A 111,886-nucleotide genomic window follows, 5' to 3' on the forward strand; every position below is an offset into this window, starting at 1 on the left:
GATCGGCGTCGAGTTCGCGTACGTGCTGCACAACTACGGCGTCAAGGTCACCGTCGTCGAGTTCCTGGACCGCATGGTGCCGCTGGAGGACGCCGATGTGTCCGCCGAACTCGCCAAGCAGTACCGCAAGTTGGGCATCCAGGTGCTGACCTCCACCCGGGTCGACGCGATCGACGACTCCGACCCGAACAAGCCGGTCAAGGTCACCGTCACCCGGGACGGCAAGCAGGAGGTGCTGGAGGCCGACAAGGTGCTCCAGGCGATCGGCTTCGCGCCGCGCACCCAGGGCTACGGCCTGGAGGTCACCGGCGTGCAGCTGACCGAGCGCGGCGCGATCGCGGTCGACGGGCGGGGCCGCACCAGCGTCGAGCACATCTTCGCGATCGGCGACGTCACCGCGAAGCTGATGCTGGCGCACGCGGCCGAGGCGATGGCGGTGGTCGCCGCCGAGACCATCGCCAAGGCCGAGACGATGGAGATCGACTTCGTGATGGTCCCGCGCGCCACCTACTGCCAGCCGCAGGTGGCGTCGTTCGGCTGGACCGAGGCGCAGGCCCGCGAGCTGGGCTACGACGTGAAGGTGCAGAAGTTCCCGTTCACCGCGAACGGCAAGGCGCACGGCCTCGGCCAGCCGGTCGGCTTCGTCAAGGTGATCTGCGACAACACCCACGGCGAGCTGCTCGGCGCGCACCTGATCGGCCCCGAGGTCACCGAGCTGCTGCCGGAGCTGACGCTGGCCCAGCAGTGGGACCTCACCGTCCACGAGGTCGGCCGCAACATCCACGCCCACCCGACGCTGGGCGAGGCCGTCAAGGAGGCCATTCACGGCCTCGCCGGTCACATGATCAACATGTAGGACCGCCGCCCCGGGCGAGCCGTCCGCTGCCCCGGTGCCCTCCGCCGACGCGGGGAGCGCCGGGGCTCTGTCGGTTACAGGGGCTGACGCAGCACCGGGAGGCCCGCCTCCAGCCGGGCGAAGAGCCGGCCGCCGTGGACGCCCGGGGCGTCGAAGCCGTCCTCGTCGTCCTCGTCGGTGCCGCGAAGCACCTCGGGGACCAGGACCTCGGCGGCGGCCGGAGTGGCGACGTCGTGGCCCAACTCGGCGACGGCGTACGGCTCGGCGATGACCGGGCCGGTCATCGCACCGGCCACCAGGTCGGGGAAGAAGCCGTCCGACAGGACGGTCACACCGGCGTGCAGATCACCGCCGATCATCACCAGCTTGTCCGTCATGTGGCCGACGAACGCGCCGACCCGGACCGTGCCGCGGACCAGGAGCTTGGCGTCGCCCTCCAGGTGGATCGCGCCGGCGGTCAGGTCGCCGAGGACGACCAGCGCCGGGCAGCCGTCGTCCACGTTGAGGATCGTGCCCGTCACCTCCAGGTCGCCGTCGACGACGAACCCGGTGCCGTACGGATCGGTCGCGTCCAGGTCGAGCGGGCCGGTGACGCTCAGGCTGCCGGCGTGGACGTCGTAGCCCTCGTTGTACAGGTTCTGGTAGCTGCTCAGGGGCAGGCCGCGGCTCTCGAAGAGCGCCACGCAGTCATTCCAACTGTGGTGCACCGCAGGGATGTTCATGGCGCGGAGTCTGCCACGCGGCACTGTCGTCGAGGCTTCGGAGCGGTCTCGGAGCGGTCTCGGAGCGCGCGCTGGTGTTCTGGACTCACACCGCACCGGCCGACCGGACGGGCGGAGGAGACGAACACCGAGGAGTGCACCATGGCCAACGTCCTGAACCTGCAGAAGATGGTCACCGCCGAGGGCGACCCGAGCGAGAAGGACGAGTCGTGGAGCATCTCGTCCTGCGACTCGCACAGCTGCTGAGCCGCAGGCGTCTCCTGAACTCCGGCGGTACGCCGCCGGGCCACCGCGCCGGCCGTCCGGCCGGGCGGACCGAACACACCCGAAGGAGCACACCATGGCGAAGGTCCTGGACCTGCAGAAGATCGTCGTCCTCGAGGGCCACGTGGGCGAGCCCCAGGAGTCCATCAGCATCTCGTCCTGCGACTCGCACAGCTGCTGACCCGCAGAGGTCTCCTGAAATCCGGCGGTACGCCGCCGGGCCACCGCGCCGGCCGTCCGGCCGGGCGGACCGAACACACCCGAAGGAGCACACCATGGCGAAGGTTCTGAACCTGCAGAAGATCGTCGTCGTCGAGGGCAATGGGGGCGGCAAGACCGAGGATTCCATCAGCATCTCGTCCTGCGACTCCTACAGCTGCTGACCCGAAGAGGCCTCCCGGCCTCGGCGGCGCACCGCCGCCGCACCGCACCGCACCGCACTCCATCGCACCGCACCCCACCGCGCCGGCCGATCGGCCGGGCGGACGGAACACACACCCGAAGGAGCACACCATGGCGAACGTCCTGAACCTGCAGAAGATCGTCGTCGTCGCCGGCGGCCCGATCGAGGACCAGGAGTCCATCAGCCTCTCGTCCTGCGACTCGCACAGCTGCTGACCCACAGAGGTCTGCTGGGCCCCGGCGGAGCGCTGCCGTCGGGGCCTGTCCTTCTCCTCGCACCGCCCGTCCGGAAGGGAAACGCCCGTGCTCTCCTGGCAATCGCTCCAGTACTACCTGCAGTTCGACCGGCGCTGGTACGAGACCGCCGAACGCCACCGCCCCGACCCGCAGCACCTCGCGGCGTTCCGTGAACTCGTCCCGGACGGCTGGGGCACCCGCCGGCGAGGCCTGTGGTTCATCGCCGACCCGCCCGGCCGCAACACCCCGGCGCAGGGGTGGAAGCTGCACGTCACCGCGGCGGCGGGGGAGAGCGAGGAGGTGCTGCGGCTCGCCCTGCCGGTGCTGTTCGCGCACGGGGTGTCGTTCAAGTTCCTGATCGACCCGTGGTCGGTCGAGCTGACCAGCGGCAAGAACTTCTCCCGGACCGCCAGCGGCAAGTTCATCACCGTCTACCCGGCCGACGACGCCGAATTCCATGCGGTGGGCAAGGAGTTGGCCGAAGCCCTGGAAGGCCGCGGCGGCCCGTACATCCTCTCCGACCGGCGCTGGCCCGGTTCGACGGCCGTCTACTACCGCTACGGCGGCTTCGCCGCGATCAAGCGGCTGCGCCCCGACGGCATCAGCGACCTGATGATCGCCACCCCCGACGGCACGCTCGTCCCCGACGTCCGCAACCCGTACTTCGAGACGCCGGCCTGGGTCACCGACCCGTTCCCGCCCGAGGAGGCCGAGGAGGGGAGCGCGCTCAACGGGCGCTACCTGCCCACCTCCGCGCTGATGTTCGGCAACCGCGGCGGCGTCTACCTGGCCGACGACCGGGAGACCGGCGCGCAGGTGGTGCTCAAGGAAGCCCGCCCGGGCGTGCTGGTCGGGCGGCCCGGACGGTCGGCCGTCGAAGTGCTGGAGAAGGAGTACCAGGTGCTGTCGGAGCTCGCCGACACCGGGTACTTCGTGCGGCCGCTGGACTTCTTCCACGAAGGCGGCCACGCCTTCCTGGTCGAGGAGTACATCGACGGCCCGCACTACAGCCGCAACGGCATCGCCACCAACCCGGTGATCACCGGCAAGCTGGACGGCGACAGCCTCCGCGCCTACTACCGCACGCAGCGCGACCAGTGGCGGCAGATCGCCGAGGCCGTCGCCGCCGCCCACGCCCGCGGCATCCTGCTCGGCGACCTCTCGTACACCAACGTGCACCTCACCAAGGACGGCCGGGCCGTGCTGCTCGACCTGGAGGCCGCCGTCCGCGAAGGCGTCGACCCGCACCTCGGCGTGCACACCATCGGCCTGGCCAGCCCCCGGCTGCGTGCCACCAACCACTACGACCGGGCCAACGACTGGCACTGCCTCGGCGCGCTGATCTTCTCCTCGGTCATGGTGGTCAACAACATCGTCGGCTTCCACCGCCCCGCCCAGGACCGGTTCCTGGACGCGCTCGCCGAAGACCTCGCACTGCCCGCCGAACTCTCCGCACTGATACGCGACTTGACCGACCCGGACGCCGTCGACGGCGACTTCGACCCGGACGAGATCAGGAAGCGGATCGACGCGCTGCCGTTCGACGACCCGACGCTGTGGACGTCCCCCGTCCCGCTCTCCGAGCCCGCCGCCCGCCGCTACCGCGACACCGAGGCCCGGCCCGGGCTGCGGGACGCCGACCTCGCCGCCACCGTCGAGGGCATCGCCGCCGAGATCGAGGCCGCCGCCGACCCGCAGCGCGCCGACCGGCTGTTCCCCAGCAACCCGCTGGTCCACCAGACCAACCCGCTCTCCCTCGCTTACGGCGCCACCGGCGTCCTGTACGGCCTGCACCGGCTGCGCGGCAGCGTGCCCGACCGGCTGCTCGGCTGGGCGCTCGCCAAGGACGTCAACCAGGCCGCCTACCCGCCCGGCCTGTACCTCGGCCAGTCCGGCCTGGCCTGGGCGTTCGACGCGCTCGGCGAAGGCGCCGTCGCCCGCTCGCTGATGGCCGCCGCCCGCCGCCACCCGCTGCGGCACGCCCTGCCCGGCGTCCTGCACGGCACCGCCGGCCACGGCCTCGCCGCCCTGCACCTGTGGCACCGCCAGGACGCCCCCGAGCTGCTCGCCGACGCCGTCGCCGACGGCGAACACCTCGCCGCCACCGCCGTCCACGGCCCCGACGGCCCGCACTGGCCCCAGGCCACCGCCGGCGAGGACCGCCTGCGCACCCGGCTCGGCCACGGCTACGGCGGCAGCGGCATCGCCCTGTTCCTGCTCTACCTGCACCTCGCGACCGGCGAGGAACGCTGGTACACGCTCGGCCGCGCCTCCCTCGGCCACGACCTCGCGCACGCCGGCACCCTCCCCGGCGGCACCCTCGGCTTCCCGTCCCACGCCGGCCCCGCCGAAGGCCGCACCATCCTGCGCAACTACTGGGACGAAGGCACCGCCGGCGTCTCGGCCGCCGTGGTCCGCTACCTCGCCGCCCGGCCCGACGAGCAACTCGCCGCCGTCGCCGACGACCTGCTGCGCGACTCGGCCCGCCACTACGCCGTCTTCCCGCACCTCGCACACGGCCTCGCCGGACTCGGCAACACCCTGCTCGACGCGGGCGAACTGCTCGGCGAACAGCGCTGGTTGGACGAGGCCCGACGAGTCGCCGACGGCATCCTGCTCAGCCGGATCGAACGCGACGGCGAGACGCCCGGGGGGATCGGCTTCCCCGGCGAACAGGCCCTGCGGGAGAGCTGCGACCTGGCCACCGGCTCGATCGGCATCGCGCTCTTCCTCGACCGGCTGCGGCACGCCCGCCCCGGCACCCGCACCGACTTCCACTTCACCGTGGACGGACTGCTGCCGTGACCACCGACGTTGCGCCCGACGTCCGACCGGCCCGGGACCGGCGCTGGCTGCGCCGGTTCCGGCTGGTCGGGGCGAACCCGATGTTCCGCCGGCTCTGGATCGGCCAGTTCACCTCCGAACTCGGCAGCTCCATGAGCGTGTTGGCGGTGCCTCTGCTGGCGGTCGCGGTCACCGGATCGCCCGCGAAGGCCAGCCTGCTCGCCACCCTGGGCTTCGTGACCACCTGGCTGTCCGCCGCCCCGTGCGGGCAGCTCGCCGACCGGATCCCGCCGCGCCGGCTGATGCTCGCCTGCGACACCGCCCGACTCGCCGCCGTCACCGCCGTCGCCGTCACCACGTTCGGCGGCGGCCCGCCGCTGTGGCTGCTCGCCGTCACCACCGTCGTCTCCGGCACCGCGGTCACCGCGTTCGGGCCCGCCGCCGGGAAGATGCTGCGCACCATCGTCCCCGCCGACCAGCTGCCCGAGGCGGTCGCCGCCAACCAGGCCCGCGGCTACAGCGCCTCGATCGTCGGCCCCGCCGCCGGCGGCGCCCTGTTCGGCGTGGCCCGGGCGGTGCCCTTCGTCGCGGACGCCGTCAGCTACCTGGTCTCGCTGGCCTGCGTACGGGGCCTGCCGTCCGGCGCCGGTGACGGCCCGTCGGCCCGCGGCTGGCCCCGACTGCGCGAAGGCATCGCGGTCATCCGCCGCACCCCGTTCCTGCGGGCGTCCCTCGCCTACTCGGTGCCCGGCAACCTCGCGGTCTCGATGCTGATGTACGTCCTGCTGCTGCGCCCCGGCGCTGCCGGCGGCGGCACCGGTCTCGCGTTCAGCGCCGCCGCCGTCTGCGGACTCGTCGGCTCACTGTTCGCCGCGGGCGCGCACCGCCGCTACGGCCTGTGGCGGATCATGGCCGGCACGGCCGCCGTGCGGCTGCTCGCCGCCGTCGCCGTCGGCCTGAGCGCCGGCCGGCTCGGCCCCGCGGTCGCCCTCGCGCCCGTCCTGCTACTCGCCCCCGTGGTCGGCGCGGCGCTCGGCACCACCACCATGCTGGTCGTCGACTACGACGTCTACGGCCGGGTCAGCGGCACCACGTCGTTCATCGGCGGCGCGCTCCAGCCGCTCGCCCCGCTGGCCGCCGGCGCGCTGCTCCAATTCGGGGGCACCGGCGCGGCGTTGGGCGTGGTGGCCGGACTGTTCGGCCTGGTGCTGGCAGCGGTCCTGGCGGGACGGCGGAGCCTGGACGTCAGGCTGGAGGGAAAGGTGCTCGTCCCGGCGGGCCGCCGGGGTGCGGCGCCCGCACCGGTGTCATGACGACCGCCCCGACCGCCAGGTCGGCGGCCGGGGCCCGGAGTCGGGGTCGGTCAGGCCGGCTGCTTCGCCGACCCGTGCAGTTCGGCGGAGAGCGTCGGGTCGTGGATCAGGATGCGCCGGGTGAGATGGGCGAGTTCCGGGCCGGGGTGGACGCCCAGTTCGTCGCGCAGGGTACGACGGGCGGTGTGCAGGACGGCCGCCGCCTCGGCCTGGCGGCCGCTGCGGTACAGGGTGCGGGCGCGCAGCGCCCAGCCGGACTCGCGCAGCGGGGCCTCGGTGGTGAGCAGCGCGCACTCGGTGACGGCCAGCTGGTGGGCGTCCAGGGTGAGCAGCGCGGAGGCCCGGATCTCCCGTGCGGCGCAGCGCAGTTCGGTCAGCCGCCAGCGCTCCGCGTCGAGGAACACCAGGTGCGCGAGGTCGGCGTAGGCCGGGCCGCGCCACAGCGACAGCGCCAGGTCAGCCGCGGCGAGCGCCTCCGCCGGGTGGGTGCGGGCGGAGATCCCGGCGCGTTCGACGAGGGCGGCGAACCGACGGGCGTCGAGTGCGTCCGGGGCGAGCCGCAGGCGGTAGCCGCCGGGCTCGTGGCGCAGCACGGAGGACTCCCGCCCGGCCGGGCGGTGGGGCTCCAGGGCGCGGCGCAGATCGGCCACGCAGGTGTGCAGGGCGTGCCGGGGTCTGGCCGGAAGGCGGTCCTCCCAGACGGCGTCTATCAGGTCCTGCTCGGGGACGACCGCACCGCCCGCGGCGGCCAGTACGGCCAGCACTGCGCGCGGACGGGGCCCGCCGAGCCGCACCCGCGCCCCGTCGGTCGTGGCGGCCATCGGGCCGAGAACCTGCACCGTCGTCTCTGTCGTGGTCGCATCCATGTGCTGAGCCTGGCGGCGCCCGCCCCTCCCGGCCCATTGGGACGGACCCCCGTATTCCGCAACGCGCCCCCATGCCCCCACCCCCCACCCCCGGGGGACCGCCGGTCCCGCCGCCGGAATATGGGGGCCGGCCCCCATGTAGTGGGGGCAGCCCGGCGGCCATGCTCTTCACCATGACCGATTCCACAGCCACCTGGGGCCGGCAGGGTGAAGGCGCCTGGTGGGCACCGGCGTTGACCCTGACCGAACGCCTGACCGGCGCGGCCGGCGGCCCGACCGGCGGCCCGGCCGCCGAGCGGCTGCCGCGCCCCGCGGCCGGCCCCGCGGCGGTAGCCGCCCCGGATGCCGCGGCCGGTTCCGCGGCCGCCTCCGTGGCCGGGCTCGTGTCCGGTTCCGTGTCCGGCTCCGTGGCCGGGCTCGTGTCCGGCTTCGTGCTCGCCGAGGCCGAGGCCCAGGCCCCGGCGGCCGACGCGGCGCGGACGGGGTCCGCGGACCGCCGACTCGCCGCCTGGGAGCGGGAGTTCGACGGACGCCTGGACGAGTGGCTGGACGATCTGGGCGCGGACCGGGACCGGCTGCGGGCGCTGCTGGCCGAGCCGGCGGACCGCCTGGCGGCGCGGACCGGGGAGCAGCCCGACTGGGCGGCCTTCGTCCGGCGCGCGGTGGCCGCCGCGCCCGTCGACCCGGACACCTCCGGCGACGAGCCGCGGTCGGGGGCGGACGGGTTCACGGCCGTGCTGGCCCCGTTCACCGCCGCCGCCCTGGGTGCGCTGCGCGCCGACCCGAACTGGCAGGCCGTCAAAGAGCACGCCGAACTGTCCGCCCTGGAAGCGGACTTCGAGCAGAGCCTGACGTCCCGACTGGTGCGGATCGCCAGCCGGACCCTGGTGCTGGAACTGAACGTCTCCCGGGTCGGCGGCGCGCTGCACGGGACGAGCGGCGCGGAACGGTTCGCCGACTTCGTCCGGCAGGCCGCGACCCCCGGGCGGCTGGCCGCACTGGCCGCCGAATACCCGGTGCTGGCACGGCTGTTGGCGCACTGCTGCGAGGACACGACGGCCGCCTGGGCCGAACTGGCCGGCCGGTTCACCGCCGACCGGGCGGCCCTGGTCGGGGAACTGTTCGACGGCGTCGACCCGGGCCGGCTGGTTGGGGTCCGGGCCGGCGCGGGCGACCGGCACGCGCACGGCCGGACGGTGGCCGTCCTGCGGTTCGCCGACGGACGGAGCGCGGTGTACAAGCCGCGCCCGCTCGGCGTCCACCGGCACTGGAACCGGCTGCTGCGGCTGCTCGGCGAAGCGGTCCCGAACACCGCGCTGCGCACCCTCGCCGCCCTCGACCGGGACGCCTACGGCTGGCTGGAGTTCGTCGAGCCCGGGCCGTGCGCGGACCGGCGCGGCGTCGAACGCTTCTACCGCCGCCTCGGCATGCAACTGGCGCTGCTGCACGTGCTCGGCGGCACCGACATCCACTACGAGAACCTGATCGCGGCCGGTGACCAGCCCGTCCTGGTCGACCTGGAGACGCTGTTCCACCCCGAGCACGGGCCGGCCGAACCGCTCGGCGGCGACCCGGCGTTGCGGGTGCTCGGCGAGTCCGTGCACCGGATCTCGCTGCTGCCGTTCCCGCTGTTCGGCGAACACGGCGCGCTCGACGTGTCGGGGATCGGCGGCGACGACGGCGCCCCCCTGCCCACGCCCGTCCCGGGCTGGGCGGAGGCCGGCACCGACCGGATGCGGCTGGTGCGCGCCCAGGGCCACCTGCGGCGCGCCGCCAACCGTCCCCGGCTCGACGGGCAGGACGTCGACCCGCAGGAGTACACCGAGGCGCTGGTCGCCGGATTCCGGGCCGGCTACCGGGCGCTCGCCGACGCCGCCCCCCGACTCGCCGCCCCCGGCGGGCTGTTGGAGAGCTTCGCGGCCGACACCGTGCGCGTCGTGGTCCGCCCCACCCGGCGGTACGCGACCCTGCTGGAGGAGTCCACCCACCCCGACGCGCTGCGCGACGGCCTCGACCGCGACCGGCTGCTCGGCCTGCTCTGGCGGGAGTCCGCCGACGACCCCCGGCGCCGCCCGCTGGTCGCCGCCGAACGCGACGAACTCTGGCGCGGAGACGTCCCGTTGTTCACCACCGCGGTCGGCGACGGACGCCTGCACGCCGACGGCCGCCGCTACGGCCCGACCCCCGCCGACAGCGGACTCGACCGCACCAGGCGGCGGTTCGCCGCGCTCGACCGCACCGACCTGTACGACCAGGAGTGGATCGTCCGGGCGGCCCTGGCCACCCGCGCCGGCGGGACCGGCACCGTCCCCGGCACGCCCGACGACCGGCCGCACCCGCCGGTCGCCCCCGACCCGGACCGGCTGGTGGCCGCCGCCTGCGACCTCGCCGACCGCATCCTGGCCCGCGCCCACGGCGACCGGCACCGCGTCAACTGGCTCACCCTGGAACCGATCACCGACCGCCAGTGGGCCCTGATGCCGCAGGGCGCGGCCCTCGACGGCGGCTACCTCGGCACCGCGCTGTTCCTCGCCCAACTGGCCGCCCTCACCGGCACCGCCCGCTACGCCGAGACCGCCCGCCGCGCCGTCCGGCCGCTGCCCGCGCTGCTCGCCGCGCTCGCCGCCGACCCCGCCCAGGTGGACGCCGTCGGCGCGGGCGGATTCACCGGCCTCGGCGGCATCGCCTACGGGCTCGCCCGACTCGACACGCTGCTCGGCGGCGCCGACGGACTCGGCGAGGCCACCGCGACGGCCGTCCGGCTCACCGCCCTGGCCGCCCGCACCGCACCGCCCGAAGACCCGCACCCCGACAGCCAGTTGCTCTCCGGCGACGCCGGCTGCCTGGCCGCGATGCTCGCGGTCCACCGGATCACCGGCGACCCGGAGGCCGCCGCCACCGCCGACCGCTGCGCCCGACGGCTCGCCGCCACCCCCGACCCGACCCCGGACGGAGCCGCCCACCGGCGCTGGGCCCTGCACCGCTACGCGGCCACCGGCCGCACCGTGCAGTTGCCCGCGCCCGGCCCCATCGGGACGCTCGGCCCCGCGGCCCGCCTGGCCGCCGCCCACACGCCCGACACGGTGTCCTCGCCGCCACCGGCCGGACCCGCCGCGGACCACAGCCTGCTGCACGGCGACAGCGCCGCCCTGGAGCTCCTGCTCACCGGCCGGCCCACCGGCGCCGCCACCCGCGCCGCCGTCCTGCTCGGCGACCTCGACCACTCCGGCCCGCGCTGCGCCACACCCGCGGCGATCCCCACCCCGGCCCTGCTCGCCGGCCTCGCCGGCATCGGCCACACACTGCTCCGCCTCGCCCACCCCGCCGACGTTCCCTGCGTCCTGCTGCTGGAACCGCCCCGCGGGTAGCCGCACCCCCCGCTCCACCGACCCACCCCCGGCCCGGTCATCCGTCGGCCGTCCGTTCCGCACGGCCGGCCGCCCTCGGACCGCCTGCCGCATCCCCCCATTTCCTTCAGGAGGACCACCATGACCACCTCGACCCTCGTCGCCCTGTGGAAGAACCCCGAGGCGTGTGCCGACGACCGGGCGGCCCACCCCGCCGGGGAGATCACCCCCTCCCTCGGCCGAGTCGAACTGCCGCGCGTGCGACGGGCGTTGGCGCTGTCGGGCTTCGTGACGCCGAAGCTCGGGGCGTCCGACGGCGGCATCGAGGGCACGGCCGACTGGAGCACCCTCACCTCCATCTCGTTCACCGAGAACTGACAACAGTGCAAAAGGGCCCATGGCCCGGTGACGGCACGGGCGGTTAGCCTGCGTCAATGCTCACCTCCTCCCCTTATGTCGTGGGTCGTGCCGAGGAACTGCGGGTCCTGCTCGACGGGTTGATCGACGCCCGCCGGGGGCGGGGACGCGCGGTGTTCGTCGGCGGCGAAGCCGGCATCGGCAAGACCCGGCTGACCGCCGACTGCGCCTACCGGGCGGTCGCGGACGGGATGGCGGTCCTGCGCGGCCGGGGCAGCAGCGCCGGCGCACCGGTGCCGTTCCGGCCGATAGCCGAGGCACTGCTGTCGCTGTTCCGGGTGAGCGGCCCGCCGCAGGACCCGGCGCTCACGCCGTACCGGTCCGCCCTGGCGGCCCTGGTCCCGGACTGGCGGGTCGAGCAACGCCCGGCCACCCCACCCTCGTTGACCGACATCGCCGAGGCGCTGCTGCGACTCCTCGGCGCGGTCGGCCGGGAGGACCCGGACCGGCCGCCGCGCGGCTGCCTGCTGATCGTCGAGGACCTGCACGAGGCGGACGCGGAGACCCTCGCCGTGCTCGACTACGTGATCGACAACCTCGACGGCCTCCCGGTCCTGCTGGTCGCCACCCTGCGTCAACACCCCTGCCCCGCCCTCGACCTGGCACTCGACGCGGCCGCCCGCCGACAGGCCCGACGGCTCGACCTCGTCCCGCTCGACGACTCGCAGACCGCCGAACTCGCCGCCGCCTGCCTGTCCGCCGCCCCCGGCGCGCTGCCCGCCGCCGTGGTCGAGCGGGTGGTCCGGGACGCCGGCGGAAACCCCTTCGTGATCGAGGAGTTGCTGAGCGGAATGGTCACCGCCGGGGCGCTGCGCCGCGACCCGGTGCGGGGGTGGGAGGTGTTCGGCGACGTCGCCACCGGGGTGCCCACCACGGTGGTGCGCAGCGTCGTGCAGCGAGCCGCCCGGATCGACCCGGCCGGCCGGGAGATGCTCAACGTCGCCGCGGTGCTGGGACGGCGCTTCGCCCTGCCGGTGCTGCAACTGGTCACCGGGCTGGACGACCGCAGCCTGCTGATCCACCTGCGGGCCGGGATCGACGCCCGGCTGCTGTCGCCCAGCGGGCCGGTCGCCGACCGGTACGAGTTCCGGCACGCGATGGTCGCGGACGCGCTGCTGGCCGACCTGCTGCCCGCCGAGCGGGCCGCGATCGCCCGGCGCGCGGCCGGCGAGGTGGAACGCGCCTACCCCGGACTGCCGGGCGAGTGGAGGCAGTTGGTGGCCGTACTGCGCCAGTCCGCGGGCGAACCGGAGGCCGCCGCCCGGCTGTTCGCCGAGGCCGCCGAGGAGGCCCGGCTGGGCGGGGCGACCGAGTCCGCCGTCGCGCTGCTGGAACGCGCCCTGGAACTGGTCGGCGGGGACGGCGCCGCCACGGCCGCCACCAGCGCGATCCGCGAGCAGCTGGTGCACGCCCTCGCCGACAGCGGCCGGTTCGACCAGGCCTGCGACCTCGCCCGGACGCTCCCGCTGGGCGGCCCGGCCGCGCTCGGCGACGACCGCACCGCCGCCCTGCACCTGCGGCTGGCCCGGGCCGCCGTCACCGCCGGCCGCCTCGCGGACGCGGCCGAACAGGCCGCCCTGGTCCGCACCCTGCTCGGCCCGACGGCCGGCCCCGAACGGACCTGCGCCCTCGAGGTGGTGGAGGCCCACCTCGCCCTGGCCGGCGTCGGCAGCCCCGCACCGGACCTCGCAACCGCCCAGGGCGGGGTGCCGGACGGCGAGCTGCGGACCGCCGCCGCCGAGCGACTGGCCCGCCGCGCCGCCGAACGGGCCGAGGCCGCCGGCCTGGCCGAAATCGCCTGCCAGGCCTGGCAGTTGCTCGCCCTGCTGGAGCGCCGGCACGGCTTCGACCGGGCCGACGCCTGCCTGCGGCGGCTGCTCGACCTGGCCGCCCGGCACCACCTCCCCGGCTGGCAGGTGGACGCCCAACTGCGGCTCGGCGTCAACGAATTCATGCAGGTCGGCGAGTCCGTCCAACTGGAGCGGGCGCACCGGGCCGCGCTCGACCTGGGCGCGCTCGACCTGGTCCGCTCCGCCGAGTCGACGCTCGCCATGCACGCCGTGCTGCGCGGCGACTACGCCCGGGCCCGCACGCTCACCGACCAGGGCCTGGAGGCCAGCGGCCGACTCCGCAACGTCGACCACCACCAGTTCCTGCTGGTGACCCGCGCGATGGTGGCCGCCCACCAGGGGCGCCGGTCCGAAATGGCCGACGTGCTGGCCGAGTTCGACCGGTGGGACGGCGCGGAGTCGCTGCAACTGCCGCTCGCCTACGGCAACTGCCGGGCGGTGTGCGCCCTGTTGGAGGAGGACCGGGCGCTGGCCCTCGACGAGTTCGACCTGGCCCGCCGCTGGGAGGACCGGTACCCGTCGGTCTTCTACCTCAACGGCGCACACGGCCTGCACCCGCTGCTGCGCGCGCTGGCCGGCGCCGAGTCCGCCGAGGAGCACGCCCGGACCGCCGCCGACCACGCCGCCGGGCTGGCCTGGAACCGGCAGTTCGAACGGCTCGCGCACGCCGTCCACCTGGGCCGGGCCGGGCAGGCCGACGCCGCCGCCGAGGCCGTCGCGGAGGCCGCCCGGGCGGCCCGCCCGTTCGCGATGGCCCGTCACCTGGGGCTGCGGCTGGTCGCGGAGGCCGCGCTCGCCGACGGCTGGGGCGAACCGGTGGGGTGGCTGCGCAGCGCCGAGGACTACTTCCACCGGGCCGGCGTGCCGGCCGTCGGAGCGGCCTGCCGCCGCCTGCTGCGCGAGGCCGGGGCCGGCGTCCCGCAGCGGCGCACCGGCACCGAGCAGGTCCCCGAGCCGCTGCGCGAACGGCGGGTGACGGTGCGGGAGTACGAGGTGATGCTGCTGGTCGCGCAGCGGCTCGGCAACCAGGACATCGCCGCCCGGCTCAGCATCTCGCCGCGGACGGTGGAGAAGCACGTGGCCAGCCTGCTGGAGAAGGCCGGCCAGCCGAACCGGACGGCCCTCGCGGACTGGGCGGCCCGCAACACCTCCGCCTGACACCGCGGCCGCCCCGGGAAAGGCCCCCGGGGCGGCCGGGACGGGGCGGGTTCAGGCGGCGGTAGGGCGGCCGCGGCGGATCCGGTTCAGGCGGCGGCGGGGCGGCCGATCGAGCAGACCAGTTCGCCGTCCCGGGCGTCCGCGACGATGGTGTCGCCGGGCTGGAGGTCGCCGGAGAGCAGCATGGTGGCGAGCCGGTTGTCCAACTGGGTCTGGATGGTGCGGCGCAGCGGCCGGGCGCCGAACTCGGGCTGGTGGCCGCGGTCGACCAGCCAGTGCTTCGCCGCCTCGGTGACGTCGAGTTCGAGACCCTGCGCCTTCACCCGCCGCTCGGAGTTGGCGAGCATCAGGTCGACGATGCGCATCAGGTCCTCCTCGCCGAGCGCGTCGAAGACGATGATGTCGTCGATCCGGTTGAGGAACTCCGGCAGGAAGCGGCCGCGCAGCTCGGCCATCAGCCGGTCGCGGATCTCGTCGGTCTCGCCGCGGTGCGAGAGGATCAGCTGCGAGCCGATGTTGGAGGTCATGATGACCACCGTGTTGCGGAAGTCCACGGTGCGGCCCTGGGCGTCCGTCAGCCGTCCGTCGTCGAGGACCTGGAGCAGCGCGTTGAACACGTCCGGGTGGGCCTTCTCCACCTCGTCGAACAGCAGCACGCTGTACGGGCGGCGGCGGACCGCCTCGGTGAGCTGACCGGCCTCCTCGTAGCCGACGTAGCCGGGCGGGGCGCCGACCAGCCGGGAGACGGTGTGCTTCTCCTGGAACTCGCTCATGTCGAAGCGCACCAGCCGGTTCTCGTCACCGAAGATCAACTCGGCCAGGGCCTTGGCGAGTTCGGTCTTGCCGACGCCGGTCGGGCCGAGGAACAGGAACGAGCCGACCGGGCGGTTCGGGTCGGCCATCCCGGCCCGGCTGCGGCGGACCGCCTCGGAGACCGCCACCACCGCCTTGTCCTGGCCGATCACCCGGGCGTGCAGCTGCTCCTCCAGCTTGAGCAGCCGGGCCTTCTCGTCCTCGGTGAGCTGGGACACCGGGATGCCGGTCTGCCGGGACAGCACGTCGGCGATGTCGTCCACGGTGACCGAGACGACGCCCTCGCGGCGCTCCTCGATCTCGGCGTTCTGCGACTCCAGGTCGGCGATCCGGTTCTTCAGCTCGGAGGCGCGGGCGAAGTCCTCGGCGGCCACGGCCTCGTCCTTCTCGCGGCGCAGCTTGGCGAGTTCGTCCTCCCGGCCGATCACCTCGGTGGAGCGCCCCAGGCCGCGCAGCCGCACCCGGGCGCCGGCCTGGTCCATCAGGTCGATGGCCTTGTCGGGCAGGAAGCGGTCGGAGACGTACCGGTCGGACAGGTCGGCGGCGGCGCGCAGCGCGTCGTCGGTGAACCGGACCTGGTGGTGGGCCTCGTAGGAGTCGCGCAGGCCCTGGAGGATCTGCACGGTCTCCTCGACGGACGGCTCGGGGATCAGCACCGGCTGGAAGCGGCGCTCCAGGGCCGCGTCCTTCTCGATGTGCTTGCGGTACTCGTCGATCGTGGTGGCGCCGATGACGTGCAGCTCGCCGCGGGCCAGGGCCGGCTTGAGCATGTTGCCGGCGTCCATCGCGCCCTCGCCGCCGGCGCCCGCGCCGACCACGGTGTGCAGCTCGTCGATGAACAGGATGGTCGAGTCGGCGGCCTCCCGGACCTCGTCGATGACGTTCTTCAGCCGCTCCTCGAACTCGCCGCGGTACTTGGAGCCCGCGACCAGGCCGGACAGGTCCAGCGAGACCACCCGGCGGTCCTTGAGCGTGGTGGGGACGTCGCCGGCGATCACCCGCTGGGCGAGGCCCTCGACGATGGCGGTCTTGCCGACGCCGGGCTCGCCGATCAGCACCGGGTTGTTCTTGGAGCGGCGGGAGAGGATCTCGATGGTCTGCTCGATCTCCTCGGCCCGGCCGACCACCGGGTCCAGCCGGCCGAGCTTGGCGTCCTCGGTCAGGTCGCGGCCGTACTCGTCCAGGGTCGGCGTCTTGCTGTCCTCCTTCGCCGGGACGCCGCGCTCGCCGCGGGCGGCGGCCGCCTCGGCGCCGCGCTGCAGCCGGGCGGCGTCGGCGCCGTGCGCCGACAGCAGGCGGCCGGCCGCCGAGTCCGGGTCGTCCAGCAGGGCGGCCAGGATGTGCTCCGGCCCGATGTACGAGACGCCGGCGGCCTGCGAGCGGGCGTGCGCGCCGATCAGCACCCGCTTGGCGGCCGGCGTCAGCCCGGGCTCCACGGACGGGTCCGCCTCGCCGGCCGGCAGCGACCGCTCGATGGTGGCGGCCAGCTTGTCGGGGTCGGCGCCGGCCTGGGCGAGCAGCGAGCGCGCCGGATCCGTCAGGGTCGCCGCCCACAGCAGGTGCGGGGTGTCGAGATCGGTACTGCCGTCCTCCTGGGCGCGCAACTCGGCACGGCCGATCAGGTCCCGGGCGGACTCGGTGAGCAGCCGCCCGATCGGGACCCGCTGGACGGCGGGCGGGGCGGCGGCCGGATTCAGGCCGAAGAATCGGTTGAGCAGTTCGGAGAAGGCGTCGTTGGAGCCGAGTGAGCCGAAGCCGGGCATGGTCATTGTGAGGGCACTCCCATGGGCGGACGGGCAGCGGTCTCACAGAACTATGTCAATCCGTTATATACGTCGCAAAGCGGCGCGATCCGGACAGGTGGCGGAGTGCCGGACTCATCCAGCCCCCGGCAGGCTCCCAGGAAGCTTTCAGGAACTTGGGACAGCCATTACCCGGGCATGGGACGCTGATGGCCTGAACATCCGACGGGCACCCCGGGCCGACCGCCGCCCGGGGTGCCCGTCCGTGCCACCGGCCCAGGGGGAAGCCATGCCGACCACGGACCGCGCCGCCCGGCGCCGGACTCTCGACGCGCTCCTGCGGCGCTCCCCGCTCCAGCCCGCCTTCCGGGCCCGGGCCGCCCGCCGCCTCGCCGTCCTCGCCTACCACGGCGTCGACGACCCCGCCGCGTTCCGCGCCCAGATGGAACACCTGGCCCGCACCGCCAACCCCGTCGGCCCCGACCAGGTCGCCCGCGCCGCCGAACACCGCCGCCCGCTGCCGCCCCGCAGTGTGCTGGTCACCTTCGACGACGGCGACCCCACCGTCCTCACCCGCGCCCTGCCCGTCCTCGCCCGACTGCGCATCCCCGCCGCCGCGTACGTCATCACCGACCTGATCGACAGCGACCACCCGTACTGGTGGACCGAAGCCGCCCACCTGATCCGACGCGGCGGCCACACCCGCGTCCTGCGCGGCCTCGGCCCCGACGCCGCCGTGCACCGCCTCAAGGCCCTGCCCGACGCCCAACGGCTCACCTCCCTCGCCGAGTTGCGCGCCACCGCGAAGCGGCAGGCGCCCCGGCAACGGCAGTTGACCGCCGCCGAACTGCGCGAACTCGCCGACGGCGGCCTGACCATCGGCAACCACACCGCCTCCCACCCCTGCCTGGACCGCTGCGACGACGACCACCTCGACGCCCAACTCGTGCGCGCCCACGACCGGTTGACCACCTGGCTCGGCCACCCGCCGACCACCTTCGCCTACCCCAACGGCAACCACGACCCGCGCGCCGAGACCGTGCTGCGCATCCTCGGCTACCGCACCGCCTACCTCTTCGACCACCGCCACACCGCACTCGCCCCCGCCGACCGCCTGCGCATCAGCCGCCTGCGCGTCAACTCGCACACCGGCCGCGACCGCTTCGACACCATCCTCTCGGGCCTCCACCCGGCCATCCACCGCCTGCGCGGCGGGAGTTGAGGGGGTGGGGGAGGGGAAGGCGGGTCGGAGAGTCCGGCGGTCGGCGGACAACGGTCGGCGGACAACGGTCGGCGGTCAACGGTCGGCGGTTGGTGAAGGCGGAGAGAGGAGCGTGCCGTGACAGCGGCGCCGGAGATACTGCGCACGGACGAGCTGGGCGACGAACTCGTCCGGGGGTGGCGGAAGTTGATCGCCGACGACCCGGAGGGTTCGTGGTTCGCCGGACCGGACTGGGTGCTGGCGTGGTGGCGGACGCTCGGCGCCGGGCAGCGGGGCGAGATCGCGGTGTGGCGAGGGGCGGACGGCGAGGTCGAGGCAGTGGTGCCGCTGGCGCGGGCCCGGGCACGGGTGCACCACCGGGTGCCGTTCGGGGTGCCGGTGGTGACGCTGCTCGGGGCCGGGCCCGGCGCGGCCGATCACTGCGGGCCCGCCGTCCGGCCGCACCGACGGGACGAAGTGGCCGCGTGGCTGGCTCGGCGGGCGCGGCGGCACACCCTGTGGCTGCCCGCGCTGGACCTGGCGCACCGCGACCTGCTGCCCCCCGGCGCCCGGCCCGTCACCCGGACCGCCTGCCCGCGACTCGACCTCACCGTCGGGCCCGACCGGCTCGGCTCGCGCGACTTCCGGGCCGCCAACCGGCGCGCCCACCGTCGGCTGGCCGCCGCCGGCGTCACCTTCGAATGGCTCCCGCCCGCAACCGCCGCGCCCGCCGTGCTGGACGAACTGCTCCGCCTGCACCGGCTGCGCCGCCAGGCCGCCGCCGGCGGGGTCAGCAGCTTCGACGCGGGCCGGCTGCCGCTGCACCGGGCACTGCTGTCCGGCGCCGTGTCCGACTGCGGTCCGGCCTTCCAACTCGCCCGCCACGAGGGGGAGTTGATCGGCGTGCTGTACGGGTTCCGGTGGGCCGACCGGTTCGCCTACTACCAGATCGGCTGGGACCAGAGGTGGGCCGCCGAATCGCTGGGCACCGCCCTGATCGACGCGGCGGTGCGCACCTGCGCGGCGGACGGCGTACGGATCTTCGACTTCCTGCGCGGCGACGAGCCGTACAAGTACCGGTTCGGCGCGCAGGACCGCACCGACACCGGCTGGCTGCTGCCGCGAGGCCCCGGCGGGGCACTGCTAGGCCTCAAGTACCGTCTGCTCAGGGCTGGATGACGCCGTCCAGGTACACCCACTCGCCCTGGTGGCGGACGAAGCGGCTGTTCTCGTGCATCGAACCGGCCCGCCCGCGCTCGCGGTAGTGGGCGCGGAACTCGACGGTGCCGTCCTGGTGGAACGGCCCGCCGTCGGTGGCGCCGAGGATCTCCAGGCGCTCCCAGCGCAGCGACGGGTCGAAGTCGACGGACGCGGGCCGGGTGTCCGGGTGCCAGGACCGCAGCAGGTACGGCTCGTCCCGCACCGCGAAGGCACTGAACCGCGAGCGCATCAACTGCTCGGCACTGCTCGCGGCGGCTTCGCCGCGGTGCAGCCGCCCGCAGCAGTCGGCGTACGCGGCGGACAGACCGCACGGGCAGGCGGCGGGCGTGGCGGCAGGGGAGGCGGAGGGGGTGCGTCGGCGGGCCATGGCCACCATTATCGCCGCCGGCTGCGGTGCCCCGGGCCTGCCACTGCCTCCGGTGCGGGCCGCGCTCGTCCGCGGTCAGTCGGAGGCGGGGATGCCCGGCGGGAACCCGCAGGCGTCGATCAGGTCGAAGATCAGCTCCTCGACGAACGGGTCCGCCCGCTTGACCAGGACGTCCGCGAGCGCGACCGGGTCGGCGGCGAAGCCGGCCTCGGCGGCCCACCGGGCGATGTGTTCGGCGGCGCCGGGCTCCGGCTCGGGGATGCCGTAGTCGGCCGCCATGACGGGGTCGAGCATGGTCGACCAGCGCGCCCCGGACGGCGCCAGGCCGACGACCTCGCACACGTCGCTGTCCATGACGTTCGCCAGCAGGACGGGGGCGCCGGTGGTTTCGACGAGCTGTCGGTACGGCTGGAGCGAGTCGCTGCGCAGGCCGTGGTGGATCTGCAGGGTCTGCCAGCCGCCGGGGCGCGGCGTGCACTCGGTCACGCAATCCGCGTAGCCCTCTGCGCAATCGGTCGCGAACACGGCCAGCTCGCGGAGCGGCCGGTCACTGCGGGCCAGGACGAATTCTCCGGTGAAACCCATGTCTCCTCTTCGGGCGATTCCTCGACCGATTCCTCGACCGATTCCTCGATCGGTTCTTCGATCGATGTGCGGAGACTAGGCGCTCGCGCTGACAGCCAGGTGCGCGGACGGGCGTGCCGGACGGGCGCGGTGCGGGCGCTGCGGGGCAGGATGGGCGGGTCCGCGCCCGGACGGTGCGGACGGCGACCGGTCGGCGAAGGGGACTGTGATGAGCGACCACCACCACAACGTGCTGCTGCTCGGCTTCACCGACCAGGAGGCGTGCCGGCGGGCGTACGAGGACGCGATGCACCTGCCGGGAGTGCGGCAGGTGGCGGTGCTGGAACGCAGCGCCGAGGGGATCGTCGACATTCCGGAGAGCCACATTCGCGGGGCGGGCGTGCCGACCGTCGGATCGGGCCTGGTGGGCGGTCTGGTCGGGTTGCTCGGCGGCCCGATCGGGGTGCTGCTGGGCTTCGCGGCCGGTGCGGCGATCGGCAACGCCGCCGAGCAGACCGAGATGACCGACGGCGGTGCGGGCCTGATCGTGCTGTCGTCCCGGGTGGAGAACGGGCGGGCGCTGCTGGTGCTGGACCTGGTCGAGCACGACCTCGCACCCGCCGACGAGCTGGCCGCGAAGTACGGGGCCCCGGTGGAGCGGATCTCCGCCGAGCAGTTCGCCGAGCAGGTGCGGGCCGCCAAGGAGCGGGCCGAGCAGGGCTGACGGCCGGGCAGGGCTGACCACCGAGCGGTGCCGGCGGCCCAGCGGAGCTGACGGCCGAGCAGGGCTGACCACCGAGCGGTGCCGGCGGCCCAGCGGAGCTGACGGCCGGGCAGAGCTGCCGGCCGAGGCGAGCTGACGGCCCGGCGGGCTTGAGGACCAGGCGGGCTTGAGGGGCGGGGCAGCGCTGACGGCCGGGCGGGGCTGAGGGCGGATCGGGATCAGGGGCGGTGGCCCTCGCGGAGCTTCTCCAGGTCGCGGCGGTCGCGCTTGGTGGGCCGGCCGGCGCCGCGGTCGCGCCGGCCGATCTCGGCGGGCCGTTCGGTGCGGGGCGGCGGAGGCGGGCTGTGGTCCACGTAGCAGGTCTCGGCGACGGGGGCGCCGACCCGCTTGGCGATCGGGCGCACCACTCGGACGATCCGTTCCAGGCCCTCGATCCGGACCCGGACGTCGTCGCCCGGCTTGACGTGCTGCGCGGGCTTCGCGGTCGCGCCGTTCACCTTCACGTGCCCGGCCCGGCAGGCCGCACCCGCCGCCGAGCGGGTCTTGATCAGCCGGATCGCCCAGATCCAGCTGTCGATCCGTACGCTCGCCTCGTCCGTACTCATGTCCCGACTCTATCGCCGCGCGGTGGCCGCCAAGATCCCCGTTTGGTCTTCGGGAGGCCTCCGGACGGCCTCCGGACGCTCCCCGTCAAGGTTTGTGCAACTAGTTGCAGAGTCGGCCGGGCGACCCCTACCGTTGGGTAACAAATCCTGACCGGAGGCGTCGATGACTGCTGCGTACCCCCACCTGCTGGCCCCGCTCGACCTGGGCTTCACCACCCTGCGGAACCGGGTGGTGATGGGTTCCATGCACGTCGGGCTGGAGGAGGCCGCGAACGGCTTCGAGCGGATGGCCGCGTTCTACGCCGAGCGCGCCCGCGGCGGGGTGGGCCTGATCGTCACCGGCGGCATCGCCCCGAACGAGGCCGGGCGGCCGTGGTCCGGCGGCGCCAAGCTCACCACCGAGCAGGAGGCCGCCGAGCACCGCGCGATCACCGACGCCGTACACGCCGAAGGCGGCAAGATCGCCCTGCAGATCCTGCACTTCGGGCGGTACGCCTACCACGAGGACCTGGTCGCCCCGTCCGCCCTCCAGGCCCCGATCAGCCCGTTCGTCCCGCACGAGCTGACCGAGGCCGAGATCGAGCAGACCGTCGAGGACTTCGCGCGCTGCGCCGAACTCGCCCGCTCCGCCGGGTACGACGGCGTGGAGATCATGGGCTCCGAGGGCTATCTGATCAACGAGTTCATCGCCCGGCAGACCAACCACCGCACCGACGCCTGGGGCGGCTCGTACGAGAACCGGATGCGCTTCCCGATCGAGATCGTCCGCCGGGTGCGCGAACGGGTCGGCGCGGACTTCATCGTCGTCTACCGGCTGTCCATGCTCGACCTGGTGCCCGGCGGCTCCACCTTCGACGAGGTGGTGCGGCTCGCCGAGGAGGTCGAGGCGGCCGGCGCCACCATCATCAACACCGGCATCGGCTGGCACGAGGCGCGGATCCCCACCATCGCCACCTCGGTGCCGCGCGGCGCGTTCGCCTGGGTCACCAAGAAGCTGATGGGCCGGGTCGGCATCCCGCTGGTCACCACCAACCGGATCAACACCCCGGAACTCGCCGAGGAGTTGCTCGCCACCGGCCACGCCGACCTGGTCTCGCTGGCCCGCCCGATGCTCGCCGACGCCGCCTTCGTCAACAAGGCCGCCGCGGGCACCCCCGAGGCCATCAACACCTGCATCGGCTGCAACCAGGCCTGCCTGGACCACACCTTCAGCGCGAAGATCACCTCCTGCCTGGTCAACCCGCGCGCCTGCCACGAGACCGAACTCGTGCTCTCGCCCACGCAGTTGCGCAAGCGGATCGCCGTCGTCGGCGCCGGCCCGGCCGGCCTCGCCTTCGCCGTCTCCGCCGCCGACCGCGGCCACCACGTCACCCTGTTCGACGCCGCGAGCGAGATCGGCGGGCAGCTGAACGTCGCCCGGCGCATCCCCGGCAAGCAGGAGTTCGACGAGACGCTCCGCTACTACCGGCACGAACTCGCCCGCACCGGCGTGGAGTTGCGCCTCGGCGTGACGGCCGACGCGGACGCCCTGACCGGCTGGGACGAGGTCGTGCTCGCCACCGGCGTCACCCCGCGCGTCCCCGAGATCGAGGGCATCGACCACCCCAGCGTGCTCGGCTACCTGGACGTGCTGCGCGACGGCGCGAAGGTCGGCGACCGCGTCGCCGTGATCGGTGCGGGCGGCATCGGCTTCGACGTCGCCGAATACCTCACCGACCCGGGCACCGAGGACTTCCTCGCCAAGTGGGGCATCGACGCCGACCACACCACCCCCGGCGGCCTCGCCGCCCCCGCCCGCCCCGCCGTCCCGCGCACCGTCCACCTGCTCCAGCGCAGGACCGGCAAGATCGGCGCCGGCCTCGGCAAGACCACCGGCTGGATCCACCGCACCGAACTGCGCCACCGCGGCGTCGTGATGGTCCCCGGCGTCGAATACCGCCGCATCGACGACGCCGGCCTGCACCTCGTCGTCGACGGCGCGGAACAGCTCCTCCCCGTCGACACCATCGTCCTCTGCGCCGGCCAGGAACCCCGCCGCGACCTCCTCACCGCCCTCCAGGAGCGCGGCGTCTCGCCGCACCTGATCGGCGGCGCGGACCTCGCCGCCGAACTCGACGCCAAGCGCGCCATCGACCAGGGCACCCGCCTGGCGGCCGCACTCTGACACACCGTCGGGAGGGGGCAGGGGCTGCCCCGTCCCCTCCCGCTCCGGCCTCCCGGGAGTCCGTCGACTCCCTGGATCTCACGGACCGTCAGCATCCGATCACCGATTCGCCGGACGGCAGCTCGCGAGTGCGGCAGGATGAGGTTGTGCCCGCTGCTGACGATCCGGTCTTCGCACTCCTGCGCGCCTCGTTGGATCCCGCCTGCCACACGGCCACCGTGCGTTCCGAGCATCCCGTGTGCCGTGTCGTGGCCGCGACCGCCCGCAAGGACGTCACCGCCAACGGCATGGAGAACATCTCCCTCCTCGCCGCCGGCACCGCCTTCGCCGGCGCCACTGTCGCCGGCCTGTTCGCCGAGCACCACGCCGTCGAACCGGACAAGCTCATGCAGGACCTTCTGGCCAAAGCCGCGGAGGACCGGCGCAACGGACGCGGCGAGGACGTCCCGTGGCTGGACGAGGTGCCCGCAGTCCTCGGCGCCTTCTTCGATCCCGCCACCATCGCCGAGGCTCCGGCGATCATGGCGCGCGCCTGGATCGAGGGCGAGGACAGGTTCTACGACATGATCGTGGACCTGGCCGCGCTGACGGCCGTCATGATGACCTCGCTGATCAACCTCGGGGCCTGCACCCAGGAAGAGATCTTCGCGGAGGTCGGCCGGATCCTCGACCTGGCCGGCGGAGACGACGATCCCGTATGACCGCAGGCCACTGACTCCCTCATCCGCTACGAGAAGGCCGCCCATGAGCAACGACCGAACCCAGTCGGCCCCCGTCGAGGACGAGGACCGGTACCGGAGCGAGACCCGATACCGCCTGGAACTCGCCGAGTTGATCGGCACGGACGAGGCGGCCGAGCAACTTCGAGGAGACCTGCGCACCAAGCGGATCCTGTCACGCCTCCAGCGGGCCCTGGAGTTGGCCGGCCTGCCGATCAGCACCGGACCGGGAGTGTCGGGCGTCCAAATCCTCCCCTGCCTGGACAGCGACAGCTACCCGGCCGGTTCGGTACGGATCGCCTGGAACGAGGGCACCGACCTCGACGCCATGATCGAGACCGCCGAGCCCGGCAGCCCCGCCGACCTTCTCTGCCAAGTGGTCACCTCCACCATGGACAAGGCCGTGGACACCATCCTCCAGGCGGCGGGGCTGCGGACCATCGTCGACTCCCTCGAGGGATTCGTCGTCGTCGCGGGCACGACAGCGAACGCGGGAGCAGAGGAACTCGGCCTCTGACCGAGCAGGCCCCCGAGGGCCTCCGCCGAGGCGGACAGCCGCAACTCCCGGAGCTTTCGTCCGCCACGTCCGGTGCGGACCCGGCGGTCGGCCGCCTGGCCGATGTCCGACGGCAGGAGAGGCAGGTTTCCGCTGACGCCGCAGCCCCCTCCGACCTGTCGGTCCGAGGGGGCCTGGGGGTCGGGGCGGGATCAGTACAGCGAGACGCCGTACGCGGCCGCCGCCGCCGTGACGGGCTGGAAGAACGTGGTGCCGCCGCTGGTGCAGTCGCCGCTGCCGCCGGAGGTCAGGCCGATGGCCTTGGTGCCGTCGTAGAGCGGGCCGCCGGAGTCGCCGCCCTCCGCGCAGACGTTGGTCTGGATCAGACCGCGGACGGTGCTGCCGTCGGAGTAGCGGACGGTGGAGTTCAGGGCGGTGACGGTGCCGCTGTGGGTGCCCGTGGTGGAGCCGGTGCGCTTGACGGACTCGCCGACGTACGCGCTGGCCGCCGAGTAGCCGCCGGGGTGGCTGGCCGAGGCGCTGCTGTACTGCACCAGCGCGTAGTCGGTGCCCGGGAAGCTGGAGCTGACGGTGGATCCGACCACCGAGCTCTGGGCGGAGTTGCTGTACCAGGTGCTCGCGATGTTGCCGCAGTGGCCGGCGGTCAGGAAGTAGTACGTGCCGCCCTTGACCACGTTGAAGCCCAGCGAACACCGGTAGCCGCCACCGTAGATGGCCGCACCCGCCGACAGCAGCGGGTTGAACGTTCCTGCAGTGCGCTCGATCTTGAGGTGCTTCGTCCCGACGGCCCGGCTCAGCTCGGCGAGCGCGGCCGGGGTGACGCTGCTGTCCGCCGTCACGACGACCTGGCCGGTGGCCTGGTCGGTGTGCCAGGCGATGCCGTTCACGCCGGCCTGCTCGACCGCGCTGTTGGCCTGCGCCAACGCGTCGGCCGCGGACGTGGCGGCGCCGGCGCCGGGCGCCGCGAGGGCGGTGGCCGCGGCGAGCGCGACGGTGACGGCGAACACCCGGCCGCGGACGCGGGACGGGGTGGTGGGGGTGGTGCGCATGGTCCTCACAGTTCTCCTCCTGGGGTGTGGGGGAGGCCCGGCCTGCTGACGGGCCGTGAGGCGCGGGCAGGCGCGATCGGGACCGGTCGACTCCCGGCCCATTTCTGATCTGCCCCTGACAAGCGCTACCCGGGAGTATTCGTCAGGAGCCGGTGCCGCACAAGACCCCCGACCGCGCTTTCCCGGGCACCACCGCCGCGTTGCCCCGGGCGCCGCCGCCGTGTTGCCCCGGGTGCCACCACCGCGGTTTCCCGGGCGTCGCCGCCGCGCTGCCCCCGGGTGCCGGACGCCGCCGTGCGGCCCGCGCCCCGTACCATCGCCGCATGTCACTGCCGCACGCGATCCTCACCGCCCTGCTGGAGAAGCCGTCCTCGGGGCTGGAGTTGACCCGGCGGTTCGACCGGTCGATCGGGTTCTTCTGGTCGGCCACCCACCAGCAGATCTACCGCGAGCTGGGACGGTTGGAGCGCGAGGGGCTGGTGCGGGCCGCGGGGCCGGGGGCGGGGCGGGGGCAGCGCAAGGAGTACGAGGTGCTGCCGGCCGGGCGGGCGCGGCTGCGCGAGTGGGTCGGGCAGGCGCAGGACCCGAAGCCGATCCGGGATCCGCTGCTGCTGCGGCTGCGCGCCGCGGCGGTGCTCGGCGTGGACGGCCTGGACGAGGAGCTGGCGCGCCACCGGGAGCTGCACCGGGCGCAGTTGGCCGAATACCTGGAGATCGAGCGCCGCGACTTCCCGCCGGAGAAGGCGGAAACGGAGAACCGCCTGCAGCACATGGTGCTGCAGGCGGGTATCCAACTGGAGTCGTTCTGGCTGACCTGGCTGGACCAGGCGCTGGAACGGAGTTGAGCGAGGTCGGCTTGCCGGACGGCGGCCGACGCTCCGTCAGACCAGCCGGGCCAGGTACCCGTTGTCGACCAGCCAGCCGACGTTGATCCGGCTCGGCGCGCCCGGAACCAGTGCGGCGTCCAACTGGTACTGGAGGCCGAGGCCGGGCTGGCCGAACCAGGGGGCGATCGGGCCGGAGTGGACGGTGAAGGCCTTGAGCACCCGGTAGTCGTGGTAGTTGCAGCCCGCCGCCGGGTTGCCGTCCAGGCTGGACGGCGGGATCGAACGGGTGGCGTACGGCAGGCCCTCGGGGGCGAGGAAGGAGCCGTACTCGCTGCCGTAGCGGTCGATCGCCTGGCCGGGGCGGAGGGTGGTGTCGTTCTCGATCGGGGTGCCGTCGGGGAGCAGCAGGTAGCCGTCGGACGGCGGGTACTTCCAGCTGCCGGCCGTGCTGTCGTAGTAAGTGGCCAGGAACTGCTGCTCGCTGAGCAGGCCGGTGCGGAAGTAGCCGATCAGCTGGCGGCCGACGGGGCCGGCGTTGGGCAGCTGGTCGGGGCCGAGCCGGGAGTCGTCGTGCCGGAAGTCGGCGGAGCACTCGGTGGTGACGGTGATCCGCAGCCCGGCGGGCGTCGCGGCGGCCGCGGTGGGCGCGGCGGTGGCGAGCAGGGCGACGGTGGCGACGAGCGGGGCGAGGAACTGGCGCAGGCGCACGGACACTCCGGTGGGGGAGGGCGGACGGCAGGGAGGGCTTCGGGGAGTGGCCGGTGACGGTCCGCACCCGAAGGCGTGCATCAGGTAAGCGGAATGTCGGACCATCAGTCAACTCTGCGTGCCCGATCAACTGCCGAGAGTGTCGGTGTTTCGGTCAGTGGGCGCGGAAACCTGGCGGGAATAGGTCGGGCTGGCGTCCCGTTGCAGCAAGTGGTTGAATGTTGAATCAACCGAGAAGGAGTTGAGAGCGGTGCAGTTCGGCATCTTCAGCGTCGGCGACGTGACCACTGACCCCACCACCGGTCGGACCCCCACGGAGCACGAGCGGATCAAGGCGATGGTGGCCATCGCGCTCAAGGCCGAGGAGGTCGGGCTCGACGTGTTCGCCACCGGCGAGCACCACAACCCGCCGTTCGTGCCGTCCTCGCCGACCACCATGCTCGGCTACATCGCGGCCCGCACCGAGAAGCTGATCCTCTCCACCTCCACCACGCTGATCACCACCAACGACCCGGTGAAGATCGCCGAGGACTTCGCGATGCTCCAGCACCTCGCGAACGGCCGGGTGGACGTGATGATGGGCCGCGGCAACACCGGCCCGGTCTACCCGTGGTTCGGCAAGGACATCCGCCAGGGCATCCCGCTCGCCATCGAGAACTACGCGCTGCTGCACCAGCTCTGGCGCGAGGAGAACGTCGACTGGCAGGGCCGCTTCCGCACCCCGCTGCAGTCCTTCACCTCCACCCCGCGCCCGCTCGACGACACCCCGCCGTTCGTCTGGCACGGCTCCATCCGCAGCCCCGAGATCGCCGAACAGGCCGCCTACTACGGCGACGGCTTCTTCGCCAACAACATCTTCTGGCCCAAGGAGCACTTCCGGCGCCTGGTCGACCTCTACCGGACCCGCTACGCCCACTACGGCCACGGCACCCCCGAGCAGGCGATGGTCGGCCTCGGCGGGCAGCTGTTCATGCGCAAGAACTCGCAGGACGCCGTACGGGAGTTCCGCCCCTACTTCGACAACGCCCCCGTCTACGGGCACGGGCCCTCGCTGGAGGAGTTCACCGAGCAGACCCCGCTCACCGTCGGCAGCCCGCAGGAAGTCATCGAGAAGACCCTGACCTTCCGCGAGACCTTCGGCGACTACCAGCGCCAGCTGTTCCTGATGGACCACGCCGGCCTGCCGCTGAAGACCGTCCTGGAGCAGCTCGACCTGCTCGGCGAGGAGGTCGTCCCCGTGCTGCGCAAGGAGTTCACGAAGAACCGGCCCGCGGACGTCCCCGAAGGTCCCACCCACGCCGCGCTGGTGACGGCGCGTCAGAGTGGGGAGGCCGCCAAGTGAGCGCACTGAAACTGGTCGTGGTGACGGCCGGCCTCTCCGTCCCGTCCTCCACCCGACTGCTCGCCGACCGCCTGTCCGCCGCCACCGCCCGCGAACTTGCCGCCAAGACAGGTGAATTCGCCGACGTCGACAGCGAACTCATCGCTACTGCCGGAGAATTCACCTCCGGAACTCGTGAACTCGGCGACGCAGGACGGGAAGTGGACGTCCGGGTGATCGAACTGCGAGAGCTCGCAAGGGACATCGCCGACAACCTGGTCACCGGCTTCCCGCCGCCCGCGCTGCGCGACGCCGTCCGGGCGGTCGAGGAGGCGGACGGCCTGATCGTCGTCACGCCGATCTTCTCCGCGTCCTACAGCGGCCTGTTCAAGTCCTTCGTCGACGTCCTCGACAAGGACGCGCTGACCGGCACCCCGGTGCTGATCGCCGCCACCGGGGGCACCGCCCGGCACAGCCTCGCCCTCGAACACGCGATGCGTCCGCTCTTCGCCCACCTGCGGGCCGTGGTGGTGCCCACCGCCGTGTTCGCCGCCTCCGAGGACTGGGGTGCGAACGGCGCCGACGGCTCGCTGGCCGGGCGGATCGACCGGGCGGCCCGCGAACTCGCCGCGCTGCTGGCCGGGCGGCCCGCCGCGACTCGTCCGATCGAGCAGGTTGTGCCCTTCGCGCAACAACTCGCTGCGCTGCGGGCGCAGTGACGGCCCGTCGATGCCTTACCTTCCCTCCGAGAGCCCCGACAACGAGGAGCGCAGCGCCATGGAACCGCAGGTCACCGACAACGTCGAGCAGTCCCGCTTCGAGATCACCACGGACGCCGGGCTGGCCGGATTCGCCGAGTACCAGCTCCGCGACGGCGGGCGGATCGCCTTCGTGCACACCGTGATCGACCCGGCCTTCGAGGGCCAGGGCCTGGGCGGCAAGCTGGCCCGCGCCGTTCTCGACACGGCGCGCGAGCGCGGCCTGGGCGTCCTGCCGTACTGCCCGTTCATCCGCGGCTGGATCGCCAAGCACCCCGAGTACGTCGACCTGGTGCCGGCCGACAAGCGCGCCAAGTTCGACCTCTGAGCCGTCGCGCGGCCGGCGGGCGGCGGGTACCGGGGACGAGACCGGTGCCCGCCGCGGAATTTGACGGAATGTGCCGAAACGGGACTCACCGTGGACGAAACGTTCCTGCACAGCTATCGTCGCCCGTCGTGACCTTCTCCATCGTCGCTCGGCACGGCAACGCCTACGGTGTGGCCGTGGCCAGCAAGTTCCTCGCGGTCGGCGCCCTGGTGCCCGCCGCCGAAATCGGCGTCGGCGCCCTCGCCTCCCAGGCCTGGGCCAACCTCGCCTACCGCCCGCAGGGCATCGCCATGCTGCGCACCGGCGCCTCGCCCGCCGACACCGTCGCCGCGCTGCTCGCCGCCGACGACGGGCGGGCGCACCGCCAGCTCGGCGTGGTCGGCCCCGAGAGCGCCGTCAGCTGGACCGGCGAGGAGTGCCTGCCCTGGGCGGGCGGCGCGTCCGGCCCGGACTACGCGATCCAGGGCAACATCCTGACCGGGCCCGAGGTGGTCGCCGACATGGAGGCCGCCTGGCTGGGATCGGCCGAACTCCCGCTTGCCGAGCGGCTGTTGGCCGCCCTCGCGGCGGGCGACGCGGCCGGCGGCGACTCCCGCGGCCGGCAGAGCGCCGCGCTGTACGTGGTCGACCCCGGCAAGGGCGTCGGCGGCTGGGGCGACACCTCGCACGACCTGCGCGTCGAGGACCACGCCGACCCGGTCGGCGAACTGCGCCGCCTGCTCGCCCTGCACGAGATCCTGCACGGCACCCCGGACCCGGACTCGCTGCTCGCGCTCGACGGCGAACTCGCCGACGAGGTCGGCACGTTGCTCGCCGCGCTCGGCTACGACGACCTGGACCGCTGGGCCGGCGTGGAGAACCTGGAGGGCCGCCTGGTCGAAGGCCGGATCGACCCGCTGGTCCTCGACCACCTGCGGACCACCGCCGCCCGCTGAGCCCGGAGGTGACGGCTCGACGCGTCGACCCGCGGACGGCCGTCACCTGGTACAGGCGGACCGGGACGGATGCCTGCCGTGCCTGCCGGGTCGGCGACCTGGCAGGCGTGTCCGCCTCCACCCCACGGTCCGGCGCGCCGGGGTGCGGTGCCGGAAGGGCGCGGGGGAAGGCCCCGCACCCCGGGTGACCGGCGTCCCGCCCGGGGCTCCACTACCGGAGCAGCGCCTTGGCGAGGTCGGCCTCCAGGTCGGCCGGGTCCTCCAGTCCGACGGACAGGCGCAGCAGGCCGGGGACGGGTTTGTGGGCGGCGGCGACCGGGCGGTGGGTGAGCGAGGCCGGGTGCTGGATCAGGGTGTCCACGCCGCCGAGCGAGACCGCGTGGGTGATCAGCTCGCAGTGTTCGGCGATCGCCGCGGCGTGCTCGAAGCCGCCGGCCGCCTCGAACGCCAGAGTGCTGCCGCCGCCGAGGAGTTGACGCCCGAGCAGCGGGGAGCCGGAGCGGCCGGGGTAGTGCACGGCGGAGACCTCGGGCTGCGCGGCCAGCCAGTCGGCGAGTCGGGCGGCGCCCGCCGAGGCGGTGCGGACCCGCAGCGGCAGGGTCTGCAGGCCGCGGTGCAGCAGGTAGCCGGCCAGCGGGTGCAGGACGGCCCCGGTGACGGCGCGCACCCGGCGCAGCCGCTCGGCCCACGCGGTGGTGCAGGCGACCGCGCCGGCCAGCACGTCGCCGTGGCCGCCGATCGACTTGGTCGCGGAGTGCAGCACCAGCGCGGCGCCGAACTCGGCGGGGCGCTGGAGCACCGGGGTGGCGAAGGTGTTGTCGACCAGCAGCGGGGCGTCGCCGCAGGCCTCGGCGACCGCGGCCAGGTCGACCAGGTCGAGGGTCGGGTTGCCGGGCGTCTCGACCAGGACCAGGCCGGTGTCGGGCCGGACGGCGGCGGCGACGGTCTCCGGGGTCGCCCACGTCACCTCGGTGCCGAGCAGCCCGGAGTCCAGCAGGTGGTCCGAGCCGCCGTACAGCGGCCGGACGGCGACCACGTGCCGGCGGCCGTCCGCGGCGGCGGCCAGCAGGCAGGCGGTGAGCGCGGCCATGCCGGAGGAGAAGGCCACCGCCTGGGCGCAGCCCTCCAGTTCGGCCAGCGCCTGCTCGAAGCGGGCGACGGTGGGGTTCCACAGCCGCTGGTAGACCAGCCCGCCCTCGGCGGGCGGCCGGCCGCCGGTCGCCAGTGCCTCGTAGGCGTCGCCGCCGGCGGTGAGGTCCGGCACCGGGTAGGTGGTGGACAGGTCGAGCGGGGGGACATGCACGCCGAGGCCGGCGAGGTCGTCGCGGCCGGCGTGCACGGCTCTGGTGTCGAGTCGGTTCATGGCCGTTGATGGTGAACTTGACGCCGGGAGAACGCCAGAGCGTCAGTCGATCATTCGGTGCGGGCCGGGTGCGGTCTTGCGGATGTTCGGCAGGGGCCGTCACGCTGGGGGCGTGCCGAACATTCCACGAGCCCGCGCGGCGCTGGACGAGACCGACCGGGCGATCGTCCGGGCCCTGCTGGTGAACGCCCGGATGGCCAACAACGCGCTGGCGGAGCTGGTCGGGGTCGCGCCGTCCACCTGTCTGACCCGGGTGCGGGCGCTGCGCGAGCGCGGGGTGATCCGCGGCTACCACGCGGAGGTCGACCTGGCGGCCGTCGGCCTGTCGCTGCAGGCGATGATCTCGGTGCGGCTGCGGGCGCACACCCGGGAGCAGAACGACAGCTTCCGCGCCGCCGCGCCGGACCTGCCCGGGGTGCTGGCGGTCTTTCACATGGCCGGCAGCGAGGACTACCTGCTGCACGTGGCGGTGGCCGACCCGGAGGCGCTGCGCTGCTTCGTGGTGGATCACCTGACGACCCATCCGGCGGTGGCGCAGACCCGCACCAACCTGGTGTTCGAGCGGATTCCGGCCTCCGCGCCCGCGATCTGACGCCGGATCGGCCCCGGTGCTCCGCGGGTCGGGCGGGGTGGCGAGTTGTGGCCACTGTCCAGCATCCGCCGCCGCAGATCTGCCGGTTCGGCCCTACCGTACTGTTATCGGCCATCTGTCCGGTTCGTACGGACGCGGGGCAGGGCTGCCGCGCCCCGACGCGGCCGGACGGCGGCGCTCCCCGCTCCGACCCGGTCGCCCCGCTGTGAAGGGACCGACCATGGCTGTCGCGGACCCACCCCAGACCGTGCGGTACAGCCCGACCGTGCGGTACCGCCTGAGCCTGGCGACCGTGCCGGCGTCCGTGCCCGAGGCGCGCCGCAGTGCACGCGCCGAGCTGGCCGCGCGCGGCCTGGACGCAGACCATCCGCTGACCGGGACGGTGCTGCTGGTGGTCAGCGAACTGGTCACCAACACGGTCCGGCACGCGGCGGCGCGCTCGCCCCGCGTCACGCTCCAACTGGACTTCGAACCCGGAGAGTTGACGATCCGGGTGCACGACCGGCACCCGGACTGCCCGCGCCGCCGGGAGACGCCGTACCCCGACGGCAGCGGCGGCTGGGGCCTGAACCTGGTGCACGAGATGGCGCTGCTGGCCGGCGGCGACACCGCGACGGTGGCCGATCCGGACGGCGGCGGCAAGACCATGGTGGTGCGGCTGCCGCGGTAGCGTGCGGCTGCGCAGCGGAGGGGGATTGGCGCGGGGCCGGCGCCGTGTCCCGGCGGGCGCCGGTTGGGAAGACGATCGGAGGACGACCCCGCGGCCCCACTCTGCTGCATACGCTCTGTTATTGCAAGTAAGTCGCAATAAGGCGGCGGCTCGCGGGGCTCAGCAGCGGCGCAGCGCCCCCGGCGCGCGCAACGACTCCAGCGACGGATAGCCGTCCACCGCCATCAGCAGATCCGCCTCCGCCAGCAGCGACCGCAGCACGTGCACCACCCCCGCCTCGCCGCCCAGCGCCAGCCCGTACACGTACGGGCGGCCCACCCCCACCGCCGTCGCGCCCAGCGCCAGCGCCTTCACCGCGTCCGCGCCGCTGCGCACCCCCGAGTCGAACAGCACCGGCAGGCCGTCCGCCGCCGCCACCGCCTCGGCCAGCGACTCCAGCGCCGGCAGCCCGCCGTTCGCCTGCCGGCCGCCGTGGTTGGAGCAGTAGACGCCGTCCACGCCGGCGTCCCTCGCCCGCCGGACGTCCTCCGGGTGGCACAGGCCCTTCAGGATCAGCGGCAGATCGGTCAGCGAACGCAGCCACGGCAGATCGTCCCAGGTCAGCGGGTTGCCGAAGATCTGCACCCAGTCCATCACCGCGCCGCGCGGATCCCCGTCCGGGTCCTTGAGCCTCGTCCGGAACACCGGGTCCGAGGTGTAGTTCGCCAGGCAGTGGCCGCGCAGCTGCGGGAAGCTGCCGCTGCCCAGGTCACGCGGCCGCCAGCCGGTCACCCAGGTGTCCAGCGTCACCACGATGCCCTTGAACCCGGCCGCCTCCGCCCGGTGCACCAGCGACTCGGCGAGCGCCCGGTCGGTCGGCGTGTACAGCTGGAAGAACCCCGGGGTGTCGCCCAGCTCCGCCGCCACCTGCTCCATCGGGTCCACCGACAGCGTCGACGCCACCATCGGCACCCCCGTCCGGGCCGCCGCCCGGGCCGTCGCCAAGTCCCCGTGCCCGTCCGGCGCGCACAGCCCCAGCACCCCGACCGGGGCCAGGAACAGCGGCGACGCCAGCTGCACGCCGAACAGGTCCACCCGCAGGTCCCGCTCCTTCGCGCCCACCAGCATCCGCGGCACCAGCCCCCAGCGCTCGAACGCCGCGACGTTCGCCCGCTGGGTGTGCTCGTCGCCCGCACCGCCCGCCACGTACGACCAGACGTCCGGGGCCAGCGCCTGCTGCGCGCGCTCCGCCAGGCCCGCGAACGTCATCGGGTACTTCGGCGCGACGCCGAACAGCGCCTCGAAGTAGATCTCGTTCTGGTAGTCGCCGAACTGCGGGGCCATCCGCGCTCCTCGGGGGTGGTGATCTCCGGTGGCGGCCACCCTCCATCCGCTACCGGCGAGTAGTCAAGGGTGTGTCCGCTGCGGGGGCGCCGCGCAGCACCAGCCGGGTCGGGACGGTCTCGGTGCGCGGCGGCGAACCGTCCCCGTCCAACCGGGCCAGCGCCAGCCGGAGCGCCGCCGCGCCCAGCTCCGCCGGGGCCTGCGCGACCGCCGACAGCGGCGGATCCAGCACCTCCGCCAGCGGCAGGTCGTCGAACGCCAGCAGCGCGACGTCGCGGCGGCCCGCCCGGCCCAGCGCCAGCACCGCACCCGTCGCCGCGTTCACGTTCGACGCGAACAGCGCCGACGGCGCCTCCGGCAGCGCCAGCAGCCGCAGCACCGCGAGTTCGGCGTCCGCCGCGGTCCGGGCGCCCGCGAGCAGCGCGTCCTCGGGCGGGACGCCCGCCTCCGCCAGCGCGTCCAGGTAGCCCGCCAGGCGCTCCCGGCGGGTGTACAGCTCCGGCGGCAGATCGCCCAGGAACGCCACCCGGCGGTGGCCCAGGCCCAGCAGGTGCGCCACGCCCTCGCGGGCGCCCGCCCGGTTCGAGGACACCACGCAGTCCGCGTCCGGCCCCGGCCGGTCCACGAACACCAGCGGCACCCCGGCGGCCCTGGCCTGCGCCAACGCCTCCCCGCCCGCCGCCGGGACCACCAGCAGAGCAGCCGTCCGACGCGCCAGGAAAGCGCTTACCACCTCGGTCTCGCGCACCCGGTCACCGCCCGAACACCCCAGCAGCACCGTCAGCCCGCGCGCCCGCGCCTCCTCCTCCACCCCGCCCGCCAACGCCCCGAAGAACGGATTCGCCAGATCCGGCACCACCAGCCCCACCGTCGAATCCGGGCCGCCCGTCCGAATGCTGCGCGCCAGCAGGTTCGGCCGAAACCCCGTCCGCCGGATCACCGCCGCCACCCGCTCCCGGGTCGCCGCCGCCACCGGACCGTCCCCGTTCAACACCCGCGAGACCGTCTTCGCACTCACCCCCGCCTCCCGCGCCACATCGTGCAAGGTCAACCGCCGCTCCATGCCCGACCCCCTCCCGTCCCGGTGTTCCACCGACCGTACCGCCGCCCTCCCGGCAGAAGATCCACCGGAGGTAGCCTGGCCTCGGATGTGGTGACCATGCGAGGCAGTGACAACCCGACGACCGGGACGGCGATCCCCGAGGTCCCGTTCGCCGCGCCACCCGGCGGACCGGCCGGAGTCGAAGTGATGACCCTCGCCGAACTGCGCGCCAAACGCGCCGCCGCCACCGACCGCGCCTTCCACCGCCCGCAACGGCCCGCCTTCCACCACCTGCTCACCCTCGACAGCGGCACCCTCCACCACACCGTCGACTTCACCGAACACGCCGTCCAACCCGGCAGCTGGCTCTGGGTCCGGCCCGGACAGGTCCAGCAGTGGGGCGAACTCGGCGACGCCGACGGCACCCTCGTCCTCTTCGAACCCGGCTTCCCCGACCCCGCGACGGTCGCCGCCGCCCGCCTCGACGACCCCTTCGCCGCCGCCGTCCTGCACACCACCGGCACCTCACGCGACGCGCTGCGCGCCGCCCTGCACCACCTCCACCACGAATACGCCTCCGGCGCGGACCTCCCCGCCGACATCCACCACGCCCTGCTCCGCCACCTGCTCGCCGCACTCCTGCTGCGCCTCGCCAACCCCGCCACCCCCTGCGGCACCACCGGCGCCGAACCCGGCGAGACCTACCGCCGCTTCCGCCACGCCGTCGAACACCACTTCACCCGCACCCGCCGCGTCGAGGACTACGCGAAAGCCCTCGGCTACTCCCCCCGCACCCTCTCCCGCGCCACCCTCGCCGCCTCCGGCATCGGCGCCAAGGAGTTCGTCGACCGCCGCGTCGTCCTCGAAGCCAAACGCCTCCTCGCCCACAGCGACACCCCCGCCGCCCGGATAGCCGACCACCTCGGCTTCGCCGACGCCGCGAATTTCGCCAAGTTCTTCCACCAACGCACCGGCACGACGCCGATCGCCTTCCGCACGGCGGTGCGCGGCACCGCCGACGAGACGTAGCCCCCGGCGGGATCGGCCGGGGGCGGGGGCGTCGGGTCCGTCGGTGTCTGCTGCCGGGTGGGGCGGGCGGGGTCAGAGGGCCGCGCGGATGAGGGCGGCGGTCTCCGCCGCGTGAGCCGCGTCGCGGTAGCGGGTGCGGGGCCAGAAGAAGCCGCGGAGACCGTCCTTGGGGTTGCGGGGGACGATGTGGGTGTGCAGGTGGGGGACGGACTGGCTGATCCGGTTGTTGGCGGCGACGAAGCTGCCGGCCGCGGCCGTGCCGCGCTCGACGGCGGCGGTCAGCTCGCGGACCCGGGTGTAGTAGGGGCCGGTCTCCTCCTCGGTGAGGTCGGTCAGGGTGGGGACGTGGCGGCGCGGGACCACCAGCAGGTGGCCGGGGAAGAGCGGGCGGTGGTCGAGGAAGGCGTGGACGGTGCCGTCGGCGAGGACGGTCTCCACCGGGACCTCGCCGGCGACGACGCGGCAGAACAGGCAGTCCATCGCCCCATCATGGCGTCCGGCGAGGCCCGGTCGATGACACTGCGTCAGGCGTGTTCCCAGGACGCCGCGGTGGCCAGGGCGACCAGCTGTTCCTGGTCGAGCGCGCCGGGGCCGGCGGCGAACCGGTAGCCGGGCCCGTACGTCCACAGCGTGACGGTGACCATGGTGCCGTCGGGGTGCAGCGCGCTCACGATCCACTCGTTGCCGGGGGCGGGATCGGTGCGCCGGGGGTCCGCGCCCTGGACCTCGCGGGCGTAGAAGCGGGTTCCGTCGGGGGCCTGGCCGGACGCCGCGCCGTAGGCGAAGTTGTTGAACGTGCTCACCGGGTCGACGGCGTAGCCGCGCCGCCACCCGTGTTCGACGGAGACGACCAGCTGGCTGGTGCGTCCGCCGAAGGACACCGCGCCGTGGGCCCGTCCGGGAGTGGCCTGCGGGTCGGTGCCGGTGTCGAGCGAGGCGCCGTCCGGCAGCGCGGCGCGCAGGGTGGCGATCACGGCGGGGCCGGTGACGGGGGTGGCCGGCGGGACGGTGGGGGCGGGGATGATGTCCAAGGAGGGCTGCCAGGCGTCGGAGGTGACCACGTCGAGCAGCTGGGCCTCGGTCAGTGCCGGGTGCTCGCGGGCCGGTCGGGTCGCGGAGCCGGTGGCGAGCTCGCTGGCGCGGATCCACCGGCCGTCGGGGGTGGTGTACGTCACCGTCCAGCTGCGGTCGTCGTTGTCCCAGCGGGGCGTGGTCACGGTGGTGACCACGTGGGAGCCGTCCGGGCGGGTGGCGGTCCGGCAGGTGCTGGTCGGTTGGGCCAGGGCGTCGGGGCACTGGAGGGCGATGGCGGCGTCGGAGAGCGGGGTGGCCATCCGGTCGAAGGCCAGCCACACCTCGACCGGGCCGTTGCCGTCGTCGTAGTTCAGCGCCGTCCCCACGGGGGTTCCCCGGCTGTCGGGCGGGGAGAGCACCACCTCGGTGATGGTGCCGCCGGTGGGCATCAGCGACCGCAGGGTGTCGGCCTCGGACAGGGTCTGCTGGGCGCTGGGCGCGCCGCCCGGCCCGGGGGTCGCGGCGGGCCGGTCGGGCAGCAGGGCCAGCGCGCAGCCGGCCGCGGCGACCAGGGCGAGCGCCGAGGCGCCGGCGGCCCGGCGGCGCAGCGCCCGGGTGCGGCCGCGGCGCTCCGCGGCCAGCGCGAACAGCTCGGTGGACGGTTCGGGGGCGTGCGCGGCGGAGGCCCGCAGGGCGCGGGCGAAGTCCTCTTCGGAAGTCATCGGTGTTCTCCGAAACGGTTGTTGAGTGAATGTCAGGGTCGGGCGAGTTCGTCGAACTCGCTGCCGAGGCGGGTGCGCAGGCGGCTCAGCGCCCGGGAGGCGCGGGAGCGGACGGCGCTCGGGGTGAGCCGCAGCGCGGCGGCGGTCTCCTCGACGCCGAGGTCCTCCCAGTAGCGCAGGACGAGTACCGCCCGGTCCTGCTGCGGGAGTTCGGCGAGCGCCCCGAGCAGGGTGAGGCGCAGAGCGGAGTCGGTCGCGGGCGCGGCGGTCTCGGCGAAGGTGTCGGTGACGTGTTCGCGGCTGCTGCGCCGGCGTCGGTGGCTGAGGAAGGTGTTGACCAGGACGGTGCGGGCGTACCCGGCGGGGTTCGCCATCCGGGAGACCCGCCGCCAGCTGCCGTAGAGCTTGCCGAGCGCCTCCTGTGCGAGGTCCTCGGCGAGATGGGCGTCGCCGCCGGTCAACAGGTAGGCGGTGCGGATCAGGGGGCCGCCGCGGGCCGCCGCGAAGTCCCGGAACTCCAGGGGCCCGCCGGCCCCGGTCGTCGTCGTGCTGTCCATGCCCCTCTAACGCGGTGGGGCGGCGGTCCTGTCGCACCGTTCTGAACGATCATCATCTGATCGCTTCATGATTTGACGGGGTGTCGAACCGGACAGAACGGGACGAAGTGTGACGATACCGTGGTGACCAGCACCAGCGAGATCGGCCAGGCGGCCCCACCGGTCCTCGACCGGCGGCAGCGCAACGTCGTGTTCGGCACCATCGTGCTCGGCATGCTGCTGGCCGCGCTCGACCAGACCATCGTCGGCACCGCGCTGCCCACCATCGTCGCGGACCTCGGCGGCGCCGCGCACATGTCCTGGGTGGTGACGTCCTACCTGCTCGCGGAGACCGTCACCACCGCGCTGGTCGGCAAGTTCGGCGACCTGTTCGGCCGCAAGGTGGTCTTCCAGGTCTCCGCGATCGTCTTCATCACCGGCTCGTTCCTGTGCGGCCTGTCCACCAACATGACGCTGCTGATCGTCTGGCGGGCCGTCCAGGGCGTCGGCGCGGGCGGCCTGATGGTCACCTCGATGGCGCTGATCGCCGACGTCATCCCGCTGCGCGAACGCGGCAAGTACCAGGGCGCGATCGGCGCGGTGTTCGGCGTCGCCACGGTGATCGGCCCGCTGCTGGGCGGCCTGTTCACCGACCACCTGTCCTGGCGCTGGGCGTTCTACGTCAACGTGCCGATCGCCGTCCTGGTGGTGATCGCCGCCGCCCGGAACATCCCGGTGGTCCGCTCCGCCGCCAAGCCCGTCATCGACTACCTGGGCATCGTGCTGGTCGCGATCGGGGCCAGCGCCCTGATCCTGGCCACCAGTTGGGGCGGCAACGAGTACGCCTGGAGCTCGCCCGTCATCATCGGCCTGTTCGCCGGCGGCGTCGTCGCACTCGGCCTGTTCTGCTGGGTGGAGACCCGCGCCGCCGAACCCACCCTGCCGATGCGGCTGTTCCGCAGCCAGGTGTTCACGGTCTGCTCGGTGCTCAGCTTCATCGTCGGCTTCGCCATGCTCGGCGCGATGACCTTCCTGCCGACCTTCCTGCAGTATGTGGACGGCGACTCCGCGACCGTCTCGGGCGTGCGCACCCTGCCGATGGTGATCGGCCTGCTGATCGCCTCGATCTTCAGCGGCAACGTGGTCTCCAAGACCGGCAAGTACCGGATCTTCCCGATCGTCGGCTCGCTGGTGATGGCGCTCGGTCTGTACCTGCTGTCGCTGCTGAACCCCGGCACCGGCGCCTGGCTGGCCAGCCTCTACATGTTCGTGCTCGGCACCGGCATCGGCCTGTGCATGCAGGTGCTGACCATCGCCGTGCAGAACACCGTCGACTACGCCGACCTCGGCACCGCCACCTCCGGCGTCACCTTCTTCCGCACCCTCGGCTCCTCGTTCGGCACCGCCGTGTTCGGCACCATCTACACCAACACGCTGAAGACCAACCTGGCCGACGGCATCGCCCGGGCCGGCGCCGCCACCGGCAGCAGCCCCGAGCAGATCGCCGGCGCCGCGCAGAGCCCGCACGGCGTCCAGGGCCTGCCCCCGGCCGCCGCCGAGCCGATCATCCGGGCGTACGCCGACTCGCTGCACACCGTCTTCCTGTGGACGGTGCCGGTCGCCCTGCTCGGCTTCCTGGTCGCGCTGTTCCTCAAGCAGGTCCCGCTCCGCGACTCCGCCCGCGCCGCCTGCACCGACATGGGCGAAGGCTTCGCCCAGCCGTCCTCCGGCGACAACTCCCGGCTGCTGGAGTTCTCCGTCGCCAAACTGCTCGGCAGCGTCGACCTGGACACCGCCCGGCAGATCGTCGCCTCCTCCGGCACCCGCCTCGACATGGCCGGCGCCTGGGCCGTCATGCAGGTCGACCTGTTCACCCGCTCCGTCGGCCACGCCACCCTCAACCTGATCGCCGTCCGCCGCCGGATGCCCCCGGAGGTCCTCCAGCCGCTGTTCGACCGGATGGTCGCCGACGGCCTCCTGGAGGTCCACGGCGGCTTCTACTCGCACACCGAGGCCGGCGAGCACGAGGCCGCGACCATCAACCGCGCCTGGTCCCAGTGGCTGGGCCGGCGCCTGGAACAGGACCGCGGCCGGCCCCGCAGCGCCGAACTTCGGGCCGCCGCCGACGCGATCGCCAAGCGCATGCTCGCCGAGGACCTCGCGGAGGGATTCCCGCAGACCAAGGCGCCCGCCCGCCGGAGCTGACCGCCCGTCAACACGGCAGCCCGAATTCGCAGGTGAGCCTGTCCTAAGATGACCTTTATGATCCTGTATGCCCCCGCACTCCTCCTCCTGCTGCTGTTCGCCATAGGTGTGCGACGCGACCGGCGCCGCTTCCGCAACGCGGTGTACCTCGGGCTCGGGATCACCTTCCTCGCCTTCGCCCTGCTCGTCACCCTCGGACAGGCCGACTCGGTGCTCGCCGAGACCGTCCTGATCGCGATCGTCCTCGTCCCCGCCGTCGGCACCCTGGTCCTCGCCGGACTGCTGATCGCCAACGGCTTCAAGATGCTCCGCAAGGAGGGCCGCCGCCTCGGAAACCTGCTCTCGCTGCTCTGCGGCGTCGGCATCCTGGTGGTGGTCGCCCTGCTGGTCGCCGCCGTCCAGGTCCAGTCCCCGGTCCTGGCGGTGATCGCCCGTACCACCTTCCTGCTCTCCTTCTACCTGTCCTTCCTCTTCGTCTGCTTCGTCGGCTACGCCTACCTGTACGGCCGGCTGACCCCCCGTCAGGACGTGGACTACGTCGTCGTCCTCGGCTCCGGCCTGCTCGGCGGCACCCGCGTCCCCCCGCTGCTGGCCAGCCGCCTCGAACGCGGCCGCGCCCTGTACGAGCGGCAGGCCGCGCAGGGCCGCCCGCCGCTGCTGATCACCTCCGGCGGCCAGGGCCCCGACGAGCAGCTCCCCGAGTCCCACGCGATGGCCGACTGGCTCACCGAACGGGGCTTCCCCGCCGACCGGATCGTGCTGGAGGACCGCTCCCGCACCACCGAGGAGAACCTCCGCTTCTCCCGCGAGCTGATGATCGGCGCCGACCCCGACTACCGGTGCGTCGTGGTCACCAACAACTTCCACGCCTTCCGCGCCGCGATCCTGGCCCGCCGGGAGGGCGTCAACGGCCAGGTCGCCGGTTCCCCCACCGCCGCCTACTTCTGGCCCAGCGCGACCATCCGCGAGTTCGTCGCCGTGCTCGTCGGCTACAAGTGGATCAACCTCGGCGTCTGCGCCTTCATCACGCTGCTCTCCGTCACCGGCTAGGACCGGGCCCGCCCCGCCTGCCCCCGCTGTCAGCCGGCGGCGGGCGCCGGGGCGGGCCTGTCCTCGCGCAGGGCCTGCCAGAGCTGCTGGGCGCGCGGCTCGTCGGCGGCCACCCGGTTGCGGTCGATCCGGTCGGTGACCACCGGGAGCGTCACGGTCCTCATCCGCTCCGGCTGCAGGCCCTTCATGCTCTGCGCGAAGTCGAGCAGGCCGTTGAGCGAGCCCAGGTCGGTGTCGGTGGTGAGCGCCTTGGTGGCCGCGTCCGCCACGCCGAAGGCCTTGGTCGGGCTGGACAGCGTGCCCTTGCGCTGGAGCTGGGAGAGGACGGCGAGCAGGAACTTCTGCTGGAGGCCGATCCGCCCGAGGTCGCTGCCGTCGCCGATGCCGTGCCGGGTGCGGACGAAGGCCAGCGCCCGGGTGCCGTCCAACTGGTGGGTGCCGGCGGGCAGGTGCAGTCCGCTGTACCTGTCGTCGATCGGGGCGTCGGTGGTGATCTCCACCCCGCCCATCGCGTCCACCAGGTCCTTGAACCCGGCGAAGTCGACCTCGGCGTAGTGGTTCATCCGCAGGCCGGTCATGGCCTCGACGGTCTTCACCACGCAGGCCGGGCCCGCCGCGGTGTAGATCGAGTTGAACATCACCCGGGGCGCCTCGGGCACCTGCCCGCCGTCGGCGGCGGTGCACGCCGGACGGGCGACCATGGTGTCCCGGGGGATGCTCACCACGGTGGCGTCGGCGCGGCCCTGGGGTATGTGGACGACCATCGCGGTGTCCGAGCGGGCGGTGCCGTCGACGTCGCCGCCCACCAGGTCGGCGTTGTCGCCGCTGCGGGAGTCCGTGCCGAGCACCAGGATGTCCTGCGCACCGGTGGGCAGCACGGCCGGCCGGTCCCCGCCGAGCGCCCTGTCGATGTCGACGGTGTCGAGGTTGCCCTCCAGGTGCCGGTACACCCAGAACCCGGTGCCGCCGACCGCCACACCGAGCGCGAGCAGCGCGCCGCCACCGATCAGAAGAATCCGCCGCCCCCTGCGGCGAGGCCGGGCCTTCCGGTCCGGTGCGGCGTCCGGCGTGGCCTCAGGCCCGGCTTCCGGTGCGGCTTCCGGTGCGGTCGTCACCTCGTCGGTCTGCGCCATGAATCGAGCATCCTCCCAGCTCACGGGCTACGGTCCGAGCCCGAAGCGGTCATGCTCTCATGCGATCTCGACAGCTGTTCGATTTTTTGATCACGGGACCGCACCAACTCCTTTCGTGCCCGATCCATGACTCTCCGCGACCGCAACTCCGGGGCGACGCAGCTCGGCCGCGCTGCGCCACCGCGCATCATCGGTGGCGGCATGCGGCGGATCAGGGCCGACTGCGGGCGATGCGGTCGGACGGACGGCGGCCGGTGCGCCCGTTGTGGGGGCGCACCGGCTCGTCGGTGTTCGTCGAACTCCGGTCAGCCGCGGGGAAGTCGGCCGGTCGGGCGGTGCGGTCGGCCCGTGGGCCGTCGGTCGTCCGGCTGGGGGCGGGTCACTGGCCGGAGGCGGCGACGAAGGTGTACGCGCCGAGTTCGATGAACAGGGCGTCGTCGAGTTCGGGGACGCCGGTGAGGGGGACGGCGAGTCGTCGTTCGAGCGGGCCGGCGTTGTTGGTCACCGGATTGTAGGCCCGCAGCACGATCCGGGCGTCGCACGGGAGGGGCTGGTCGAACTGGATCACCACCGTGACGGTGCCGGAGTAGTTGGCGGGCAGCAGGATCGAGCGGGTGTAGCCCTCGTCGGTGCCGGGCGGGTAGATCTGCGCGGTCAGGCTGAACGGGGCCTTCTGGTCGGTGTTGGAGAAGGTCGCGGTGCCGGCGGGCAGGTCCGTGCCGGAGACCCCGAAGACGAATCGCGTCGGGGTGTTGTTCAGGTTGCAGATCGCCAGGTTGGCGAGGGCGTAATTGGTCTGCTGGCACGGAATCACGTCGATGTTGCGCCAGCCGACGTTGGGGTTGTACCTGACCCAGTTCAGGTAGTCGACGAGCGAGTTGAACGTGGGCAGCGTCGCGGACATCGGGTGCGCGGGGGTGTCCACGGTGGTGATCGTGCAGTAGTGGCCCGGCGGCGTCCCGGGCGGGAAGATGAACGCGGACTCGCTGACGCAGAGCTGTCCGGGCGGGATCTCCCGGGACCCGCTGCGGGCGACCAGCGGCACGGCGGTGCCGCCGCCCTCCGCGGTGATCGGGGTCCACGCCCGCGGGTCCAGCACCAGCCCGCCGGGGGCGAAGTAGAGCCGGACGCGGCCGGAGCTGGGGCAGCCGGCCCGCAGGTTCTTCCCGCGGATGTAGATGCGGTTGAGCCTCCCGGCCACGATGGGATGGCTCACGCCGAGGTCCGGGCCGTTGTAGCTGGACTCCAGCAGGTCGAAGCCGAGGATGTCGCTGCCGAACGGGATGATGTCCGGGGACTCCCAGACCGGGTCGGACGTGGGCGTCTGCCCCACGTCCTGGAAGTTGTCGCGGACCAGGATGTCGGTCCAGTTGACGGCGGCGTTCACGGTTTCCTCCCGAATGAGTGGGACGGGACAGGGACTTCGCGCCGAGGAGTGGGCATTCGCGTCGTGATCGGGGCGCTGAGATTCCCCGAAATGCCGTCCGTCGGGCGCTCGTTGGAGGAGAGTGTGCTCATCGGCGGCCGAATGTCAGGTCGCCGGATTCGTGGTGCCGATTCGGTCCGGTGCAGCAAATGTATTGTGCTCGAACCATTTCACCCAATACGCCGCACGGGTGAATGTGTCGCAGCTGCCGTTGCCGTCGGCGGAGCGGATCGGCCTTTCGGTTCGCGGAGATGCGCCGTTGCGGAGGCCCTTACGAGGTGTCAAATATAAGACCTGGTAACCGAGTTGCTTCCATGCCGGCTTCCGGTCGATCCGGAACCGGGCCCGGACGGTAGACGGAGCCGCGGCGCCGGGCGAGTCGGACCGGCTCGGCGTCAGAGGCCGACGGTCAGGCCCTTGACCAGGGTGACCAGGCCGCCGGCCAGAGCCAGGCCGAGCACCAGTCGGCGGACCGGGCGGTCCGGGACACGGCCCGCCAGCAGCTGGCCGACGGCGGTGCCGCCGGCGACAGCGCCGGCCGCGACCGCCCACTGCGAAGCGGACAGGGCCGGCAGGCCCTTCGCGGACAGCGACATCGCATTCACCGCGAGGGCGAAGAACTGGGCGGTGGGCAGGAATTCGCGGGCCGACCAGCCGCAGTTCGCCGCGTACAGCGACAGCGCCGGGCCGCCCACCCCCGCGGCGGCGTTCAGCAGCCCGCCGGCCGCGCCCGCCACCACCGCCCCCGGCACCCCGCGCAGCGCCGCCGCCCGCACGCCGAGCATCACCACCACGGACGCGACGCTCACCACCGCGCCGATCGCCACCAGCAGCACCGACTCGGGCGCGACCGCCGCCAGCCGGGCCCCGAGCGGCACGGTGAGCGCGGCGGCCAGCACCAGCGGCACCACCCGCCGGGCCCGCACCCCGCGCCACTCGGCGGCCAGGCCGAGCAGGCTGATCGCCCCCGACGCGCAGTTCGACAGCCCCACACCGGCCGTCGGCCCCAGCACCAGCACCAGCACCGGCGCGGCGATCAGCGCGAACCCCACCCCGGACAGCCGCTGCACCGCCGCCGCGACCAGCACCACCGCGCCCAGCGCCGCCGCACCCACTGCGTCGACCTCCCGTCAGCCCCAGCGCGCCCGTGCGCTACGGCAGGTGGCAGCGCACCAGTGCCTGCTCGATGGGCTCGCCCGTCCGCCGGGCGTACACCATGCGCTCGCGCACCTCCCGGACGGTGCGCGGACGGTAGCCGGGGGTTCCGCGCCAGGTCTGGTGGAACCGGATGCCGGCGTGCAGGAGGACCGACAAGGTGCGCCAGCCGGCGGTGTCGCGCCGCCGGGGCGCGGCGAACGCGGAGCCCACGTGAATCAGCGGCTCGGCGCAGCGCGGGCAGCGCCGCTCGTGGCCGAAGGGGAACGACTGCTTGTAGGACGCGCGGCAGGGCAGGCAGACGAAGGAGGTTTTTCCGTGGGACACGGCGGTCAGTGTACGGGCCGACTCGGGCGGGTTCGACCGAATTCCGGCCGCCCGGGCGGCGTGCCGGTAGAGACTCCAACAGGCCGACCGGACAACGGAGTTACCAGGTGAAGGGCGAGACCGCCGCGCCGAGCCGGGTGGCGGTCAGCGAGTGGCGCAGGCGGCGGTAGACGGCGTCGTCGAAGTGGCCGGCCCGGGGGTGCAGGACGGTGGCGGCGGACAGCGCCACCGCGTCCGGGAGGATCGCGGACCAGGCGGCGTTGCCGGACAGGCCGGCGGCGAGCGCCGCCACGGCGGAGTCGCCCGCGCCGGTGGGGTTGCCGGCGACGGTGGCGGGCGGGGCGCAGCGCCATGCGCCGTGGGCGTCGACGGCGAGCAGCCCGTCGGGGCCGAGCGAGGCGAGGACGGATTCGGCGCCGCGGCGGAGCAGGGTCCGGGCGGCGTCGTGCGGGTCGGGCAGGCCGGTGGCGGCGGTGAGTTCGGCGGCGTTCGGCTTGATCGCGGTGGGGTGGGCGGGCAGTGCGGCGAGCAGCGCGGGGCCGTCCGCGTCGAGCACCACGGGGATGCCGAACCCGCGCCCGAGGGTGACGAGTCGGGCGTAGCCGTCGGCGGGGGCGCCGGGCGGGAGGCTGCCGGAGAGGACCAGGGCGGTGGCCTCGGGGAGGTGCCGTTCGGTCTCGGCGAGCAGGGCGTCCCACTCGGCGGCGGCGAGCGCCGGGCCGGGCTCGTTGAACATGGTGGCGTCGGCGGTGTCGACCACGGCGACGGTGCGGCGGGTGTCGCCGGCGATCGGGACGGCGGCGTGGTCGAGCCCGGCGGCGGCGAGTTCGGCGCGCACCGCCTCGCCGGTGGGCCCGCCGAGCGGGAGGACGCAGCGGGCGGGGCGGCCGAGCGCGGTGAGCACCCGGGCCACGTTGACGCCCTTGCCGCCGGCCTGGGCGGCGATCCCGGTGACCCGGTGGCTGGTGTGCGGGCGGAAGTGGGGGACGGTGTAGGTGACGTCCAGCGCCGGGTTGGGTGTGACGGTGAGGATCACGACGGACGCCCCCAGGAGATTGCGTGACTGATCGAAGCTGCTTGATCATAGCGAGATTCGCGCAGCTTCGATCAATTCGGCCGGGTTACTTGAGCAGCCGGGACAGTCGACGGTCGGCCAGCACTCGTCCGCCGGTCTGGCAGGTCGGGCAGTACTGGAGCGAGGAGTCGGCGAAGTTCACCGAGCGCACGGTGTCCCCGCACACCGGGCAGCTCTCGCCGGCCCGGCCGTGCACCGCCAGGTCGGCCTTCTTCTCGGATTTCAGCCCGCCGATCGGCACTGCCCGCAACTGCTCCAGCGCGCCGCCCAGTTCACGCGCGATCGCGGTGTGCAGCCGGCCCAGCCGCTCGGCGTCCAGGGAGGCCGCCGGTGCGTACGGGGAGAGCCTGGCGGTGTGCAGGATCTCGTCGGAGTAGGCGTTGCCGATCCCGGCCAGCACGGTCTGGTCGGTGAGGAAGGTCTTCAGCCGCTGCCGGGCCCCGGAGGCCAGGGCGGCCAGCTGCTCGGGGGTGGCGGCGAGCGCGTCGACGCCCAGCCGGGCGATGCCCGGAACCTGCTGAGGGTCCGTCACCACGTAGGCGGCGAGCCGCTTGGTGGTGCCCTGTTCGGTGAGGTCGAAGCCGCTGCCGTCGTCCAGCACCAGCCGCAGCGCGAGCGGGCCGCGCCTGCTCGGCGGCTTGGCGGGGAAGGACTCGCGAGGGTGCACCCAGCCGGCCCGGGCCAGGTGCACCACCAGGTGCGGGCCGCCGTCGGTGGCCAGGTCGAGGAACTTGCCGTGCCGCGACACCCCGCTGACGGCCCGTCCGGCGAGCGCCTGCACCGGCGGGTCGACGGTCTTCAGCGCGGGGATCGACAGCACGTCCACCCGCGCCAGGACACGTCCGGCGCAGGCGGCGGTCATCCGCTCGGCGAGCGCCTGCACTTCGGGGAGTTCGGGCACCCGTCCAGTCTCGCCCGGCCCCGAGCGGGCGGGCCACCGGGGCGGGCCACCGGAGCGGGCTGCCGGGGCGGTGGTGGACGGGCGGCGGCAGCACGCTAAGTTGTCTGTACAAGTTGGGGACGGGTCGGGGAGCTGTCGGAGGGAGAGCCGGATGAGCCAGAACGCCGTGCCGTACGTGGTGCTGGCGGCCGCGCTGCTGCATGCCGTGTGGAACGCGCTGGTGCACGGGGTGCGCGACCGGTTGGCCGGGGTGGCGCTGATGAACGTGGTGTTCGTGGCCTTCGGCGCGCTGTTCGCGCTGTTCGTGCCGCTGCCCGGGGCCCGCGCCGTGCCGTACCTGCTGGCCTCGACCGCCCTGCAGGTGGGGTACCAGCTGCTGCTGGCCCGGGCCTACCGGCTCGGCGACTTCGGCCAGATGTACCCGATCGCCCGCGGCACCTCCCCGGCGGTGGTCGCCCTGCTGGCCGCGACCGTCCTGCACCACCCGCTCCCCGCCGGGCAGGTGGTCGCCGTCGCGGTGATCTCGCTCGGCCTGGCCGGGCTCGCCCTGGTCGGCGGGTGGCCGCGCCGTGACCAACTCCCGGCGCTGGCCGCCGCGCTCGGCACCGGCGTGCTGATCGCCGGCTACACCGTGGTGGACGGGAGCGGGGTGCGCGCCGCGGCCTCCACCGGCGGCTACATCGCCTGGATGTTCCTCCTCCAGGGCCTGGGCGTCCTCGCCGCCGTACTCGCCACCCGCGGCCGCACCCTGCTGCCCGCCCTGCGCGAGGGCCGCGCCGCCGCGACGGCCGGCGGCCTGATGTCGCTCACCGCGTACGGCCTGGTGGTGTGGGCCCAGACGGTCGGCGACCTGCCGACCATCGCCGCGCTGCGCGAGACGTCCATCGTGATCGCCGCCCTGATCGGCACCCTGGTCCTGCGCGAACGCCTCGGCGCCCTGCGACTGGCCGCCAGCGCGACCGTGCTGACGGGGATCGCCCTGCTGGAATTCGCCCACTGACGGGGCATCGGCTCTGCTAGCCTCCGGCGCATTCACACGCACCCGGGGGGATCGACGATGGACCGGCCGACCGCACCAGCCAATCCGAAGGAGCCCGCGCTCGGCTTCCAGTGGGCGATGGCGCTCGTCGTGCTCTGCACGCTGGGGTTGGTCGTGGCCGTCCAGCGCGGGGGAGCGTCCCCGGAGGTCAGGAGCCTGCTCAGGTTCGCCGGTGGGCTGTTCACCGTGGTGGCCTCGGTGGTCGGCGCGGTGTGGGCGCGCAGGTGCTGGCACAACGCCGAGGTGCTCGCGCCCGGCAGCCAGCCGTTCCGGCTGGGCTGGACCACCGCGGGCTGGCTGATCCCGGTGCTCAACGTCTGGATGCGCCGGCGGATCCTGCTGGGCCTGTGGCGGACCTCCGGCGTGACGGGCGCCCCGCTGCCGGTGCACCTGGTCGCCGCCGTGGACGCGCTGTCCATCGCCACGAACCTGCTGCCCACCGGCTGGGCGACGGGGGCCACCAGGTGGGCGGTCCTGGCGGTGGCGCTCGCCTGGGCGGTGCTGTTCGTAGTGACGATCCGCCGGATCACGGCCCGTCAGTCGGCCGTTCTCGACGTCCCGCAGACGGACTCCTGGGAGGCCGCCGTCGAGGCCGACCGGGCGAGGCAGGCAGCCACGTGACCCCCCGGGGCGCGTCCGAGGCCCGGCGCCGCCGGACCTCCCGGGCGGCCGCGACCTCGCCCCGGCTGCCGCCCGGTCAGCCCAGCGACGCCAGTGCGGCGGCCAACCGGTGTGCGGCGTCCGTCAGTTGGGCGTGGCTCTCGGCTCCGGCGAAGCTCACCCGCACTCGCGGGGACGGTTCCGCGGTGAAGTAGCCCCGGCCGGGGGAGAGCGCGACGCCGTGGCGCAACGCGGCGGCGGTGAACGCGGCCGGGTCGACGTGGACGGGCAGCGGCAGCCACAGGTGGAAGCCGCCGTACGGGAGCCGGGCGGGCAGCAGGTCGGGGGCGCGGTGGGCCAGCGCGGTGGCGAAAAGCTGCCGGCGGTCCGTCAACTCCCGTGACAGCGACCGCAGATGGCGCGGCCAGTCGGGGGAGGTGACGAGTTCCAGCGTGGCCTCCTGGAGCGGGCGCGGGACGAAGAACGAGTCCACCGCCTGGACGGCGCGCAGCCGGGCCAGCGCCGGACCGCGGGCCACCAGCGCGGCCACCCGCAGGCTGGGCGAGGCCGCCTTGGTGAGCGAGCGCAGGTGCACCACGGTGCCGTCCGGGTCGTCGGCGGCCAGCGGCGGCGGCAGCTCCGGGGCGTCGGTATGGGCCAGCAGCCGGGCGAAGTCGTCCTCCACCACGAACGCCCCGGCGCGTTTCGCCGCCGCCAGTACGGCCCTTCGGCGCTCGGCGGCGAGCACCGTGCCGGTCGGGTTCTGGAACAGCGGCTGGCAGACGAACAGCCGCGCCCCCGACACCGCGAACGCCTCGGCCAACTGCTCGGGACGCACCCCGTCCCCGTCCACCGGAACCGGCACCGGGCGCAGCCCCGCGGTCCGGGCGACCGCCAACAGGCCCGGATAGGTGGGGGATTCGACCAGGACCGGGGCCCCGGGCGGGGCCAGTGAACGCAGCGCCGTGGTGAGCGCGCTCTGGCCGCCGGCCGTGATCAGCACCTCGGCCGCCGTGACTCCGCCGCCCACCTCGCGGGCGAACCAGCCGCGCAACTCCGGCAGCCCGTCCAGCGGGGGCCGGCCCCACACGCCGGGGCGGCGGCCCGCCCGGGCCAGCGCACCGGCCAGCGCCCGTTCCGGCAGCAGCGACGGATGCGGGTAGCCGCTGTTCAGGTCGATCACCTCCGGCGGCGCCAGCGCCAGCGCCGTCAGCACCCCCGACGCGTCCACCGCCCGGGCCGGCGGCGCACCCGCCTCCGCGCTCAGCGCCACCTCCTGCCAGGAGAAGTCGCCCTGCGCGGCCGCCGCCGGGCGCGGTTCGGCCCGGAACACCCCCGCACCCGGACGCGTCACCACCACGCCCTCCGCGACCAGCTCGCGGATCGCCCGGGACACCGACACCGGACTGACCCGGTAGCGCTCCACCAACTCCCTGCTACTGGGAATCCGCTCGCCCGGTGAGTAGCGCAACACCGTGCTGCGCAGCGCAACCGTCAGCTCCTGCACGGTCATGGACAGACCTTCCGATCACCTCGGGCCGACTGCTACCGTCCTGTATGTCGGAACAGAATAGCGCTACTGCCCAGCGGTCAGTAGCGGTCACCGGAACCGTCCAGGCCGCCCTGGGCTCGCTCTGCTTCTCCTTCACCTTCCCCGCCACCCGCTGGGCGCTGGACGGCTTCGGCCCGTGGACGCTCACCGGACTGCGCGGCACCCTGGCCGCGCTGCTCGCCGCGGCCTGCCTGCTCGCGGCCGGGGCCCGGACACCGCCGCGCTCCGCCTGGCCGGGGCTGGCCGCCGTCGCCGCCGGGTGCGTGATCGGCTTCCCGATGTTCTCGACGCTCGCCCTGCAGACCTCCTCCACCGCGCACTCCGCCGTGGTGATCGGCCTGCTGCCGCTCGGCACCGCCGCGGCCGCCGCCCTGCGCTCCGGCTCCCGCCCACCGCGCCCGTTCTGGCTCGCCGCGCTGGCCGGAGCGGCCGTGGTGCTCGCCTTCACCGTCCAGCAGAGCCACGGCGCGGTTTTCACCACCGCCGACCTCTACCTCTTCGCGGGCCTGCTGATCTGCGTCCTCGGCTACGCGGAGGGCGGCCGGCTGGCCCGCACCATGCCTGGCTGGCAGGTGATCGCCTGGGGCCTGGTCGCGGCCCTGCCCGTCATGGCCGCCACCGCCGCGTTCGGGCCGACCGTCGAATCCGTCCACTGGACCTGGCGCGGCGTCACCGGCCTCGGCTACCTGGGCGTGGTCTCGCAGTTCGCCGGCTACGTGGTCTGGTACCGCGGCATGGCCGCCATCGGCATCCCGCGGGCCAGTCAACTCCAGCTGGCCCAGCCCCTGGTGACGATCTGCTGGGCCGTCCTGCTGCTCGCCGAACCCCTCCCTGCCGCGGCCGTCCCGACCGCCCTCGCGGTGGTCGCCTGCATCGTCGTCACCCAGCGGACGGGCGGCGGCCCGCGGAGCGGAGCGGGACGCCGGGCGCCTGCTCCGGAGACCGGTCAGATCCGCGACTTGCGTACCGAGTGCCAGGCGGCGCCCGCCAGTGCCCGGGTGGAGCGGGGGAGCGAGAGGTGCTCGTGATCGCGGTAGAGCGCCCAGTTGTACTGGATGAGGGAGAGCTTGTTCGAGGACAGCGATCCCGCGCGGTGCGCCCGGTACAGCGCCAGCGGCTCGGCCAGGCCGCGGGCCGGGGTGCCGTCGCGCATGATCGACAGCCACAGGGCGTAGTCCTGGCGCTTGCGCATCTCCGGCATCAGCCGGGTGCCGAGGGCGTTGCGGTCGTACATGGCGGTCAGCGCGCCGATCCAGTCCTGGGTCAGCATGGCGCGGTAGTCGACGTGCTCCCGGGCCTGGACGACCCGCCCGTTCGGGGTGAAGTCGGTGCCGTCGCCGTCGAAGTCGGCGTCCACCTTGTAGTACGAGGTGAATGTCAGGGGCGCGCCGGCGGTCGCCGCGAAGTCGAGCTGGCGTTCGAGCTTGGTCGGGAGCCACAGGTCGTCGCTGTCCAGGAAGGCGACGTAGTCGCCGTCCGCCCGCGCGATGGCCAGGTTGCGGGCCTTGGCGGCGCCGCCCTGCTCCGGGGCCGATCGCGGCGAGACGCGGTCGTCCTGCCGGGCGAACTCCATGAGCAGGTCCATCGAGTCGTCGGTGGACCCGTCGTCGGTGATCAGCAGCTCCACATCCGTGTGGGTCTGCGCGAGCACCGACCGGATCGACGCGCCGAGCGTGTCCGCCGAGTTGTGGACGGGCATGACGACAGACACCAACGGCACAGCGTTTCTCCTTGTTCGGCCAGGGGCGAGAAGTCAATTCAAGCACTCGAACGGGGGTGCGGTGCGCCGCCGACCCCGGCCCCGGCCCCGGACGCCCGCCCGGTACCTGCGGACGCCGAACGGCCGGCCCGCGCCGGGTCGCCGTCCGGGGTGGCCCGGACGGCGGCGGCGTTCGGCATGCGGAAGAATTCCAGGCCGTCGGACACGCAGGTCAGCCGGAGAGCACGCAGTACAGGTGCTGGTCGGCCTTCTTGGCGCGGCGGGCCAGCACGCCCAGCCGGTGGATCAGCTGGAGGAGCTCGGCGTTCGGCAGCGGCCGGAGCTCCTCGGCGCGGGCCCAGCGGGCGGCGAGTTCGGGCAGCCGCTTGCGCTCGACGGTGGCGAGGGCGTCACGGGTCTCGTCGGAGAGCTCCACCACCCAGGGACCGGTCATCCACGGGTTCTCCCGGTCGACCTCGGTGGCCTCCCCCTCCATCACCCAGGGCTGCGGCCCGGTGGGCCATATCGAGCGGTCCGGCGCCCCTCCGGGCTCGAACTCCTTGGTCTCCAGGGCGGCCACCAGCCGACGCAGCACGGTGGTCGGGTCGACCCGCTTCGCCCGCACGGATTCGAACGTCTCGGCGGGCTTCGCCGTCTTCTCGGCCATCACCGTCCGGACGGCCGTCTCGTCGGACGCCCGGAAGTAGTCGGTCTGCAGGTCAAGGTCCAGGTTCATGTCGCACGCTCCCCTCGCTCGGCAAGGTGCCCAGTGGACCACGCCGAACGGACGCTTGGGTACCGGGCCTCCGCTTCGCCGCCGTCCTGTGACCCGGCCGCCGTCCGACGCGCGGCGCCACCCGGGGGAGCGGGCCGCGCGACGCCCCGCACAAGACGCCGCGCAGCCCGTCCCGGTCAGTAGTTGCCGGGGATGTTCGCGGCCCGGCAGGCCTGTGCGAGCTGCGGGGTGCAGATCTCCTCGGCCTTGTACAGGCCGCCCGCGACGATGGTCTCGGCGACCTTCGCCTTGGTGACGACCACCGGGCTGAGCAGCATGGACGGTATCTGGTGGCCGCCCGAGTCGGTGATGGCGGAGGCCACCGAGGTGACGTCGATGCCCTTGACCAGGTAGACCGCCATGTTGGCGGCGGCCTCCGCCTCCGGCGCGTACGGCTTGTAGATGGTGTAGGCCTGGTCGCCGGTGAGGATGCGCCGGACGGCTTCCAGCGAGGCGTCCTGCCCGCCGACCGGGACGTCGGTGCGGCCGGCCTTGTGCAGTTCGTCGATGATCGCGCCGGCCATGCCGTCGTTCGCGGAGTAGACGGCCTGGAAGCCGTTCTTCCCGAGCTTGTTGATCGCCTCGTCGACCTTGGCCGCGGCCACCTCGGGCTTCCACTCGCCGGACTGCTCGTAGGCGACCCGCCTGACCTTGCTGTCCAGCGCGCGGTGGGCGCCGGCCTTGAAGTCGGCGGCGTTCGGGTCGGTCTCCGCGCCGTTGATCATCACGATGTCGGCGCTGGACGCCCGGTTGCCGAGCGCGTCCAGCAGGGCCTGGCCCTGGAGTTCGCCGGTGCGCTGGTTGTCGAAGGAGATGTACGCGGCGACGTCGCCGGCGGCCAGCCGGTCGTACGCGATGACCTTGGTGCCCTTCTTGGCGGCCGCTTCGATCCACGGCGCGGTGACGGCGGCGTTCACCGGGTCGAGCAGGATCACCCGGACGTTGCGGGCGAGCAGCGCGTCGAACTGCTGCTTCTGCGTCTTCTCGTCGCCGTCGGCGTTGGCGTAGTCGATGGTGCACTTGGTGCACAGGCCGCTGACGTTGCTCTCGATCAGCGGCTTGTCGAACGCCTCGTACCGGGTGGAGGAAGCGCGTTCGGGCAGCAGCAGGCCGATCGCCTGGTTGCCCGAGGACGGGCTCTTGCCGCTCCCGCAAGCGGCAAGCGACATCGTCATCGACACGGCGGCCGTGCCGATGACGAGTCGGCGCGTCATCGAATTCATGGTGGGTGGTGCCTCCCTGACAGCGCCGCGTCCCTGCGGCGAGAGTGAAGGGGAGTCAAGCCCACCCATCATGTGTCGTCAAGAAGTAAATCACTGCTCGGGGCACCTGAGGCAAGTCGTTACCTTCTTGAAGGCAGCCGGCCGCGCCGACTCATGTTCCGTTCAGCGCTCGTTGCGCGCCACCAGGAACACGCCGCCGACCACGATCGCGCCGCCGACCACGATCGGCCAGGTCAGAGACTCGGAGAGGAACAGCCAGCCGAGGAACACGGCCACCACCGGGTTGACGTACGCGTAGGTGGCGACCAGTGGCAGCGGTGCGCGCTGCAACAGCCAGGCATAAGACGTGAACGCGACGATGGAGCCGAACAGCACCAGATACCCCAGCGCCACCCAGGACGCCGTGGAGACCGCGGCCGGCTCGAAGGAGCCCGGCTCGCCCCGCAGGAACGACAGCACCAGCGCGCCCGCCGCGCCCGCCAGCATCTCGTACACGCTCGCCACGAACGGGTCGGCCGGCATCGGCAGCTTCCCCGCCAGCACCGAGCCGAGCGCCCACACCAGCGCGGCGGCCACCACCAGCAGCAGGCCGGACAGCCCCACCTGGCCGGTCAGGCCCGGCGCGGTCAGCACCGCCAGGCCCACCAGTCCGACCAGCACGCCCGCCAGCGTCGCCGGGCCGGTCCTGGTCCCGAACGCCCGGCGCAGCAGCACCACCCACAGCGGCACGCTCGCCACCAGCAGCGCCGCCAGCCCCGACGGGACGGTGCGCTCGGCCAGCACCACCATGCCGTTGCCGCCGACCAGCAGCAGCGCGCCCACCGCTGCGGCAGAGGCGAACTGACGCCACGTCACCCGCAGTGTCCGTATCCCGCGGCGGGCCGCCAGCCCCGCCGCCAGCAGCACCGCGGCGGCGGCGAAGCGCAGCGCGCCCGACAGCAGCGGCGGCATGGTCTCCACCACCACCCGGATCGCCAGATAGGTCGAGCCCCACACCACGTACACGATGCCGAGCGCCGCCCAGACCGCCGCGCCCAACCCGGCCGGGCGGGCCTCGGGGCCGGGATCGGCGGGCGGACAGTCGGGGTCGGCGGCGGACTGCGGGGAGGTCGCGGACATGGGCGTCTCCTTCTCTTGCTCATGACAGGGGTCCGGCGGAATGACACCACACTCCGCCCGCGTCCGGCAGGGCGTTTCGGTGGCCGATACCGGCAACGGCCGGATTCCGCACGCGGGCAGGGCCGACCGGATGAACCGGCGCACCACCGCACCCCCAACCGGCCCCACCGCCACCGCCGCAAGTGGTAGGCATGGGGGCGGCCGAGCGCAGCCGACCCGAGGAGCGGCCGCATGGCATGGTTCGCCGCCCCCGAGTACCGGCTCGCCCGCGAGCTGTTCCTGCGCCTGATCGCCCTCGTCTACCTGAGCGGATTCCTCGCCGCCGCACGCCAGTTCCGCGCCCTGCTGGGCAGCCGCGGCCTGCTCCCGATCCCGCGCTTCGTCGCCCGCGTCCCGTTCCGGCACGCCCCCAGCCTGTTCCACTGGCACTACAGCGACCGCCTCTACGCCGCCGTCGCCTGGACCGGCGCCGCGCTCGCCGCCGCACTGCTCGCCGGAGCCGCCGACCTGGTCCCGCTCGGCGCCGCGATGGCCCTGTGGGCCCTCGCCTGGGCGCTCTACCTGTCGATCGTCAACGTCGGGCAGACCTGGTACGCCTTCGGGTGGGAATCCCTGCTGCTCGAAGCCGGCGCCCTCGCCGTGTTCCTCGGCAACGCCGACACCGCGCCGCCCGTCCTCGGCATGTGGCTGCTGCGCTGGCTGCTGTTCCGCGTCGAGTTCGGCGCCGGACTGATCAAATGGCGGGGCGACGAATGCTGGCGCAAGCTCACCTGCCTCTACCACCACCACGAGACCCAGCCCATGCCCGGCCCGCTCAGCTGGTACTTCCACCACCTGCCCCGGCCCCTGCACAAGGCCGAGGCCGCAGCGAACCACTTCGTCCAACTCGTCGTCCCCTTCGGCCTGTTCCTCCCGCAGCCGATCGCCTCCGACGCCGCCCTGCTGATGATCGCCACCCAGCTGTGGCTGATCGCCTCCGGCAACTTCGCCTGGCTGAACTGGCTCACCGTCGCCCTCGCCCTCGGCGTCCTCGACACCGGCACCCTGCGCCGCGCCCTGCCGATCGCCCCCGACCCGCACTACCCCGCCCAACCCGCCTGGTACCAGGCCCTGGTGGCGGCCTACGCACTGCTGGTGGCGATCCGCTCCTGGCAGCCCGCGCGCAACCTGCTCTCCCCCCGGCAGCAGATGAACCGCTCCTTCGACCCGCTCCACCTGGTCAACACCTACGGCGCGTTCGGCTCCGTCAACCGGGTGCGGTACGAGATCGTCCTCGAAGGCACCCGGGACGCGACGGGGACCGACGGCTGGCAGGAGTACCAGTTCCGCGGCAAACCCGGCGAACTCCGGCGGCTGCCACGACAGTTCGCGCCCTACCACCTGCGCCTGGACTGGCTGATGTGGTTCGCCGCGATCTCCCCCTCCTACGCCCGCTCCTGGTTCCTGCCGCTCCTCGCCCGCCTCCTGGTCGGCGACCCCGACACACTGCGCCTGCTGCGCCACAACCCGTTCCCCGACACCCCGCCCGCCCTGGTCCGCGCCCGCCTCTACCGCTACCGCTTCACCACCGGCCCCGAACTGCGCGACACCGGCGCCTGGTGGCACCGCACCCCGCTGCGCGACTACCAGCGGCCCGTCGGCCTCCCCGAACTGGGACGGCTCGTCCCCGAAGCGCCCGGGGCCCGCCGGTGACGCCACTCAACTCCCGCCCGCCACCCGCCCGCCGCCGGGGAAAGGCGTACTGTCGGTGCCGATCCCTACCGTACGGACCACGCGAACGGGCCCCGGCCCGCCGCCACCGGTCCGGCGCGGCCCGGCAATTCACGGGGTCAGGTGCGTGCAAGCGTCGAACGCGCACCCGTATTCTGGCCTCCCGCGACACCACCGCCGCCGCAACCACCCCACCCGCATCCCTGCCCGCCACACGCCACGAACCGGACTTCACATGACAGTGCGCACCCTGAACGACGCCGACGACGCCGCGTCCGAGACCGCGTCCGAGACCGCGTCCGCGACGGACGGCGAGACCACTCAGAGCACCCGTGAGGAGCTCGGCCGGTTCGCCGACCAGGGCGGCTTCGCGCTCAACCACGAGACCAACCCCTGGCTGGAAGCCGCCGAGACCCTCACCGGCCCCGAGGACGCCCGCGCCGCGTCCACCGTCCTCGCCGAACTCCGCAGCCGCGACACCCGCGCCGTCGGCAAGGCCGCCAACGCCATCGCCGACAAGGCCGGCCTGCGCGTCCCCGACACCCTCGGCGGCCTCACCACCCTGCTCGACCTGCTCCAGCGCGTCCACGCCACCTCCGCCGTGCTGCGCACCGAGGCCTACCAGCACGACCTGGAGCAGCTCGCCGCCGCCACCGGCAACAGCGGCTACCGCAAGTACGAGGGCATCAAGCTCGGCTGGAACCGCCGCCGCCAGCTGCGCAGCCAGGCCCGCGGCCTCGTCCCCGCCGGCACCCGCGCCCCCAGCCGCGCCGAACTCCACGCCGCGCTGGTCGCCGCCGCCACCGCCCACCGCGACTGGCTGGCGCTCGCCGCCGACGCCGCGGCCGGCTCCTCGCGGCCGTCCGTGCCCGTGGACGGAGCACTGCTCACCGAGACCGCGAACGTGGTCGAGTCGCTGGCGGACGCGGTTCGCTCGCTCGTCCGCCTGCTCCCCGAGCGCGCCCTCGACTCCCTCCCGCTGGGGGAACTCGCGGACCTGGTCGACCGCCTGGCCGCCGACGAAGGCACCCTCTACCGCCTCTCCGCCCTCCGCCAGCTCCGCCAGGAACTCGCCGAGCAGGGGCTGACGGAGCTGCTGGAGGAACTGACGGAGCGTCAAGCCGACAAGGACGCTGCGCTGGCCGCCTACGACCGTCACCAGGCCGCCCGCGCGGCGCTGGCGGCGGGGCCGCGACAGGCTACGGACGAGACCTCTGTCGAGTTGGAGACGGGGGCGGAGGCCGAGGCCGAGGCCGTCGTTGAGGCGGCAGTCGAGGTCGAGGCCGAGGTCGAGGTCGAGGTTCCGGGCGAGGCTGTTGAGGAGCCCGAGGCTGAGCCGGCCGCCGCGACCGTGGTCGAGGTTGAGCCGGAGGCGGCTGCGGAGGTCGCCGAGCCGGTGGTCGAGTCGGAGCCGGTTGCCGAGCAGGCTGACGTCGAGGCCGAGGCCGCTGCGGAGCCTGAGGCGACTGCCGAGGTTGCTGAGCCCGTCGTCGGGTCGGAGCCGGCTGCCGAGCGGGTTGATGCCGAAGCTGAGGTCGCTGCGGAGCCTGAGGCTGCGGTCGAGCTGGAGCCGGTTGTGGAGGATGCCTCGGAGGTCGAGGCCGAGGCGGAGACCGCTGCGGAGTCGGAGTCGGAGCCGGTTGCCGAGGTTGAGCCGGAGGCGGCTGCGGAGGTCGCCGAGCCCGAGGCCGAGGCGGCTGTCGAGCAGGTTGATGCCGAGGCTGGGGTTGCCGTGGAGCCGGAGGCTGCGGCGGTGGTCGAGCTGGCCGCAGAGGTCGCGGAGGCTGAGGTCGTCGCTGAGCCCGAGACCGAGCAGGTTGACGCCGAGGCTGGGGTTGCCGTGGAGCCGGAGGCTGCGGCGGTGGTCGAGCTGGCCGCAGAGGTCGCGGAGGCCGAGGTCGTCGCTGAGCCCGAGACCGAGCAGGTTGACGCCGAGGCTGAGGTTGCCGTGGAGCCCCAGGCTGTGGCCGAGCTGGAGCCGGTCGCGGAGGTCGAGGTCGTCGCGGAGCCCGAGACCGAGACTGAGGCCGAGCCGATTGCTGAGGCCGAGGCTCCGGTTGAGCCGGAGACTGCCGTAGCGGACGTTGCCGAGCCGGTCGTTGAGGTCGAGTTGGAGCCCGCCGTCGTGGTTGAGGCCGCTCTGGCTGCGGAGGTCGAGGAGTCGGCTGCCGAGGTTGCTCCCGAGCCCGAGCCCGAGTCGGTTGTTGAGGCTATCGCCGAGGCCGAGGCTGAGCCGGTCGCTGAGCCCGTTGCTGAGCCCGAGCCCGAGTCGGTTGTTGAGGCTATCGCCGAGGCCGAGGCTGAGCCCGTTGCCGAGCCGGTCGCCGAGGTCGTTGCCGAGGCTGTCGCCGAGTCCGAGTCCGAGTCCGAGTCCGAGCCGGTTGCCGAGGCCGTTGCAGACTCGCGGCCGGTCAAGCCGGAGTTGACCCCCGGCAAGCCGATCACCGGCTACTCCGCCGAGGAACTGGTCGCGCTGGTGGCGTGGTTCGACGCGGATGGGACCAAGCGCAGTGATGACGAGCTGCTGCGGGCGGCGATGAAGGAGCTCGGGTTCGCCCGGCTCGGGCCGCGGATCAAGGAGGCGCTGGGGGCCGCCGTGGCCGCCGTGCGGAGCTGACAGAGCGCCAAGTGCCCGTCCCGTGCCCGTCGTTGTGCGATTTCGTGCAGCGGCGGGCACGGTCGTGAGTGGGGGAGGGGCTAGAGGCCGGCCCGGCGGAGCCGGTTCTCGGCTCGGGCAACCGTGAGTGTGGTGGGCGTGTCGTACGGGGTGCCGATCATGGAAGCGGGCAGGGGAACGGACGGTCAGGGCGATGGCGGAGACGGCGGCGGGTGCGGCGATCGCGTCCACGGAGCACAGCCCGGTGGCGGGCGTGGTGCCGTGGGGGGTGGCGGCGGGCGTGCTCGGGTGGGGGCTCGCGGGCGGTTGGCGTGCGGCGCAGGTGGCCAACTACCCCTGGAATGTGTGGACTCCGATTGGGTACGGCGCCGTGAAGGGAGTGTTCCTCGGTGCGCTGGCCGGCTGGTGCGCCGCGCTGGCCCTCCGATCGGGCAGGGCCGCCGAGTCGCGCCCGCTCGGCCGGACGGCCGTTGCCGCTCTGCTGGGAGGCCTCGCGCCGGGGACCGTCCGCGACTTCCTGGGGGCGCCGTAGCCCAGGACCCTCTACCACTTCGACGGACCCCGGCCCGATGCGGAGTGGTACTGGACGCCGCTGCTCACCGAGTGGTTGACGTACACGGTGCTGCCCGCGCTCGGCTGTGCGCTGCTCGTCGCCGTCGGCGCGCGGGTGTCGGCACGGTTCTCGGCGCCGAGGGCCCTGAACTGGGCGGTCCTGGCGCTGACCGGCGTGGCGCTCTTCGTCCTGCCGTCCGTGGCGAGCGCCGGGCTGCCCGCCCCGGAGGGGAACGGTCGGCACGTCGACGAGTCGGCGTACGCCGAGCTGGTCGTCGCGCTGGGCGTGCTGGCGGTCGCGCTCGTCTCGGCGCTGCGGCTGTGGAGTTCGAAGAGCCGTCGGGCCGTCAGCGGTGGTGGTCGGCGAGAGCCGTGATGCGGGCGGCGAGTGGGGCGAGGGTCGGGTCCTGGCGGGTGGCGGCGGCGGTGAGGCGGTGGAGGTCGAGATAGGGGTCTCCGGTGGTGCGGTGGGGGAGGCCGAGGCGGGCGAAGGCGCGGGCGATCAGGCCGTGTGCGGTGGCGGGGCGGTGGCGGGCCAGGGCCTTGACGGCGGCGACGGCGTTGGCGAGGGCGCTGGCGGGGCGGGACCATTCGGTGTCGTTCGCGCGGGCCGACGGGTTCTCGGCGTCGTAGTCGGGGTCGTCGGCGACGGACGCGGCGCGGACGTCCAGGTCGAGCCGCCAGAACAGGGGGACGCCGGAGAAGCGGACGAAGAGCAGCCGGCGGCGGTCGGAGTGCAGGAAGTCCGGGTCGCTGCGGACCTGTTCGACGGGGCGGACGCGGGCGAGCGCGGCCGCCCCGCTGGACAGGCAGGACGGGAAGGCGGCGTCGGGCACCACCCAGCGCACGTCGATGTCGCTGAACTTGTCGGCGGTGCCGGCCGCCAGTGAGCCGAGCAGGTGGGTGGACGAGCCGTGGCAGCACTGTTCGAGGGCGGTGCGGACGGCGGCGGCCAGGGCGTCACGCGTCATGCGCCGATGTCCTCCTGCCAGAGGTCGGGGTGGGCGGCGACGAAGTCCGTCATCAGGCGTGCGCACTCCGGGTCGTCCAGCAGGGTGATTCCGGTGCCGTGCTCGGCCAGCCAGCCGTGGCCGCCGGTGAAGGTGGCGGACTCGCCGATCACCACCTGGCCGATCCCGAACTGCCGTACCAGGCCCGAGCAGTACCAGCATGGGGAGAGGGTGGTGACCATCACCGTGTCCCGGTACTCGCGCAGGCGGCCGGCGGCGCGGAACGCGGCGGTCTCGGCGTGCATGGACGGATCGCCGTCCTGGACGCGCCGGTTGTGGCCGCGCCCGAGCAACTCCCCGTCCACGCCGAACAGCGCCGCCCCGATCGGGATGCCGCCCTCGGCCAGCCCGAGCCGCGCCTCCGCCACCGCGACCGTCAGCCACTCCCGTGCCTGCTCGGTCGAGACCGTCACCTGACCGCCCATCGGCCACCTCCTCCGTCCAGGCCCGGTGTACCCGCTCGCGTGCACACCCACCGCGACCAGGCCGCACTTAGCTCGATCGAGTGTTCGGAGTGGCTTGACCGTAACCTGAGTTGACGGGATGTCAGGGGTGGTTCACAGGCCGAGGATGCGGACCAGTCGCTCGGGGAGCCGGTCGTCGACGGGCAGGCCGGTGACGAGTTGGCGGTAGAAGACCGCTCCGGCCAGGGCGTCCATGAAGAGTTCGACGTCGGTGTCGGCGGGCAGGTCGCCGCGGTCGATGCCGCGCCGGACCACCGCGGCGCAGTTCGCCCGGCGCTCGGTGAGGAACGCGGACCGGAAGGCCTCCAGGGCGCCGGGGCGGCCGGCCAGGTCGGCGATCAGGGCCGGCATGGTGGCGCCGGCGGGGGTGGCGGTGTAGTTGGCGATGGTGCCGCGCAGCCAGACGGTCAGGTCGTCGCGGGTGCTGCCGGTGTCCGGCACCGGGCCGGTGTCCATCCGGGAGGCGAGGGCGTCCGCCACCAGCGCCGCCTTGTCCGGCCACCAGCGGTAGAGCGTGCTCTTGTGCACGCCCGAGGTGCCGGCCACCCCTTCGACGGTCAGCCGCGCGTACCCGGCCTCGCCGAGCAGCGCGAGCGTGGCGTCCAGCACCCGCTCGCGGCTGCGGGGCCCCTTGGGCGACGGGGGAGGGGAGGAGGGGGCGGAGGGCGGTGGGGTGGTCATGATCCTCACTCTGCCATAATGCGACGCGACGTCGCGTCGCATTTGGAGGATTGATGCGCTTCGCAGTCTTTGCCGGATCCGCCACCGGCCACCGCCCCGAACACGCCGCCCTGGCCACCACGCTCGGCACCACCCTGGCCCGCCGAGGCATCGGCATCGTCTACGGAGGGGGCAAGGTCGGCCTGATGGGCGCACTGGCCGACGCCGCGCTCGCCGCCAGCGGCGAGGTGATCGGCGTGATGCCGAAGGCCCTGGTGGACAAGGAGATCGCCCACCGCGGCCTGACCCGCCTGGAGGTCGTGGACGACATGCACCGGCGCAAGGCCGCGATGGCCGCGGCCGCCGACGCGTTCATCGCGCTCCCCGGCGGCACCGGCACCCTGGAAGAGCTGTTCGAGGCCTGGACCTGGCAGCAGCTCGGCCTCCACACCAAGCCCGTCGCACTGCTCGGCCCGCCCGGCTTCTGGCAGCCGCTCACCGACCTCGCCGATCATCTCGTCGACACCGGCTTCGTCCGCCCCGCCCTCCGGAACCTGATATCCGCGACCGACCCGGACACCCTTCTCGACGCCCTGGCGGGCTGGCAGCCGCCCACGCCCAAGTGGGAGACCCCGGAAACCCTGCTGGACTCCGTGGGCTGGATCTGCGTCCGCGACCAGCGCCTGCTGGCCGTCCGCACCCACGGCAAGGACGCCTTCTACCTCCCCGGCGGCAAGCTCGAACCCGGCGAGACCCCGGCCCAGGCACTGGCCCGGGAACTCGGCGAGGAACTCGGCCTGCGCTGCGCCCCCGAGGACCTCGCCCACGCCCACACGGTCGAGGCCCCCGCCCACGGCCGCCCCGGCGTCCGGCTGCGCATGCAGTGCTACACCGGACCGGTCGAGGGCACGCCCATCCCCGGCGCCGAGATCGCCGAACTCGCCTGGATCACCGCCGCCGACAGCGACCGGTGTGCGCCTGCCCTGCGGGAGCTGGTGGCGCGGCTCGACCTGGCGGGGTGACCCGGAGCCGCCCCGCCGCCCGGCCCGGCCGACCTGCTCAGCGCAGGACGGCTGCGAGCAGGTCGGTGCCGAGGGCGGTGGTGGCGGGCAGGTCGAGCGCGTGGTGGACGTAGCGGCCGCGGCGGCGGGCGGTGAGGAGGCCGGCCCGCCGGAGGACGGCGAGGTGGCGGGAGACCTCGGGCGGAGTGAGGTCCCAGGCGCGGGCGAGTTCGCCGGTGGTGTGCGGGCCGCGGGCCAGCGTGCGCACCAGCCGCAGGCGCACCGGGTGGGCGAGCGCGTCGAGGCGCAGTTGGACGGTGTCCAGCGGGAGCCCGTCGGCGGGCGCGCCGCCGGCCGCCGGGTACTGGACGACGGGCTGCCACCCCGGGGCGTGGACGGCGACCAGGTGGGGGTGGCCGAAGGCGCTGGGCAGGAAGGTGACGCCCGCGGGTCCGGCGGCGGTGGCGCTGTCCTGGAGCTTGTCGAGAACGAGGGAGCTGCCGTCGGCGGTGAGGGCGACCGCCGCGGACACTTCGGCGAGCGCGGCGGCCAGGCCCTGGCGGCGGCTCAGCTCGGCCTTGGCCCGGACGTCCTGGCCGAGCCGGGCGGCCAGGCCCGGCCACTCGGCGTCGAAGAACGCCTCCGCGCACTGCTCCAGGGTGTCCCGCACCCGGGCCCGGACGGCCTGCGGGTCGGACAGCAGGCGGGCGGCGAACGCCTCCTGCTGCGGGCCGTGGGCCTGGGCGCGGTCCAGTGCGGCGGTCCGGGCGTCCGGGTCGAACAGGGGCGAGGCGTCGGTGAAGGTCCGGCGGTTGGAGCCGCAGGTGGTGACCAGCGCGGCCCGGACGTACCGGTCGTCGTCGATCCGGTCGAGCTCGTCGAGTTCGGCGGCCAGGGTGGCCCGGGGGCGGGCGGGCACCAGGAAGTCGGCGCGGGAGGAGCGCCACAGGAACTCGGCCTCGTGCAGCCGGTCCGCGAGTTCCGGCCGCAGGCCCGCCCACACCCCGGCCGCCCACCCGGCGTACTGCGGGTGGTGCCCGGTCGAGGCCAGTACGTGCAGCATCGCGGCGAGTTCGGCGAGCGGAGAGACGGCGAAGCGGATCCGCTCCGGCGGCGTCCCGGTCAGGTCGATGCGCAGGGTCACCCGCCCATCCTCCCCGCCCGGCCGAACCGGCCAGAGGCCAGGGCCCAGGCCGAACCCGCCAGAGGCCAGGGCCCGGGTCGAGCCCGTCCGAGGCCGGTTCTGTCTGAGGCCGGTTCGCGCGGCGTTGCGGCGAGTTCGGGGAGCGGGGAGCGGGTGAAGCGGATCCGCTCCGGCGGTGTTCCGGTCAGGTCGGTGCGCAGGGTCGCCCACCCCTCCCGCCCGGCCGAACCCGCCACAGGTCAGGGTCGGTCGGGTCAGGGCTCCAGTAGGACGGGCAGGGCGCGGTGGCCGTTGGAGATCAGTGAGTCGACCGGCTCCAGTTCGGTGCCCGGGGCGAGTGCCAGGCGCGGGAAGCGCTCGAAGAGGGCGCGGAGTGCGGTGCGCGCCTCCAGACGGGCGAGGGGGGCGCCGAGGCAGAAGTGGGGGCCGTGTCCGAAGGCGAGGTGGTCCTTGGCTGCCCGGGTGACGTCGAAGGCCGCGCCGGTGTCGCCGTGTCGCGAGGGGTGGCGGCCGGCCGCGGCGTACGAGGCGAGGATCGCTTCGCCCCGGTGGACGGTCACGCCGCCCGGCAGCTCGACGTCCTCCAGGGCGAAGCGCAGCGGCAGGTGCGCCACCGGGGCCTCCCGGCGGAGCGACTCCTCGACCGCGTCGTCCCAGCCCGCCTTGCCGGTGCGCAGCAGGTCGAGCTGGTCGGGGTGGGCGAGCAGCAGGGTGATGGCGTTGTCGATCAGGTTGACGGTGGTCTCGTAGCCGGCGGAGACCATCAGGACGACGGTGCCGAGCAGTTCTTCCTCGGTGAGCGCGCTGCCGTCGCCCTCGGTGTCGCGGGCGGCGATCAGCAGCGAGGTCATGTCGTCGCCGGGCTGCTCGCGCTTGGTGGCGACCAGCGCCGAGACCATCGCGAAGAACGCGGCATTGTTGGCCTCGGACTCCTCGGGGCTGAGCGTGGTGTCGAACACCCCGTCCACGTGGTGGCGGAAGCCGTCGCGCAACTCGGCGGGCAGGCCGAGCAGTTGGGCGATGACCAGGATCGGCAGCGGGCGGGCCAGGTGTTCCCGCAGGTCCACCGGGGACCCGTCGGCGCCCGCGGCGGCGGCCCCGTCGAGCAGGGTGGCCGTCATCTCCTCGATGGCCTCGCCCAGCGCCGCGACCTGGCGCGGGGTGAAGGCCGAGCTGACCATGCGGCGCAGCCGGCGGTGGCGCTCGCCGTACGCCGAGAACATGTTGCGGGTCGTCAGCCAGAGGGTGAGCGCCCAGCCGGCCGCCACCGGTCCGTAGTCGGGCCAGTGCTGGAGGCCGTCCTTGGAGATCCGCGGGTCCTTGAGCAGGCTCTCCAGCACGTCGGGGTCGGACACCGCCCACACCTGCACCCCGAGGATGTCGGCCGGCGAGGCGGCCCCACGGGCGATCAGTTCGGCGCTCTCGGCGTCCCGGGCCCGCCCGGTCGGGTCGAGGACGAGCACCGAGTGGTCGACCGGACACTTCAGCGGGCGGTTCAGCGAGGCCGGGCCGTTCTCCAACTGGCGCTCCACGAGGGCTCCTTCGTGCGTTCCTACGTTCGTGCGTTCCGACGTTCAGGCGTTCCGATGTTCCGACGTTCTGCCGTTTCGATGTTCCGACGTTCCGATGTTCTGGGGCGCGCAGGTCGGGCGCGCACCCGTCGAGAATGGCCCGCCGTCCGCCACCCGTCGAGGGCGCATCCGGGCGCCGTCGCGCGCCCCGGGGCGCGCGCCCGTCCGTCGGGTGAGCCGCTCTTCCCCGATTGACGGGGAACGTCAACCGGCGTGACCGCGGCCCGGCCGGACGCGGACGGTGGGCGGCATGACAACGATCACGAGGCTCCGGCCGACACCCCGTCAGCTCGTCCGGGCGAGCGGCGGGCCGCGCTACGCGGTGGCGCTGGCGGTGGACGCCCTCGGCTCCGGCATGCTGCGGCCGTTCCTGTTGCTGTACGGGATCACCGTGCTCGGACTGGGCGCGGCGGCCACCGGCCTGGCGATGACGGTGGGGATCGTCGCGGGGCTGGCCGCGATGCCGCCGCTCGGCCGCTGGCTGGACCGGGGTGCGCGCAGTTCGGCGGTGGCCGCGTCGATGCTGGTGCGGGTGGCGGGCGTCGCCGTGCTGCTCGCCGCGCCGCACGGGAACGCGGTGGTGTTCGCGGCGGCGGCGCTGATCCTCGGCGTCGGCAACCAGTCCTGGCCCGCCGCGCACGCGGCGCTGGTCGCCACCGTCGTCGAGGGCCGGCTGCGGGACGCCGCGCTGGCCGCCGGCCGGTCCGTGCGCAACGCGGGACTCGGGGCGGGCGCGCTGCTGGCGACGGTCTTCCTGGGCGGCGGCGCCCCCGCGCTGCGGGCGCTCGCGGCGGCCTCGGGCGTCGGGTTCCTGGTGGCGGCGCTGCTGGCCCGCTCGGTGCGGGTGACGGCCGCCCCGGCCGCCCGGACCGCCGAGCGGGCGGCCCCGGCCGGGGACGGGCTGGCTGCCGTGCTGCTGGCGAACGTGGTGTACGTGTTCTGCCTGAACGTGCCCGAAGTGGCGCTGCCGCTCGTCCTGGTGACGGTGCTGCACGCCTCCCCGGCCTGGTCGGCGGCGGTGTTCGTGGCCAACACGGTGCTGGTGGTGGCCCTCCAGGTGCCGGTCACCGCCTGGGCGGCGGCGCGCTGGTCGCGCCGGACGGTGCTGGCGCTGTCCGGCGTCGTGCTGGCCGCGAGCTACCTGGGTTTCCTGCTGGCGGCGCCGCTCGGACCCCTCGCCGTGGCCCTGGTCTCGGTGCCGTGCACGCTCGGCGAGATCCTGTACGCGGGCAGTGCCACCGCCCTGGTCACCGCGCTGGCCCCGCCGCAGGTGCTGGGCCGCGCGCTCGCCCGGTTCCAGCTCTCCACCGGCCTCGGGCTGGCCGTCTCCCCGGCCGTGATCACCGCCCTCGCCGCCGCCGGCCCGCTCGCCCTGTGGGGCACCCTCGGCGCCGCCACCCTCGGCGCGTCCGCAGCCGTCGGGCGGACCGCGGCCGGGCCGGCGCCGGACCCGGTCCGGCCGGGTGCCATGGCCGGGTGAGGGCTCCTCTAAGGTGCGGGAATGCGAGATTTCGGGGCGGGGCTGCGATTCCTGTTCAACGGACAGCGGTGGGTGGCGCGACACGGCCGCTGGTGGGGCTTCGGACTGATCCCGGCGCTGATCACCCTGGTCGGCTACCTGGTGGTGCTGGTGGTGCTGGTCGTCCACGCGGGCGACCTGGCCGCCTGGGCGACCCCGTTCGCCGACCACTGGTCGGAGCCGTGGCGGGACACCGTCCGGGTGGCCGTCGGCGCCGCGGCCGTCGGCATGGGCGGACTGCTGGCGATGGTGACCTTCACCGCCGTGACGCTGCTGATCGGCGAGCCGTTCTACGAGTCGCTGTCGGCGAAGGTCGAGGAGACCGAGGGCGGCGGCCCGCAGGCCCCCGAGCAGCCGCTGTGGCGCGAGCTGTGGACCGCCGCCAAGGACAGCCTGGCGGTGCTGCTGCGGGCCGCCGGCTTCGGCGTCCTGCTGTTCCTGTGCGGGTTCATTCCGGTGGTCGGACAGACCGTGGTGCCGGTGATCGGGATCTGCGTCTCCGGCTTCTTCCTGACCGTCGAACTGACCGGCACGCCGCTGCAGAAGCGCGGCCTGCCGCAGAAGCAGCGGCTGCGCCTGCTGCGCTCGCGGATGTCGATGGCGGTCGGCTTCGGCGCCGGTCTGGTGCTGCTGTTCCTGATCCCCGTGGTGACCGTGCTGGCGATGCCCGGCGCGGTGGCCGGCGCGACCCTGCTGGCCCGCGAGATCGCCCCGCACGAGGAGCCCGCCGACGAACCGCCGTCCGACGAGCCGCCGTCCGGCGGCCCGGGCCACGGCCCGGAGGGCGAGCACCCGCCGACGGACGGCGACCCGGACCGGGCGGATCGGTACCGGACGGATGCGTACCGGGTGGATCCGTACCGGCCGCAGGCTTTCCCGCGGCAGGGCTGATCGAACTCATCACCGAGCGTTGACGGCGATTTGACGCAGCGTCACCGTCTGCGCGATAACGTCCCCATGCCCGTATCCGTGGACGCCGCCCCGCGCGGCATTGACCTCGGCGACCCCGCGTTCTGGCGGTTGCCCGAGAAGTTGCGCGTCGAGGCGTTCGCCCGCCTGCGGGAGCGCCCGGGGCCGGTGGCGTTCACCGACCGGGCGACGGGGCGGCGCTGCTGGGCGCTGGTCCGGCACGCCGACGTGATGACGGCCAGCCGGTCGCCCGAGGTGTACCTCTCCGGGCCGGGGGTGACGTCGCCGGAGCCCGCCCGCTGGGTGCGGGCGGTGTTCGGCGACTCGATGGTCAACCTGGACGATCCGCAGCACGCCGACCTGCGCCGGGTGGTCGGCCGGGCGTTCACGCCCCGACTGCTCGCCGAGGTCGAGCAGGACATCGCGCGGACCGCCGCCCGGCTGGTGGACCGGCTGGAGCGCGAGCGCCCCACGGACTTCGTCGCCGCCGTCGCCGGGGAGCTCCCGTACCAGGTGATCTGCTCGATGATGGGCATCCCCGAGGAGCAGCGCCGCAACATCCTGGCCCGGATCAACCGGGCGTCCGCGTCGGCGGGCGTCACCCGGCGGGGGCTGCGGGTGCCCGGCCGCGGGCTGCACGCGCTGGCCGCGATGCACCTGACGGTGGCCGCGCTGGGCCGTGAGCGCCGTCGCCGCCCCACCGGCGACCTGATCTCCGCGCTGGTCACCGCCGACGTGGACGGCCGCCGGCTGGGCTCCCGGGAGCTGGGCGCGTTCTTCTCCCTGCTGCTGGTCGCCGGAGTCGAGACCACCCGCAACGCGCTCGCCCACGGCCTGCACCTGCTGACCGTCCACCCCGAGCAGCGCGACCTGCTGCTCGGCGACCTGGACGCCCGTCTGGGCGGCGCGGTGGAGGAGATCGTCCGCCACTCGACGCCGATCGTGCAGTTCCGCCGCACCGTCGCCGTCGACCACAAGCTGTCCGGGATCCGGCTCGCCGCCGGTGACAAGGTGGTGCTGTTCTACGGCTCCGCCAACCGCGACGAGGCGGTGTTCGACCGTCCGGACGCCTTCGACATCACCCGCTCGCCCAACCCGCACCTGGGCTTCGGCGGCGGCGGCCCGCACTTCTGCCTGGGCGCGCACCTGGCCCGCCAGGAGATGCGCGCGATGCTGCGCGAACTGCTCACCCGGCTGCCCGGGATCCGCTCCACCGCCGAGCCGGACGTCGTTCCGTCCTCGTTCGACCACCGGGTGCGCACGCTGCGCTTCACCTTCTGAACGCCGGCGCCGACGAGCGCCCGCATCTGCTGAACGCCCGCGCCTGCCGAGCGTCGGCGCCTGCTGAACGCCCGAGCGGGGCGGCCACCTCGGGGGTGGCCGCCCCGCTCGGGGACGTTGCAGCTCAGGACGGGTGGGCGCCCACCGCGTCGCGGACCTCGGCGCCCAGCACGCTGTTCGCCCGGGCGCAGTGCGCGCCGCAGAAGAACCGGCCGGCGACTTCGACGCCGTGGCCGACGATCCGTACCGTGCACTGCTCGCAGCGCGGCGCCAGCTTCTCCATCGCGCACTCGAAACTGTCGAAGACGTAGGTGTCCCCGGTGATCGTCTTGATTTCGAAGGAAAGCCAGTAGTCGTTCTGGCACACCACGCAGACCGCCATGTCGGGCTCCTCTCGCCGTACGGGTCCACCGCCGAGTCTTGGCCCGCGGGGTACGGGCGGCAATCGGCGACGGTCCGAACGGGAGTCCGGCTGGACGGGAGTCCGGCCTGACGGGAGTCCGACTGAACGGGCCGAGCTGTCGGAACACGGTCAGGTCCGATAATGGTCAGAAAGGCCCGGGTCAGTCGAGGAGGCCGAGATGATCATTCGAATCTGGGAGGCTCAGGTCTCCCCGCTCCGGGTCGAGGAGTTCTGCGCCCGGCTCGCCTCGACCGTCCTGCCGGACTTCGACCGCTGGGACGGCTTCCTCGGCGGCGAACTGCTGCGCGCGCTGGCCGACGGCGACCACCGGGTCCAGATGATCACCCGCTGGCGCGACGAGGAGGCCCTGCGCGCCTACGCCGGACCGATGTGGAAGATCCGACCGGTCTGGGCCGAGGGCGAACTCCACGAACTGGAGCACCCGCCGACGGTCGTCCACTACCACTCGCTGCGGCGCCTCGACGCGCTCCCCGGCGAGTGACCGCTCAGCCCCGCTGCACGGGAATGCCCCGGTCGGCCTTCACCTGCTTCATCGTCAGGTGCGAGTGCACCTGCGCGATGCCCGGCAGACCGGACAGCACATCGGTCACGAAACGCTCGTACGCGGCCAGATCCGCGACCGCGACCCGCAGCAGGTAGTCCGGATCGCCGAACAGCCGGTGCGCCTCCACCACCTCCGGCAGCTCCGCGACCCGACGCTCGAACTCGGCGACGGTCGACCGGTCCTCGTGCCGCATCACCACCGTCACGAACGGCTGGAACCCGCACCCGACCGCCGCCGGATCGAGCTGCGCGCGGTAGCCGCGGATCACCCCCTGCTGCTCCAACTGGCGCACCCGGCGCAGACACGGCGACGGCGTCAGCCCGACCCGGTCGGCGAGTTCGGCGTTGGTGAGCCGGCCGTCCTGCTGGAGCTCGTGGAGGATTCTGCGGTCGAGGCGGTCCATGGCGCAATATTCTGCCCCACGAGCGGGCTGACCAGCGAAAACGGGACATCGGCTGCCAGTGCCCAACGGATAGCGTCCTGGACGTCGCCCCCACCCCTCGAACGCGAAACCGAAGGTGCCATGGACCCGCACGCCCTGTTGCTCTTCCTCGGCGTGGACCTGCTGCTGGTCTGCACCCCCGGCCCGGACTGGATCTACATAGCCGCCCGCGGCCTCGGCCAGGGCCGCACCGCCGCCCTCACCGCCGTCGCCGGCGTCTGCGCCGGCTACGCCGTGCACACCCTGCTCTCCGCCGCGGGCCTGGCCGCCGCGCTGCGGGCCCTGCCGGCCCTGCTCCCCGCGCTGCGCCTGGCCGGCGCGGGCTACCTGGCGTTCCTCGCCGTCACCATGCTGATCGGCCTGCGCCGCGGCGGCCCCGCCGGGAGCCTCGCCGCCGCCGGCCCGCAGCCCACCCCCGTGGTGCTGCGGCAGTCCCTGCTCACCGCCCTGCTCAACCCCAAGGGCCTGCTGCTCTACCTCTCCCTCGTCCCGCAGTTCGTCACCCCCGGCGCCGCCCTCCCCGTCGGCGCCCAGGTCGCCGCCCTCGGCGCCGTCAACGTCCTGTGCTGCGCCGCCGTCTACACCGCGGTGGCGCTCACCACCGTCCGTCTCGCGGCCCGGCTCACCACCACGGAGACCGCGGCCCGCCGCCTCTCCGCGGTCTCCGCGGTTCTCCTCCTCGCCGTGGCGGGCGTGACAGCCGCAGCCTGACGATTCGTCAGGACGCCCGCCCGCTCACGGTCCGCCCTGGCCCGGTCCGCGCTCCGGTGCGGTGGCCGTGTCGAGGGCGGTGAGGGCGGCGTGGAGGGTGAGGAGGTCGGGGCCCCGGGCGGTGTCGAGGCCGGTGAGGGCGGTGGTGCGGCGGAGGCGGTAGTCGACGGTGTTGGGGTGGACCAGGAGGCGGGCGGCGGTGCGGCGGCGGTCGAGGCCGCAGGCGAGGAAGGCCCGGACGGTGTCGAGGAGTTCGGGGCGGTCGGCGAGCGGGGCGAGGAGGGCGGCGAGTGCGTCGTGGGCCGGGCCGGGGCGGCTGAGCTGGTGGGCGAGCAGGACGTCGTCGAGCAGGTGCAGCCCGGGTCCGCGGCCGGTCGCGGCGGCGACCTGCCGGATCTCGGCGGCCAGCCGGACGGCGTCGGCCACCGCCGGGGGCGGCGCGGCCGTCGCGCCGACGACCAGCGGTGCGCCGCAGGCCCGGGCGAGGCGCTCGACCAGCGCGGCCAGCGCGTCCCGGGAGAGCGGGGCGGGCAGCAGCACCGTCCCCCCGTCGTCGGCCAGTGCGGCCAGCGGGGCGCCGTCCGGGTGGCGGCGCTCCAACTCGGCGCGCAGGCGGCGGAGTTTGCGGCGGGCCGCGACCGAGCGGTTGACGCCCGGGCGTGACTCGTCGGGGTGCGGGCCGATCGCCAGCGAGAGCACGACGTAGCGGGCGGGGAGCCGGAGGCCGGCCCGGTCGGCGGCGGCGCGCGGGTCGCCGCCCTCCAGCAGACGGGACAGCAGGGCCTGCCGGGCGACCTGTGCGTCGCCGAGCGCGGTCTGCCGTTCCTGCACGTAGCCGGTGGCGACCGCGCAGCTGACCGCCCGCAGCCAGCCGAGCAGGCGGTCCTGCGCGGTGGCGACGTCGGGCAGGTCGGCGGGGGCGGCCTCGGCGAGCAGGCGGGCGGCGCACAGTTGCGCGCCGAGGTGGTACGCGCCGACCACCGACTCCAGCGGGACGCCTTCGTCCGCCCGCCGCGCGGACGACTCGCGGATCCGGTCGAGTTCGTCCTCGCCGGGCAGCTGACCGGTGCGCAGGACATCGGCGAACGCCCGGATGCCGCGCTCGACCTGACGGGCGATCTCGCCGCGGAGCTGTTCGGGCGGCATCGCGTGGTAGGCCGGGAGGCGGTCCAGCAGCCGGGTCGTCACCTCGACGGCGAGCCCGGGGGCCAGGGCGAGCAGTCGCAGGTGGACCGGGGTGCCGCCGAACTGCGGTTCGGGCACGGCGAGTTCGGCGTTGGGTGCGGTCACAGTCGACCTCGCTAATCTCTGTGCAGCGGCCCGGCGACGTGGCGGGTCGACGCGTCCATGATGGTTTCCCCGGAGGTTACCTACCCGTAGGTAACTCGCGCGATCCCCCACCGACCCCCCGTCGGACCGCGCATCCCACCCCCAGCCGGACACCGTCAGAAACGGGAGAGCCATGTACCGAGCCGTCGCCCGGACGATCGCCACCGCCCTCGCCGCCGCCGCTCTCGCCACCGCGGCCCCCGCCGGCACCGCCTCGGCGGCCACCGACGGGTTCTACACGTACGACGGCAGCGCCCCGCTGTCCTCGCTCGCCCCCGGCACCGTGCTGAAGACCCGCACCCTGGCGTACCACCTGCTCGGCATCCCGACCCCGGTGCAGGCCGTCCAACTGCTGTTCCGCACCACCGACGCGCAGGGCCGCCCGTCCGCCGGGGTGACCACCGTGGTGCGGGGCCTGGGCAGCGACGGGTCGAAGGCGGTGTCGTACCAGTCCTTCTACGACTCGCTGAACCCGGCCGACTCCCCGTCCCGGGCGATCGCCGGCGGCCTCACGCTCGGCGGGGCGATTCCCAACGCGGAAGCGCTGTTCGTGGTGCCGTTCCTGCTCCAGGGCTACGACGTGGTGATCCCCGACACCGAGGGGCAGACCGCCGACTTCGCCGCCGGGCCCGAGTACGGCACCACCACGCTGGACTCGATCCGCGCCGTCTCCGGCTCCTCGGCGACCGGCATGAACGCGGACACCCGGTTCGGCCTGCTCGGCTACTCCGGCGGCGCGATCGCCACCAACTGGGCCGCCGCCCTCGCCCCCGGCTACGCGCCGGACGTCAACCGCCGCCTGGTCGGCTTCGCCGAGGGCGGCCTGCTGGTCGACCCCGCGCACAACCTCAAGTACGTGGACGGCGGGGTGGTCTGGCCCGGCGTCATCCCGATGGCGATCATCGGCGTGGCCCGCGCCTGGGACCTCGACCTGACGCCGTACCTGAGCGACTACGGCAAGCAGGTGTACGCCAGGATGCAGGACGCCTCGATCGTCAACGCGCTCGGCCAGTACTCCGGCCTGACCTGGAAGAAGCTCGCCAGGCCGGAGTACTCCGACCCGAACTCGGTGCCCCCGTTCCTGGCCGCCGTCAACAAGGTCAACCTCGGTTCGGCCGCCACCCCCACCGTCCCCGGCTACCTCGCCCAGGGCAACGCCGGCGTACTGGAGGGCACGTACAGCAACCTGCCCGGCATCGGCACCGGCGACGGCGTGATGGTGGCCGGCGACGTCCGCGCCCTGGCCCGGCAGTACTGCGCCACCGGCAACCGGCGGATCGCCTACCAGCAGTACGACCTGCTCAGCCACCTCGGCACGGCCGCCCCGTGGGCGCCCACCGCCGTCGCTTACCTGAACGACCGGTTCGCCGGGAAGAGCGCGCCCAGCGACTGCGGCCACATCCCGGCCGGCAACTCGCTGGCCCCCGAACAGCCCCGGTAGACGACGAAGGGCCCGCCTCCCGGCGGGCCCGACTCGTCGGCGCGTGCTCAGAGCTCGCGCGGGTACAGCTTCGCGCCGCGGCGGATCTGCAGCGCCGCGAGGATCTCGGTCAGGCCGATCGCCAGCAGCGCGACGGCGGCCAGGATCGCCAGCGCGGTGATCGAGTGCGCGGGAAAGACCATCAGCAGGACGCCCGCCAGCAGGTACAGCGCGCCGATGAACCCCTGCCAGCCGCGGGCCGGCATCAGCGGGTCGGAGGCCACCGCGGCGAGGTGCGTGATGCCGCGGAACAGCCAGCCGATGCCGATCCACAGCGCCAGCAGCAGGATCGACTGGGCGGCCGAGCGGAAGCACAGCAGGCCCAGCAGCACACAGATCGCGCCGCTGACGAACGCCAGCACCCGCAGCGCCGTCGCCACGTGCGTGCCGAACGCGGCGACCAGCTGCACGATGCCGATCACCACCAGGTACACGCCGAACAGCACCCCGACCACCCACAGCGTCTGCTTCGGCCAGACCAGGATCACGATGCCCAGCGCCAGCGAGATCAGACCGCCCGCCAGCACCACCTGCCAGGCCAGCCGGGCCAGTTGCTGGAACGGTCCGACCAGCCCTGGACGGTCGTCGGTCCGATAAGGGTCTGCCATGGCTCCTCCGGGGTTGCCGCTGCGGAACAGGGATCGGCCACCAGCCTCGTCGCCCGCCCCGCCCCGGGCGCGCCGGACTGCTCCGAACGGGTGGGCCTCCCCGTGCCGATCCGATACCGTCCGTTCACCCGGACGTCCTGACGGGGCGTCTACCATCTGACGCTATGACGGATCAGGGGCGGGGGAGCCCACAGTCCTCGGTGGGGGACAGCGGCGGGGCCGGGCCGATCGAGGGCCACTACATCGTCTGCGGCGGCAACTCGATCGCGCACCGGCTGATCCTCGAACTCACCGAACAGTACGAAGTGCCCGTGGTCGCCGTGGTGCCCGACCGCTCGCGCGAACACGCGCCCGCCATCGCCCGGTTACCCGGCGTCGCGGCCGTGCTGGAGTACGCCACGCTCACCGGCGAGGCCCTGGAGGCGGCCGGCGTCGAACGGGCCCGCGGCATCGCGATGATGGACGGCACCGACCAGGAGAACATCCACGCCGCGCTGGCCGCCGAGAACCGCAACCACGGAGTGCGGATCGTACTGCGGATCTTCAACCAGCGGCTCGGCGAGCACCTGGAGAAACTCCTCCCCAACTGCGCGGCGCTGTCCGCCTCCGCCACCGCCGCACCCGCCTTCGCCAACGGCGTCCTCGGCCGCCCGCACACCGTCGAGGTCGGCGGACGCCACCTGTACGTCGCCTACGACGAGGACATCCGCAGCGACCAACTCTGCCTGGTGGCCGACCGGATCGACCGCCAGGACCTGTCCCGGCTGCGGCTGCTGCCCGCCACCGGCGGCCGGGCCGCCGACTTCATCCGGATCGCCGAACGCTTCGGCAGCGGCGAAGGCCCGATCGAACTCGGCCGCCCCGACCTGGCCCCCGCCCGCGAACCCGGCGGCCTCGCCGCCCTGCAGCCCCTGGACGCCGAACCGCCGCTGCGCCAGCCGCTGCGCAGGCGGATCAAGTGGTGGCTGCTGGACAGCCTCAAGTACTTCACCAACACCCGGCTGCGGGTCATCCTGATCACCGCGTTCGCCGCGATCGTGGTCGGCGCCGCCGTGCTCTACTACCGCACCCAGCACCCGCCCGGCCTCGGCTGGACGCTCTACTCGACACTGCTGGACGCGGCCGGCGCCGCCCAGCCCGACCTGCCCACCGACCAGGCCCTCGGCGACCCGTGGGCCCGGGCCGCCCAGGTGCTGATCACCTTCTGCGGCATCACCTTCGTCCCGCTGGTCACCGCCATCGCGGTCGAGGCCCTCGCCAGCGGCCGCCGCGGCCTGCCCCGCCCGCCCGGCGCCCGCACCCGCGACCACGTCATCGTGGTCGGCCTCGGCAACGTCGGCACCCGGGTCGCCACCCTGATCCACGGCACCGGCCTGCCCGTGGTCTGCCTGGAACGCGACCCGCAGGCCCGCGGCATCGCCGCCGCCCGGGCCCTCGGCATCCCCGTCCTGATCGGCGAAGGCCCGCTGGAGGCCCAGCTCAAGCAGGCCCGGGTCAAGCACGCCCGGGCGGTCGCCGCCGTCACCTCCGACGACGCCGCCAACCTGGAAGCCGCCCTGGAGGCCCGCGCCGTCCGGCCCGAAGTCCGCATCGTGGTCCGCCTGTTCGACGACGACTTCGCCCACCACGTGTACGCCACCCTCGGCAACGTCGCCTCCCGCTCGGTCTCCTACCTGGCCGCGCCCGCGTTCGCGGCCGCCCTGATGGGCCGTGAAGTCCTCGGCACCCTCTCGGTGTTCCGGCACGTCCTGCTGGTCGCCGAACTCACCGTCGAGGAGGGCTCCGCGCTGGAGGGCCGGAACGTCGGCGACCTGGAGGCGGCCGGCGGCGTCCGCGTCGTCGCCGTCCGGCTGCACCGCCACGCCCACACCTACCAGTGGAACTTCGCCGACCGCTCCCGCCGCCTCGCACCCGGCGATCACATCGTCGTGGCGGCCACCCGGTCCGGCCTGGCCCGTATCATCCAGTAGCCATCCAGTAGCCGGAACGGTTCGCCAATCCGGCTTTCCGGCCACGAATCTGACGGGGCGTCGATGATCAGTGCGGTTCTGAACGGCAACGCCGGGTTGATACCGGTCTTCCTGGTGCTGGCTCTGCTGCTCGGCGCCGCCGCATGGTGGTCGGCCGGGCGTCGCGGCCTGCCGCGCTGGTCCGCCGTGCTGCTCGGCGTCTCGCTGGCCGGCGAGCTGGCCGCCACCCTGTACCCGACCATGAGCGGTGGCAGCCAGCACCCGAACTGCGCCTGGGGCGCGAGCCTCGGCTTCACCCTCAACAGCACGCAGGGCCAGCTCAACCTGCTGATGTACGTCCCGCTCGGCCTGTTCGCGGTGCTGACGTTCGGCCGTCCCGTGCTGGTCTCCGTCGGCGTCCTCGCACTGACCGGCGTCACCGAGACCGTCCAGGGCCTGCTGCCGGCCATCGGCCGCGCCTGCGACAGCGGCGACCTCGCCGCCAACGCGCTCGGCGGCCTGATCGGCGTGCTGCTCGGCTGCGCGGTGCGCCTCGCCCGGCGCCGCCGGATACGGCCCGGCGGGCGGGAGTTGGCGTTCAGCTCCGCGCTGGCCGTGGCGATCGGGGCGCCGGTGCTGGCCCTGCAGTTCATGGTGCTGGAACCGACCGTCGCGACCGGCCTGTCGGCGGCGACCCGTGCGCAGCGGGAACTCGCGGCCCACGACGCCGAGTTGCTGTTCGGCCCCGGCACCCGGGTGATCGCGGTGCAGGACGAGTTGGACGGGCCCGGGATCGAACGGGTGATCGTCACCCTCGACCACCAGTACTTCACCCTGGACTGGCCGTCCGGCCGACTGCTCAATCTCGGCGGATTCCTCCTGCCCGAGCCCGACCCGGACCCCGCCACCGACCAGCAGGCCCGGCAGGCCGCCGACCGCTTCCTCGCCCAGTGGCACCCCGACCAGAACCTCACCGGCGAACCGCAGTTCGCCCCCCGCGGCGGGGACGGCGGACGCCGACGCTTCACCTACGCCTACGACACCGGGCCGATCCACGTGGACGTCGACCGCACCAACCAGGTGGTCGCCTTCGGCCAGGACTGACCGGACGGCCAGGACCGACCGGACGGCCCGAAGGCGGACGGCCCGAGAGGCGGACGGCAGCGTGTCGGCCCGCACCCGGCCAGGAGCTTCCGGCCGGGAACGCGGTTCGCCGAGCCCGCAGGTGAGCGACCGTCAGCCTTTTGCCGCTGCGGTGCGACTACTTCCGCTGCATGGACAGGTAGCAGCGGCCGTAGTACTCCACGGGCTCGCACAGCATGCTCGGGGACGAGGCCCCGTACACGTCCATGGTTGTGGAGTCGTTCAGGACGATGCTCTGACCCCGGCCGTTGTCGGAGGTCTCCTTGAGCGTCCAGTGCCCCGACAGGTAGGCGGGCGGCCGGGAGCTCCAGATCCGGTTCGGGTCCTCGCCGATGAAGTTGGTGCGGTACTGGCCGTCCGGTCGGAGCTCCAGCACCCTGCCGTCGACGCCGGTCCACGTCCCGACGAGGGCCCGGTCGGAGGGGGCGGGCGGCGCCCAGCGCTGTTCGGCCCGGTAGCAGGCGAGGCCCCACGTCACCCCGGTGGTCAGGAGCGCGGCCCCGGCGAGTGCGGCGCCGACGCGCTGCCACTGCGCCCGTTCGCGCGCCTTCAGCGCGAAGGAGAGGGCGACGAGCAGCGCCTGGAGCGGCCACAGGAAGGCGAGCAGCATGGCCAGGTCGCACCGGGCCAGCCAGGCGAGGGAGCTGTGCCCGCCGCGAAGCGGTGCGAGGCCCGCGCCGACGAGGCCGGTGAGCGCCGCGCCGACCGCCCAGGCCGTCGTGACGTCGAGGTACCGGTCGAACCCGGCGGCGTCCGCCGGCTGCGGGCCGCTCCCGTCGACCAGGCGGAGCAGACCCCATCCCAGCACCACGACGATCCCGAGGCAGGCGAGCACCCCGCAGCCGAACAGCGCCGTGCCGCGCGCCGATCGCGCCAAGACTGATTTCGTCACACCCGGAAGGTAGTGCGGATTCGCCCGGTGCGACCGAACGGGCCGTCCCTGGTACAGAACTGCGACACCGGTCTCCTGCTCGCCCCCGGAGGAGGGAGCAGGAACACCGCCGCCCCTGCGTGTTGGTGGACTACTTGTTGGTGGACTACTTGTTGGTGAACGAGGCCGGGCGCTTCTCGGCGAAGGCGGCCATGCCTTCCTTCTGGTCGGCGGTGGCGAAGGCGGCGTGGAAGAGGCGGCGTTCGAAGCGGACGCCCTCGGCGAGGGTGGTCTCGAAGGCGCGGTTGACGGATTCCTTCATCATGACGGCGGCGGGGAGGGACATCGCGGCGACGGTCTCGGCGACGGCCAGGGCCTCCGGGAGGAGCTGGTCGGCGGGGACGATCCGGGAGACCAGGCCGGCCCGCTCGGCCTCCTCGGCGTCCATCATGCGGCCGGTGAGACAGAGGTCCATGGCCTTGGCCTTGCCGACGGCCCGGGTGAGGCGCTGGGAGCCGCCGATGCCGGGGATGACGCCGAGCTTGATCTCCGGCTGGCCGAACTTCGCGGTGTCGGCGGCGATCAGGATGTCGCAGAGCATCGCCAACTCGCAGCCGCCGCCCAGCGCGTAGCCCGCGACGGCGGCGACGACGGGCTTGCGGAGGCGGCCGAGTTCGTCCCAGGGGCCGAGCCAGTCGTCGAGGTAGACGTCGGGGAAGCGGTTGTCCTGCATCTCCTTGATGTCGGCGCCCGCCGCGAAGGCCTTCTCGGAGCCGGTGACGACCATGGCGCCGATCTCCGGGTCACGGTCGAACGCCTTGGCCGCCGCCACCACCTCGGTCATCAACCGGGTGTTGAGCGCGTTGAGCGCCTTGGGGCGGTTGAGGGTGATGATGCCGACCCGGCCCTTGCGGTCCACCAGGATCGTTTCGTACTCGGTCATCGCCGCAAATCCTCTCCACGCTGAGCGGAACACTGACGCTGGATACGATCTCGGAACGCCGCCCCGGATGCCAGTCTCGACAGGCGAGACGATGGTCACCTCGTCAGTCCGAGGTCACCGCCCTCGGGGACGGCGAAGAACCGGGCGACGTCGTCCGTGCCGACCTCGGCGAGGGTGGCGGGGCTCCAGCGCGGGTTGCGGTCCTTGTCGACCACCTGGGCGCGGATGCCCTCGACCAGGTCGTGGTGGGCGAGGGCGGCGCAGGAGATCCGGTACTCCTGCTCCAGGGCGGCGGCCAGCGAGGGAAGGGCACGCGCCCGGCGCAGGGCGGCGAGGGTGACCTTGAGCATGGTGGGGGACTTGGCGAGCAGCTGCTCGGCGGCCTCCTTGGCCTCGGGCAGCCCGGCGGCCCGGAGGCGGTCGAGGATCTCCTCGACGGTGTCGGCGGCGTAGCAGTGGTCGATCCACCCGTGCTGCTCGGCGAGTTCGGACGCGGGGGCGGCCTCGGCGAGCGCGGCGAGGGCGGCGAGGGCGGCCACCGGGTCCGGCGCGGCGAGCAGTTCGGGCAGGGCGGAGGACGGGACGAAGTGGTCGGCGAAGCCGCAGTGCAGGGCGTCGCCGGCGGTCATGGTGGCGGCGGTCAGCGCGAGGTGGGTGCCGAGCTCGCCGGGGGCGAGGGCGAGCAGGCGGCTGCCGCCGACGTCGGGGACCAGGCCGATCCGGGTCTCCGGCATGGCGACGGCGGAGCGTTCGGTGACGATCCGGATCGCGGCGTGCGCGGACAGGCCGACGCCGCCGCCCATGGTGATGCCGTCCATCAGCGCGAGGTACGGCTTGGGGTAGCGGGAGATCAGCTCGTTGAGCGGGTACTCGACGCGGAAGAATGCCCGGCCGCCGGCCCCGCCGAGCTTGGCGTCGTCGTGGATGGCGCGGATGTCGGCCCCGGCGCACAGGCCGCGTTCGCCGGCGCCGGTGAGCAGCACGGCGGTGATCTCCTCGTCCGAGGCCCAGGCGTCCAGGGCGGCGCGGACGGTCTCCAGCATGCCGTGGGTCAGGGAGTTGAGGGCGCGTGGGCGGTTGAGGGTGATCCGGCCGGTGCGGCCGATCCGGTCGATCAGCACGTCCTGCTGGGTGTCCGTCGTCATCGCTGTCACCGCTCCGTCCCGGAAAGTACGACGATCTTCCCGTGCACGGTACCGGTCCGGTCGGGCGGCCCGGGGTGTCAGGGGGCAAGGGCGAGCTGCGGGTGCGCCGTTGACGCACCCGCAGCCCCGGTGGGGCGGATCAGCCGACGATCCGTCCGGTGACCTCGCCGAAGCCGACCCGCAGCCCCCCCGGGCCGGGGGCGGTGGCGCCGATGGTCACCTCGTCGCCGTCCTCCAGGAAGGTGCGCTCGGTGCCGTCGGGGAACTTCAGCGGGTGCTCGCCGTTCCAGGTCAGTTCGATCAGCGCGCCGCGGGTGTCCGGCTCGGGGCCGGAGACCGTGCCGGAGGCGTACAGGTCGCCGGTGCGCAGGCTGGCGCCGTTCGCGGTGAGGTGGGCCAGCTGCTGGGCGGCGGTCCAGTACATGGTGGCGAACGGCGGGCGGGAGACGGTGCGGCCGTTCAGCGCGACCTCGATCGCCAGGTCCAGGCCCCACGGCTCGCCGTCGCGGTCGTCCAGGTACGGCAGCGGCTCGACGTCGCGGGCCGGCGGGGCGATCCGGGCGTGCTGGAGCGCCTCCAGCGGCACCACCCAGGGGGAGACCGAGGTGGCGAAGGACTTGCCGAGGAACGGGCCGAGCGGCACGTACTCCCAGGCCTGGATGTCGCGCGCCGACCAGTCGTTGAGCAGGCAGACGCCGAAGACGTGGTCGGCGAAGTCGGCGAGCGGCACCGGCGTGCCCATGGTGCTGGGCGTGCCGACGACGAACGCGACCTCGGCCTCGATGTCGAGGCGGCGGCTCGGCCCGAACGAGGGGACGGCCTCGGTGGGGGCCTTGCGCTGGCCGTGCGGGCGGGTCACCGGGGTGCCGGAGACCACGATGGTGCCGGAGCGGCCGTGGTAGCCGATCGGGATGTGCTTCCAGTTCGGGGTGAGCGGGTCCGAACCGGGGCGGAAGATCTTGCCCAGGTTGGTGGCGTGGTGCTCGGAGGCGTAGAAGTCGACGTAGTCGGCGACCTCGAACGGCAGGTGCAGCTCGACGTCCGCCAGCTCCAGCAGGCAGGGCTCGACGGCGGCGCGGTGGGCGGCGTCGGTGAGCCACCCGGTGAGCGCCGCGCGCACCTGCTGCCAGGTCGAACGGCCCGCTGCCATCAGCGGGTTGAGCGTCCCGGCGGCGAGCAGGTCGAGCAGCTCGGACGGGCTGCCGACGGCGCGGGCGGCCGCGCCGGCGTCCAGCACCCGGTCGCCGACCCGGACGCCGATCCGGCGCTCGCCGGGCCGGTCGGCGGCGGTGAACACGCCGTAGGGGAGGTTGTGCACGCCGAACGGCGAGTCCGCGGGCAGATCGAGCCAGGTGGTGGTGGTCAAGAGTTCTCCAGGAGGCCGAGTCGGGCGAGGTCTTCCAACGGCTCGGCGATGCTACAGGTGCCGAAGGCGGTGAACGCGGAACGGATCCGGGCCCGCTGGTGCTCCGTCAGCGACTGCACGGCCGTCGCCAGCCGGGCCCCGTCGCGCTCGGCGAGCAGCTCGGCGGCCCGGTCGCGGTCCGAAGTCCCGGCGGCCAGCAGCACGTTGAGGAAGCCGTGGTGCTCGTAGCCGGTGCCCAGGTCGGTGTGCCGGACGGCGTTGTGCAGGCCCGCCGTGCACTTGTACGACAGCTCGCGCTCGGCGCACGCCACCTGGAACCCGGCGAGCTCCGCGACGCTCGGGAACGCCGCGAAACTCAGGCCGCCGGTACGGTACTTGGCGCGGTAGCGGGTGCCCGCCAGGGCGTCCAGCGCCTTTTCGACGTGCTCGGAGCGGGGCACCTCGACGGCCGCGGTGACGCCGTCCGGCAGCAGCGCGTCCAGCTCCGCCACCGTCGCCCGGACGTCCGTGCCGGCCACGTACTCGACGCCCGCCAGCGGCAGGCCGGCGGCGGCCTTCAGGGCCTCCGCCAGCCGGCCGGTCGGCACCGTCACCACGATCGGGAACTCCGGTGCCAGCAGCGCGAGTTCGGGCAGCTTGTCGACCGGTGCGAGCAGCGGGCCGACCGCCGTCGCGTACGGTGCGGCGCGGTGCGCCAGGTGCGCGGGGACGGCCTCGGCCAGCGGCAGGTCGCCGGGCGGGAAGACCGCCGCGTCGTCGAACAGCCCCCGGTACAGCTCGGGTACGTTCATCGCTTCGCCCAGGTCCATGCGTAGTTCGGGTCCTCGCTGGCGGTGGCGGCCTCGCCGAGCTCCAGCGGGCGGAAGGTGTCCACCATCACCGCCAGCTCGTCGAAGAACTCCACGCCGATCGAGCGCTCGTACGCGCCCGGCTGCGGGCCGTGGGTGTGGCCGCCGGGGTGCAGCGAGATCGACCCCTGTCCGATGCCGGAGCCCTTGCGGGCCTCGTAGTTGCCGCCGCAGTAGAACATCACCTCGTCGCTGTCCACGTTCGCGTGGTAGTACGGGACGGGGATCGACAGCGGGTGGTAGTCCACCTTGCGCGGCACGAAGTTGCAGATCACGAAGTTGTTGCCCTCGAACACCTGGTGGGCCGGCGGCGGCTGGTGCACCCGCCCGGTGATCGGCTCGAAGTCCGAGATGTTGAACGCGTACGGGTACAGGCAGCCGTCCCAGCCCACCACGTCGAACGGGTGGTTGGGCACGGTGTAGCGGGTGCCGACCACGCCGCCCGGGCCGCGGTGCTTGACCAGCACGTCCACCTCGCCGCCCTCGACCAGCAGCGGCCCCTCGGGCCCGCGCAGGTCGCGCTCGCAGTAGGGGGCGTGCTCCAGCAGCTGCCCGTACTTGGAGAGGTAGCGGCGGGCCGGGGTGATGTGGCTGTTCGCCTCGATGCAGTAGGCGCGCAGCGGCTCGTCACCGGTCGGCACCCAGCGGTGGGTGGTGGCCCGGGGGATGATCACATAGTCGCCCCGGCCGACCGTCAGGGTGCCGAAGACCGTCTCCAGCACGGCCGTTCCCGACTCCACGTACACGCACTCGTCGCCCAGCCCGTTGCGGTACAGCTCGCTGGGCGAGCCGGCCGCGACGTAGGAGATCCGCACGTCCGCGTTGCCGAGCACCAGCCGGCGGCCGGTGACGGCGTCCGCCGACTTCCACTCCTGGCCGGGGAACAGCTCGTGCAGCTTCAGGTGACGAGGGAGCAGCGGGAGGTTCGCGGTGGTGGACTGGTCCGGCAGCTCCCACACCGCGGCGGCCGTCACCGCCGACGGGATGTGCCGGTGGTACAGCAGCGAGGAGTCCGAGAAGAACCCCTCCTCGCCCATCAGCTCCTCGTAGTAGAGGCCCCCCTCGGGGGTGCGGTGCTGGGTGTGCCGCTTGGGCGGCACCGAGCCCAGCTGCCGGTAGTACGCCATCGTCCCGCTTCTCCCTCGTCGCCCTGGTTCCGACTGACCGTCAGAGGTTGCCGCGCCGGTCCTGCTCGCGCTCGATCGCCTCGAACAGCGCCTTGAAGTTGCCCTTGCCGAAGCCCAGCGAACCATGCCGCTCGATGAACTCGTAGAAGACGGTCGGCCGGTCGCCGATCGGCTTGGTGAAGATCTGCAGCAGGTAGCCGTCCTCGTCGCGGTCGACCAGGATGCCGCGCGACTTCAGCTCCTCGATCGGGACGCGGACCTTGCCGATCCGCTCGCGCAGCTCCGGGTCGTCGTAGTACGAGTCCGGGGTGTTCAGGAACTCCACGCCGCGCGAACGCAGCACGTCGACGGTGGTGAGGATGTCGTTGGTGGCCAGCGCCATGTGCTGGCAGCCCGGGCCGGTGTAGAACTCCAGGTACTCGTCGATCTGCGACTTCTTCTTGGCGATCGCGGGCTCGTTCAGCGGGAACTTCACCCGGTGGTTGCCGCTCGCGACGACCTTCGACATCAGCGCCGAGTAGTCGGTGGCGATGTCGTCGCCGACGAACTCCGCCATGTTCACGAAGCCCATCACCCGGTTGTAGAACGACACCCACTCGTCCATCTTGCCGAGCTCGACGTTGCCCACCGCGTGGTCCAGCGCCTGGAACAGCCGCTTCGGCGCGCCCTCGGGGCGGACCACGGTGGACTCCTTGGCGACGTAGCCCGGCAGGTACGGGCCGGTGTAGCGGGAGCGGTCGATCAGGGTGTGGCGGGTCTCGCCGTACGCGGCGATCGCGGCGCGGCGGACGGTGCCGTGCTCGTCGGAGACGTCGTTCGGCTCCTCCAGGATGGTGGCGCCCTGGGCGCGGGCGTGCTCGATGCACTTGTCCACGTCCGGGACCTCCATCGCCAGGTCGACGACGCCGTCGCCGTGGCGGCGGTGGTGGTCCAGCAGCGGGCTGTCCGGCAGCACGCCGCCCTTGATCACGAAGCGGCAGGAACCGGAGCGCAGCACGAAGGCCTTGCGGTCGCGGCGGCCGGTCTCCGGGCCGGAGTAGGCGACCAGCTCCATGCCGAACACGGCCTGGTAGAACTGCGCCGTCTGGGTCGCGTTGCCGACCACGAAGACGACCGCGTCCTGGGCGGTCACCGGGAACGGGTCGGTCGAGGCGTCGTACTCGACCAGGCCCACCAGAGTGCGCAGCTGCTCGGCCGTCAGTCCGGCCTGCAGCTCCTCGGGCGTCAGTTCAACAGCGGCGTCGGCGGTCATGGGGGATTCCTCCACGTCGAGTCGGGTTGCGAGGAGCTTCCTCCTGCTCGGTGAGGTGGGCAACAGGTCCGATTCCGGCTGCTCAATGTGTACAAGGTGAGTAGCCGGGGGCGGGTCCGACTGGGCGGATTGCTCAATGCCCGGCCCGATCCCCGCCCTGTTGACGCACCGTGAGGTACCGGGCGAACCAGTGGGCGGCCAGGTCGGCGACCGCCTCCAGCGCCCCCGGCTCCTCGAACAGGTGGCCCGCACCGGGGACGATCTGCAGGGCGCTCTCGCAGCGCAACTCGGAGTGGGCCTGCCGGTTCAGCTCCACCACCTCGTCGTCCGCGCCGCCCACGATCAGCAGCGTCGGCGCGGTCACCAGCGGAAGCCGGGCCTGCGCCAGGTCCGGACGGCCGCCGCGGGAGACGATCGCGCCCGGCGCGGCGTCCGGTTCGGCGGCCGCCCACAGCGCCGCGGCCGCGCCGGTGCTGGCCCCGAAGTAGCCGAACGGCAGGCCCGCCAGCGGCGGGTGACGGCGCACCGTCCGGGTGGCCTCGGCGAGCCGGCCGCCCAGCAGGCCCGGGTCGAACACCTTCCAGCGGTCCTCCGCCTCCTGCGGCGTCAACAGGTCGAACAGCACCGTCGCCAGGCCCTCCCGGTGCAGCCGCTCGGCGACCCGCCGGTTGCGCGGACTGTCCTTGCCCGAACCGCTGCCGTGCGCGAACAGCACCACGCCGACCGGGTGCCCGGGCACCGCGATGGCGGCCGGGCCGGTCGGGAAGGCCAGCTCGTGGGTCTCGACGGCCGGCCGGCCCGGCCGGTTCGCCGCCGCCAGCGCGGCCAGCACCTCGGCGTCCTCGACCTGCCGGAAGTCCCGGTAGAACTCGCCGACGGCCAGGAACCGGGACGGGGCGTGCACCGCGACGAACGCGTCCGCCGCGCCCGCCAGCCGGGACGTCCAGTCGTGCGGGGCGACCGGCACCGCCAGCACCACCCGCGCCGCGCCGCGGTCCCGCACCAGCCGGCAGGCCGCCAGCGCCGTCGAACCCGTCGCCACCCCGTCGTCCACCACCAGCACGGTGCGCCCGGCGAGCGGCTCGGGCGGCCGGCCCTCCCGGTACGCGGCGGCCCGGCGGGCCAGCTCGGCCCGCTCCCGGGCCTCCACCGCCGCGAACTCCTGCGGCGTGACGCCCACCGCGTCCACCACCGTCTGGTTGACCACCCGGGCGCCGTCCTCGCCGACCGCGCCCATCGCCAGCTCCGGCTGCCCCGGGACGCCGACCTTGCGGATCACGCACACGTCCAGCGGCGCGCCCAGTGCCGCCGCCACCTCCACGGCCACCGGCAGGCCGCCGCGGGGCAGCGCCACCACGACGGGGGGCCGCGCGTCGGCGCCGAGGGCGGGGGAGTCGGTGAGGGCGGCGGCGAGTGCGCGGCCCGCGTCGGTCCGGTCGGTGAAGTGCATGGCGGAACCTCTCCGTCCTCCACCGTACGCGCGCCCGGAGGGGGCGGAGAGGTCGGAACAGGAGGGGACGGAGCAGGACAGAACGGGTGATAAGTAAAAAATAAGGATTAACCGGCGGATAGCGTTAGTTTCGCCGCAGACCGGGTAGCGACCAAGTGGTTTCGCATTGGCCTGACAAGGAGGAGGTGATCCAGGTGTCTACCCAGCTGCCGTCGGGCATGGAGCATCACCCGGACATCCTGGAGATGCGTGAACACGCCGAACGGGCGACCAACACCACCGCAGGGCAGGGATCGGAAGCACTGGCGATCTGCGCCGGCCTGTTCCTTGCCATCTCGCCGTGGGTGGTCGGCTTCAGCGGCTTCACAGGCCTGGCCATCAGCAACCTGGTGCTCGGTATCGCCTACACGGTTCTGATGGCGGGCTACGGCCCGGCATGGGGCCGCACGCACGCACGCGCCTGGGCCTGCGCGGTCATCGGCGTGTGGACGATCATCGCGCCCTGGGCCGTCAACGGCGGAGCGCACATCCGCCGGACCATCCTGACCAACGTGATCACCGGCGGCGTCATGACGCTGCTGGCGCTGGCCGCGGTCGGCCTGGTGTTCGCCGGAGCTTCCGGCGCGGCCTCGCGACGGCACCGCCACTGATCGTCGCGCGACCTCCCGTCCGCCCCGGCCCGACCGGCCGGGGCGGACGCATGCCTGGCGGACGCATGCCTGGCGGACGCATGCCTGGCGGACGCGTGCCGCCCGGGCGCACGCCGGGGCGGTGTCCCGGTCAGTCCTGCCCGGCGGGGCGGGTCATCCGCAGCACGTCGAGGGCCTCGTCGAGCTGGGCCTCGGTGAGCAACCCCCGGTCCAGGTAGCCGCGTTCGACGACGACCTGGCGGATGGTCTTGCGTTCGGCCAGCGACTGCTTGGCGACCTTCGCGGCCTGCTCGTAGCCGATGTACCGGTTGAGCGGCGTCACCACGGACGGGGAGGACTCGGCGTACTCCCGGGTGCGCTCGGCGTTCGCGGTGATGCCGGTGACGGTGCGGTCGGCCAGCAGGCGGGCCGCGTTGGCGAGCAGGCGGACCGACTCCAGCACGTTGCGGGCGATCACCGGGAGCATCACGTTCAGCTCGAAGTTGCCGCTCGCGCCGGCCACCGTGACGGTGGTGTCGTTGCCGATGACCTGCGCGGCGACCATCAGCACCACCTCGGGCAGCACCGGGTTGACCTTGCCCGGCATGATCGAGGAACCCGGCTGGAGGTCTGGCAGGTTGATCTCGGCCAGGCCGGTGCGCGGGCCGGAACCCATCCAGCGCAGATCGTTGGCGATCTTGGTGAAGCCGGTGGCGATCGTCCGCAGCTGGCCGCTCAGCTCGACCAGGCCGTCGCGCGCGCCCTGCGCCTCGAAGTGGTTGCGGGCCTCGGTCAGCGGCAGGCCGGTGGCCCGGGCGACTTCGGCGATCACCGCGGCGGAGAACCCGGCCGGGGTGTTGATGCCGGTGCCCACCGCCGTTCCGCCGAGCGGCAGTTCGGCCACCCGGGGGAGCGCGGCCGTCAGCCGCTCCACGCCGTAGCGGACCTGCGCCGCGTAGCCGCCGAACTCCTGGCCGAGAGTGACGGGCGTGGCGTCCATCAGGTGCGTGCGGCCGGACTTCACCACCTCGGCGAACTCCCCGGCCTTCGCCTCCAGCGCCCCCGCCAGGTGCTCCAGCGCCGGGATCAGCTCCTGCACCACGGCCCCGGTGGCCGCGATGTGGATCGAGGACGGGAACACGTCGTTGGACGACTGCGAGGCGTTGACCTGGTCGTTCGGGTGCACGGGACGGCCCAGGCGCTCGCCCGCCAGGGTGGCGATCACCTCGTTGGCGTTCATGTTCGACGAGGTGCCGGAGCCGGTCTGGAACACGTCCACCGGGAATTCGCCGTCCCAGCGGCCCTCCGCGACCTCCTCGGCCGCCGAGCGGATCGCCTCCGCGACCGGCTCCTCCAGCACCCCGAGGCGCGCGTTCACCACGGCCGCCGCGGCCTTGATCCGGGCCAGCGCCGCGATGTGGGCGCGCTCCAGGCGCTGGCCCGACACCGGGAAGTTCTCGACCGCGCGCTGCGTCTGCGCCTGCCACTTGGCCGCCGCCGGCACCCGGACCTCGCCCATCGAGTCGTGCTCGGTCCGCCAGCCCTGCTCGTTCCTGCTGTCCGCCATGGTTGGGACACCTCCTGGACCCGTCAGCCTTCCACGGCCGCCGGGCATTCCCGCCGCGTCGCACCCGCGTGTCGGCCCGTGCCACCCCCCACGGCGGCACGGACCGGCGGCACGGACCATCGGTGCCGACCGGCGGCCCGGACCGGCGGCGCCGACGGCCCGGGCGGAGGTCAGCCGTGGTACGAGGCGATGATCTTGGTGAAGGCGTAGGCGGACTGGCTGATGCCGCTGCAGGTGTCGCCCGCGGAGGTGCCGGACGGGCACTGGCGGTCGCGGTTGACCGCCCAGAAGGTGAAGCGGGCCAGGTGGTGGGCCTTGGCGTAGTCGAGCACGGTGGTGAAGTCGGCGGTGGAGACCGTCTCGTCGGACTCGTCGGTCTTCCCGTTCATCGAGGAGATCCCGATGTGCTTGTACGCCGTCGCCGAGTCGTAGCCGTACGCGCTCGCCACTGTGTTCTTCAGGCCGTCGGCGGCCTTGGTGGAGACGCTGCCCATGGTGCCGCTGTGGCCGCCGAAGTCGAACGGCATGATCGTCCAGCCGTCCACCGCGAGGCCGGCCGCCGCGCCCTTCTTGACCAGGTCGGTGCCGTCCGAGTCCGGGCCGGTGGGGGTGGTGCCGAAGGTGACGTACACCTTCAGGTTCGGGTTGTTGGTCTTGACCGTCTTCAGCGCGCCGATCACCCGCTGGCGGACCGTCGCGTTGGACGCCTCGGTGTTCTCGATGTCGATGTCGATCGCCTTCAACTGGTAGGCGTCGATCACCTTCTGGTACGCGCCGGCCAGCGCGGAGGCCGAACTGCACTTCTCGCCCAGCTTGTTGCCGTCCCAGCCGCCGAAGGACACCACCACGTCGCCGCCGGCGGCGCGGATCGCGTTGACGGTGCTCTGGTCGCTGCCGCCGGTGAGCGCCCGGGAGCCGTCCCACTTCGGGTTGCAGCCGCCGTCGGAGAGCATGAACGCCAGCGTGAACTGGGTGACGCCGGTGGCCTGCATCACCTGCACCGGGTTCTGCGGGCTGCCCCAACCCAGGTACTCGTACGGGGCGTTCAGGCCGACCGGGTCGGGGGAGGCGGCCTGCCCGGCGGGGGCCAGGGCGAGCGCGCCGGCCGACAGGGCGGCGGTGGCGGCGAGGGCGAGGAGCGGACGGGCGAGGGCGGGCTTGGCCATGGGTCACCGTTCCGGGAGTCGCGGGGTTCGGCCGGGCGGGGCGTCCGGCCGCTCAACTGTTAGGAAAGTTTCCTTATTTGACAGGGAATCAGCTCGCCCTGTTCGCGTCAAGACTCCGGGCCGGGCGGGCGGCATACTCCTCGGTAGCCCCGTTCCCCGCAACCCTCCGAGGAGCCCGCCCGATGGCCGCCACGCCCGCCGCGAAGAACGAATCCGCCTCCCGTCGCCCCGACCCGCTCGACCTGCTCGGCGTCGACGAACTGCTCACCGACGACGAGCGGTTGATCCGCGACACGGTGCGCGCCTTCACCGACCGGCAGATCCGTCCGCACCTCGCCGACTGGTTCGAGCGCGGCACCTTCCCGGTCCGCGAGATCGCCCCCGAACTCGGCAAGCTCGGCGTCCTCGGCATGCACCTCGACGGCTACGGCTGCACCGGCTCCACCGCCACCGAGTACGGCGTCGCCTGCATGGAACTGGAGGCCGCCGACTCCGGGCTGCGCAGCTTCGTCTCGGTGCAGGGCTCGCTCGCCATGCGCTCCGTCCACGCCTTCGGCTCCGAGGAGCAGAAGTTGCGCTGGCTGCCGGAGATGGCCGCCGGACGGGCCGTCGGCTGCTTCGGCCTGACCGAGCCCGAGGTCGGCTCCGACCCCGCCGCGATGCGCACCCGGGCCCGCCGCGACGGCAGCGACTGGATCCTCGACGGCGCCAAGATGTGGATCACCAACGGCTCGGTCTCCGACGTCGCCGTGGTCTGGGCCGCAACCGAGGACGGCGTGCGCGGCTTCCTCGTCCCGCAGGGCACCCCCGGGTTCACCGCCCGCGACATCCCCGGCAAGCTCTCCCTGCGCGCCTCCGTCACCAGCGAACTCGCCTTCGACGGCGTCCGGCTGCCCGCCGAGGCGATGCTGCCCGAGGCCCGCGGCCTGCGCGCCCCGCTGTCCTCGCTCGGCGAGGCCCGCTACGGCATCCTGTGGGGCACCGTCGGCGCCGCCCGCGACTGCTACGCCGCCGCCGTCGACTACGCCCGCGACCGCGAACAGTTCGGCCGACCGCTCGGCGGCTTCCAGCTCACCCAGCAGAAACTCGTCGACATGGCCCTCGAACTGGAGAAGGCCTACCTGGTCGCCGTCCGGATCGGCCGCCTCAAGGACGAGGGCCGCGCCCGGCCCGCGCACATCTCCTTCGGCAAGCTCAACAACGTCCGCACCGCCCTGGAGATCGCCCGCACCGCCCGCACCATCCTCGGCGCCAACGGCATCACCACCGCCTACCCCGTCCTGCGGCACGCCAACAACCTCGAGTCCGTCCTCACCTACGAGGGCACCTCCGAGATCCACACCCTGGTCCTCGGCGAAGCCATCACCGGAGAGTCCGCCTACCGCTGATATTCGCTGGTCGGAGCCTCGCCACGGCCGATACGGTCCCGGCATGACGACACAACGGCCACCGGCCACGACCACCCTCTGGCGCCCCACCGGCCCCAAGGAACTCGCCCTGGTCGCCGCCTCCGGCTGGCGCGCCTGGCCGCCGCGACTGCCCGAGCAGCCGATCTTCTACCCCGTCATGAACGAGGACTACGCGATCCGGATCGCCCGGGACTGGAACGTCCCGGCGTCCGGCGTCGGCTACGTCACCCGCTTCGAGATGGAGACCGACTTCCTCCGCCGCTACCCCGTCCAGCAGGCAGGCGGCGAAACCATCCTCGAACTCTGGGTCCCCGCCGAGGAGTTGGACGAGTTCAACCGCCACCTGGTGGGCGAGATCCAGGTGGTGCACGAGTTCCGCTGACGCCCCTCTCCCGGGCGGCTGCTCCCCCTTCCGGGTGGGGGCGGGTCCGCCGGAAGTCGGGGGTCGGGGGTGGGGGGTCAGCCTGCGGGACGAGGACGTTCGATACCTGGTGCGCATGGGCGGCGGGGGGTGTTCCGGCCAGGATGGTGGGGACGGGACACGCAGGTGGGAGGGGTCGGAGATGGGTGGCGCGCGGCAGGCTACGGCGGTGGTGCTCGGGGGAGCGGCTGTGGCGGCGCTGACGGTGATGCTCGCGCCCGCCGCGATCCAGCAGGCCCAGGACCGGATGGACCAGACGCTCCGCTACCCCACGGGCGCCGCGGCCAAGGCGGAGGGCAGCGGGGTGCCGAGCTGGCTGCCCGACACGGCGGTGCGGATAGCGTTCCTGACGGGCAGCCACGACGGCGACCGGCTGATCCGGGCCACCCTGCCGGACCGCGCACTGCCGGCCGGCTGCACCGAGGGGCGCCCGGCGGGCACCGTGCACCTGCGGGCCCACTGGTTCCCGCAGGACACCCCGCAGCGCGCCACCGCGCACTGCGGCCTGTACGACGTCGCCCTGGTCGGCGACCAGCTGTACGGCTGGCAGGACGCGGCAGTGGTGGCCAGCGCCCGACCCGGCGGCCTCCCGGTGCACTGAACGAGCGGGGTCCGGCGGACGAGCGGAGCCTGACGGGCGATCAGGGCCGGTGGATGATCAGGGTCGGCGGACGAGCCGAGCCCGGTGGACGGTCAGGGCCGGCGGCCTCCCGGTGCACTGGACGACCGGGGTCCGGCGGACGAGCGGGGCCTGGTGGACGGTCGGGGCCTGGTGGACGGTCGGGGCCCGGTGGACGATCCGGTGGATGATCAGGGCCGACGGACGAGCGGAGCCCGGCGGGCGATCAGGCCCGGTGGACGCGCGGGGCAGGGCCGACGAGCGGGACCCGGCCTATCGGGTGGCCGGGCGGATGCGATAGGACGGTGCGCATACCCGCCACCCCCGAGGAGCACCATGCCAGGCCCGACCGTCGACGCCGACGGCGACCAGACCGTCCCCGCAGCCCCCGGCCGACCCGACGCACCGAGCAGCAAGGCCCCGTTCGCCACGGCCACCGTGGCCGTCCTGGGCAGCCTCGCCGCGCTCGGGCCGCTCACCACCGACCTCTACCTGCCCGCGCTGCCCGAGCTCACCGCCGACCTGCACTCCACGGCGCCCGCCGCCCAGCTCACCCTGACCGGCTCGCTGCTCGGCATGGCCGTCGGCCAACTGCTGTTCGGCCCGCTCAGCGACCGGATCGGGCGCCGCCGCCCGCTGCTGGCGGGTCTCGCCGTCTACACCGCGGCCAGCGTGATCTGCGCCCTCGCCACCTCGATGCCGATGCTGGTCGCCGGCCGCGCGCTGCAGGGCGCGGCGGGCTCCGCCGGGCTGGTGATCGCCCGGGCGATCGTCCGCGACCGGCTCGAAGGCGTCGCGATGATACGTTTCCTCGCCACCATGGGCCTGATATCCGGCCTCGCCCCGATCCTCGCCCCCGTCGTCGGCGCCCAGCTGCTCCACGTCACCGACTGGCGCGGCACCTTCTTCACCCTCGCCGTGCTCGGCGCGCTGCTCACCGCCGGCTCCGCGCTGGGCATCCGCGAGACCCTGCCGCCCGAGCGCCGCCACAGCGGCGGCCTCGGCACCACCGTCCGGGCCATCGGCGGCCTGCTGCGCGACCGCCCGTTCCTCGGCTACCTGCTCACCAGCACGTTCGCGTTCGGCGCGCTGTTCGCGTACGTCGGCGGCTCGTCGGTGGTGCTGCAGGAGGTGTACCGGATCTCCCCGCAGACCTACAGCCTGGTCTTCGCCGTCAACTCGATCGCGCTGGTGGCCGTCACCCAGCTGAACGGCCGGGTGCTGGTGCAGCGCTTCCCCGGGCCGGTGCTGCTGGTCTCCGCGCTCACGGTCGCCGTGGCGGCCGGCGTGGCCGTGGTGCTGTGCACCACCGTCTGGGACACCGGCCTGGCCGGGGTGTGGCCCGCGCTCGCCGTCATGATGGGCGCGATGGGAGTGATCATGCCCAACGCCAACGGACAGGCCCTCACCATGGCCCCGCACGCCGCCGGTTCGGCGTCCGCGCTCCTCGGCACCTGCACGTTCCTGTGCGGCTCGATCGTCGCCCCGCTCAGCAGCGCCGCCGGCCACCCGTCCGCGACCGCCCTCGGCGTGATCGTGCTGAGCTGCTCACTGCTGGCGCTGCTGTCCTTCCTGCCACTGGCCCGCCGGGAGTGACGGGCCGTCGGCGGTGACGGGCTGTCGGGAGTGACGGGCCGTCGGCGCCGTCGTCTCCTGGCGGGCCGTCAGTGCGCGGTGCCGCGGGCCAGCAGTTGGGCGCGGGCGTAGTCGGCGAGGGCCGGGCCGGCTGCGGTGGCGGCGGCGTCGGCGGTGGTGCCGCCGGGGCTGACGGTGCCGGAGACGGTGAAGTACGCGTAGCGGCCGATCGCGGCGTGGGTGCCGGTGCAGCCGGGGCTGGTGCAGTAGGAGGTGTGGCCGGACGGGACCAGGCCCTGGAGCTGGCCCTTGAAGCCGGTCATCACCGCGTCCGCCTGCGCCTTGGAGTCCATCACCGCGATGCCGACGGTGACGGCGCTGTTGCCGGAGGTGTAGGTGACCCGGAGCACCGCCCGGCAGGACTGCGCGGCCAGGACGTCGCCGAGGTTGCCGGTGGTGGTGTGGTAGCAGGTCGGGTTGAGGTCGTCGGTCAGCCGGGTCCAGGTCTTGCCGTTGATCTGCAGGCTGCCGGCGGGCAGCACGCCGCCGGGGGTGATCGGGGCGGTGTCGGTGGCCGCCGCGGAGATCACCGTCAGCGGGTCGGGCGGGCCCGGCTTGGCGGGCGGCGCGGAGGTGGCCGGCTTGGAGGCGCTCTTGGCGGGGCTGCGACTGGCCCCGGGGCTCGGCGAGCCACTGGCCGAGGCCGACGGGGAGGCGGAGTCGCCGGGGGAGGGGCTCGGGCTGTCGACGGGCGGGCCGTCCGGGCCGTCCGAGGTGGACGCGGTGGGCTGCTGCGAGGCGACTTCGACGACGGCGCCCTGCTTGGCGTCCGGCTTGTTCGGTCCGGCGGTGGCGGCGACGGCGGCGATCCCGCCGACCGCGACGACCGCCGCGACGATCCCGCCGGTGGCCATCAGCCGCTTGCGGCGGGTCTGTTCGCGCTCGTGCTCGTCGGCGAGCGCCGCCCAGTCCGGCTCGTCGAGCTGGATCTGCGGCGGGAACGCCGGTCCTTGCGGCCGACCGGGCCCGCCCTGGTTCGTTCCCCACCCGTTGGTCATGGTCGCTGATCCTAGAACACCCGCCCGAACGCCGGTTGGTACGGCCCCGGTCGAACGGGACGTTCCGGATGGCGGGGTCGGGGCAACGGGCCGCGCCCGGCCGGTGGCGGAAGGAGCCACCGGCCGGGCGCGGCCGTTGTGCGGGAGGTGTGGGGGCGTCAGGCGATGGAGAAGTCGTCGCCGTAGACCGCGCCCTGGCCGTACCAGCCGTGCAGGTAGACCGTGACGGTGCCGGTGGCGCCGGTGGTGAACGGGACGCTCACCTTGGTCCAGGTGGTGCCGTTGGCCCAGGTGGAGGCGGTGGCGCCGCCGCTGACGCCGACGTAGGAGTACGGGCCCTGGACCCAGGCGGTCAGGGTGTACGCGTGGTTCGGGGCGAGGGTGACGGTCTGGTCGCACTCACCGGTGGTGCCGGCGGTCGGGGTGACCTGGAGGGCCTTGGAGCCGCTGTGGACCGGGCTGCCGACAACGGCCGCGCCGCTCTGGCAGGTCCACGGGGCGAGGCTGCCGGTCTCGAAGTCACCGTTGACCAGGCCGCCGGACGGGGTGACGCCGGTGACGGTCAGCGCGTAGGTCGCGGTGTGGGTCTGGCCCGCGCCGGTGCCGGTGACGGTCAGGTTGTAGGTGCCCGGGGCCGCCGAGGCGGTGGTGGCGACGTTCAGCGTGGCGGAGCCGCCGGCGGTGACGCTCGCCGGGCTGACGGTGGCGGTGACGCCGGCCGGGGCGCCGGAGACCGACAGGTTGACGGTCGCGGCGGTGCCGGAGGTGACGGCCGTGTTGACGGTGCTGGTGGCCGAGGAGCCGGCCTGCACGCTGCCGGAGGCGGAGGAGAGCGCGACCGAGAAGTCGGAGGCGGTGCTGCCGCCGGTGACGGTCAGGGTGTACGTCGCCTGGTGGCTGCCGTTCGCGCCGGTGCCGATCACGGTCAGCGGGTAGCTGCCGTTCGGCACGGCCGAGGTGGTGGAGACGTTCAGGGTGGCGGAGTTGCCGGCGGTCACCGTGGAGGAGCTCAGCGACACGTTGATGCCGGGCACCGGCTGGGTGGCCACCGCCAGGTTGATGCTCTGCGCGGTGCCGGAGGTGACGGCCGTGTTGATGGTGGCCGAGGCGGACGCGCCCGCGGTGACCGAGCCGGCGGCCGGGCTCAGCGCCAGCGAGAAGTCGTTCGCCGGGGTGGTGGTGCCGCTGGTGAACTGGGAGAAGATGTGGCTGAAGTCCCACTTGTTCTGCTGGATGCCGGAGCACTCGTCGTGGCCGGCCTGGCCCGGGCAGCCGCCGTTGTCGCGCTGCAGCGCCCAGAAGGACAGCGTGTTGATGCCCTTGGAGACGGCCCAGTTGTAGACCGTGGTGGCGTTGGCGACGGTGAAGGTCTCGGCGGCGCCGAAGTCGTCGATGCCGGGCATCTCGATGATGCCGATCATGCCCCAGAGCTGGGCGGCGGTCTTGGTCGGGTACAGCTTCGCCAGCTGGTTGTACAGGCCCTGCGCGGAGGTCTGGGTGTCCGCGGCCATGTCGTGCGGCTGGTTGTCGTAGTAGTCGAACGTCATCATGTTGACGACGTCGATGCGCGCGTTGTTGGTGACCGCGTTCTTCAGCACCGCGAGGCCGCTGGAGGCCAGGCCGCTGGTGGTGGTCGGCAGGGTGTAACTGAACTGGATGGAACGGCCGTTGGCCGCCGCCCAGTCCTCGACGATCTTGATCGCCTTGTTGCGGCGGTCGATGCCCGCGGTGTTGGTCAGCGAGTTGTCCTCGATGTCCAGGTCGATCCGGGAGACGTCGTAGGTGGTGATGACGTTCTCGAACTGCGCGGCGATCTGGTTGACGTCGGTGCACGAGTCGGCGATCTCGGTGCCCGTGTTGTCGGCGGTGTAGCCGCCGTAGGACGGGATCACGTCGCCGCCGTTGGCGCGGATGGTCGCGATGTCGGCGCCGAACACGGAGTTGGACACCGGCATGGAGGTGTCGCCGTTCCACAGCGCGGTGCAGGAGCCCTTGGTGGCGGCCTGCAGGAACGCCATGGTGAGGTGCTTGACCCCGGACTGGGAGGCCAGCGCGGCCGGGCTCTCGCCCGTCCAGGACTCGAAGTACGGGGCGAAGACGTGCTGCGGCAGCGGGGTGGCGGCCTGCGCGGGGGCGGAGATCAGCCCCAGCGAGGCGGCCGCCATCGCGCCCGTGGCGAGCAGCGCTTGGAGTGGTCGGTGAAGGCGCATCGAGTCTCCATCAGGCATGGGAGGATGGCCTCGTGCCGCAGTTCGGGCACGGGGCAAGGGGTCGGCCTGGTTCAGGGAGTGCCGGGGTGGTGCGGGGCGGTACGACAGCCCCGGCCGGTGGTCACACCCCCACGATGCGTTCCGGTCGGGAAATCAACGCTCCCATGGTTGGTCTGGACCACTGATCTGTCAAGACTCCTAACTGTCCGTCCCACCAGGTGTCCTGACATGCCGTCGGCCCCGCACCCGGTGCTTCGGGTGCGGGGCCGACGGGCGGAGCGGGGCGTGGGTCAGCCCAGGCCGTTGCTCTTCAGCCAGTCCTTGGCGACCGCCGACGGGTCCTCCTTGTCCACCGCGACGCGCTTCATCAGCGCCGTCAGCCCGGCGGTGTCCAGCTTCGCCGAGACCGCGTTCAGCGCGGCCGTCCCGGTGCCGTCCAGGCCGGCCTTGTTCACCAGCGGGGTGACGTTCTGCGAGCTGAACAGGTTCTTCGGGTCGTCCAGCGAGACCAGCTTCAGCTGGACGATCTTCGGGTCGGTGGTGAACACGTTGCCGACCTGGACGGTGCCGTCCTTCAGCGCGTTGGCGGTGGTGTCGGCGGTCGGCTTCCACTCCTTGAAGGTCAGCCCGTACACGTCCTTGAACTGCTGCTCGCGCCGCGACTTGAACTCCGGCGGGCCGCCCACCACCAGGTCCTGCGACTTGCCCGCGAGGTCGGCGATCGACTTCACGCCCAGCCGGTCGGCGGTGTCCTGGGTGACCGTCAGCGAGTCCTTGTCCTCGGCCGGCGCCGAGTCCAGGATCCCCAGCCCGGCCGGCAGCTTCGCCGTCAGCTCGGCGTTCACCGCGTCCTTGCCGGTCGCCGTCGACTTCGCGTCCAGGTAGCCCAGCAGCGCCCCGTTGTACTCCGGCAGCACCGTCAGCGCACCCGACTGGAGCTGCCCGTACAGCACCTCCCGACTGCCGATGTTGAACTTCTCCTCGACCTTCACCCCCTTGGCCTGCAACGCCTGCGAGTAGATCGACGCCAGCAGCACGTTCTCCGGGAAGTTCGCCGAGCCGACCACCACGGTCTTCCCCGAACCCCCCTGTCCGGCAGGTGACTTCGCGGCCAGTGGGTCGCCCCCGCCGGAGGAGGAGCAGGCCGCCGCGCCGAGCATCAGCACGGCGGCGGCGACGGCGGTTCGGACCGGACGGGTCGTCATATCAGTTCCTTCGACAGTGCGGGGGAGCCCGCGGGTTCGTCAATGTGGGCGGTGCGCGTGCCGCGTGGCGTCGCGTACCGGATGAGCAGGGCGAAGAGGAGCTGCACGGCGACGGCCAGCAGGACCACCAGGAGGGCGCCGCCGACGGTGGTGGCGAAGTCGCGGGTGGCGAGGCCGTCGATCACGTAGCGGCCGAGGCCGCCGAGGCCGACATAGGCGGCGACGGTGGCGGTGGCGATCACCTGGACGGCGGCGGTGCGGGCACCGGCCAGCACGGTGGGCAGAGCGGCCGGCAGGCAGACCTGGAACAGCGTCTGCGGGTGGGTCAGACCGATGCCGCGGGCCGCGTCGCGGACGTCCGGATCGGTGCCGCGGATGCCCTCGGCGGTGGCCACCAGCAGCGGCGGCGCGGCCAGCGCGGTCAGTGGCAGCAGCACCGCGGTGTCGCCGACGCCCGCCAGCAGGACGGCCAGCGTGACCAGGCCCAGGGTGGGCAGCGCGCGGGCCACGCCGGTCAGCGCGGTGACCAGGAACAGGCCGCGCCCGGTGTAGCCGATCAGCAGGCCCAGCGGCACCGCGAGCAGCGTGGCCAGGGCGAGCGCCTCGGCGGAGAACGCCAGGTGCTCCAGGACCCGGTTGAGGATGGAGTCCGGCCCCGACCGGTGCGCCGGGTCGGTGACGAAGGCGTTCAGCCAGTCCAGCCAGTTCATCGCGCCACCCCCGTCGCCCACGGCGCGAGCAGCCGGCGGGCCGCGACCAGCAGCAGGTCGCAGGCCAGCGCCAGCAGCGCCACCAGCACGATCCCGGCCAGGATCGGCGTCGGGAAGGTCCGCTGGAAGCCGTCCACGAACAGGTAGCCGAGGCCGCCCCGGCCGATCAGCGCGCCGACCGCCGCCAGCGAGATCGAGGAGACCGCCGCCACCCGCAGGCCCGCTATCAAGTACGGCACCGCGGCCGGGAGTTCGACGGCGGCCAGCCGGTGCCACGGCCCGTAGCCCATCGCCGTGGCGGCCTGCCGCACCGGCTCCGGCACCGCCCGCAGCCCGTCCACCGTGGTCGGCAGCAGCACCGCCAGCGCGTAGCACGTCAGCGGCACCATCACGGTCTCCCGGGTGGCCAGCCCGGTGTACGGGATCAGCACCACGAACACCGCCAGCGAGGGCAGCGCGTACACCACGTTGAACACCGCCGCGAGCGGCTGGTACAGCCGCGGGAAGCGGGTGCAGGCCAGGCCCAGCGGCACCGCCAGCAGCAGGCCGATCAGCACCGGCACGAGCGCGATCACCGCATGATCGCCCGTCAGGCCGGCCAGGTAGCCCAGGTGCTCGCCGAGCCAGCGCCAGCGCACCAGCGGCTCACCGTCCAGCATGGTCCACCTCCGCCCCCGACGCGTGCGTCCCGGAGCCGGGCGCCGCCGTCTCGGCGAGCGCGGCCACCACGGCGGCCCGGCTCGCGGTGCCGATCGCCCGGCCGTCGGCGTCCACCGCCACGGCGTGGCCGGACGGGGCTAGCACCGCCGCGTCCAGCGCCGAGCGCAGGTTGTCCCGGGCCGGGGCGAACACCGGCACCGGGTGGCGCCGGCCGTCGTGCAGCCAGTGCTCCGGGCGGCCGTCCTGATCCAGCGTCAACAGCCAGCCGTCGTAGGCCGGTTCGAGTTTGGTGAGCGGAACGTCGACGGCCGGGCGCAGGCCCAGGCCGCGCAGGCCGCGGTCGCGCCCCAGGAAGGCGGCCACCCCGGCGTCCGCCGGGGCCGTCAACAGGGTGTGCGGGTCCGCGAGTTGGGCGATCTCGCCGTGTTCGCGCAGCACCACCACCCGGTCGCCGAGCCGCACCGCCTCCTCGATGTCGTGCGTCACGAACAGCACCGTCTTGCCCAACTCGGCCTGAAGGCGCAGCAGTTCCTCCTGCAAGCCGGTGCGCACCAGCGGATCGACCGCGCTGAACGGCTCGTCCATCAGCAGCACCGGCGGATCCGCCGCCAACGCCCTTGCCACGCCCACCCGTTGCTGCTGGCCGCCGGAGAGCTGGGCCGGGTACCGGCGGGCGGTCTCCGGCGGCAGGCCGACCAGCTCCAGCAGCTCCGCGGCCCGGGCCCGGGCCCGCTTGCGGTCCCAGCCGAGCAGCCGGGGCACCGTCGCGACGTTGTCGATCACCCGGCGGTGCGGGAACAGTCCGGCCTGCTGGATGACGTAGCCGATGCCGCGCCGCAGCTGCGCCGCCGGCAGGGCGGCGACGTCGGCGCCGTCCAGCAGGACCCGGCCGCCGGTCGGCACCACCATCCGGTTGACCATCCGCAGGATGGTGGTCTTGCCGCAGCCGGACGGGCCGACCAGGACCGTGGTGCGGCCCGCCGGTACGTCGAGGTCCAGGCCTCGGACGGCAACCGTGCCGTCGGGGTGGCGCTTGGCGGCGCCCTCGAATCTGATCACGGAAGGGTCCTAGCGATGGCCGAGCGGATTATCGAACACTGATCTGAATACGTCTGTCCGGCTTCCCGGACGACGATCAACGCAAACCTTGATCCACCGAACGGGTGGGGAGGCCGGCCGCGGCCCAGGCCACGAACCCGCCGTCCAGGTCGGTGGCCCGGAACAGCCCCAACTCCCGTAGCGAGGCGGCCGCGAGAGAAGAGGCGTAGCCCTCCGAGCAGACTACAATCCACGGCACGTCATGTCCGGTTGCCTCGGGAATCCGGTGGCTGCCGGTCGGGTCGAGCCGCCACTCCAGCACATTGCGTTCGATGATCAGCGCCCCCGGAATCTCACCCTCCCGGGCGCGCTGTTCGGCCGGACGGATGTCCACCAGCCGGGCACCGGCCGTCACCGCCTGCCAGGCCTGTTCCGGGTTCGGCCGCTCCAGCCCGGCCCGGGCGCGGGCCACCAGCTGATCGATCGTCGTCACCACTGCTCCGGTCCTTCCGTCGCGGTCTGCACCAGGCCGCCGGCCCGCAGCTCGTACCTGGACATCTCGGCCAGCGGCGGCGAGTACGCGTGCAGCGTCACCGCCGGGCCCGGTGAGGTGTTGCGGACGTCGTGCAGGTACTGCGGGCCGAACGCCCGCTCGTCGCCCGAGGTCAGCCGGCGCACCGTCAGCCCGTGCTCCGGGCCGGCCAGCGCCAGCTCCTCCAGCTCGCCCAGCGCCACCGTGAACGCCCCGCGCGAGCCGCCGTGGTCGTGGAACCCCGTCGACTGCCCCGGCAGCCAGCTGATCAGCCAGACCTCGTAGTCCTGGGCCAGCTCCAGGCGCTCGTACCAGCGCTCCTCGGCGGACAGTCGGACCCGGTGGAGCCAGTGCTCGGGGCGTTCGGCCAGGTCGCGGACGATCCGGCGGAGCGCGTTCGGGGAGAGCGGTGGGCGAGTGGGGGTGTCGAGGACGGTGGGCATGGGTCTCCTCCGGGGGTGCCGGACGGCCGGCACCGGGGAGCGGTGCGCGGCGGGCGGCGGGAACGGGACGGCGAGGGCACCGCCGAACGGGCGGATGCGGGTGCTGCGAGGGGTTGCGGCAGGCCCCGGATCAACTCACAGGGATGCGCGCGGGCGGGGTATCGCGAAGATCAACAGGCACACATGTCGCTCGCCTGGCGTCGCAGGTCGACGTGCAGGCGGCAGACCAGGAAGGTGCCGGGATTCATGTCGCCGATGCTTCACGACGCGGTGGCGGCGCGTCAAGTTCCGCCACGATCGGATCGAATGGTGAGCGAATCCGTCTCGCCATCCGGGAAATGACCGTCGGCCCGCACTCCGGGGAGAGTGCGGGCCGACGGGGTTTCGGGGGTGGGATCAGTTGTCCTGGCCGGCGTTCTCGTCGGCCTGGGCGGCGGCGCTGTCCGCCGCGTCCACCTTCTGCTGCATCTGCTGGACCTGCGCGTCGTCCGGCCCCTTGGTGGGCCCGGCGGGCCCGGCGGGCGCGGCGGTCGGGCCGCAGGCCGTCAGCAGTGCCGCCGCGGCCAGCGTGAGCGCGGCCAGGGCGGCGGCGGGTCGACGGGTCACTTGCCGGCCGCCGGGGCGTTCTTCGCGCACCAGTCCGCGACCGACTTCAGGTCCGCCTTGCGGGTGTCCAGGGTCGTCACCAGGGCCCGACGGGCGGTCAGGCGGTCGTTCAGGTACTTCTCGATCTCGGCGTGGCCGGCCTTGTGCGCGTCGTCCACCCGCTGCTCCAGCCGGGCGATCGACCCGTTCACGCCGGCGTCGCCGTGCAGGCGGGTCAGCGCCTTGTCGATCCGCTCCTCGGTCTTCGGCAGCCGCTTGCAGATCGCCTTCGCCCCGTCGCCCTTCGGCGCCGTCCCGCTCGCCGCCTGCGCCGGTCCCGCCGCCAGCACGGCGCCCGCCAGCGCGAGCACCCCGGCCACGGCGGCCGTCCGGTTGATCCGCATGGCACTCCCTTCCCACTGCGTGGTTCACGGCCGGACCGCCCGGCCGTGAACGGACCGTACGGCGACTTCTTGTGGAAACCCTGTGGGACCGGGAGCGCCGGCCGGCTCAGCCCGAAGCGGACGTCAACCAGTCTCGCGGGGACGGTAGTTGCGGGTCGTGCGGCGGTTCGCGCAGCAGTGGCAGGCGGACGTCCAGGCGGCAGCCCGGAGCGTCCGGGCGGGCGGTGACGGCGGCGGAACCCCGGTGCAGGGCGGCCTGTTGGGCGACCAGGGTGAGCCCCAGGCCGGAGCCCGGGCTGTCGGGGCGGCGGTGGAAGCGGTGGAAGACGGCCTCGCGCTCGGCGGGCGGGACGCCCGGGCCGCGGTCGTCGACGGTGAGGTGCGCGGTGGGGCCGTCGATCCGCAGCCGGACGTCCACCTCGGCGGGCCGGCCGGCCGCCCCGCCGTGCACGGCGGCGTTGCCCAGCAGGTTGTCGAGCAGGATCCGCAGCCCGGCGTCCCAACCGAACACCCGCGCCTCGGACGGGAGTTCGGTGCGGAAGACGGTCTGCGGGTGGCGGCGGCCGGCCTCCGCGACGGCGGCGTCCACCAGCTCGGCGAAGTCCACCGGCCCGAACGCCGACACCTCCACCAGATCGCCCCGGGCCAGCATCGACAGCGCACTCAGCAGGTCCACCGTGCGGGCGTGGTCCTGCTGCAACTCGGCCAGGATCTCGGCACGTTCGGCGGCCGGCAGGTCCGGGTGCGCGGACAGCACGTCCAGATTGGTGCGCAGGCTCATCAGCGGGGTGCGAAGCTCGTGCGAGGCCGCCGAGGAGAACGAGCGCGCCGTGTCCAGGGCCTGCCCGGTGCGGGCCGCCTGCTCGTCGTACCGGGACAGCAACAGGGCGATCGCGCCCGAGAGTTCGTCCAGCTCGGCGGTGCCCGTCCGGGTGTGCGCGAACACCGCGTGCCCGGTCCGCGGATCCAGCGTGGCCGCCCGGCGGCCCAGGCGGCGCAGCGGGAGCGTCGCCCGTTCGGCCAGCGCGAAGGCGATCAGCCCCGAGAGCGGGGCGGACAGGGCGGCCACCAGCAGCACGCGCTGCCGCAGCGCCCGCAGTTCGGCGGCCGGCTCCCCGGCGGGGGAGAGCACCCAGAGCGTGCCGGTGGCGCTGCCGCTGTCCAGCTTCACGGCCAGCACCCGCCAGGCCCGGCCGTCCTGCCGGATCGTCACGGTGCCGGCGGCGGGCAGGAGCCCGGGATCGTCGGGCTGCGATCCGGCCGCGAGCAGGACGGCGCCGTCGGGGGCGGCGATGCGGACCCCCGCGTCCAGGGCGGCGTCCAGGACCTTGCGCTGCTGGTTCTGCTCCGCCTTCGGCCGGCCCCGGGCGTCGGCCGTCAGCAGGGCGCGGGCGCCGGGGAGCAGCGCGGCGGCCCGGTCGCCCAGCCGGGTGTCCTGGCGGCGGTGCAGGTCGGCGCCGACCAGCGGCAGCAGGAGCGCCGCGGCGGCGGCCACCAGCAGTGGCACCAGCACCGCGGCGCCGAGCGCGATCCGGGTGGAGAGCTTCACCGGCCGCCGCCGGCCCGGGAGTCGGGGGCGCTGTCGGGGGAGCTGTCGGGGACGCTGTCGGGCGCGCGCAGCACGAAGCCCACCCCGCGAACCGTGTGGATCAGCCGGGGTCGCCGACCGGACGCCTCCAGCTTGCGGCGCAGGTAGGAGACGAAGGTGTCGACGGCGTCGCTGCGCACCTCGAAGTCGTAGCCCCAGACCCGGTCGAGCAGCACCTCGCGGGAGAGCACGATGCCCGGGTTGCGGGCGAACTGGGTGAGCAGCTCGAACTCGCGGCGGGTCAACCGGAGTTCCTCGTCGTCCCAGAACGCCCGGTGGGTCTGCGGGTCGATCCGCAGCGGGCCCGCCCGGAGCAGGTCGGAGGGCTGGGGCGGGCGACGGCGCAGCAGGGCGTGCAGGCGGAGCACCAGCTCCTCCAGTGCGAACGGCTTCACCAGGTAGTCGTCGGCGCCGGCCTGCAACCCGGCCACCCGGTCGGCGAGTTCGTCCAGCGCGGACAGCATCAGCACCGGGGTTTCGTCGCCCCGCGCCCGCAGCGTCCGGCAGACCTCCGTCCCCGCGAGGCCCGGCAGTCCGACGTCGAGCACCACGACGTCCGGGGGCGTCCGGGCGAGCTGCGCGAGTGCATCGCGCCCGTCGCCCGCGAGCGCCACGGCGAACCCGCTCAGCCGCAGGCCCCGTTCGAGACTCCGCCGGATCGCCGCATCGTCGTCGACGACCAACACCCGCCCGCCCACTGCGCCACCTCCGGACCGACCAGCTCCCTGTACGGGCACCGACTTTCGCACAGGCGGGCGGGAGGGGGACGGGAGGGGTCTTCGCGGTGGTCGCGGCCCGTCGGGCGGTTACGGCTCGTCGTGCCAGGAGAAGGCGGCTATCCGCCAGCCGTCGGGGGTGCGGGCGAACTGGAAGGTCTTGGTGCCGGTGCCTCCGTAGGGCTTGCCGTCGAGCAGGCCGGCCTTGGCGTAGCGGCCGATGCGGCAGGCGACGGTGTCCAGGATGTCGGTGTGCTCGCTCAGCTCCCACTCGTGGAAGTCGGTCAACCGACCGTCGGCGAGCAGGACTTCGCGGGGGCCGATGAACTCCTCGACGGTGAAGGTGGCGTACCGGGGCGAGGTCACCACGACGACGGCGCCGGGGAGCATCAGGCGGCGCAGGCGGGCGACGTCGGCGGGGCGGCCGTCGCGGTTGTCGAAGGCGTCGAAGAACTCGGTGGTGAGGCGGTCGAGTTCGGCCTTGGCCTCGGGGTCCGGGAGCAGCTGCGGCTGCGGGAGCGACATGGCCGGAACAGTAACATTTTACTGATCCCGGTGGGTGGAGAACGGCGGGCGGGCCCGTCGAGGTGACGGGCCCGCCCGGAGGATCACGATCGGTCGGGGGTCAGGTCAGTGGCGCTGGCCTCCCTTGCGGCGCCACCAGATCAGGCCCGCGCCGAGCAGCAGCAGTCCGCCCGCACCGACCGCGGCCGGGACGGTGAGGTCGTCGCCGGTCTCGGGCAGGTGCTTGTGCTCGCGCTCGTGCTTGGTGGGCTCGGGCTTCGGGGTCGGGCTCGGGCTCGGCGAGGCGCTGCTGATGGTGGTCGAGGTGGTGCAGCTGCCGGCGCAGGCGCCGGGCTCGCCCGGGGTGGCGGAGTTCGACAGCCTGGTGCCGTCGGCGACGCCGTCGTTGACGGTCACGCTGTAGGTGATGGTGATCGAGGCGTCGGCGGCCAGCGGGCCGGACCAGGTCAGGGTGGTGCCGGTGACGGTGGCGCCGTTGGTGGCGTCGTTGTTGTAGGTGGCGTTGTTCAGGACGTTGCTGAGGTCGTCGGTGAACGAGGCCGGGTTGGCGTCGGTGAAGTCCGCGCCGCTGGTGTTGTGGACGGTCACGGTGTAGGTGACCTGGTCACCGGGGGCCGCCGTCATCGAGGACACCGTCTTGGCGATGGTGAACCCCTGGACGGGCGTGTCGGTGGTGCAGGCGGCCGCCGAGGTGCAGCTGCCGTACCGGCCGGTCGCGGCCAGGTTGGTCAGCTTGGTCTCGGCGGGGACGTTCGCGTTCGCGGTGACCGAGTAGCTGAGGGTCGTGCTGCCGCCGACCGGCAGGCTCAGGTCCCAGGCCAGCGTGCTGCCGGTCAGGGTGCCGCCGTCGCTGGCGTCGTTGTTGTACACGGCGTTGTTGAGGACGCCCGCCAGGTTGTCGGTGACGTGCGCCGGCGGGGCGTCGCCGGGGGCGGTGCCGAACGGGACGGCGCCGGTGTTGGTGACGGTCAGCGCGTAGGTGACGATGCCGCCGGGGGCGACCGAGGTGGGCTCGGCGGTCTTGCTCAGCGAGAACTCGGCGATGGGCGTGTCCAGCGAGCAGACGTCGGCGCAGGTGCCGGTCGGGCCGGGCGTGGCCGCGTTGGTCAGGACGTGGTTGCCGCCGGTGTCCGGGCTGTTCACCACCACGTCGTAGCTGACGGTGTGGGTCTCGCCGACGGCCAGCGGTCCGGACCAGGTGACGGTGTTGCCGGAGGCCTGGCCGCCTCCGGTGATGGACGCCGGGTCGAGGGTGGCGTCGGTCAGCACGTTGGTCAGGTTGTCGGTGAACGACGCCGGGTTGGCGGCCGTGTAGTCGGTCAGCCCGGTGTTGTGGACGGTGACCGTGTACGTCACCCGGTCGCCCGGGCCGACGAAGTTCGGGGCCGCGACCGAGGCGCTCTTGGAGATGCTGAACGTCGGCGGGAGGGTGCCGGTCGGGCAGGCCGTCGACGTCGCCATGTTGTTGGTGAGGTCCGGGTCGGCCTCGTAGCCGAGGACGTTGACGGTGTTGGTGATCGCGCCGCTGACGCAGTCGGTGCCGGCCACGGCGGGCGCGGTGCCGGTCACCGTGATGGTGTTGGAGCTGGCGGCGTCCAGCGGCCCGTCGGAGCACTGCAGGTAGTTGTGGCCGCCCTGGGCCGTGATCTGACAGCCGGGCGTGGAGGTGGTCGGGTTGAGCAGGTTGTCCGGCAGGGCGTCGTTGACGATGTAGCCGGAGGACTGACTCGGCCCGAGGTTGGTCACCACCATCGCGTACGTGATCGTGTCGCCCGGGCTCCACTCGGCGGGCCCGGTCTTGGAGATCGCCAGGTCGGTGGGGATGCCGTAGTAGGACGCGCCGTCGTTCTGGGTGCTCGCCGGGCCCGCGGTGGAGGAGATCAGGGTCGCGGACGGGCTGGCCGAGGTCGCGTTGTTCAGCTGGATCTGGTAGATCCGGCCGGTGTTGTTGTCCGAGATGCCGAGGTTCCCGTTGCCGTAAACCCACTGGGCGCCGAACGGGTCGGCGGGCAGCGTCGCCGGCGCGGGGAACGAGATGACCGCGCCGGTGTTCGGGTCGATCCGGTAGATCAGGTGGCCCTGGCCGTAGACGCCGAACAGGTAGCCCTGGGTGGCGACGATGTCCGAGAGGTTCGGCACCGCGGACTGGAGCGTGATCAGGCTGGACGTGTGGGTGAGGACGTTGACCGCGTACAGGTGGGTGTCGTCGGTGGCCTGACGGACGTACAGGATGTTCGAGGCGGCGCCCTCGCCGATCGTCCCCTGGTTGAAGTTGTACGTGGCGGTGGAGGGCAGGCCGACCGCGCCGAGGTCGGTCGCCATGCCCTGCTGGCCGATCCGCAGCAGGTGGCCGTTTTCCTCGATCGCGTACAGGTACATGTCGTTCGTGTCGAAGCCCATGCCGTTGTACGGAAGCGAGCTGGTGCCCTGGAGGGAGAAGGTGATCTCGCCCGGGCCCTGTACCGCCTCGTACAGCGTCGTGGGCTGGCCGCGGGCCGGGCCCTGCGCGACGAACACCAGACCGGGCCCGGCCGGGAACGGGTCGCCCGGCGCCGCCGTGGCCGGCGGTGGCGCCAAGAGCGGGAGCGAGGCTGCTGCCAGCGCTCCCGCAACGATCGTTCCGACCCACCATCGACGAGCCATCCGGGCGGCCCTCCGTCCACTGTTCGGGAATTGCGTGGATCGTAGGCTGACGAATCATCAAGTAAGGCATATAAGGGCCGAATGAGGGCATGTCAGGCATCAGTAAATATGATTGCCGGGCTGGTTGAGTGCGGACGACAATCCGCAGCATGAGCTCTGTGATTCGCCACGTGACCATCGACAGCCACGACGCCTACGCCCTCGGCTCGTTCTGGGCGGAAGTCCTCGAACTTCCGCTGCACCCCGAGGACTTCCCCGGAGACCCGGAGGCGGTGATCGAGGGGGCGGGCCTGCTGTTCGTGACGGTCCCGGACGCGAAGGCCGTCAAGAACCGCGTGCACTTCGACCTCCAGCCGCAGGACCGTACCCGGGACGAGGAGGTCGTCCGGCTGCTCGGCCTGGGCGCGGTACTGGTCGACGACCGGCGCAACGCCGACGGGACCGGCTGGGCCGTGCTGGCCGACATCGAGGGGAACGAGTTCTGCGTCGAGCGCAGCAAGGCGGAACGCGAGGGCTGATCCCGGCGGCTGCGGGTTGCGGGTTGCGGGTTGCGGGTTGCGGCTATGGCTGTGGTGTCGGCCCGCGGCCGGGCTCGGGGGCGGGCCGAATCCTTTTCGGCGGCCGTCCCCTCCTACGGGCACATCCTCCGGCGGACGGCCGCCGGAGGCGACAGCTCGGAGGTATCCCATGGCAGTGGCCATCGCGATCGGCGCCGGCGCGGTGCTGGTCTGCACCTGCGTGTTCGTGCTCAAGTCGAAGCGGGGCAAGCGTGGTTGAGGCGGCCTGGCCCGCGGACGAGGTGATCGCCGCAGCCCGCTGCGGCGACCCGGCCTCGATCGACGCGCTGGTGGCGGGCGCCCATCCGAAGGTGCGGCGGTTCGCGCACTCGCTGTGCGCCAGCCCCGAGGACGCGGAGGACGCCGCGCAGGAGGCGCTGATCATCCTGTACCGGCGGATCGGCATGCTGCGGGCCACCGGCGCGCTCGCCTCGTGGCTGTTCCGGATCGTCCGCAACGAGTGCCTGCGGCGGATCCGGGTGCTGCCCGCCGTGCCGCAGGCGCGAGTTGCGGTGGTGGACTCCGCCGAGCAGGAGGCGCTGCGGCGGCTGGACGCCGCACGGGTCGGCGCGGCGATCGCCGCGCTGCCCGACGAGCAGCGGCGGGTGCTGATCATGCGCGACTTGCAGGGCTACGGCGGCCGGGCGGTCGCGGAGGCGCTCGGGCTGAGCACCGCCGCGATGAAGTCCCGGCTGCACCGGGCCCGGGCGGCCGTCCGGGCCGAACTCGGAGGTCCCCGATGAGCGGCCGGCCCGACCTCGCCGGCCCGACCTTGACGCGTCATCTGCTGCGCGGCGGGCTCGGCTTCGGCGCGATCGCCGCCGCGTTCGCGCTGCTGCCGGTGGCCGGGCCGGTCGCCCTGCTGCTGGCACCGCTCGGGCTGGTCGCGCTGCGCGGCTGCCCGATGTGCTGGACGATCGGGCTGGTCCGGGCGGTCTCCCGGGGAAGGCTGGAACGGGAGTGCCGCGACGGCCGGTGCACGCTCAACCGGGTGTGATGCCGAGGCGATCGGGCGGATGATCGGATGAACAGAGCGGCTGGGCCGGCAGGGGGAACGGCCGCCGGTTCTGCACCCTCCGCCGCGGGCGGTCGACCAGACTTCGTCACGTCGATCGCCCCCGAGCGGCGGAGGAACCAGCCGTCATGAGCCCAGCCACCGCGCACCGCGCCACGACCGGGCCACTGGCCGAACTCCTCGCCCGGACAC

The 111,886-nt window shown here is 73.6% G+C and carries 105 protein-coding genes (2 of these 105 only partly in view); 47 read left to right on the top strand and 58 right to left on the bottom strand.

Translation table 11 applies throughout. From position 1 onward, the window contains the following. Positions 1-856: the 3' portion of a dihydrolipoyl dehydrogenase gene (gene lpdA, locus ACIQF6_RS02400; protein ID WP_400889138.1), read on the top strand. It extends 551 nt beyond the left edge of the window; only the last 856 of its 1,407 coding nucleotides appear in the window; its start codon lies beyond the left edge, outside the window; it ends in the stop codon at positions 854-856. A gap of 74 nt (positions 857-930) precedes the next feature. Here lpdA and ACIQF6_RS02405 read toward each other — a convergent pair whose 3' ends face one another. After that, positions 931-1,578 (bottom strand): hypothetical protein, encoded by a 648-nt coding sequence (locus ACIQF6_RS02405; protein ID WP_400889141.1) that lies wholly within the window; start codon positions 1,576-1,578, stop codon positions 931-933. Between the two features lie 969 nt (positions 1,579-2,547). On the opposite strand from ACIQF6_RS02405, the gene lanKC reads away from it, so the two are divergent. After that, a complete protein-coding gene (lanKC, locus tag ACIQF6_RS02410) occupies positions 2,548-5,286 on the top strand; it encodes a class III lanthionine synthetase LanKC (RefSeq protein ID WP_400889144.1) in 2,739 nt (912 codons plus the stop codon). Next, positions 5,283-6,578: an MFS transporter gene (locus ACIQF6_RS02415; protein ID WP_400889147.1), complete on the top strand. Its 1,296-nt coding sequence runs from the start codon at positions 5,283-5,285 to the stop codon at positions 6,576-6,578. The genes lanKC and ACIQF6_RS02415 overlap by 4 nt, the downstream gene beginning before the upstream one ends. A 50-nt stretch (positions 6,579-6,628) precedes the next feature. On the opposite strand, the gene ACIQF6_RS02420 is transcribed toward ACIQF6_RS02415, so the two are convergent. Continuing rightward, complete coding sequence (locus tag ACIQF6_RS02420) at positions 6,629-7,444, bottom strand: BTAD domain-containing putative transcriptional regulator (RefSeq protein WP_400889150.1); 816 nt, start codon at positions 7,442-7,444, stop codon at positions 6,629-6,631. 173 nt (positions 7,445-7,617) lie between these two features. Between ACIQF6_RS02420 and ACIQF6_RS02425 the strand changes: the two genes are divergently transcribed. From ACIQF6_RS02425 to ACIQF6_RS02435, 3 genes are all read left to right on the top strand, one after another. Then, on the top strand, positions 7,618-10,812 hold the full coding sequence (locus tag ACIQF6_RS02425; protein ID WP_400889153.1) for a type 2 lanthipeptide synthetase LanM family protein: 3,195 nt from the start codon (positions 7,618-7,620) through the stop codon (positions 10,810-10,812). 120 nt (positions 10,813-10,932) lie between these two features. Next, the gene (locus ACIQF6_RS02430; protein WP_400889156.1) at positions 10,933-11,169 is read left to right on the top strand and encodes a hypothetical protein; all 237 of its coding nucleotides are present in this window, start codon (positions 10,933-10,935) and stop codon (positions 11,167-11,169) included. Between the two features lie 56 nt (positions 11,170-11,225). Beyond that, a complete protein-coding gene (locus ACIQF6_RS02435; RefSeq protein ID WP_400889159.1) occupies positions 11,226-14,216 on the top strand; it encodes a helix-turn-helix transcriptional regulator in 2,991 nt (996 codons plus the stop codon). 86 nt (positions 14,217-14,302) lie between these two features. On the opposite strand, the gene ACIQF6_RS02440 is transcribed toward ACIQF6_RS02435, so the two are convergent. Then, positions 14,303-16,798: an ATP-dependent Clp protease ATP-binding subunit gene (locus ACIQF6_RS02440; RefSeq protein WP_400889162.1), complete on the bottom strand. Its 2,496-nt coding sequence runs from the start codon at positions 16,796-16,798 to the stop codon at positions 14,303-14,305. A gap of 262 nt (positions 16,799-17,060) precedes the next feature. Between ACIQF6_RS02440 and ACIQF6_RS02445 the strand changes: the two genes are divergently transcribed. Then, positions 17,061-17,993 (top strand): polysaccharide deacetylase family protein, encoded by a 933-nt coding sequence (locus ACIQF6_RS02445; RefSeq protein WP_400889165.1) that lies wholly within the window; start codon positions 17,061-17,063, stop codon positions 17,991-17,993. Between the two features lie 117 nt (positions 17,994-18,110). Beyond that, complete coding sequence (locus ACIQF6_RS02450) at positions 18,111-19,151, top strand: GNAT family N-acetyltransferase (protein WP_400889168.1); 1,041 nt, start codon at positions 18,111-18,113, stop codon at positions 19,149-19,151. On the opposite strand, the gene ACIQF6_RS02455 is transcribed toward ACIQF6_RS02450, so the two are convergent. Together ACIQF6_RS02455 and ACIQF6_RS02460 are read right to left on the bottom strand one after the other, a co-directional pair. Beyond that, a complete protein-coding gene (locus ACIQF6_RS02455; RefSeq protein WP_400889171.1) occupies positions 19,138-19,560 on the bottom strand; it encodes a YchJ family protein in 423 nt (140 codons plus the stop codon). The two genes, ACIQF6_RS02450 and ACIQF6_RS02455, sit on opposite strands and share 14 nt — an antisense overlap. 75 nt (positions 19,561-19,635) lie before the next feature. Further along, positions 19,636-20,145, bottom strand: a complete 510-nt coding sequence (locus ACIQF6_RS02460; RefSeq protein ID WP_400889174.1) for a hypothetical protein — start codon at positions 20,143-20,145, stop codon at positions 19,636-19,638. A gap of 208 nt (positions 20,146-20,353) precedes the next feature. Between ACIQF6_RS02460 and ACIQF6_RS02465 the strand changes: the two genes are divergently transcribed. Further along, a complete protein-coding gene (locus ACIQF6_RS02465; RefSeq protein WP_400889177.1) occupies positions 20,354-20,848 on the top strand; it encodes a hypothetical protein in 495 nt (164 codons plus the stop codon). 218 nt (positions 20,849-21,066) lie between these two features. Here ACIQF6_RS02465 and ACIQF6_RS02470 read toward each other — a convergent pair whose 3' ends face one another. Then, complete coding sequence (locus ACIQF6_RS02470) at positions 21,067-21,453, bottom strand: RNA-binding S4 domain-containing protein (RefSeq protein WP_400889180.1); 387 nt, start codon at positions 21,451-21,453, stop codon at positions 21,067-21,069. A gap of 163 nt (positions 21,454-21,616) precedes the next feature. Between ACIQF6_RS02470 and ACIQF6_RS02475 the strand changes: the two genes are divergently transcribed. The 3 genes from ACIQF6_RS02475 to ACIQF6_RS02485 all read left to right on the top strand — a co-directional run bounded on the left by ACIQF6_RS02475 (position 21,617) and on the right by ACIQF6_RS02485 (position 24,853). After that, on the top strand, positions 21,617-23,617 hold the full coding sequence (locus tag ACIQF6_RS02475) for an FAD-dependent oxidoreductase (protein ID WP_400889183.1): 2,001 nt from the start codon (positions 21,617-21,619) through the stop codon (positions 23,615-23,617). Between the two features lie 146 nt (positions 23,618-23,763). Beyond that, entirely contained in the window at positions 23,764-24,318 is a 555-nt protein-coding gene (locus ACIQF6_RS02480) for a hypothetical protein (protein WP_400889186.1), read from the top strand. A 43-nt stretch (positions 24,319-24,361) separates the two neighbouring features. Next, positions 24,362-24,853, top strand: a complete 492-nt coding sequence (locus tag ACIQF6_RS02485) for a hypothetical protein (protein ID WP_400889189.1) — start codon at positions 24,362-24,364, stop codon at positions 24,851-24,853. A gap of 191 nt (positions 24,854-25,044) precedes the next feature. Here ACIQF6_RS02485 and ACIQF6_RS02490 read toward each other — a convergent pair whose 3' ends face one another. Next, a complete protein-coding gene (locus tag ACIQF6_RS02490; protein ID WP_400889191.1) occupies positions 25,045-25,911 on the bottom strand; it encodes a S1 family peptidase in 867 nt (288 codons plus the stop codon). 314 nt (positions 25,912-26,225) lie between these two features. Here ACIQF6_RS02490 and ACIQF6_RS02495 point away from each other — a divergent pair, with 314 nt between their 5' ends. Beyond that, on the top strand, positions 26,226-26,747 hold the full coding sequence (locus ACIQF6_RS02495; protein ID WP_400889194.1) for a PadR family transcriptional regulator: 522 nt from the start codon (positions 26,226-26,228) through the stop codon (positions 26,745-26,747). A 36-nt stretch (positions 26,748-26,783) separates the two neighbouring features. On the opposite strand, the gene ACIQF6_RS02500 is transcribed toward ACIQF6_RS02495, so the two are convergent. Then, positions 26,784-27,437, bottom strand: a complete 654-nt coding sequence (locus ACIQF6_RS02500; RefSeq protein WP_400889197.1) for a TNT domain-containing protein — start codon at positions 27,435-27,437, stop codon at positions 26,784-26,786. Positions 27,438-27,687: 250 nt separating this feature from the next. Here ACIQF6_RS02500 and ACIQF6_RS02505 point away from each other — a divergent pair, with 250 nt between their 5' ends. The 4 genes from ACIQF6_RS02505 (at position 27,688) to ACIQF6_RS02520 (ending at position 30,779) form a co-directional block, all read left to right on the top strand. Beyond that, entirely contained in the window at positions 27,688-28,779 is a 1,092-nt protein-coding gene (locus ACIQF6_RS02505) for an LLM class flavin-dependent oxidoreductase (RefSeq protein WP_400889199.1), read from the top strand. Positions 28,780-28,784: 5 nt separating this feature from the next. Then, positions 28,785-29,477 (top strand): FMN reductase, encoded by a 693-nt coding sequence (locus ACIQF6_RS02510; protein WP_400890081.1) that lies wholly within the window; start codon positions 28,785-28,787, stop codon positions 29,475-29,477. 58 nt (positions 29,478-29,535) lie between these two features. Next, positions 29,536-29,844, top strand: coding sequence for a GNAT family N-acetyltransferase (locus ACIQF6_RS02515; protein ID WP_400890083.1), 309 nt, complete (start codon positions 29,536-29,538; stop codon positions 29,842-29,844). Positions 29,845-29,972: 128 nt separating this feature from the next. Next, positions 29,973-30,779, top strand: coding sequence for a DUF1028 domain-containing protein (locus tag ACIQF6_RS02520; RefSeq protein ID WP_400889202.1), 807 nt, complete (start codon positions 29,973-29,975; stop codon positions 30,777-30,779). 211 nt (positions 30,780-30,990) lie between these two features. Here ACIQF6_RS02520 and ACIQF6_RS02525 read toward each other — a convergent pair whose 3' ends face one another. Beyond that, positions 30,991-32,142 (bottom strand): trans-sulfuration enzyme family protein, encoded by a 1,152-nt coding sequence (locus ACIQF6_RS02525; protein ID WP_400889204.1) that lies wholly within the window; start codon positions 32,140-32,142, stop codon positions 30,991-30,993. Positions 32,143-32,254: 112 nt separating this feature from the next. On the opposite strand from ACIQF6_RS02525, the gene ACIQF6_RS02530 reads away from it, so the two are divergent. Both ACIQF6_RS02530 and ACIQF6_RS02535 read left to right on the top strand, forming a co-directional pair. Further along, positions 32,255-32,734, top strand: coding sequence for an Lrp/AsnC family transcriptional regulator (locus ACIQF6_RS02530; protein ID WP_400889207.1), 480 nt, complete (start codon positions 32,255-32,257; stop codon positions 32,732-32,734). A 220-nt stretch (positions 32,735-32,954) separates the two neighbouring features. After that, positions 32,955-33,404 (top strand): ATP-binding protein, encoded by a 450-nt coding sequence (locus tag ACIQF6_RS02535; protein ID WP_400889210.1) that lies wholly within the window; start codon positions 32,955-32,957, stop codon positions 33,402-33,404. Between the two features lie 159 nt (positions 33,405-33,563). Here ACIQF6_RS02535 and ACIQF6_RS02540 read toward each other — a convergent pair whose 3' ends face one another. Both ACIQF6_RS02540 and ACIQF6_RS02545 read right to left on the bottom strand, forming a co-directional pair. Further along, positions 33,564-34,727: an alpha-hydroxy-acid oxidizing protein gene (locus ACIQF6_RS02540; RefSeq protein WP_400889213.1), complete on the bottom strand. Its 1,164-nt coding sequence runs from the start codon at positions 34,725-34,727 to the stop codon at positions 33,564-33,566. Between the two features lie 49 nt (positions 34,728-34,776). Further along, complete coding sequence (locus ACIQF6_RS02545) at positions 34,777-35,772, bottom strand: LacI family DNA-binding transcriptional regulator (protein ID WP_400890085.1); 996 nt, start codon at positions 35,770-35,772, stop codon at positions 34,777-34,779. A 114-nt stretch (positions 35,773-35,886) separates the two neighbouring features. Here ACIQF6_RS02545 and ACIQF6_RS02550 point away from each other — a divergent pair, with 114 nt between their 5' ends. Next, entirely contained in the window at positions 35,887-36,798 is a 912-nt protein-coding gene (locus tag ACIQF6_RS02550; protein ID WP_400889216.1) for a helix-turn-helix transcriptional regulator, read from the top strand. 72 nt (positions 36,799-36,870) lie between these two features. Here the strand turns inward: ACIQF6_RS02550 and ACIQF6_RS02555 are convergent, their stop codons facing one another. From ACIQF6_RS02555 to ACIQF6_RS02565, 3 genes are read right to left on the bottom strand one after another with little or no spacing between them, the layout of a single operon-like run. Beyond that, positions 36,871-37,278 carry an HIT family protein gene (locus tag ACIQF6_RS02555; protein WP_400889219.1) on the bottom strand — a complete coding sequence of 136 codons (408 nt, stop codon included), beginning with the start codon at positions 37,276-37,278 and terminating at the stop codon, positions 36,871-36,873. A gap of 44 nt (positions 37,279-37,322) precedes the next feature. Next, on the bottom strand, positions 37,323-38,534 hold the full coding sequence (locus ACIQF6_RS02560; protein WP_400889222.1) for a hypothetical protein: 1,212 nt from the start codon (positions 38,532-38,534) through the stop codon (positions 37,323-37,325). A 32-nt stretch (positions 38,535-38,566) separates the two neighbouring features. Beyond that, on the bottom strand, positions 38,567-39,091 hold the full coding sequence (locus ACIQF6_RS02565; protein ID WP_400889225.1) for a SigE family RNA polymerase sigma factor: 525 nt from the start codon (positions 39,089-39,091) through the stop codon (positions 38,567-38,569). Positions 39,092-39,214: 123 nt separating this feature from the next. Between ACIQF6_RS02565 and ACIQF6_RS02570 the strand changes: the two genes are divergently transcribed. Beyond that, the gene (locus tag ACIQF6_RS02570) at positions 39,215-41,275 is read left to right on the top strand and encodes an MDR family MFS transporter (RefSeq protein ID WP_400889227.1); all 2,061 of its coding nucleotides are present in this window, start codon (positions 39,215-39,217) and stop codon (positions 41,273-41,275) included. 57 nt (positions 41,276-41,332) lie between these two features. After that, positions 41,333-42,325, top strand: a complete 993-nt coding sequence (locus ACIQF6_RS02575) for a YdcF family protein (RefSeq protein WP_400889230.1) — start codon at positions 41,333-41,335, stop codon at positions 42,323-42,325. Between the two features lie 29 nt (positions 42,326-42,354). On the opposite strand, the gene ACIQF6_RS02580 is transcribed toward ACIQF6_RS02575, so the two are convergent. The 6 genes from ACIQF6_RS02580 to ACIQF6_RS02605 all read right to left on the bottom strand — a co-directional run bounded on the left by ACIQF6_RS02580 (position 42,355) and on the right by ACIQF6_RS02605 (position 48,342). Then, positions 42,355-43,458, bottom strand: a complete 1,104-nt coding sequence (locus tag ACIQF6_RS02580) for an LCP family protein (protein ID WP_400889233.1) — start codon at positions 43,456-43,458, stop codon at positions 42,355-42,357. A 379-nt stretch (positions 43,459-43,837) separates the two neighbouring features. Beyond that, the gene (locus tag ACIQF6_RS02585) at positions 43,838-44,845 is read right to left on the bottom strand and encodes a hypothetical protein (RefSeq protein ID WP_400889236.1); all 1,008 of its coding nucleotides are present in this window, start codon (positions 44,843-44,845) and stop codon (positions 43,838-43,840) included. Between the two features lie 434 nt (positions 44,846-45,279). After that, positions 45,280-45,999 carry a TSUP family transporter gene (locus tag ACIQF6_RS02590; protein WP_400889239.1) on the bottom strand — a complete coding sequence of 240 codons (720 nt, stop codon included), beginning with the start codon at positions 45,997-45,999 and terminating at the stop codon, positions 45,280-45,282. A gap of 37 nt (positions 46,000-46,036) precedes the next feature. Beyond that, the gene (locus ACIQF6_RS02595; protein WP_400889242.1) at positions 46,037-46,366 is read right to left on the bottom strand and encodes a deoxyxylulose-5-phosphate synthase; all 330 of its coding nucleotides are present in this window, start codon (positions 46,364-46,366) and stop codon (positions 46,037-46,039) included. Positions 46,367-46,466: 100 nt separating this feature from the next. Next, complete coding sequence (locus ACIQF6_RS02600; protein ID WP_400889245.1) at positions 46,467-47,402, bottom strand: 1-phosphofructokinase family hexose kinase; 936 nt, start codon at positions 47,400-47,402, stop codon at positions 46,467-46,469. Positions 47,403-47,487: 85 nt separating this feature from the next. Further along, complete coding sequence (locus ACIQF6_RS02605; RefSeq protein ID WP_400889248.1) at positions 47,488-48,342, bottom strand: Fpg/Nei family DNA glycosylase; 855 nt, start codon at positions 48,340-48,342, stop codon at positions 47,488-47,490. A gap of 151 nt (positions 48,343-48,493) precedes the next feature. On the opposite strand from ACIQF6_RS02605, the gene ACIQF6_RS02610 reads away from it, so the two are divergent. Beyond that, positions 48,494-49,342, top strand: a complete 849-nt coding sequence (locus ACIQF6_RS02610) for an EamA family transporter (protein WP_400889251.1) — start codon at positions 48,494-48,496, stop codon at positions 49,340-49,342. 57 nt (positions 49,343-49,399) lie between these two features. Then, positions 49,400-50,002 (top strand): DUF4328 domain-containing protein, encoded by a 603-nt coding sequence (locus ACIQF6_RS02615; protein ID WP_400889254.1) that lies wholly within the window; start codon positions 49,400-49,402, stop codon positions 50,000-50,002. A 76-nt stretch (positions 50,003-50,078) separates the two neighbouring features. Here the strand turns inward: ACIQF6_RS02615 and ACIQF6_RS02620 are convergent, their stop codons facing one another. After that, on the bottom strand, positions 50,079-51,494 hold the full coding sequence (locus tag ACIQF6_RS02620) for a PLP-dependent aminotransferase family protein (protein ID WP_400889257.1): 1,416 nt from the start codon (positions 51,492-51,494) through the stop codon (positions 50,079-50,081). 44 nt (positions 51,495-51,538) lie between these two features. Here ACIQF6_RS02620 and ACIQF6_RS02625 point away from each other — a divergent pair, with 44 nt between their 5' ends. Continuing rightward, entirely contained in the window at positions 51,539-52,561 is a 1,023-nt protein-coding gene (locus tag ACIQF6_RS02625) for a DMT family transporter (protein ID WP_400889259.1), read from the top strand. On the opposite strand, the gene ACIQF6_RS02630 is transcribed toward ACIQF6_RS02625, so the two are convergent. From ACIQF6_RS02630 to ACIQF6_RS02645, 4 genes are all read right to left on the bottom strand, one after another. Next, positions 52,480-53,253: a glycosyltransferase family 2 protein gene (locus ACIQF6_RS02630; RefSeq protein WP_400889262.1), complete on the bottom strand. Its 774-nt coding sequence runs from the start codon at positions 53,251-53,253 to the stop codon at positions 52,480-52,482. The two genes, ACIQF6_RS02625 and ACIQF6_RS02630, sit on opposite strands and share 82 nt — an antisense overlap. A gap of 211 nt (positions 53,254-53,464) precedes the next feature. Continuing rightward, on the bottom strand, positions 53,465-53,968 hold the full coding sequence (locus ACIQF6_RS02635) for a hypothetical protein (protein WP_400889265.1): 504 nt from the start codon (positions 53,966-53,968) through the stop codon (positions 53,465-53,467). A 176-nt stretch (positions 53,969-54,144) separates the two neighbouring features. Further along, positions 54,145-55,230, bottom strand: a complete 1,086-nt coding sequence (locus ACIQF6_RS02640; RefSeq protein WP_400889268.1) for a sugar ABC transporter substrate-binding protein — start codon at positions 55,228-55,230, stop codon at positions 54,145-54,147. Positions 55,231-55,392: 162 nt separating this feature from the next. Next, positions 55,393-56,349, bottom strand: coding sequence for an EamA family transporter (locus ACIQF6_RS02645; RefSeq protein WP_400889270.1), 957 nt, complete (start codon positions 56,347-56,349; stop codon positions 55,393-55,395). A 231-nt stretch (positions 56,350-56,580) separates the two neighbouring features. Between ACIQF6_RS02645 and ACIQF6_RS02650 the strand changes: the two genes are divergently transcribed. The 4 genes from ACIQF6_RS02650 to ACIQF6_RS02665 all read left to right on the top strand — a co-directional run bounded on the left by ACIQF6_RS02650 (position 56,581) and on the right by ACIQF6_RS02665 (position 61,604). Further along, a complete protein-coding gene (locus tag ACIQF6_RS02650) occupies positions 56,581-58,041 on the top strand; it encodes a lipase maturation factor family protein (protein ID WP_400889273.1) in 1,461 nt (486 codons plus the stop codon). Between the two features lie 253 nt (positions 58,042-58,294). Continuing rightward, entirely contained in the window at positions 58,295-60,676 is a 2,382-nt protein-coding gene (locus ACIQF6_RS02655; protein ID WP_400889276.1) for a hypothetical protein, read from the top strand. Positions 60,677-60,869: 193 nt separating this feature from the next. After that, entirely contained in the window at positions 60,870-61,208 is a 339-nt protein-coding gene (locus ACIQF6_RS02660; protein ID WP_400889279.1) for a hypothetical protein, read from the top strand. Positions 61,209-61,283: 75 nt separating this feature from the next. After that, positions 61,284-61,604 carry a hypothetical protein gene (locus ACIQF6_RS02665; RefSeq protein WP_400889282.1) on the top strand — a complete coding sequence of 107 codons (321 nt, stop codon included), beginning with the start codon at positions 61,284-61,286 and terminating at the stop codon, positions 61,602-61,604. On the opposite strand, the gene ACIQF6_RS02670 is transcribed toward ACIQF6_RS02665, so the two are convergent. The 3 genes from ACIQF6_RS02670 to ACIQF6_RS02680 form a co-directional block, all read right to left on the bottom strand. After that, on the bottom strand, positions 61,576-62,199 hold the full coding sequence (locus tag ACIQF6_RS02670) for a hypothetical protein (RefSeq protein WP_400889285.1): 624 nt from the start codon (positions 62,197-62,199) through the stop codon (positions 61,576-61,578). The genes ACIQF6_RS02665 and ACIQF6_RS02670 overlap by 29 nt on opposite strands. Beyond that, entirely contained in the window at positions 62,196-62,663 is a 468-nt protein-coding gene (locus ACIQF6_RS02675) for a nucleoside deaminase (protein ID WP_400889288.1), read from the bottom strand. The genes ACIQF6_RS02670 and ACIQF6_RS02675 overlap by 4 nt, the downstream gene beginning before the upstream one ends. Positions 62,664-62,795: 132 nt before the next feature. Next, positions 62,796-63,383, bottom strand: coding sequence for a TetR/AcrR family transcriptional regulator C-terminal ligand-binding domain-containing protein (locus ACIQF6_RS02680; protein ID WP_400889291.1), 588 nt, complete (start codon positions 63,381-63,383; stop codon positions 62,796-62,798). Between the two features lie 53 nt (positions 63,384-63,436). On the opposite strand from ACIQF6_RS02680, the gene ACIQF6_RS02685 reads away from it, so the two are divergent. Further along, positions 63,437-64,384 carry a TIGR00730 family Rossman fold protein gene (locus ACIQF6_RS02685; protein WP_400889294.1) on the top strand — a complete coding sequence of 316 codons (948 nt, stop codon included), beginning with the start codon at positions 63,437-63,439 and terminating at the stop codon, positions 64,382-64,384. Positions 64,385-64,421: 37 nt separating this feature from the next. Here the strand turns inward: ACIQF6_RS02685 and ACIQF6_RS02690 are convergent, their stop codons facing one another. Together ACIQF6_RS02690 and ACIQF6_RS02695 are read right to left on the bottom strand one after the other, a co-directional pair. Continuing rightward, entirely contained in the window at positions 64,422-65,507 is a 1,086-nt protein-coding gene (locus ACIQF6_RS02690) for a DUF5937 family protein (RefSeq protein ID WP_400889296.1), read from the bottom strand. Between the two features lie 254 nt (positions 65,508-65,761). Further along, on the bottom strand, positions 65,762-67,039 hold the full coding sequence (locus ACIQF6_RS02695; protein WP_400889299.1) for a cytochrome P450: 1,278 nt from the start codon (positions 67,037-67,039) through the stop codon (positions 65,762-65,764). A 289-nt stretch (positions 67,040-67,328) separates the two neighbouring features. On the opposite strand from ACIQF6_RS02695, the gene ACIQF6_RS02700 reads away from it, so the two are divergent. The 3 genes from ACIQF6_RS02700 to ACIQF6_RS02710 all read left to right on the top strand — a co-directional run bounded on the left by ACIQF6_RS02700 (position 67,329) and on the right by ACIQF6_RS02710 (position 70,787). After that, complete coding sequence (locus ACIQF6_RS02700) at positions 67,329-68,558, top strand: MFS transporter (protein ID WP_400889302.1); 1,230 nt, start codon at positions 67,329-67,331, stop codon at positions 68,556-68,558. A 21-nt stretch (positions 68,559-68,579) separates the two neighbouring features. Continuing rightward, a complete protein-coding gene (locus ACIQF6_RS02705) occupies positions 68,580-69,488 on the top strand; it encodes an EI24 domain-containing protein (RefSeq protein WP_400889305.1) in 909 nt (302 codons plus the stop codon). A gap of 66 nt (positions 69,489-69,554) precedes the next feature. Continuing rightward, positions 69,555-70,787, top strand: coding sequence for a cytochrome P450 (locus tag ACIQF6_RS02710; protein ID WP_400889308.1), 1,233 nt, complete (start codon positions 69,555-69,557; stop codon positions 70,785-70,787). A 124-nt stretch (positions 70,788-70,911) separates the two neighbouring features. Here the strand turns inward: ACIQF6_RS02710 and ACIQF6_RS02715 are convergent, their stop codons facing one another. Then, positions 70,912-71,169: a Prokaryotic metallothionein gene (locus ACIQF6_RS02715; RefSeq protein ID WP_400889311.1), complete on the bottom strand. Its 258-nt coding sequence runs from the start codon at positions 71,167-71,169 to the stop codon at positions 70,912-70,914. A 199-nt stretch (positions 71,170-71,368) separates the two neighbouring features. Between ACIQF6_RS02715 and ACIQF6_RS02720 the strand changes: the two genes are divergently transcribed. Beyond that, complete coding sequence (locus tag ACIQF6_RS02720) at positions 71,369-71,692, top strand: antibiotic biosynthesis monooxygenase family protein (protein WP_400889314.1); 324 nt, start codon at positions 71,369-71,371, stop codon at positions 71,690-71,692. Positions 71,693-71,696: 4 nt separating this feature from the next. Here ACIQF6_RS02720 and ACIQF6_RS02725 read toward each other — a convergent pair whose 3' ends face one another. Continuing rightward, the gene (locus ACIQF6_RS02725; RefSeq protein ID WP_400889317.1) at positions 71,697-72,158 is read right to left on the bottom strand and encodes an Lrp/AsnC family transcriptional regulator; all 462 of its coding nucleotides are present in this window, start codon (positions 72,156-72,158) and stop codon (positions 71,697-71,699) included. Between the two features lie 120 nt (positions 72,159-72,278). Between ACIQF6_RS02725 and ACIQF6_RS02730 the strand changes: the two genes are divergently transcribed. Then, positions 72,279-72,908, top strand: a complete 630-nt coding sequence (locus ACIQF6_RS02730) for a LysE family translocator (RefSeq protein ID WP_400889320.1) — start codon at positions 72,279-72,281, stop codon at positions 72,906-72,908. A gap of 24 nt (positions 72,909-72,932) precedes the next feature. On the opposite strand, the gene ACIQF6_RS02735 is transcribed toward ACIQF6_RS02730, so the two are convergent. Continuing rightward, positions 72,933-74,198: a PucR family transcriptional regulator gene (locus ACIQF6_RS02735; protein WP_400889323.1), complete on the bottom strand. Its 1,266-nt coding sequence runs from the start codon at positions 74,196-74,198 to the stop codon at positions 72,933-72,935. Positions 74,199-74,370: 172 nt separating this feature from the next. Between ACIQF6_RS02735 and ACIQF6_RS02740 the strand changes: the two genes are divergently transcribed. Next, positions 74,371-75,678: a lipase family protein gene (locus ACIQF6_RS02740; RefSeq protein WP_400889326.1), complete on the top strand. Its 1,308-nt coding sequence runs from the start codon at positions 74,371-74,373 to the stop codon at positions 75,676-75,678. Between the two features lie 47 nt (positions 75,679-75,725). On the opposite strand, the gene ACIQF6_RS02745 is transcribed toward ACIQF6_RS02740, so the two are convergent. Next, positions 75,726-76,325 (bottom strand): HdeD family acid-resistance protein, encoded by a 600-nt coding sequence (locus tag ACIQF6_RS02745; RefSeq protein WP_400889329.1) that lies wholly within the window; start codon positions 76,323-76,325, stop codon positions 75,726-75,728. A gap of 164 nt (positions 76,326-76,489) precedes the next feature. On the opposite strand from ACIQF6_RS02745, the gene ACIQF6_RS02750 reads away from it, so the two are divergent. Together ACIQF6_RS02750 and ACIQF6_RS02755 are read left to right on the top strand one after the other, a co-directional pair. Continuing rightward, complete coding sequence (locus ACIQF6_RS02750) at positions 76,490-78,295, top strand: NAD-binding protein (protein ID WP_400889331.1); 1,806 nt, start codon at positions 76,490-76,492, stop codon at positions 78,293-78,295. Positions 78,296-78,358: 63 nt separating this feature from the next. Then, positions 78,359-79,378: a VanZ family protein gene (locus ACIQF6_RS02755; protein ID WP_400889334.1), complete on the top strand. Its 1,020-nt coding sequence runs from the start codon at positions 78,359-78,361 to the stop codon at positions 79,376-79,378. 157 nt (positions 79,379-79,535) lie between these two features. Here ACIQF6_RS02755 and ACIQF6_RS02760 read toward each other — a convergent pair whose 3' ends face one another. The 8 genes from ACIQF6_RS02760 to ACIQF6_RS02795 all read right to left on the bottom strand — a co-directional run bounded on the left by ACIQF6_RS02760 (position 79,536) and on the right by ACIQF6_RS02795 (position 88,419). Next, positions 79,536-80,309, bottom strand: a complete 774-nt coding sequence (locus tag ACIQF6_RS02760) for a hypothetical protein (protein WP_400889337.1) — start codon at positions 80,307-80,309, stop codon at positions 79,536-79,538. A 145-nt stretch (positions 80,310-80,454) separates the two neighbouring features. Continuing rightward, on the bottom strand, positions 80,455-81,231 hold the full coding sequence (locus tag ACIQF6_RS02765) for an enoyl-CoA hydratase (protein ID WP_400889339.1): 777 nt from the start codon (positions 81,229-81,231) through the stop codon (positions 80,455-80,457). Between the two features lie 95 nt (positions 81,232-81,326). Further along, the gene (locus ACIQF6_RS02770; protein WP_400889342.1) at positions 81,327-82,376 is read right to left on the bottom strand and encodes an enoyl-CoA hydratase/isomerase family protein; all 1,050 of its coding nucleotides are present in this window, start codon (positions 82,374-82,376) and stop codon (positions 81,327-81,329) included. 139 nt (positions 82,377-82,515) lie between these two features. After that, positions 82,516-83,742 (bottom strand): fumarylacetoacetase, encoded by a 1,227-nt coding sequence (gene fahA / locus ACIQF6_RS02775; protein WP_400889345.1) that lies wholly within the window; start codon positions 83,740-83,742, stop codon positions 82,516-82,518. Next, entirely contained in the window at positions 83,739-84,551 is an 813-nt protein-coding gene (locus ACIQF6_RS02780) for a hypothetical protein (protein WP_400889347.1), read from the bottom strand. Before ACIQF6_RS02780 ends, fahA begins: the two co-directional genes overlap by 4 nt. After that, positions 84,530-85,717, bottom strand: a complete 1,188-nt coding sequence (locus ACIQF6_RS02785) for a homogentisate 1,2-dioxygenase (RefSeq protein ID WP_400889350.1) — start codon at positions 85,715-85,717, stop codon at positions 84,530-84,532. The genes ACIQF6_RS02780 and ACIQF6_RS02785 overlap by 22 nt, the downstream gene beginning before the upstream one ends. Before the next feature lie 40 nt (positions 85,718-85,757). Beyond that, the gene (gene hppD, locus ACIQF6_RS02790) at positions 85,758-86,969 is read right to left on the bottom strand and encodes a 4-hydroxyphenylpyruvate dioxygenase (RefSeq protein ID WP_043911008.1); all 1,212 of its coding nucleotides are present in this window, start codon (positions 86,967-86,969) and stop codon (positions 85,758-85,760) included. A 133-nt stretch (positions 86,970-87,102) separates the two neighbouring features. Next, on the bottom strand, positions 87,103-88,419 hold the full coding sequence (locus tag ACIQF6_RS02795) for a phosphoribosyltransferase family protein (protein ID WP_400889353.1): 1,317 nt from the start codon (positions 88,417-88,419) through the stop codon (positions 87,103-87,105). Positions 88,420-88,613: 194 nt separating this feature from the next. On the opposite strand from ACIQF6_RS02795, the gene ACIQF6_RS02800 reads away from it, so the two are divergent. Beyond that, positions 88,614-89,069: an SPW repeat protein gene (locus ACIQF6_RS02800; RefSeq protein WP_400889355.1), complete on the top strand. Its 456-nt coding sequence runs from the start codon at positions 88,614-88,616 to the stop codon at positions 89,067-89,069. Positions 89,070-89,199: 130 nt separating this feature from the next. Here the strand turns inward: ACIQF6_RS02800 and ACIQF6_RS02805 are convergent, their stop codons facing one another. Both ACIQF6_RS02805 and ACIQF6_RS02810 read right to left on the bottom strand, forming a co-directional pair. Further along, positions 89,200-90,615, bottom strand: a complete 1,416-nt coding sequence (locus tag ACIQF6_RS02805; RefSeq protein ID WP_400889357.1) for a class II fumarate hydratase — start codon at positions 90,613-90,615, stop codon at positions 89,200-89,202. 170 nt (positions 90,616-90,785) lie between these two features. Continuing rightward, entirely contained in the window at positions 90,786-91,781 is a 996-nt protein-coding gene (locus tag ACIQF6_RS02810) for a chitinase (RefSeq protein WP_400889359.1), read from the bottom strand. Positions 91,782-91,963: 182 nt separating this feature from the next. Here ACIQF6_RS02810 and ACIQF6_RS02815 point away from each other — a divergent pair, with 182 nt between their 5' ends. The 4 genes from ACIQF6_RS02815 to ACIQF6_RS02830 all read left to right on the top strand — a co-directional run bounded on the left by ACIQF6_RS02815 (position 91,964) and on the right by ACIQF6_RS02830 (position 95,826). Next, the gene (locus ACIQF6_RS02815; RefSeq protein ID WP_400889361.1) at positions 91,964-93,169 is read left to right on the top strand and encodes an acyl-CoA dehydrogenase family protein; all 1,206 of its coding nucleotides are present in this window, start codon (positions 91,964-91,966) and stop codon (positions 93,167-93,169) included. A gap of 43 nt (positions 93,170-93,212) precedes the next feature. Then, positions 93,213-93,572: a hypothetical protein gene (locus tag ACIQF6_RS02820; RefSeq protein WP_400889363.1), complete on the top strand. Its 360-nt coding sequence runs from the start codon at positions 93,213-93,215 to the stop codon at positions 93,570-93,572. A gap of 208 nt (positions 93,573-93,780) precedes the next feature. Further along, positions 93,781-94,212: a hypothetical protein gene (locus ACIQF6_RS02825; protein ID WP_400889365.1), complete on the top strand. Its 432-nt coding sequence runs from the start codon at positions 93,781-93,783 to the stop codon at positions 94,210-94,212. Between the two features lie 354 nt (positions 94,213-94,566). Beyond that, complete coding sequence (locus tag ACIQF6_RS02830) at positions 94,567-95,826, top strand: multidrug effflux MFS transporter (RefSeq protein WP_400889367.1); 1,260 nt, start codon at positions 94,567-94,569, stop codon at positions 95,824-95,826. Positions 95,827-95,894: 68 nt separating this feature from the next. Here the strand turns inward: ACIQF6_RS02830 and ACIQF6_RS02835 are convergent, their stop codons facing one another. The 14 genes from ACIQF6_RS02835 to ACIQF6_RS02900 all read right to left on the bottom strand — a co-directional run bounded on the left by ACIQF6_RS02835 (position 95,895) and on the right by ACIQF6_RS02900 (position 110,056). Further along, positions 95,895-96,863 (bottom strand): hypothetical protein, encoded by a 969-nt coding sequence (locus ACIQF6_RS02835; protein ID WP_400889369.1) that lies wholly within the window; start codon positions 96,861-96,863, stop codon positions 95,895-95,897. 158 nt (positions 96,864-97,021) lie between these two features. Then, positions 97,022-99,073, bottom strand: a complete 2,052-nt coding sequence (locus ACIQF6_RS02840) for a carbohydrate binding domain-containing protein (protein WP_400889371.1) — start codon at positions 99,071-99,073, stop codon at positions 97,022-97,024. Between the two features lie 290 nt (positions 99,074-99,363). Continuing rightward, positions 99,364-100,278, bottom strand: a complete 915-nt coding sequence (locus tag ACIQF6_RS02845; protein ID WP_400889373.1) for an ABC transporter substrate-binding protein — start codon at positions 100,276-100,278, stop codon at positions 99,364-99,366. After that, positions 100,275-100,988, bottom strand: a complete 714-nt coding sequence (locus ACIQF6_RS02850; protein WP_400889375.1) for an ABC transporter permease — start codon at positions 100,986-100,988, stop codon at positions 100,275-100,277. Before ACIQF6_RS02850 ends, ACIQF6_RS02845 begins: the two co-directional genes overlap by 4 nt. Beyond that, positions 100,985-101,647 carry an ABC transporter permease gene (locus ACIQF6_RS02855; protein ID WP_400889377.1) on the bottom strand — a complete coding sequence of 221 codons (663 nt, stop codon included), beginning with the start codon at positions 101,645-101,647 and terminating at the stop codon, positions 100,985-100,987. Before ACIQF6_RS02855 ends, ACIQF6_RS02850 begins: the two co-directional genes overlap by 4 nt. Further along, a complete protein-coding gene (locus ACIQF6_RS02860; protein ID WP_400889379.1) occupies positions 101,634-102,707 on the bottom strand; it encodes an ABC transporter ATP-binding protein in 1,074 nt (357 codons plus the stop codon). Before ACIQF6_RS02860 ends, ACIQF6_RS02855 begins: the two co-directional genes overlap by 14 nt. 76 nt (positions 102,708-102,783) lie before the next feature. Then, positions 102,784-103,182: a rhodanese-like domain-containing protein gene (locus ACIQF6_RS02865; protein ID WP_400889381.1), complete on the bottom strand. Its 399-nt coding sequence runs from the start codon at positions 103,180-103,182 to the stop codon at positions 102,784-102,786. Further along, positions 103,176-103,661, bottom strand: a complete 486-nt coding sequence (locus ACIQF6_RS02870; protein WP_400889383.1) for a cysteine dioxygenase — start codon at positions 103,659-103,661, stop codon at positions 103,176-103,178. The genes ACIQF6_RS02865 and ACIQF6_RS02870 overlap by 7 nt, the downstream gene beginning before the upstream one ends. A gap of 396 nt (positions 103,662-104,057) precedes the next feature. Next, the gene (locus ACIQF6_RS02875; protein ID WP_400889385.1) at positions 104,058-104,267 is read right to left on the bottom strand and encodes a hypothetical protein; all 210 of its coding nucleotides are present in this window, start codon (positions 104,265-104,267) and stop codon (positions 104,058-104,060) included. Continuing rightward, positions 104,264-104,650 carry a hypothetical protein gene (locus ACIQF6_RS02880; RefSeq protein WP_400889387.1) on the bottom strand — a complete coding sequence of 129 codons (387 nt, stop codon included), beginning with the start codon at positions 104,648-104,650 and terminating at the stop codon, positions 104,264-104,266. The genes ACIQF6_RS02875 and ACIQF6_RS02880 overlap by 4 nt, the downstream gene beginning before the upstream one ends. Before the next feature lie 106 nt (positions 104,651-104,756). After that, entirely contained in the window at positions 104,757-106,199 is a 1,443-nt protein-coding gene (locus ACIQF6_RS02885; protein WP_400889390.1) for a sensor histidine kinase, read from the bottom strand. After that, complete coding sequence (locus tag ACIQF6_RS02890; RefSeq protein WP_400889392.1) at positions 106,196-106,936, bottom strand: response regulator transcription factor; 741 nt, start codon at positions 106,934-106,936, stop codon at positions 106,196-106,198. The genes ACIQF6_RS02885 and ACIQF6_RS02890 overlap by 4 nt, the downstream gene beginning before the upstream one ends. 108 nt (positions 106,937-107,044) lie before the next feature. After that, positions 107,045-107,479 carry a DUF4440 domain-containing protein gene (locus ACIQF6_RS02895; protein WP_400889394.1) on the bottom strand — a complete coding sequence of 145 codons (435 nt, stop codon included), beginning with the start codon at positions 107,477-107,479 and terminating at the stop codon, positions 107,045-107,047. Between the two features lie 105 nt (positions 107,480-107,584). Beyond that, entirely contained in the window at positions 107,585-110,056 is a 2,472-nt protein-coding gene (locus ACIQF6_RS02900) for a DUF6923 family protein (protein WP_400889396.1), read from the bottom strand. 215 nt (positions 110,057-110,271) lie between these two features. Between ACIQF6_RS02900 and ACIQF6_RS02905 the strand changes: the two genes are divergently transcribed. From ACIQF6_RS02905 to ACIQF6_RS02920, 4 genes are all read left to right on the top strand, one after another. Beyond that, positions 110,272-110,640 (top strand): VOC family protein, encoded by a 369-nt coding sequence (locus ACIQF6_RS02905; RefSeq protein WP_400889398.1) that lies wholly within the window; start codon positions 110,272-110,274, stop codon positions 110,638-110,640. A 251-nt stretch (positions 110,641-110,891) separates the two neighbouring features. Continuing rightward, positions 110,892-111,422: an RNA polymerase sigma factor gene (locus ACIQF6_RS02910; protein ID WP_400889400.1), complete on the top strand. Its 531-nt coding sequence runs from the start codon at positions 110,892-110,894 to the stop codon at positions 111,420-111,422. After that, entirely contained in the window at positions 111,419-111,676 is a 258-nt protein-coding gene (locus tag ACIQF6_RS02915) for a hypothetical protein (RefSeq protein ID WP_400889402.1), read from the top strand. Before ACIQF6_RS02910 ends, ACIQF6_RS02915 begins: the two co-directional genes overlap by 4 nt. A gap of 146 nt (positions 111,677-111,822) precedes the next feature. Then, positions 111,823-111,886 carry the beginning of a terpene synthase family protein gene (locus tag ACIQF6_RS02920; protein WP_400889404.1) on the top strand. The gene runs 893 nt beyond the window's last position, so 64 of the gene's 957 nt are visible here — the first part of the coding sequence; it begins with the start codon at positions 111,823-111,825; the stop codon falls past the right edge of the window.

The organism is Kitasatospora sp. NPDC092948 (assembly GCF_044754805.1).
In the GTDB taxonomy this organism is placed as follows: Bacteria; Actinomycetota; Actinomycetes; order Streptomycetales; family Streptomycetaceae; genus Kitasatospora.

Excerpts from the sequence above, each read along its gene's own strand:
- ACIQF6_RS02485 (WP_400889189.1), top strand. The coding sequence starts at position 24,362 with ATGAGCAACGACCGAACCCAGTCGGCCCCCGTCGAGGACGAGGACCGG.
- ACIQF6_RS02455 (WP_400889171.1), bottom strand. The coding sequence starts at position 19,560 with ATGGCCCGCCGACGCACCCCCTCCGCCTCCCCTGCCGCCACGCCCGCC.
- ACIQF6_RS02580 (WP_400889233.1), bottom strand. The coding sequence starts at position 43,458 with ATGGCGCAGACCGACGAGGTGACGACCGCACCGGAAGCCGCACCGGAA.
- ACIQF6_RS02645 (WP_400889270.1), bottom strand. The coding sequence starts at position 56,349 with ATGTCCGCGACCTCCCCGCAGTCCGCCGCCGACCCCGACTGTCCGCCC.
- ACIQF6_RS02870 (WP_400889383.1), bottom strand. The coding sequence starts at position 103,661 with ATGCCCACCGTCCTCGACACCCCCACTCGCCCACCGCTCTCCCCGAAC.
- ACIQF6_RS02805 (WP_400889357.1), bottom strand. The coding sequence starts at position 90,615 with ATGGCGGACAGCAGGAACGAGCAGGGCTGGCGGACCGAGCACGACTCG.
- ACIQF6_RS02715 (WP_400889311.1), bottom strand. The coding sequence starts at position 71,169 with ATGGCGGTCTGCGTGGTGTGCCAGAACGACTACTGGCTTTCCTTCGAA.
- ACIQF6_RS02785 (WP_400889350.1), bottom strand. The coding sequence starts at position 85,717 with ATGGCGTACTACCGGCAGCTGGGCTCGGTGCCGCCCAAGCGGCACACC.
- ACIQF6_RS02620 (WP_400889257.1), bottom strand. The coding sequence starts at position 51,494 with ATGACCGTGCAGGAGCTGACGGTTGCGCTGCGCAGCACGGTGTTGCGC.
- ACIQF6_RS02440 (WP_400889162.1), bottom strand. The coding sequence starts at position 16,798 with ATGACCATGCCCGGCTTCGGCTCACTCGGCTCCAACGACGCCTTCTCC.
- ACIQF6_RS02765 (WP_400889339.1), bottom strand. The coding sequence starts at position 81,231 with ATGACCGAGTACGAAACGATCCTGGTGGACCGCAAGGGCCGGGTCGGC.
- ACIQF6_RS02535 (WP_400889210.1), top strand. The coding sequence starts at position 32,955 with ATGGCTGTCGCGGACCCACCCCAGACCGTGCGGTACAGCCCGACCGTG.
- ACIQF6_RS02465 (WP_400889177.1), top strand. The coding sequence starts at position 20,354 with ATGAGCGACCACCACCACAACGTGCTGCTGCTCGGCTTCACCGACCAG.
- ACIQF6_RS02475 (WP_400889183.1), top strand. The coding sequence starts at position 21,617 with ATGACTGCTGCGTACCCCCACCTGCTGGCCCCGCTCGACCTGGGCTTC.
- ACIQF6_RS02905 (WP_400889398.1), top strand. The coding sequence starts at position 110,272 with ATGAGCTCTGTGATTCGCCACGTGACCATCGACAGCCACGACGCCTAC.
- ACIQF6_RS02555 (WP_400889219.1), bottom strand. The coding sequence starts at position 37,278 with ATGGACTGCCTGTTCTGCCGCGTCGTCGCCGGCGAGGTCCCGGTGGAG.
- ACIQF6_RS02915 (WP_400889402.1), top strand. The coding sequence starts at position 111,419 with ATGAGCGGCCGGCCCGACCTCGCCGGCCCGACCTTGACGCGTCATCTG.
- ACIQF6_RS02740 (WP_400889326.1), top strand. The coding sequence starts at position 74,371 with ATGTACCGAGCCGTCGCCCGGACGATCGCCACCGCCCTCGCCGCCGCC.
- ACIQF6_RS02515 (WP_400890083.1), top strand. The coding sequence starts at position 29,536 with ATGGAACCGCAGGTCACCGACAACGTCGAGCAGTCCCGCTTCGAGATC.
- ACIQF6_RS02705 (WP_400889305.1), top strand. The coding sequence starts at position 68,580 with ATGCGAGATTTCGGGGCGGGGCTGCGATTCCTGTTCAACGGACAGCGG.
- ACIQF6_RS02470 (WP_400889180.1), bottom strand. The coding sequence starts at position 21,453 with ATGAGTACGGACGAGGCGAGCGTACGGATCGACAGCTGGATCTGGGCG.
- ACIQF6_RS02685 (WP_400889294.1), top strand. The coding sequence starts at position 63,437 with ATGCGCTTCGCAGTCTTTGCCGGATCCGCCACCGGCCACCGCCCCGAA.
- ACIQF6_RS02820 (WP_400889363.1), top strand. The coding sequence starts at position 93,213 with ATGACGACACAACGGCCACCGGCCACGACCACCCTCTGGCGCCCCACC.
- ACIQF6_RS02675 (WP_400889288.1), bottom strand. The coding sequence starts at position 62,663 with ATGGGCGGTCAGGTGACGGTCTCGACCGAGCAGGCACGGGAGTGGCTG.
- hppD (WP_043911008.1), bottom strand. The coding sequence starts at position 86,969 with ATGACCGCCGACGCCGCTGTTGAACTGACGCCCGAGGAGCTGCAGGCC.
- ACIQF6_RS02405 (WP_400889141.1), bottom strand. The coding sequence starts at position 1,578 with ATGAACATCCCTGCGGTGCACCACAGTTGGAATGACTGCGTGGCGCTC.
- ACIQF6_RS02755 (WP_400889334.1), top strand. The coding sequence starts at position 78,359 with ATGATCAGTGCGGTTCTGAACGGCAACGCCGGGTTGATACCGGTCTTC.
- ACIQF6_RS02650 (WP_400889273.1), top strand. The coding sequence starts at position 56,581 with ATGGCATGGTTCGCCGCCCCCGAGTACCGGCTCGCCCGCGAGCTGTTC.
- ACIQF6_RS02720 (WP_400889314.1), top strand. The coding sequence starts at position 71,369 with ATGATCATTCGAATCTGGGAGGCTCAGGTCTCCCCGCTCCGGGTCGAG.
- ACIQF6_RS02640 (WP_400889268.1), bottom strand. The coding sequence starts at position 55,230 with ATGAATTCGATGACGCGCCGACTCGTCATCGGCACGGCCGCCGTGTCG.
- ACIQF6_RS02810 (WP_400889359.1), bottom strand. The coding sequence starts at position 91,781 with ATGGCCAAGCCCGCCCTCGCCCGTCCGCTCCTCGCCCTCGCCGCCACC.
- ACIQF6_RS02550 (WP_400889216.1), top strand. The coding sequence starts at position 35,887 with ATGCGAGGCAGTGACAACCCGACGACCGGGACGGCGATCCCCGAGGTC.
- ACIQF6_RS02670 (WP_400889285.1), bottom strand. The coding sequence starts at position 62,199 with ATGACGCGTGACGCCCTGGCCGCCGCCGTCCGCACCGCCCTCGAACAG.
- ACIQF6_RS02855 (WP_400889377.1), bottom strand. The coding sequence starts at position 101,647 with ATGCTGGACGGTGAGCCGCTGGTGCGCTGGCGCTGGCTCGGCGAGCAC.
- ACIQF6_RS02575 (WP_400889230.1), top strand. The coding sequence starts at position 41,333 with ATGATCCTGTATGCCCCCGCACTCCTCCTCCTGCTGCTGTTCGCCATA.
- ACIQF6_RS02435 (WP_400889159.1), top strand. The coding sequence starts at position 11,226 with ATGCTCACCTCCTCCCCTTATGTCGTGGGTCGTGCCGAGGAACTGCGG.
- ACIQF6_RS02830 (WP_400889367.1), top strand. The coding sequence starts at position 94,567 with ATGCCAGGCCCGACCGTCGACGCCGACGGCGACCAGACCGTCCCCGCA.
- ACIQF6_RS02560 (WP_400889222.1), bottom strand. The coding sequence starts at position 38,534 with ATGACTTCCGAAGAGGACTTCGCCCGCGCCCTGCGGGCCTCCGCCGCG.
- ACIQF6_RS02835 (WP_400889369.1), bottom strand. The coding sequence starts at position 96,863 with ATGACCAACGGGTGGGGAACGAACCAGGGCGGGCCCGGTCGGCCGCAA.
- ACIQF6_RS02725 (WP_400889317.1), bottom strand. The coding sequence starts at position 72,158 with ATGGACCGCCTCGACCGCAGAATCCTCCACGAGCTCCAGCAGGACGGC.
- ACIQF6_RS02615 (WP_400889254.1), top strand. The coding sequence starts at position 49,400 with ATGGACCGGCCGACCGCACCAGCCAATCCGAAGGAGCCCGCGCTCGGC.
- ACIQF6_RS02540 (WP_400889213.1), bottom strand. The coding sequence starts at position 34,727 with ATGGCCCCGCAGTTCGGCGACTACCAGAACGAGATCTACTTCGAGGCG.
- ACIQF6_RS02815 (WP_400889361.1), top strand. The coding sequence starts at position 91,964 with ATGGCCGCCACGCCCGCCGCGAAGAACGAATCCGCCTCCCGTCGCCCC.
- ACIQF6_RS02655 (WP_400889276.1), top strand. The coding sequence starts at position 58,295 with ATGACAGTGCGCACCCTGAACGACGCCGACGACGCCGCGTCCGAGACC.
- ACIQF6_RS02610 (WP_400889251.1), top strand. The coding sequence starts at position 48,494 with ATGAGCCAGAACGCCGTGCCGTACGTGGTGCTGGCGGCCGCGCTGCTG.
- ACIQF6_RS02845 (WP_400889373.1), bottom strand. The coding sequence starts at position 100,278 with ATGACGACCCGTCCGGTCCGAACCGCCGTCGCCGCCGCCGTGCTGATG.
- ACIQF6_RS02565 (WP_400889225.1), bottom strand. The coding sequence starts at position 39,091 with ATGGACAGCACGACGACGACCGGGGCCGGCGGGCCCCTGGAGTTCCGG.
- ACIQF6_RS02730 (WP_400889320.1), top strand. The coding sequence starts at position 72,279 with ATGGACCCGCACGCCCTGTTGCTCTTCCTCGGCGTGGACCTGCTGCTG.
- ACIQF6_RS02780 (WP_400889347.1), bottom strand. The coding sequence starts at position 84,551 with ATGGACCTGGGCGAAGCGATGAACGTACCCGAGCTGTACCGGGGGCTG.
- ACIQF6_RS02525 (WP_400889204.1), bottom strand. The coding sequence starts at position 32,142 with ATGAACCGACTCGACACCAGAGCCGTGCACGCCGGCCGCGACGACCTC.
- ACIQF6_RS02425 (WP_400889153.1), top strand. The coding sequence starts at position 7,618 with ATGACCGATTCCACAGCCACCTGGGGCCGGCAGGGTGAAGGCGCCTGG.
- ACIQF6_RS02445 (WP_400889165.1), top strand. The coding sequence starts at position 17,061 with ATGCCGACCACGGACCGCGCCGCCCGGCGCCGGACTCTCGACGCGCTC.
- ACIQF6_RS02680 (WP_400889291.1), bottom strand. The coding sequence starts at position 63,383 with ATGACCACCCCACCGCCCTCCGCCCCCTCCTCCCCTCCCCCGTCGCCC.
- ACIQF6_RS02495 (WP_400889194.1), top strand. The coding sequence starts at position 26,226 with ATGTCACTGCCGCACGCGATCCTCACCGCCCTGCTGGAGAAGCCGTCC.
- ACIQF6_RS02770 (WP_400889342.1), bottom strand. The coding sequence starts at position 82,376 with ATGACGACGGACACCCAGCAGGACGTGCTGATCGACCGGATCGGCCGC.
- ACIQF6_RS02635 (WP_400889265.1), bottom strand. The coding sequence starts at position 53,968 with ATGAACCTGGACCTTGACCTGCAGACCGACTACTTCCGGGCGTCCGAC.
- ACIQF6_RS02850 (WP_400889375.1), bottom strand. The coding sequence starts at position 100,988 with ATGAACTGGCTGGACTGGCTGAACGCCTTCGTCACCGACCCGGCGCAC.
- ACIQF6_RS02660 (WP_400889279.1), top strand. The coding sequence starts at position 60,870 with ATGGCGGAGACGGCGGCGGGTGCGGCGATCGCGTCCACGGAGCACAGC.
- ACIQF6_RS02795 (WP_400889353.1), bottom strand. The coding sequence starts at position 88,419 with ATGCACTTCACCGACCGGACCGACGCGGGCCGCGCACTCGCCGCCGCC.
- ACIQF6_RS02745 (WP_400889329.1), bottom strand. The coding sequence starts at position 76,325 with ATGGCAGACCCTTATCGGACCGACGACCGTCCAGGGCTGGTCGGACCG.
- ACIQF6_RS02700 (WP_400889302.1), top strand. The coding sequence starts at position 67,329 with ATGACAACGATCACGAGGCTCCGGCCGACACCCCGTCAGCTCGTCCGG.
- ACIQF6_RS02840 (WP_400889371.1), bottom strand. The coding sequence starts at position 99,073 with ATGCGCCTTCACCGACCACTCCAAGCGCTGCTCGCCACGGGCGCGATG.
- ACIQF6_RS02460 (WP_400889174.1), bottom strand. The coding sequence starts at position 20,145 with ATGGGTTTCACCGGAGAATTCGTCCTGGCCCGCAGTGACCGGCCGCTC.
- ACIQF6_RS02710 (WP_400889308.1), top strand. The coding sequence starts at position 69,555 with ATGCCCGTATCCGTGGACGCCGCCCCGCGCGGCATTGACCTCGGCGAC.
- ACIQF6_RS02880 (WP_400889387.1), bottom strand. The coding sequence starts at position 104,650 with ATGCGGATCAACCGGACGGCCGCCGTGGCCGGGGTGCTCGCGCTGGCG.
- ACIQF6_RS02420 (WP_400889150.1), bottom strand. The coding sequence starts at position 7,444 with ATGGATGCGACCACGACAGAGACGACGGTGCAGGTTCTCGGCCCGATG.
- ACIQF6_RS02625 (WP_400889259.1), top strand. The coding sequence starts at position 51,539 with ATGTCGGAACAGAATAGCGCTACTGCCCAGCGGTCAGTAGCGGTCACC.
- ACIQF6_RS02895 (WP_400889394.1), bottom strand. The coding sequence starts at position 107,479 with ATGTCGCTCCCGCAGCCGCAGCTGCTCCCGGACCCCGAGGCCAAGGCC.
- ACIQF6_RS02430 (WP_400889156.1), top strand. The coding sequence starts at position 10,933 with ATGACCACCTCGACCCTCGTCGCCCTGTGGAAGAACCCCGAGGCGTGT.
- ACIQF6_RS02750 (WP_400889331.1), top strand. The coding sequence starts at position 76,490 with ATGACGGATCAGGGGCGGGGGAGCCCACAGTCCTCGGTGGGGGACAGC.